Source organism: Pseudoalteromonas luteoviolacea CPMOR-1, assembly GCF_001625685.1.
In the GTDB taxonomy this organism is placed as follows: domain Bacteria; phylum Pseudomonadota; class Gammaproteobacteria; order Enterobacterales; family Alteromonadaceae; genus Pseudoalteromonas; species Pseudoalteromonas luteoviolacea_K.
Genome location: NZ_AUYC01000046.1, coordinates 1 through 115,343, shown reverse-complemented (window position 1 = coordinate 115,343; position 115,343 = coordinate 1). Strand labels below are relative to the sequence as shown.

At 39.7% G+C, this 115,343-nt stretch carries 84 protein-coding genes (1 of these 84 running past the window's edge); 45 read left to right on the top strand and 39 right to left on the bottom strand.

From position 1 onward, the window contains the following. On the top strand, positions 1-1,243 hold the 3' portion of the coding sequence (locus N473_RS19305; protein WP_063369328.1) for an alpha/beta hydrolase family protein. The gene continues 797 nt to the left of window position 1, outside the view; 1,243 of the gene's 2,040 nt are visible here — the last part of the coding sequence; the start codon falls outside the window, past its left edge; it ends in the stop codon at positions 1,241-1,243. Between the two features lie 244 nt (positions 1,244-1,487). Here N473_RS19305 and N473_RS19300 read toward each other — a convergent pair whose 3' ends face one another. After that, complete coding sequence (locus N473_RS19300; RefSeq protein WP_231099599.1) at positions 1,488-1,901, bottom strand: hypothetical protein; 414 nt, start codon at positions 1,899-1,901, stop codon at positions 1,488-1,490. A gap of 1,248 nt (positions 1,902-3,149) precedes the next feature. Between N473_RS19300 and N473_RS19295 the strand changes: the two genes are divergently transcribed. Beyond that, positions 3,150-3,995 carry an alpha/beta hydrolase gene (locus N473_RS19295; protein WP_063369326.1) on the top strand — a complete coding sequence of 282 codons (846 nt, stop codon included), beginning with the start codon at positions 3,150-3,152 and terminating at the stop codon, positions 3,993-3,995. A gap of 908 nt (positions 3,996-4,903) precedes the next feature. Here N473_RS19295 and N473_RS19290 read toward each other — a convergent pair. Beyond that, a complete protein-coding gene (locus N473_RS19290) occupies positions 4,904-6,196 on the bottom strand; it encodes an alkaline phosphatase (protein ID WP_063369325.1) in 1,293 nt (430 codons plus the stop codon). Positions 6,197-6,325: 129 nt separating this feature from the next. On the opposite strand from N473_RS19290, the gene N473_RS19285 reads away from it, so the two are divergent. The 3 genes from N473_RS19285 (at position 6,326) to rnd (ending at position 10,151) form a co-directional block, all read left to right on the top strand. After that, positions 6,326-7,201 (top strand): alpha/beta fold hydrolase, encoded by an 876-nt coding sequence (locus N473_RS19285; RefSeq protein WP_081221285.1) that lies wholly within the window; start codon positions 6,326-6,328, stop codon positions 7,199-7,201. Positions 7,202-7,319: 118 nt separating this feature from the next. Next, entirely contained in the window at positions 7,320-8,969 is a 1,650-nt protein-coding gene (gene fadD, locus N473_RS19280) for a long-chain-fatty-acid--CoA ligase FadD (RefSeq protein WP_063369324.1), read from the top strand. A gap of 51 nt (positions 8,970-9,020) precedes the next feature. Next, positions 9,021-10,151, top strand: a complete 1,131-nt coding sequence (gene rnd, locus N473_RS19275; protein WP_063369323.1) for a ribonuclease D — start codon at positions 9,021-9,023, stop codon at positions 10,149-10,151. Between the two features lie 47 nt (positions 10,152-10,198). On the opposite strand, the gene N473_RS19270 is transcribed toward rnd, so the two are convergent. The 3 genes from N473_RS19270 to N473_RS19255 form a co-directional block, all read right to left on the bottom strand. Next, positions 10,199-11,293: an MBL fold metallo-hydrolase gene (locus N473_RS19270; protein WP_063369322.1), complete on the bottom strand. Its 1,095-nt coding sequence runs from the start codon at positions 11,291-11,293 to the stop codon at positions 10,199-10,201. A 404-nt stretch (positions 11,294-11,697) separates the two neighbouring features. Then, positions 11,698-12,648, bottom strand: coding sequence for a carbohydrate kinase family protein (locus tag N473_RS19260; RefSeq protein ID WP_063369320.1), 951 nt, complete (start codon positions 12,646-12,648; stop codon positions 11,698-11,700). Then, the gene (locus N473_RS19255) at positions 12,648-13,838 is read right to left on the bottom strand and encodes an AGE family epimerase/isomerase (protein ID WP_063369381.1); all 1,191 of its coding nucleotides are present in this window, start codon (positions 13,836-13,838) and stop codon (positions 12,648-12,650) included. Before N473_RS19255 ends, N473_RS19260 begins: the two co-directional genes overlap by 1 nt. A 239-nt stretch (positions 13,839-14,077) precedes the next feature. On the opposite strand from N473_RS19255, the gene N473_RS19250 reads away from it, so the two are divergent. The 13 genes from N473_RS19250 (at position 14,078) to asd (ending at position 32,281) form a co-directional block, all read left to right on the top strand. Further along, a complete protein-coding gene (locus N473_RS19250; protein ID WP_063369319.1) occupies positions 14,078-15,349 on the top strand; it encodes a sugar MFS transporter in 1,272 nt (423 codons plus the stop codon). A 185-nt stretch (positions 15,350-15,534) separates the two neighbouring features. Next, complete coding sequence (locus N473_RS19245) at positions 15,535-17,862, top strand: GH92 family glycosyl hydrolase (protein WP_231099602.1); 2,328 nt, start codon at positions 15,535-15,537, stop codon at positions 17,860-17,862. Positions 17,863-17,870: 8 nt separating this feature from the next. Continuing rightward, the gene (locus N473_RS19240) at positions 17,871-18,626 is read left to right on the top strand and encodes a basic secretory protein-like protein (protein ID WP_081221296.1); all 756 of its coding nucleotides are present in this window, start codon (positions 17,871-17,873) and stop codon (positions 18,624-18,626) included. A gap of 177 nt (positions 18,627-18,803) precedes the next feature. Beyond that, complete coding sequence (locus N473_RS19235) at positions 18,804-20,693, top strand: methyl-accepting chemotaxis protein (RefSeq protein WP_063369316.1); 1,890 nt, start codon at positions 18,804-18,806, stop codon at positions 20,691-20,693. Positions 20,694-20,879: 186 nt separating this feature from the next. Further along, complete coding sequence (locus tag N473_RS19230) at positions 20,880-21,632, top strand: DUF3450 domain-containing protein (RefSeq protein ID WP_063369315.1); 753 nt, start codon at positions 20,880-20,882, stop codon at positions 21,630-21,632. 60 nt (positions 21,633-21,692) lie between these two features. Beyond that, a complete protein-coding gene (locus N473_RS19225) occupies positions 21,693-23,015 on the top strand; it encodes a MotA/TolQ/ExbB proton channel family protein (protein WP_419555162.1) in 1,323 nt (440 codons plus the stop codon). 2 nt (positions 23,016-23,017) lie between these two features. Next, on the top strand, positions 23,018-23,545 hold the full coding sequence (locus N473_RS19220) for a MotA/TolQ/ExbB proton channel family protein (protein WP_039610429.1): 528 nt from the start codon (positions 23,018-23,020) through the stop codon (positions 23,543-23,545). Between the two features lie 18 nt (positions 23,546-23,563). Then, the gene (locus N473_RS19215) at positions 23,564-23,974 is read left to right on the top strand and encodes an ExbD/TolR family protein (protein ID WP_039610430.1); all 411 of its coding nucleotides are present in this window, start codon (positions 23,564-23,566) and stop codon (positions 23,972-23,974) included. A 9-nt stretch (positions 23,975-23,983) separates the two neighbouring features. Further along, positions 23,984-24,589, top strand: a complete 606-nt coding sequence (locus tag N473_RS19210; protein ID WP_063369313.1) for an energy transducer TonB — start codon at positions 23,984-23,986, stop codon at positions 24,587-24,589. Between the two features lie 20 nt (positions 24,590-24,609). Further along, positions 24,610-25,914 (top strand): tetratricopeptide repeat protein, encoded by a 1,305-nt coding sequence (locus N473_RS19205; RefSeq protein WP_063369312.1) that lies wholly within the window; start codon positions 24,610-24,612, stop codon positions 25,912-25,914. Positions 25,915-26,088: 174 nt separating this feature from the next. Then, positions 26,089-27,726: a hypothetical protein gene (locus tag N473_RS19200; RefSeq protein ID WP_063369311.1), complete on the top strand. Its 1,638-nt coding sequence runs from the start codon at positions 26,089-26,091 to the stop codon at positions 27,724-27,726. An 80-nt stretch (positions 27,727-27,806) separates the two neighbouring features. Then, positions 27,807-30,521, top strand: coding sequence for a TonB-dependent receptor plug domain-containing protein (locus N473_RS19195; protein ID WP_063369380.1), 2,715 nt, complete (start codon positions 27,807-27,809; stop codon positions 30,519-30,521). A gap of 650 nt (positions 30,522-31,171) precedes the next feature. Continuing rightward, a complete protein-coding gene (gene asd / locus N473_RS19185) occupies positions 31,172-32,281 on the top strand; it encodes an aspartate-semialdehyde dehydrogenase (protein WP_063369309.1) in 1,110 nt (369 codons plus the stop codon). A gap of 161 nt (positions 32,282-32,442) precedes the next feature. Here asd and N473_RS19180 read toward each other — a convergent pair whose 3' ends face one another. Further along, positions 32,443-32,763, bottom strand: a complete 321-nt coding sequence (locus N473_RS19180) for a hypothetical protein (RefSeq protein WP_063369308.1) — start codon at positions 32,761-32,763, stop codon at positions 32,443-32,445. Between the two features lie 464 nt (positions 32,764-33,227). Here N473_RS19180 and N473_RS19175 point away from each other — a divergent pair, with 464 nt between their 5' ends. Next, entirely contained in the window at positions 33,228-35,306 is a 2,079-nt protein-coding gene (locus tag N473_RS19175) for a carbohydrate binding domain-containing protein (protein ID WP_063369307.1), read from the top strand. A 489-nt stretch (positions 35,307-35,795) separates the two neighbouring features. Here the strand turns inward: N473_RS19175 and N473_RS19170 are convergent, their stop codons facing one another. The 3 genes from N473_RS19170 to N473_RS19160 form a co-directional block, all read right to left on the bottom strand. Further along, positions 35,796-36,248 (bottom strand): hypothetical protein, encoded by a 453-nt coding sequence (locus N473_RS19170; RefSeq protein ID WP_063369306.1) that lies wholly within the window; start codon positions 36,246-36,248, stop codon positions 35,796-35,798. 1,019 nt (positions 36,249-37,267) lie between these two features. Further along, a complete protein-coding gene (locus N473_RS26345) occupies positions 37,268-37,414 on the bottom strand; it encodes a hypothetical protein (protein ID WP_155735667.1) in 147 nt (48 codons plus the stop codon). A 776-nt stretch (positions 37,415-38,190) separates the two neighbouring features. Further along, the gene (locus N473_RS19160) at positions 38,191-39,996 is read right to left on the bottom strand and encodes an RICIN domain-containing protein (RefSeq protein WP_063369304.1); all 1,806 of its coding nucleotides are present in this window, start codon (positions 39,994-39,996) and stop codon (positions 38,191-38,193) included. A 427-nt stretch (positions 39,997-40,423) separates the two neighbouring features. Here N473_RS19160 and N473_RS19155 point away from each other — a divergent pair, with 427 nt between their 5' ends. From N473_RS19155 to N473_RS19125, 7 genes are all read left to right on the top strand, one after another. Further along, entirely contained in the window at positions 40,424-41,305 is an 882-nt protein-coding gene (locus N473_RS19155; protein ID WP_155735666.1) for a hypothetical protein, read from the top strand. Between the two features lie 220 nt (positions 41,306-41,525). Continuing rightward, positions 41,526-41,909: a response regulator gene (locus N473_RS19150; RefSeq protein ID WP_039610442.1), complete on the top strand. Its 384-nt coding sequence runs from the start codon at positions 41,526-41,528 to the stop codon at positions 41,907-41,909. After that, complete coding sequence (locus N473_RS19145) at positions 41,906-42,817, top strand: AAA family ATPase (protein ID WP_063369302.1); 912 nt, start codon at positions 41,906-41,908, stop codon at positions 42,815-42,817. Before N473_RS19150 ends, N473_RS19145 begins: the two co-directional genes overlap by 4 nt. Then, a complete protein-coding gene (locus N473_RS19140) occupies positions 42,817-43,767 on the top strand; it encodes a DUF58 domain-containing protein (RefSeq protein ID WP_063369301.1) in 951 nt (316 codons plus the stop codon). The genes N473_RS19145 and N473_RS19140 overlap by 1 nt, the downstream gene beginning before the upstream one ends. After that, a complete protein-coding gene (locus tag N473_RS19135; RefSeq protein WP_081221283.1) occupies positions 43,757-45,709 on the top strand; it encodes a transglutaminase TgpA family protein in 1,953 nt (650 codons plus the stop codon). Before N473_RS19140 ends, N473_RS19135 begins: the two co-directional genes overlap by 11 nt. Before the next feature lies 1 nt (position 45,710). Then, positions 45,711-47,033, top strand: coding sequence for a Na+/H+ antiporter family protein (locus N473_RS19130; RefSeq protein WP_063369300.1), 1,323 nt, complete (start codon positions 45,711-45,713; stop codon positions 47,031-47,033). A 199-nt stretch (positions 47,034-47,232) separates the two neighbouring features. Next, positions 47,233-48,102 carry a 2-phospho-L-lactate transferase CofD family protein gene (locus N473_RS19125; RefSeq protein ID WP_063369299.1) on the top strand — a complete coding sequence of 290 codons (870 nt, stop codon included), beginning with the start codon at positions 47,233-47,235 and terminating at the stop codon, positions 48,100-48,102. Between the two features lie 21 nt (positions 48,103-48,123). On the opposite strand, the gene N473_RS19120 is transcribed toward N473_RS19125, so the two are convergent. The 13 genes from N473_RS19120 to N473_RS19060 form a co-directional block, all read right to left on the bottom strand. Next, positions 48,124-49,116, bottom strand: a complete 993-nt coding sequence (locus N473_RS19120) for a substrate-binding domain-containing protein (protein ID WP_063369298.1) — start codon at positions 49,114-49,116, stop codon at positions 48,124-48,126. A 126-nt stretch (positions 49,117-49,242) separates the two neighbouring features. After that, positions 49,243-49,914 (bottom strand): hypothetical protein, encoded by a 672-nt coding sequence (locus tag N473_RS19115; protein WP_155735665.1) that lies wholly within the window; start codon positions 49,912-49,914, stop codon positions 49,243-49,245. Between the two features lie 116 nt (positions 49,915-50,030). Beyond that, a complete protein-coding gene (locus N473_RS19110; RefSeq protein WP_081221282.1) occupies positions 50,031-51,167 on the bottom strand; it encodes a glycosyltransferase family 4 protein in 1,137 nt (378 codons plus the stop codon). Between the two features lie 155 nt (positions 51,168-51,322). Further along, on the bottom strand, positions 51,323-51,778 hold the full coding sequence (locus N473_RS19105) for a GNAT family N-acetyltransferase (protein ID WP_063369295.1): 456 nt from the start codon (positions 51,776-51,778) through the stop codon (positions 51,323-51,325). A gap of 19 nt (positions 51,779-51,797) precedes the next feature. Further along, the gene (locus N473_RS19100) at positions 51,798-53,189 is read right to left on the bottom strand and encodes a sensor histidine kinase (protein WP_063369294.1); all 1,392 of its coding nucleotides are present in this window, start codon (positions 53,187-53,189) and stop codon (positions 51,798-51,800) included. Beyond that, positions 53,186-53,851, bottom strand: coding sequence for a response regulator transcription factor (locus N473_RS19095; protein ID WP_063369293.1), 666 nt, complete (start codon positions 53,849-53,851; stop codon positions 53,186-53,188). The genes N473_RS19100 and N473_RS19095 overlap by 4 nt, the downstream gene beginning before the upstream one ends. 19 nt (positions 53,852-53,870) lie before the next feature. Beyond that, on the bottom strand, positions 53,871-56,900 hold the full coding sequence (locus N473_RS19090) for an efflux RND transporter permease subunit (RefSeq protein ID WP_063369292.1): 3,030 nt from the start codon (positions 56,898-56,900) through the stop codon (positions 53,871-53,873). After that, positions 56,890-57,960, bottom strand: a complete 1,071-nt coding sequence (locus N473_RS19085) for an efflux RND transporter periplasmic adaptor subunit (protein WP_063369291.1) — start codon at positions 57,958-57,960, stop codon at positions 56,890-56,892. Before N473_RS19085 ends, N473_RS19090 begins: the two co-directional genes overlap by 11 nt. Next, positions 57,950-58,690, bottom strand: coding sequence for a MipA/OmpV family protein (locus tag N473_RS19080; RefSeq protein WP_063369290.1), 741 nt, complete (start codon positions 58,688-58,690; stop codon positions 57,950-57,952). Before N473_RS19080 ends, N473_RS19085 begins: the two co-directional genes overlap by 11 nt. A 761-nt stretch (positions 58,691-59,451) precedes the next feature. Further along, positions 59,452-60,633: a response regulator gene (locus N473_RS19075; protein WP_063369289.1), complete on the bottom strand. Its 1,182-nt coding sequence runs from the start codon at positions 60,631-60,633 to the stop codon at positions 59,452-59,454. Further along, positions 60,623-60,976 (bottom strand): Hpt domain-containing protein, encoded by a 354-nt coding sequence (locus N473_RS19070; protein ID WP_063369288.1) that lies wholly within the window; start codon positions 60,974-60,976, stop codon positions 60,623-60,625. Before N473_RS19070 ends, N473_RS19075 begins: the two co-directional genes overlap by 11 nt. Next, positions 60,960-63,587, bottom strand: a complete 2,628-nt coding sequence (locus N473_RS19065; protein WP_063369287.1) for a PAS domain-containing hybrid sensor histidine kinase/response regulator — start codon at positions 63,585-63,587, stop codon at positions 60,960-60,962. Before N473_RS19065 ends, N473_RS19070 begins: the two co-directional genes overlap by 17 nt. A 254-nt stretch (positions 63,588-63,841) precedes the next feature. After that, positions 63,842-66,340, bottom strand: a complete 2,499-nt coding sequence (locus tag N473_RS19060) for a GH92 family glycosyl hydrolase (RefSeq protein WP_063369286.1) — start codon at positions 66,338-66,340, stop codon at positions 63,842-63,844. Positions 66,341-66,809: 469 nt separating this feature from the next. Between N473_RS19060 and N473_RS19055 the strand changes: the two genes are divergently transcribed. The 6 genes from N473_RS19055 to N473_RS19030 all read left to right on the top strand — a co-directional run bounded on the left by N473_RS19055 (position 66,810) and on the right by N473_RS19030 (position 74,033). Next, entirely contained in the window at positions 66,810-67,283 is a 474-nt protein-coding gene (locus N473_RS19055; RefSeq protein WP_063369285.1) for a hypothetical protein, read from the top strand. A 257-nt stretch (positions 67,284-67,540) separates the two neighbouring features. Further along, the gene (locus N473_RS19050; RefSeq protein WP_063369284.1) at positions 67,541-68,386 is read left to right on the top strand and encodes a hypothetical protein; all 846 of its coding nucleotides are present in this window, start codon (positions 67,541-67,543) and stop codon (positions 68,384-68,386) included. 243 nt (positions 68,387-68,629) lie between these two features. Beyond that, the gene (locus N473_RS19045) at positions 68,630-69,304 is read left to right on the top strand and encodes a response regulator transcription factor (protein ID WP_063369283.1); all 675 of its coding nucleotides are present in this window, start codon (positions 68,630-68,632) and stop codon (positions 69,302-69,304) included. A gap of 49 nt (positions 69,305-69,353) precedes the next feature. Then, a complete protein-coding gene (locus N473_RS19040; protein WP_196766433.1) occupies positions 69,354-70,679 on the top strand; it encodes an ATP-binding protein in 1,326 nt (441 codons plus the stop codon). 106 nt (positions 70,680-70,785) lie between these two features. Beyond that, on the top strand, positions 70,786-72,669 hold the full coding sequence (locus N473_RS19035; protein WP_063369281.1) for a DUF1800 domain-containing protein: 1,884 nt from the start codon (positions 70,786-70,788) through the stop codon (positions 72,667-72,669). Positions 72,670-72,680: 11 nt separating this feature from the next. After that, complete coding sequence (locus N473_RS19030; RefSeq protein WP_063369280.1) at positions 72,681-74,033, top strand: DUF1501 domain-containing protein; 1,353 nt, start codon at positions 72,681-72,683, stop codon at positions 74,031-74,033. A 221-nt stretch (positions 74,034-74,254) separates the two neighbouring features. Here the strand turns inward: N473_RS19030 and N473_RS19025 are convergent, their stop codons facing one another. Beyond that, complete coding sequence (locus N473_RS19025) at positions 74,255-79,501, bottom strand: hypothetical protein (protein WP_063369279.1); 5,247 nt, start codon at positions 79,499-79,501, stop codon at positions 74,255-74,257. 283 nt (positions 79,502-79,784) lie between these two features. On the opposite strand from N473_RS19025, the gene N473_RS19020 reads away from it, so the two are divergent. Next, positions 79,785-81,773 carry a methyl-accepting chemotaxis protein gene (locus N473_RS19020; RefSeq protein ID WP_063369278.1) on the top strand — a complete coding sequence of 663 codons (1,989 nt, stop codon included), beginning with the start codon at positions 79,785-79,787 and terminating at the stop codon, positions 81,771-81,773. A gap of 153 nt (positions 81,774-81,926) precedes the next feature. Next, a complete protein-coding gene (locus N473_RS19015) occupies positions 81,927-82,583 on the top strand; it encodes a DUF1826 domain-containing protein (protein ID WP_063369277.1) in 657 nt (218 codons plus the stop codon). Positions 82,584-82,642: 59 nt separating this feature from the next. On the opposite strand, the gene N473_RS19010 is transcribed toward N473_RS19015, so the two are convergent. Next, entirely contained in the window at positions 82,643-83,629 is a 987-nt protein-coding gene (locus N473_RS19010; protein ID WP_063369276.1) for a hypothetical protein, read from the bottom strand. Positions 83,630-84,153: 524 nt separating this feature from the next. Between N473_RS19010 and N473_RS19005 the strand changes: the two genes are divergently transcribed. Then, complete coding sequence (locus N473_RS19005) at positions 84,154-86,751, top strand: ExeM/NucH family extracellular endonuclease (RefSeq protein WP_063369275.1); 2,598 nt, start codon at positions 84,154-84,156, stop codon at positions 86,749-86,751. 118 nt (positions 86,752-86,869) lie between these two features. On the opposite strand, the gene N473_RS19000 is transcribed toward N473_RS19005, so the two are convergent. Next, a complete protein-coding gene (locus tag N473_RS19000) occupies positions 86,870-88,399 on the bottom strand; it encodes a cytochrome-c peroxidase (RefSeq protein ID WP_081221270.1) in 1,530 nt (509 codons plus the stop codon). A gap of 81 nt (positions 88,400-88,480) precedes the next feature. Beyond that, on the bottom strand, positions 88,481-89,083 hold the full coding sequence (locus N473_RS18995; protein ID WP_081221262.1) for a MarR family winged helix-turn-helix transcriptional regulator: 603 nt from the start codon (positions 89,081-89,083) through the stop codon (positions 88,481-88,483). Between the two features lie 67 nt (positions 89,084-89,150). On the opposite strand from N473_RS18995, the gene N473_RS18990 reads away from it, so the two are divergent. The 4 genes from N473_RS18990 (at position 89,151) to N473_RS18975 (ending at position 93,050) form a co-directional block, all read left to right on the top strand. Then, entirely contained in the window at positions 89,151-89,744 is a 594-nt protein-coding gene (locus N473_RS18990; RefSeq protein ID WP_063369274.1) for a carboxymuconolactone decarboxylase family protein, read from the top strand. Positions 89,745-90,147: 403 nt separating this feature from the next. Then, positions 90,148-90,693 (top strand): GbsR/MarR family transcriptional regulator, encoded by a 546-nt coding sequence (locus N473_RS18985; protein WP_039610469.1) that lies wholly within the window; start codon positions 90,148-90,150, stop codon positions 90,691-90,693. Between the two features lie 16 nt (positions 90,694-90,709). Next, positions 90,710-92,056 (top strand): cytochrome ubiquinol oxidase subunit I, encoded by a 1,347-nt coding sequence (locus N473_RS18980; RefSeq protein WP_063369273.1) that lies wholly within the window; start codon positions 90,710-90,712, stop codon positions 92,054-92,056. Continuing rightward, on the top strand, positions 92,049-93,050 hold the full coding sequence (locus N473_RS18975) for a cytochrome d ubiquinol oxidase subunit II (protein WP_063369272.1): 1,002 nt from the start codon (positions 92,049-92,051) through the stop codon (positions 93,048-93,050). Before N473_RS18980 ends, N473_RS18975 begins: the two co-directional genes overlap by 8 nt. A gap of 64 nt (positions 93,051-93,114) precedes the next feature. Here the strand turns inward: N473_RS18975 and N473_RS18970 are convergent, their stop codons facing one another. Both N473_RS18970 and N473_RS18965 read right to left on the bottom strand, forming a co-directional pair. Continuing rightward, the gene (locus N473_RS18970; RefSeq protein ID WP_063369271.1) at positions 93,115-94,131 is read right to left on the bottom strand and encodes a lytic murein transglycosylase; all 1,017 of its coding nucleotides are present in this window, start codon (positions 94,129-94,131) and stop codon (positions 93,115-93,117) included. Then, entirely contained in the window at positions 94,124-94,405 is a 282-nt protein-coding gene (locus tag N473_RS18965) for a YcgL domain-containing protein (RefSeq protein ID WP_039610473.1), read from the bottom strand. Before N473_RS18965 ends, N473_RS18970 begins: the two co-directional genes overlap by 8 nt. A gap of 146 nt (positions 94,406-94,551) precedes the next feature. Here N473_RS18965 and minC point away from each other — a divergent pair, with 146 nt between their 5' ends. The 3 genes from minC to minE are packed head-to-tail and all read left to right on the top strand — an operon-like array spanning position 94,552 to position 96,333. Beyond that, positions 94,552-95,253, top strand: coding sequence for a septum site-determining protein MinC (gene minC, locus N473_RS18960; RefSeq protein ID WP_039610474.1), 702 nt, complete (start codon positions 94,552-94,554; stop codon positions 95,251-95,253). A 5-nt stretch (positions 95,254-95,258) separates the two neighbouring features. After that, on the top strand, positions 95,259-96,068 hold the full coding sequence (gene minD, locus N473_RS18955; protein ID WP_063369270.1) for a septum site-determining protein MinD: 810 nt from the start codon (positions 95,259-95,261) through the stop codon (positions 96,066-96,068). Between the two features lies 1 nt (position 96,069). Then, on the top strand, positions 96,070-96,333 hold the full coding sequence (gene minE / locus N473_RS18950) for a cell division topological specificity factor MinE (RefSeq protein WP_039610476.1): 264 nt from the start codon (positions 96,070-96,072) through the stop codon (positions 96,331-96,333). A 58-nt stretch (positions 96,334-96,391) separates the two neighbouring features. Here minE and N473_RS18945 read toward each other — a convergent pair whose 3' ends face one another. Both N473_RS18945 and N473_RS18940 read right to left on the bottom strand, forming a co-directional pair. Continuing rightward, positions 96,392-96,895, bottom strand: a complete 504-nt coding sequence (locus N473_RS18945; protein WP_063369269.1) for a YcgN family cysteine cluster protein — start codon at positions 96,893-96,895, stop codon at positions 96,392-96,394. A gap of 76 nt (positions 96,896-96,971) precedes the next feature. Beyond that, on the bottom strand, positions 96,972-98,951 hold the full coding sequence (locus N473_RS18940) for an ATP-binding protein (protein WP_063369268.1): 1,980 nt from the start codon (positions 98,949-98,951) through the stop codon (positions 96,972-96,974). 333 nt (positions 98,952-99,284) lie between these two features. Here N473_RS18940 and N473_RS18935 point away from each other — a divergent pair, with 333 nt between their 5' ends. Both N473_RS18935 and N473_RS18930 read left to right on the top strand, forming a co-directional pair. Continuing rightward, positions 99,285-100,424, top strand: coding sequence for a Na/Pi symporter (locus tag N473_RS18935; RefSeq protein ID WP_039610478.1), 1,140 nt, complete (start codon positions 99,285-99,287; stop codon positions 100,422-100,424). Between the two features lie 118 nt (positions 100,425-100,542). Next, the gene (locus N473_RS18930) at positions 100,543-101,037 is read left to right on the top strand and encodes a hypothetical protein (RefSeq protein ID WP_063369267.1); all 495 of its coding nucleotides are present in this window, start codon (positions 100,543-100,545) and stop codon (positions 101,035-101,037) included. On the opposite strand, the gene N473_RS18925 is transcribed toward N473_RS18930, so the two are convergent. From N473_RS18925 to N473_RS18885, 9 genes are all read right to left on the bottom strand, one after another. Beyond that, complete coding sequence (locus N473_RS18925; protein WP_063369266.1) at positions 101,026-102,210, bottom strand: anhydro-N-acetylmuramic acid kinase; 1,185 nt, start codon at positions 102,208-102,210, stop codon at positions 101,026-101,028. The two genes, N473_RS18930 and N473_RS18925, sit on opposite strands and share 12 nt — an antisense overlap. Positions 102,211-102,218: 8 nt before the next feature. Continuing rightward, on the bottom strand, positions 102,219-102,626 hold the full coding sequence (locus N473_RS18920; RefSeq protein ID WP_063369265.1) for a hypothetical protein: 408 nt from the start codon (positions 102,624-102,626) through the stop codon (positions 102,219-102,221). Continuing rightward, positions 102,623-103,393 (bottom strand): substrate-binding periplasmic protein, encoded by a 771-nt coding sequence (locus tag N473_RS18915; RefSeq protein ID WP_081221261.1) that lies wholly within the window; start codon positions 103,391-103,393, stop codon positions 102,623-102,625. The genes N473_RS18920 and N473_RS18915 overlap by 4 nt, the downstream gene beginning before the upstream one ends. Before the next feature lie 155 nt (positions 103,394-103,548). Next, a complete protein-coding gene (locus N473_RS18910) occupies positions 103,549-106,008 on the bottom strand; it encodes a glycosyl hydrolase family 18 protein (protein WP_063369264.1) in 2,460 nt (819 codons plus the stop codon). Between the two features lie 67 nt (positions 106,009-106,075). Continuing rightward, positions 106,076-107,509 carry a lytic polysaccharide monooxygenase gene (locus tag N473_RS18905; RefSeq protein WP_063369263.1) on the bottom strand — a complete coding sequence of 478 codons (1,434 nt, stop codon included), beginning with the start codon at positions 107,507-107,509 and terminating at the stop codon, positions 106,076-106,078. Between the two features lie 83 nt (positions 107,510-107,592). Continuing rightward, positions 107,593-110,721: a glycosyl hydrolase family 18 protein gene (locus N473_RS18900; protein ID WP_196766432.1), complete on the bottom strand. Its 3,129-nt coding sequence runs from the start codon at positions 110,719-110,721 to the stop codon at positions 107,593-107,595. 480 nt (positions 110,722-111,201) lie between these two features. Further along, entirely contained in the window at positions 111,202-112,170 is a 969-nt protein-coding gene (locus N473_RS18895) for a sensor histidine kinase (protein ID WP_063369262.1), read from the bottom strand. Between the two features lie 2 nt (positions 112,171-112,172). Beyond that, entirely contained in the window at positions 112,173-112,712 is a 540-nt protein-coding gene (locus N473_RS18890) for a heme NO-binding domain-containing protein (RefSeq protein WP_063369261.1), read from the bottom strand. Continuing rightward, entirely contained in the window at positions 112,709-113,773 is a 1,065-nt protein-coding gene (locus N473_RS18885; protein ID WP_063369260.1) for a response regulator, read from the bottom strand. The genes N473_RS18890 and N473_RS18885 overlap by 4 nt, the downstream gene beginning before the upstream one ends. Positions 113,774-113,869: 96 nt before the next feature. Here N473_RS18885 and N473_RS18880 point away from each other — a divergent pair, with 96 nt between their 5' ends. Further along, the gene (locus tag N473_RS18880; protein WP_063369259.1) at positions 113,870-115,171 is read left to right on the top strand and encodes an HD domain-containing phosphohydrolase; all 1,302 of its coding nucleotides are present in this window, start codon (positions 113,870-113,872) and stop codon (positions 115,169-115,171) included. The last annotated feature ends 172 nt before the right edge of the window (positions 115,172-115,343 follow it).

Sequence of the window (115,343 nt, the reverse complement as noted above, 5' to 3'; positions counted from 1 at the left end):
AGTCGTAAATATTACGCCAGAGAATAATGCACCAGATTTTTCACCGAAATTTAATCAAAGCGGAAAAACATTAGCTTATTTAAGTCGCAGTATTTTAGGTTTTTATGCCGATACAGCGGTTATAAAACTCTATGACCTAAAAGGGAAAGAAACGAAAACACTGAATATTGATAAAGACCGTTCAGTTACAAACATCATATGGGCTGATAACGGCTGTGATTTTTACAGCTCGTTAGATGATGCGGGTACCAGACGAATTTACCATATCAATGGAAAAACAGGAAAAACACGCGCCATCACAAAAGATACAAATTTTGGCGCACCCAAATTATTGGGGTCACGCAAGTTGGTGACTACCAATGAGAGCTTTTTGTATCCGAAAAGATTGGTGGTGATCAATACGCGTAGTGGCAAATTTAATCGCATAGATAGTTTGAATGAAACAGTTATGGCTGAGGTTGAGCTAGGTACTTATGAGTCTGTGACTTACAAAGGTGCCGATGGACAAGACATACAAATGTGGGTTCATTACCCTCCTGGGTTCGATAACACTAAAAAATATCCATTGATGATGTTGATCCATGGTGGACCGCATAATGCAATTACTGACGGATTTCACTATCGTTGGAACGCGCAGACGTTTGCTTCGTGGGGATATGTAACCGCATGGCCTAATTTCCATGGTTCAAGTGGCTTTGGGCAAGCATTCGCGGACTCAATCAATCCTGATTGGCGAACTAAACCCTTAAAAGATGTGCTATTAGCGACAAAATGGTTTGAGCAAAAGTCTTGGATAGACTCTGAGCGTATGGTTGCGGCAGGGGCGAGCTATGGTGGCTTTTTAAGCGCCACGTTACTCGGTGATAAGCATAATTTTAAAGCATTCTTAATTCATGCCGCGGTGTACAACATGTATTCTCAAATGTCCGCTGACTTTGCTGTGCACTCACCTCGCTTTGGTGGTTATTGGGATCAGCCCGAAATTTATAAAACCATTTCTCCGCACTTTTATGCCGAAAACTTTGATACACCGACATTGATAGTTCATGGTCAGTTAGATTATCGCGTGCCTGTTGGTCAAGGTTTTGAGTTATTCAGAACATTGCAAACTAAAGGTGTGGAATCAAGAATGATTTATTTTCCTGATGAGAATCACTGGATAATGAAACCGAACAATTCAATCTACTGGTATAACGAGGTTGAAAAGTGGATGGCGCATTATGCTGTACCTGGTGCAAAGTAGTGGAAGTAAACCAAGATAAAGCAAAGGCAATTTTGTCGCTGGTAACAAGTTGAATCAATACACAACTTATTTTTTCAAAAAATTTGTCAAGGCGACATTGTATTCTTTATTTTAAAATCATTCTATAAATGGTTGATTTTAAAGTGGTTTATAGCCGGCGCACTCAAAGTTCAGTGACTAAAAAGCAATGTATTTAATAGCGCCTAAATCATATTAGGCGCTATTAATGTTTTCCAGCTGTTAATTAGTGGCCAGTTTCATATGAAGCATTGGCTGTATTTGTTTGTTCCCAAGTCCCGTCTTTGTATAAAATGATTGCCGATGCGTTATTGCTTCCAGAGTATGCTCTTATTGTAACGTTACAGCTTGTACCGCCACTACATCTAGCAACGCCACTCCACTGAACTTCTTTAATTGGTTTTGTAACATCTTTTAAATAAAAACGTCCGGTAGTAGAACTCCCGAAAGAGTAGTCAAAAGCCATGCAGTTTTTAGTACCATTTCCCCATGAGTTACCGTTACCTTTTGCGTATACGTCACATACAAGTTGAGCAGAAAAAGCTGAGCCTGCAAAGAAAGTACCTGCAATTAATGTAAGAGCCTTTAAAGTTGTTTTCATTTTAATTTCCTGTTTATTGATGTTTTTTGAAATACGCATTTATTCTGCGTGTTAACAAATTAGTAAATATTTTGACTGAGAGTCAAGGGGGAAATAGTGCGAGTTTTGATTTGTGGTTAAAGCTTTTTATTAGAACAATTCTGGGTATTGAGTTCTTTCATCTACGTGATTTTAAGGTGTGTTTTATGTTGTTGTGTTTGAAGTTATTGTTTTTTCTTCTTATTTAATTTATTGAAATTGCAACTATGTTATTTTGAGATGAACAGGGTGCTAGAATAGAGGTTCTATATCTAAAAAATCAATTCTATTACATTTTTAATCATCTAAAACTCTAATTTTTAAGGATATAAAACTGGCAATACGCCAAATTTAGCTACAATTACTTTGTTTTGTTAATGGTTGGTTTGTTTGGTTGGTGTCTTGCGTTGTTTTTTTGTTGTTAATTTGTTTCCTTGTGTTTTTGGCTTTAATTGCTAAAAATTTACTAGTGTGTTCGCTGTATATGAGTCAGCTGTTCTATATTTTTGTTGTAGGCTATATATCATTTTCTTTTTGAGTATGTTTCGCTTACTAAATAACATCTCATGTCTATGTTTCATTTATCAAAATTTCTGTATTGTTATAGGTTTTAGAGTTCAATTTGTTTGAATATTGATAAGTGGATGTTTGATTTTGTTTTCAAGTGAAAAGCTTAACTGTCCATGAAATACTTTACTACCTTCATCACAATTGCTTTTATAGCTGAGTTAATTTTGATGTTTGTTTTGACTTGCGGTGAAATCGCTTTTTAGAAAGTAAGTAATATAGTGAGGCATATAGCACAAGATTAAGCTTTGAACGTTTTGCATGCCTTTAATGGGCTATAGATATTTACAAAACGTATTTGTTAATTTCTGATGCATAGAGCAGACTAATCAAGAAATTCATAAGCTTGCTTTGCAACGTATATTGTTTACTACCATCGATTAATGTGAGCTTCTATATAAACCAACTTTTTTAACAAAGTATTGATGTTTAACCGCTGTTTCCAGCGGTGATTTTAATACTAACCTTTTCATCGATTAGCGTTGTGACATGGCTATGCGTTTTAGGCTTCATCTACTCTAGATTATTTTTGAGTATGCGAAACATATGCTGCAGTTGCATACATAATTGAATTAAGTCTTCACCAACACATTAATTGGAGAGTGGTGCGACTTTATGGTTACAATTTATTTCTTCTGCACACTTGATAAAGAGTTTCTGATAACTTAGTGGCTAAATATAAATAATAAGAAGATCTAAACTATGAGAAAAATAGCGTTAACTTCGATCGTTACATTATTATGTGGCTGTTCTGTTCAAATAAACGAATCAAATTTTATTGCTCAGGCTGAATCTGTTACGCCATACTCATCAGATTTTATTCACCAACTAAATGTGGCTACTCCTAATCACAATGTTAAGCATATAGCGATGCCAGCAGATCAAGGTGCTGTGACATTGCATGGTATACATTTGGACCGACTCCACACCAACAATACAATATTGTATATACCCGGTAATGGCATGAGCGTTGAAAATGCAGCACAGAAGGCGCTTCTCAATTTAGCAGAATACCATGCTGATATTGTTGTTTTTGATCGCAGAGGGTTAGGCGCAAGTAACGGAGCTTCTACAATTGCCAGTTTGATCGAAGACGCCCAATTGAGTTACGACTACATCAAGGAGCAACTGGACGCAGATAAAGTGATTGTACACGGCTTTTCTCTGGGGAGTTTTGTTGCTGCTCAAGTGGCACAGACAAGGCCAATTGATGGGTTGGTTATGCAAGGCTCAGCAACAAATGTTCAAGAGTGGATAGATAAAGCAATTCCTTGGTATAAAAAAGCATTGGTTGACGTTCAAGTAGATGAAGTATTTTTTACCGTTGATAATAAAGAAGTCGTGAGCAAGTCTTACCCAGGGCCTTTATTGGTAATTGGGGGTGGTGAAGATAAGCAAACGCCTGTTTCTTTGTCGCACGCATTGTTTTTGGCAAGCCAAAGTAGTGATAAGAAAATTGTGATATCTGATGAAGCAGGACATTATCAAATGTTTGACAATGAAATGGTTAGGAATACATATAAAGGCTTTATTGAAAAATTATTGTAGGGTTTTCATTAATCTGACTAATGAATACAAGCATGTTGTCGATGTGAAATGGTGATTTTCGTCGCGATAGCATGTTTGTATTTTAAAAAGTATATTTAATATCTTACTTATACCTGCAAGTAATTTTATATTAGGTTGTTAATTAAGTTTGGTGTACTATCAAATTGCTACACTTTAAAGTTTATTTAACATAATAAGTCATGTTGAAGGGTTAGTAAGCTAGATAGCAATGTTTTTTATGGTCAGTTTGGTCTTATTTTCTAGATTATTTAACTCATTCCGACTTGGTGATAGAAATCTATCTGACATTAAGGGCCGTGCTTAATTTACCGTTCTGAGCACTGGAGGGCTTTGTTAACTCTCGGCTTAACTCGATGCGCGCCACTCTACAATCGGTAGGTTGCAGTTGCTTATAATACATACAAAATTTTTGCTAAAAAGGGATGTTTCGTTTTATATCGTTTATGGGTGACAGGTTACAAAGCTGACATTACTCCCAATAATACATTGAAGCCATGCTCATAGTAAAAGCAATCGAGACTATGAACAAACTAGAGCTGCCTGATTGTTAGGGTTCAGCATAAATTGTTATACCTTCAAAGGGTGTACAGATCTAATCATCAAGACCGTAAAAAGTTAACATTCAATGTTAATGTGTAGAGTTGGTAGTACGTATTCTGGGCTACTTGTAAATTAGACGCATTGTCTAAATGTTGATTATATAGGGTAACAGCAAGAAAATTTTTATTTTTTGATTTTTAATTTAAACACCTAATCATGCATCTGTAATATCATGAATTTATACAGATATAAATCTAATACTTCTTCTCGATAGCTTAATTAGAAGCGGTTTTAAATCAAAACGGCTGCTTATTTGCAGCCGCTTTAATTTTCTATCAGAAAAGCAATTATTCAATAAAGGAAATGAGCTTTTCTGCAATTTGTGTATTGTTTTGAGAGCCTATGAAGTGTTCACGACCTTTACCGTGAGCAAATACTTGAACGTCAATCGCAGTATGACCCCCTGTGGTCCAGCCGGTATAACTGGCCTCATTAATCAATTCATTGATAGCCTTGTACAGCGCTTTGTCACTTTCAGCTTTGGCTTCTTTAAGCGCTTGCGCGACTTCAGATGTGTAAGCTAGACCAGTAAGGGCAGTCCAGTCTTGTTTGATATTTTTGCTTGCTTTGAGCTTTTTAGTGATGGTTTTCACTGACGCTTTAACATTAGCAACAACGTCTCGCTCCCATTTATAGTCACCGTCAGCACCCAGTGTTAATCCACCGGTAGAGTGATCTGCGGTGATAACTAACAGTGTATCTGGGTTGTTATCAACGTAGGCTTTTGCAAGCTCAATTGAGTGGGCGAAATCATCCATTTCTTTCATCGCACAAGCAATATCATTTGCGTGACCGCACCAATCTATCTGGCTGCCTTCTATCATAATAAAGAAGCCTTCTTTATTATTGTCTTTTTCAAGTAAAGAAAGCGCTTTGTCAGTCATTCGAGTAAGTCTAAGCGGGTGCTCGTCGATTGCATGGGCCATACCTCGCTCGGCAAACAAGCCGATTGCTGGGATGCGGTTGACTGCGTCAAGGTTGCTGAGGTTGTCAACATATTGATAGCCAGCTTGCTGGAATTCAGAGACGATATTTCGGTCTTCTCTTATAAAGTATTGCGTGCCACCACCTAGCATGAGGTCGACTGGAAGCTTACCCGCAATTTTAACGTCTACGTAATCGTTGGCGATTTCATCATAGTTACGACGTGATTCGTTATGTGCTGCAAAGCTTGCTGGCGTTGCATGGTTAATTTGGGACGTTGCAACAAGCGCCGTGGTCATGCCTTGTTCTTTGGCCATTTGCAGCATGGTTTTTAGTGGTTTCTTTTTTGTGTCTACTGCAATGGCGCCATTATAACTCTTTGTTGCGGTGCTCAGGGCGGTTGCACCAGCAGCACTGTCTGTCACAACCGTGTTATCGTCTGGGTATGTGTGCGCCATACCAACTAAAATTGAGTCAAATACTGTGGGCTCTACTACTTTTGTTGTTTTGTCATCTTTGTAGTATCGATACGCAGTTGTGTATGCTGGACCCATGCCGTCACCGATCATGTAAATGATATTTTTTGGTGCAGCGTACACTTGGCTTGTTGCCATCAGTGAAATTGCCGCTGCAACTGCCGAAATTTTGCGTGACATAGTTTTTCCTTTGAATTCCCGTGTTTGATTTAAACGCTACATGTCATAATTGAATTAATTATTTGCTTAGGCGTCTAGATTTTATCGCGTATGATCTTAACTAAATGTGTTTGTGAAGAATATCAATAAATGCTGATTAATAAAAAAAATGAGATGAAAGACAATTTTAAAGAGGGCTTTGCTTGGCAACAAATGGGAAGTGGCGCTCAAGCAGTCGTTTGCTTGCACGGTTGGCTAGATAATAGTAACAGTTTTCAACCAATGGCTGAGATGTTGAGCGAAGCAGAGTTAGACAAGTACACATGGTACTTGCTCGATTTGCCGGGCCACGGACGCTCTGCTTGGAGATCGGAAGATGCGCAATACTACTTCGTTGAATATCTTTATGACGTCATACGTTTTATGACGGTTATTGATATAAAAAGCGCGCATTTTGTAGGTCACTCTATGGGGGCACTTATCGCCAACCTGTTGTCCAGCACTTTTCCGAACTATGTTCAGTCGTTGAACTTAATAGACGGTATTGGGCTCATATATCAGGGTCATCAACATGCAAAAGCCAATTTGATTAAAGCGTTTGAAGCGCGGCTAAAATTATCTAATCAAGATAAACGCTGGTTTGATGACAAGCACTCTATGATTAAGGCAAGGGCGAAAGTGGGTGGCTTCGACGACACCATTGCCGAGACTTTGATGGCGCGAAACATACTTGAAGAGCAAGGCCGGTACACGCTAAGCTCGGATCCAAAATTAAAGTTGCCATCAACGATAAGATTAAATCAAGAACAAGCAATGAGTTTATTAGATAATATTTCAGTAGACACTATGCTTATCTTACCAGACGAAGGATATGCTCAAATGCGTGATAACATGAAAAAATTTCTTCCATGTTTTGATAAACTTAGCGTTTCCAAAGTGTCTGGGGGGCATCATTGCCATATGCAATATCCCCGTGAGATTCTGAATGAGATCATTAAACATCTTGAAAAGCAGGCGCTTTGTTGATTGTAACTTTGCTTTAAATATGGGAATATCCCTCAGTTAGAGTATTTACTCAATTGTTTAAGTGCCTTATTTGCTTTAAGGTTAATGTAAAAAAAGAACGAGAATACAGGAGCTAAGAGTGGAAAAAATCTGGCTAAAGCGCTATCCAGAAGGCATGCCGGCAACGATTGATCCAGAACACTACAACTCGCTGCTAGAATTAATAGATGAATGTTTCACCAATTATGCTCAGTTACCCGCTTATTCGAATATGGGCAAAACACTGACGTATAAAGAAATTGATGAGGCAACTAAGTCGGTTGCAAGTTACATTCAAAACACACTTAAACTTGGTAAAGGCGATAAAGTTGCGGTTATGATGCCAAACTTATTGCAAACGCCAATTACAATTTTAGGTGTGTTGAGAGCTGGTTGTACGGTTGTAAACGTCAACCCGCTTTACACAGTTAGAGAATTGGAGCATCAATTAAATGACTCTGAGGCCAAAGCTATTTTTATTTTGGCTAACTTTGCAAGCACGCTAGAAAAAGCATTACCATCAACGCCTGTTAAACACATCGTTTTAACTCAGATTGGCGATTTGCTGGGTGGTGTGAAAAAGCACTTAGTGAACTTTGTAGTTAAAAAAGTCAAAAAGATGGTTCCGGCTTACAACTTACCATCAGCTATCCCATTCGCAAATGTAATGAGTTCGGATCCGAATGGCTATAAAAAGCCTGAAGTGGGTCAAAATGACTTGGCATTTTTGCAATATACCGGTGGCACGACAGGTGTGTCTAAAGGTGCAATGCTAACTCACGGTAACATGGTTGCTAACCTTGAGCAGGTTTCTGGTTGCCTAGATAAAGTATTAGACAAAGGTAAGGAAGTTGTGGTGACGGCACTGCCGCTTTATCACATATTTGCATTGACTGCGAATTGCTTAACCTTCATGAAATACGGTGGTCATAATATTCTGATCACCAACCCGCGTGATATGGCGGGTTTTGTCAAAGATTTAGCTAAGTATCCGTTTACGGTGATTACGGGTGTGAATACGCTGTTTAATGGCCTATTAAATACGGATGGTTTTGCGCAGTTAGATTTTTCAAAACTAAAGGTGTCTTTAGGTGGCGGCATGGCCGTTCAGCGTCCTGTTGCGGAACGTTGGCAATCGGTAACAAACTCACGTTTATTAGAGGGCTACGGCTTAACTGAGTGTGCACCGCTTGTGACAATTTGTCCTTTAGATCTAGAAGGTTATAACGGCTCGATTGGTTTACCTGCACCAAGTACAGACTTAAAAGTTATCCTAGAAAATGGTGACGAAGCACCTAAGGGTGAACCTGGTGAACTACTAGTCAAAGGCCCTCAAGTGATGGCGGGTTATTATAACCGACCAGACGCAACGGCTGAATGCTTGCAGGATGGTTGGTTTGCAACGGGTGACATTGCAACTTATGATGATGAAGGCTTCTTCTACATTGTTGACCGTAAAAAAGACATGATTTTGGTTTCTGGCTTTAACGTCTTTCCAAATGAGATTGAAGAGGTGGTCGCAAGTCATGATGGTGTACTTGAAGTTGCCGCTGTAGGTGTACCTCATGAAGTAAGTGGCGAACAGGTCAAAGTTTTTGTTGTCAGAAAAGACCAATCTTTGTCAGAAAAAGATATAATAGCGCATTGTCGTGAAAACCTAACAAACTACAAAGTTCCAAAAATGGTCGAGTTCAGAGATGAATTACCAAAAACGAACGTGGGTAAGATATTACGTAGGGCGTTAAAATAATGAAAAACCGGCAGCAGCCGGTTTTTTTTCGCTAAAAGCGAAGGAGTCAATGTGCAGTACCAGTTTATTCAAAATCAAGCTGAGCTAGATGAGTTTGTTAATCTCATTTCTTCAAGTAAAATTTTAGCAATAGATACTGAATTTATGCGTCGTAGAACGCTTTATCCGGAAAGTGCGTTATTTCAAGTATTTGATGGCACGCATCTCGCTTTAATTGATCCATTAATTGACATGGACTTTTCAGCTTTATGGGCACTGTTTACTTCGCAAGAAGTGATAAAAGTTATCCATTCTCCTTCCGAAGACATTGAAGTATTTCAAAAGTTTGGTGGTATTGTTCCTTCACCGTTATTTGATACACAGTTTGCATTACAGCTTTTAGGCGAGGGTAATTGTGTTGGCTTTGCAAACATGGTTAAAAACCTGCTGGATGTAGAAATTGATAAAAGTATGTCACGTACAGATTGGCTGAAACGTCCATTATCTGACAAGCAGCTAGAGTATGCTGCGGCTGATGTATTTTATCTTTTACCTTGTTTTGAACAGCTAATTCAAAAAATTAAGGATAAGCAGCTTTTTGATATCGTTATATCTGAAAGTGAATTAATTGCTAAAAAGCGCGCATTTAGAACACCTGATGAATACCTTTACCTGAATATTAAAAATGTTTGGCAGCTGAGAGGGCGTGACCTTGCCGTATTGAGAGAGCTGGCAGCGTGGCGCATGAATAAAGCAGAGAAAAAGAACATCTCTGTTAATTTCATTTTAAAAGAGCTCAACATGGTTGAAATTGCCAAACGTCGTCCAAGTTCTTTGTCGAGCATGAGAAATATTCCTGAAGTTGAAGCCATGGAAGTAAACCGTTCTGGCAAAGAAATTTTAGCGTGTATTGAGGTTGGCAAAGCCGTTGCTGATGATGTGCTTCCTTCAAAAGTGAAAAGACTTATTGATTTTGCCCAGTATAAAAAGGCAGCCAAAGAGATTAAGTCAGATATTACGGATGTTGCTAAAAAGTTTGATTTACCAGTAGATGTGATTGCATCAAAAAAACAAATTAACCAGGTGATCAGTTGGAACTGGAAGCTGAGCGCTAAAGAGCGTGAAGTGATGATAAAACCAGACTTATTCCAAGGCTGGCGTAAGCAACTTATCGGTGATGCATTGAAAAAGTGGGAAGTCTAGCTTCTTGCTTTGGTAGAGCGAAGCAAGGCTTCGCTCTATTTATTGAGTCACAGTTTAGCGTGCTCACCCTCGTTTAATATATACAGTGGCGTGCGCGTTTTTAGTTCCTCTTTCATATGTAAAAGACGGAATAGTGCAGAGTGGGATGTATGGTCTCCCATTTTCCAACTCATATTACCGTGTCCCCAAGGGATCATTATTCCGCAGTTTAGCTCATCAGCAGCAATAAGCGCATCCTCCGGCGTTAAATGGACATTTCTATACCACTTACCGTGCTTTTCATGATGATAAGACGCAATCGGTATCAAGCAGACGTCCATATCACCATATTGGTTATGAATATCTTTGAAGTGTGCAGAATAACCGGTATCACCGGCGTAAAATAACTTCCTGCCTTCACTTTCGAAGACCCAGCCTCCCCACAGCGTTTCATCATCATCACTTGTGATCATGGGAACCACAATACGGCTGCTAAAGTGGTGCGCTGGCACAAAGTGAACGTTTGTCTTACCAATGTCATACTGTGTGAACCAAGGCATTTCGACAATATTGTAACCACCCTTAGGAAAGTAATCTGCAAAGTTTAATGGGGTTAGATAGGTTGGATGATTGCCAATGCTTTCAATATCGGACTTATTGAAATGATCATAGTGAATGTGTGAGTAGACGACCGCTTGCGTGGATTCAAGTGTTTGTTTGCTATATGCGTTGGGCTCTGTTCGATAAAAGCCACCTGCCAAATGAACAAATGCCCAATCAACGGGCCAGTCAAATTGGCCTGTAACAGGATCAATCAGTATGGTTTCACCACTAGGTGTTGTAACAGAGAAGCTGGCGTGACCTAACCATCTAACTTCGAACGTATTTTCTGAACCATTTGAAAGGACAGGGTTTTGGCCGACATACTGGCAGCGTTCCATGTCATTCTCGCACTGGATCTCTTGGCTTTTAGGGTAGCAATTGTCCTTACAAGTATAGGGATAATCTTCAGGCATCTTATAAGTATTGGCAAACTGGTGCGTATACCCTTCCGTGACTTTGTATTTGATGTCTTTCGTCGGTTCCAAACGATTTACATTATTTTGTGACGCACATCCCGCTATTAGTAAGCACAGAGGAAGTGGTAGGTATTTGTTTATCATAGATATAAATTTCTTATTGTATTTAGTGATGTCTGTCTCTATCCTGAAATTGCGTTAACTACTAAAACGTTAATTAACATCAAGTCACTATGGGAGTGTTATGGAACGAGTTTCAGACGAAACCTGGTACGCAGTATTATTGTTTTTCTCGCTGATAATAGTACCTTTTTTAATAGGGCTCGCAATATTTAAAATGTATCGAAAAGTGTTTCCTGTTAAAACCTCTCAGTATGACTCTGTAGTAGAGGAACTAGACGCGAATCGAATCGGTTTTTTTAAACCTTTTCTAATCGGGTGGTTGATATGCGGGCCAATCGTTTTTTGGTTTTATAATGAGTATTTAGTGCATGTCTAGAAGCTAAATAGGCTCTTCCGTGAGCCTGTCTCACACTTAGGAAATTTGTTTAGTCTATGTCGTGGTGACTTGGAAGCGATGAAAATGAGCCATATCTCGTGACAGCATATGCGCCACATTTGGCTGAAAAGTTCAATAAATCCAATATTTTAGCTTCACAACTTACAATGTCCATGAATGAAGTTTGAGATAGTTTCCTTGTCATATCTGCCAGCAAACCACCAACAAATGCGTCGCCACCAGCAGTTGTATCTACAGCATTCACTTTGGGTGGTGTAATGTAACCAGAAAATTGCGCTGTAAAATAACGAATATCATTTGCACCGTCTGTGATGATCAATAGCTTAACTTGGCTAGAGAGTATCGCTTCTATGGTATTTTGTTCATCTTTAGATGGATGCGCATGCGTATTTAAGAATATCAACTCTTCTTTGGAGAGTTTGACTACATCAGATTGCGACATAATATGCCAGATTCTATCAAGGCAATGATTCTTTGATGGCCACAGGTTTTCTCGCAAATTCATATCGAAACTTTTGATTAAACCGTGTTGCTTTGCCTTTTCCAAAGCAGTCACTGTGCTGAGGTAGATGTTTTTTTCTGTCAGACTGTTTGAACAGACGTGTAAAATTGTGCCTTGCTCAAACATGTTGTCTTCGAAATCTTCTGCACGGAAAAGTAAATCGGCAGCAGGTGGTCTATAAAAGCTAAAGCTTCGCTCGCCCTCGCTATCTAGTGAGACAAAAGCCAGCGCTGTTTTTGCTTCAGAGGTAAATTTTACAAATTGAGTATTTACCTGATGACCCGATAGCTCGTCTTTTAAAAAGTGACCAAACATGTCATCGCCTAACATGCCACAAAATGTGCTTTCTACGCCTTGCTTTGCAACAGCGACAGAGACATTTGCTGGCGCGCCGCCTGCATATTTTGTGAAAGATTCAGGTGTGCCACCGTCGGACAAGAAATCTATTAGCGCTTCACCAAAACAAACAACACTCATTAGCCATTCTCTCTCAAATTATATGCTCTTAACACTTCGTAACAGGCACCCATCGTGTGGTAATCAGTTTTACCTGCGGGGCTCTTTTCATCACTGTAACTGCGGTTGTCTTGCGTGAGAATTCGATACCAAGCGCCATATTTATGGTCGATCATATTATCCCAGCTGTATTGCCAGATTTTCTCATACCATTGCCAATATTGCTCATCTTGAGTCTCTAGTGCTAGCAGGGCAGCTGCGGCAAAGCTTTCTGCTTGAACCCAGAAATATTTGTCGCCATCACAAATGCTTTTATCTGGTGCGAAGCCATAGCAAATTCCGCCATGCTCTTTGTCCCACGCATGCGCAAGCGCCTGATCAAATAAGAACTTAGCCTTGTCTACCATCCATGCTTCTGCTTTGTGTCTATTTAAGATAAGCAGCAGTTTGGTCCATTCTGTTTGGTGACCTGGCTGGAATCCCCACGGTCTAAACAAATGTTTAGGGTTCTCTTTGTTATAATCCCAATCGATTTCCCAATTGCTGTTGTAATGCTCCCAAACTAGACCATCCGCTAAGTTTGCCTGTCTTACTGTCATATTGTGGGCAAGTGTATAAGCGCGGTCTAAAAACTTGTTATCATTGGTTGCTTCAAAACACATTAGTAGCGCTTCACACATATGCATGTTTGCGTTTTGACCGCGATACTTATCTGCTTCTGTAAAGTTGGCGTTAAACTCATCTAGGTATAAGCCAAATGCTGAGTCATAGTATTTTTCTTCTAATAGTGACCAGACTTGCTCGATAGTGTCTTTTGCTGAGTTGATACCGGCTTTTACAGCCATCGCATTTGCAAGCAATACAAATGCAAGACCATAACAATGGTTAGTGAGATCGCTTGCCTCGCCATTTTCGATAAGCCAAGCATATCCGCCGTTTTCTTGCTTGTGGGCCTTTTCTAAATAATCTAAACCGTGTTGGACTAATTCCAGATATTCCGTTTTATCCGTGTTGATATAGGCCATGGCATAGTTAAAAACAAAGCGCGTGCTAGAAACAAGATGACGAGTGTTGTCATCATAAATGTCACCGTTGTCCTTGAAAAACTGATAAAACCCACCCTTGTTGTCTACGCACCTCGGATGATAGAACGCCATGGTTTTATCAATATGTTGCTGTAAAAAATCTCTACTTTTAAAATCTAGCGACATTATTTGTGCTCCACTCTCAAATCGCGTAGCGGTCAATAGGTTATAAGCATCATAAAAGTGCGAAAAAATGCGCATTGTTTACCTGAGCTTATTTTATTTGATGTATTGACCGTTATTTTCTCATTTATTCATTTACTGTAGCATCTTAAAAAAAATAATGGAACGATCCAATAAAACATTTGTGATTTTCTTGTAACAATGTGTAGAATCATTACATCCTTTAACATGGAGTAATCCGAGTGAGTGAAATCAACATGAATCAAAGCTTTGCAGCAGGCGCCCAGAACAACGAAAAAAACTACTTTTTTCCGCTTGCTGCAATGACAACCCTGTTCTTTTTATGGGGTTTTATTACGGTATTTAACGATGTTTTAATCCCGAGATTAAAAAGCGTTTTTGACTTAAACTACACAGAAGCGATGTTAATCCAGTTTTGCTTCTTTATTGCCTACTTCGTTGTTTCTCTTCCCGCCGGTAATTTAGTTAAGCGATTAGGTTATCAAAAAGGGATTATCATTGGTCTTGTCGTTGCCGCTGCGGGGTGTTTACTGTTTTATCCAGCAGTGATTGTGCATCAATACTGGGTATTCTTAACCGCCTTATTTGTGATGGCGTCTGGTATTGTTATTTTACAAGTGTCAGCTAACCCATATGTTGCAGCGCTAGGCGCACCTAAAACCGCATCTAGCCGTTTAAATTTGGCGCAAGCACTTAACTCATTGGGCACAACTTTAGGCCCAATTGCAGGCGGCATGTTGTTATTTGGTGCGGGCAGTGCGGCGGTGGTCGAAGCTGCTAATGCTGATTCTGTCAAAGTACCGTACTTGGTCATTGCAGGTTGTTTGCTTGCAATCGCGGTCGTGTTTGCGTTTTTGAAGCTACCAACAATCGAAGCGCATATCGAAACTGAAGACTGTAAAGTCAAAGGTAAAAACTTAAAAGAGGCGCCGCATTTAATGATGGGGGTTGTCGCTATATTTTGTTATGTCGGTGCAGAGGTGTCGATTGGCAGTTTTATCGTTAACTATTTTGCTGAAGAGCATATCGGCGGTTTGGATGCGCCAACAGCGGCTAAATTGCTTGGTTATTATTGGGGTGGGGCAATGGTTGGTCGCTTTATTGGCTCCCAAGCACTTAAATATGTGGCGCCTTCAAAAGCATTGGTATTCAACTCAGTAATTGTCATGCTGTTGTTGGCAGCGACCATGCTAACTGAAGGTAATGTTGCCATGGTGTCAGTGTTAGCAATTGGTTTGTTTAACTCTATTATGTTCCCAACAATTTTTACAACTGCTATTGAAGGTCTTGGTTCACTGACAAGTAAAGGTTCAGGTTGGTTGTGTTTGGCCATTGTTGGTGGTGCTATTATTCCGCTATTACAAGGGGTTGTAGCAGATACAATGCATATTCAAATCAGTTTCATTGTGCCACTTGTTTGCTACATTTTCATAGCTTGGTATGGCTTAAATGTCGTAAAACTATCAAAGCAATGGCATGACAAAATAGCGTAACGCGCAAACTTCTTTCTAATAAGGCAAGTGTTCACTTGCCTTTTTTAACTTAAATTTATAAATTTCTATCTCATAAGTATTGAATACGTATTCATAGACGTTGTATATTAAACCCAGTTGGAACGATCCAATCATAATTTAGAATAAAGGAGAGGCACATGCATCGCTCTATTTGGGCTGCAGCTATGTTGTCACTTACCTCAGTTTCGTCGGTAAGTGTAGCAAGCGAATCAAACACGCAGTGGGTTGATACATTTATTGGTACTGGCGGAGATGGTCATACATTCCCTGGTGCAGTTGTTCCATTCGGTATGGTCCAATTAAGTCCTGATACTGATAATCCTATGCGCGGCGTTTCACCACAACCAGAAATATACAAGCGCTGTGCAGGTTATCACTATGATGATCATACGATAGTAGGTTTCTCTCATACGCATTTCTCAGGTACTGGCCACTCTGACTTGGGTGACTTGCTTGTGATGCCAATTACCGGTGATGTCAAACTAACAGCGGGCACTGCTGAAAAGCCTGATACGGGTTACCGTTCACGCTTTTCTCACGATAAAGAGTGGTCTGAGCCAGGGTACTACGGCGTTGAACTACAAGACTACGATGTGACAGCTGAGCTCACAGCAACGACACGTGTAGGTATGCATAAGTATACTTTCAATAGTCATGATGACGGCCATGTTTTATTTGATTTAACCAGCTCAATTTATAACTTTGAGAACAAAGTTATTTGGAGTGACATTCGTAAAGTTGATGACAGAACGCTAGTTGCTTACCGTGCGACCAATGGCTGGGCGCGCAATCGACAAATGTACTTTGCAATTCAATTTTCACAGCCAATCGATGACTATGAGTTCATCAACGAAGACAACATGCGTTATAGATGTATGAACTGTCTAAATACCAAGCAAAAGCACTCAACGATTGAAAACAAAGCTGTCAAAATGACCGCAGGTAAAGCCGTGAAGTTTGTTGCGTCTTTCGATGGTCTAAAAGACAAGCCGCTTTACGTTAAAGTTGGCTTGTCAGCGGTGAGTCGTTCAAATGCACTTGAAAACTTAAATGCTGAAATCCCGCATTGGGACTTTGATAAAGTACGTGCTGAGTCAAAGCAGCTGTGGGCTAATTACTTAGACAAAGTGGATGTAGAAGGTACAGTATCTGAAAAGCGTCAGTTCTACACAGCGTTGTATCATGCATTACAAGCACCAAGCATTTACCAAGACGTAAATGGTCAATACCGAGGTGTTGACGGTGAGATCCACGATGGTAAAGGCTTTGAACACTATACATTATTCTCTCTTTGGGATACTTACCGTGCACTTCACCCATTACTGACGTACATCGATCCAGATCGTGTATCGGGTATGATCCAATCAATGTTAGTTCACTATCAACAGAGCTACGAAAAAATGTTACCTATCTGGTCTTTCCATGCGCACGAGACATGGACAATGATTGGTTATCATGCGGTATCTGTCATTGCAGATGCTTATCTAAAAGGTATTCGTGACTATGACATTGACTTGGCGGTTGAAGCGATCACGAACACGGCAAATAACAAGGTGTATGATGCCATCCCTGAATATAAAAAGTACGGCTACGTACCTATGGATGTATTACCAGAATCAGTCTCTATTACACTAGAGTATGCGTACGATGATTATGCTATTGCACGTATGTTTGAAGCGATGGGTAAAACAGAGCTTGCTAAAGATTATTATGCGCGTGCAATGAGTTACAGAAACGTGTTTGATCCTGAAACTAAGTTCATGCGTGGTCGTGATACTAAAGGTAACTGGAATCCTGACTTTAATGCATATGAAGCAAAGTATATGGGCGCATTTACTGAAGGTAACTCGATGCAGTACAGCTTCTACGTACCGCACGATGTTGCAGGCCTAATTGATTTGATGGGTGGCGATGATGCATTTGAAAAGCGCTTAGATGATTTGTTCGATACGCATTTATCAGCAGATATGATCAAAGAACACGAAGATATTGCTGGCTTAATCGGTAACTACGCACATGGTAATGAGCCGAGTCACCACATTGCTTATCTTTACAACTATGCGGGTAAACCTTGGCGTACACAAGAGCGTATTCGCCAAATAATGGATACATTAAGCTCTGATAAGCCAGATGGCCTTGCGGGCAATGATGATGTAGGTCAGATGTCAGCGTGGTATATTTTCTCTGCGATGGGTTTCTATCCAGTGGCACCGGGTGATTTGTCGTATGCGATTGGTGCACCGCAAACACCTAAAGTCACGTTAAAACTGGCTAATGGTAAGACTTTCACAACGACTGCGAAGGGCTTAAGCAAAACGCATAAGTACATTCAGTCAGTTAGTCTCAATGGTAAGCCGCTTAAACGTAACTATCTAACCCATGCTGATATTATGGCAGGTGGCGAACTTAAGTATGTAATGAGCGATAAACCAAACAAAGCTTGGGGTAGCGAGATCAGTGCTCGTCCGCCGTCAATGTCGGAGTACAACTAAGCATGAAAATGAAAACTGCAATCTTTTCGCTTGCAGTAGCTGCGGGCCTTACGGCCCACAGCGCATCAGCGTTAGAAAATATTAATACAGACATTAAACCAGTCCAGTTTCAAGCCGATATCGCTTGGCAGCAGTTTGCTTTACCTAATGTGCAAATTCGTAATTTCAGCAAAGACACAGTGCCGGTTTGGCAACATGTTAATGTGAATTTGATAAAGCAAATTTCTTATAACGTTGCACGCATTTTGTATAGTGATAAACAACGTGCACCGGAGCTACCGTTATTAGAAATCATCATTGAAGATATGAATGGCGTTGCATACAAAGAAGGCGACTTCAATGGTGCAAAAATTCATATTAGTGCTCAATACCTTAATAAATATGCACAAAGCCACAGTGCACAAGCGCTTTATGATGAGTTAATCGGTGTGCTTTATCATGAGATTGCCCATGCGTATCAACTGGATGATCATAATTACAAAGAAATTGGTCCGATTATTGAAGGGATCGCCGATGTTGTAAGAATGAAAGGTGGTTATGTTGATTTTGAACATCGTAAAGCGGGTGGCAATTATGACACTGGGTATAAAACCACCGCGTTTTTCTTGCATTGGTTAGAAGAAAATCATCACCCGAACTTGTTGGTAGAGCTAAACGCCCAATTAGATCCTTCTGATAACAAAAAGTGGAGCTGGAAAAGCTTTTCCTCTGAGATGGAAATAAACCTCGATACAGCTTGGTCACATTATCAAAGTAAACTCTAATTTTAGTTCTTTTTTACTATATCAAAGGCAAGTAAAACTTGCCTTTTTTATTGCCAATTAAAAATAATTCAATAAATTTATAATATAAAGATAAAAACTGCCGATAACAGGGGGACAAACCCGTAAAGATTTGATACAACCTACTTAGTAGTAGATAAGAACAACAACAGGATCTGCATGTTTAGCGCCTTTAAATTTACCACCAAAATTACACTTGCGGCTTCGGTCGTACTTGTTATCGTTTTAAGTCTCTTTACAGTGAATAACTTTGTCTTGATGCGCTCTCAGACTCAAGACCAGTTAACACTTGTGTTACAAGAAATTTCTCAATCAGTGTCACAAAATATTGCTAACTGGCTAAATGACCGTTTAGACATCGTTCAGTCGGTTGCACAAGGTCATTTAAAGTCTGACAGCAATGACGATGTGCGTCGAAGATTGCAAACAGCTGCTGCTGCAGGTCATTTCAAAAATACCTTTATAGGCACCCCGGATGGTCAATTTGTGTTAAATGATGCGTCTATTGTCTTACCAAGCGATTTTGATGCCACAACACGCCCATGGTATCAACTTGCGGTGCAAAAGCGTGACACGGCCTTTACTACACCCTATACAGATGCAACAACCAATGAGCTGACCATCACAGCCGTAGTACCTGTATACAGTAACGGTGTTTTGTCTGGCGCTGCCGGTGGTGACATCGATATGGCCACTATCACAGAAATCATCAATGAAATAGATTTCCTTGGCTTTGGTTATGGGTTTTTGCTCGATGGTGAGGGGCGTATATTAAGTCATCCAAATACACAGATGAATGACAAAGATATGCGTCAGTTATTTGGCCAGCAACTTAATTTGCAACAGGAATTTGTTGAACTTGAGATAGACGGCAAAGAAAAGCTGGTCTCTTTTGTCAAAATGCACGGCATTAAAAATGTAGATTGGTACCTAGGCGTCGTGATTGATAAAGAGATAGCATATTCGTCTATTTCTTCGTTTAGAAATATGGCCTTGGTTTATATGTTATTAGGTGTTGTCGTCATTGTTGTGATGATGCAGCTGCTATTGAAGTATTTGATGAGGCCTATGACACACCTAAACGAAGCGATCAAAGACATTGCACAAGGTGAAGGTGATTTAACCAGACGCCTGGTTGTTGAAAATAATGACGAATTCGGGGAGTTGTCTAATTACTTTAATTTATTTGTCGAGAAAATACATCAAAGTATTTCTAAAGTAAAAAGCACGACGGATGCACTTGAAAGTGTCATGGAAGGGCTGCAAAAGCAAACGCAAGAAGCGTTAGATATTTATACTGAGCAAACTAAGCGTACAGACAATGTCGCAACCGCAATCAATGAACTGTCTTCAAGTGCGATTGAGATTTCAAATAATGCTAAACACGCATCGGAATTAGCAACGGGGGCCAATAATTTATCTGATCAAAGCCAATCTGCACTCAATTCTAATATTGAAGAAATTGGAGCTTTGAGTTCTAAAATGCAAGAAGCACAATCGACCATTGATGGACTTGATAGATTGACCGCAAGTATCGGCCAAGTATTAGAAGTAATTAAAGGGGTCAGTGAGCAGACTAACTTACTTGCATTGAATGCGGCGATAGAAGCTGCACGTGCCGGGGAGGCGGGCCGTGGCTTTGCGGTTGTTGCAGATGAGGTTAGACAACTTGCTCAGCGTACTCAGGAGTCGACGCAAGAGATTGAAAATACCATTGGTGAATTGCAGCAAGGTTCTGCCTCTGCGGTTGCTGTCATGAAACTGAGTATTGAGGATTCAAGTGCCAGCGCTGAGCAGGCACAGTCTGCGGGTACCAAAATGCAAGAAGTCTCCCATGCGATTGAGTCCATTGATGGCATGAACCATGCCGTGGCAAACGCAACTCAAGAGCAAAATACTGTGATCCAATCCCTTGATGGGGACATTCATGGCATTAGCGATTTATGTGTTCAGGGGAGTGCAAGCTTGCAGCAAACGCTGGATGAATGCAAAACGCTAAAATTGCAATTTGATGAATTAGAACACATGATGAATAAATTTAAAGTGTAACAATTAAAGGGCTGCATTAATGCGGCCCTTTTTAATATTGAATTTATTAGTATAAATCCCTTCTTTAAACTTATATTACATCTGTCACAGTAATGTATTAATTGCGCAACACGGTTGTCATTTTTCGTATTTAAACTGCACACACTTCAAAATTGGAATAAGCAAATATTATAAAAGGTGTGTGAGATGAAGTGCGTTAACCAATTGCTTTTAGCGGGCGCGTTTGCAGTAGCAAGCAGTGCGCAGGCAAACGATCTCAATCAAGTAATAGACTCTAGCTCTGCCATTAATAAATCAGCGCTAACTTCTCAAAATAAAATCGATGCGATTTCAGATAATATGCAGTCTCGTCTGCAGCAATTTAGAACGCTGAATAAGGAAATAGAAGGCCTTGTTGTATACAACAGCCAATTAGATAAGCAAATTAATAACCAATTAGAAGAAATGGCTGCAATTAATGCGTCGATGGACCAAGTGTCTGTTATAGAGCGTCAGATCACGCCATTGATGTTACGAATGATTGCTGGCCTCGAGCAATTCGTGGCTTTAGATGTACCTTTCCTACCAGAAGAGCGTGCCAATCGTATCGCTTCTCTTAAAGCTTTGATGGATAGAGCCGACATCACATCGAGTGAAAAATTCCGCCGTGTATTAGAGGCTTATCAGGTTGAAGTCGAATACGGCCGCACCATTGAAGCGTATTCAACACTGATAACGATTGATGGGCAAGAGCGTGAAGTAGACATGCTGAGAATTGGTCGTTTAGAGCTTCTGTATGTGACGAAAGATGCAGCAAAAGCAGGTAGTTGGAACAAAGAATCTAAGCAATTTGTCGCTCTGCCTAATACCAATATTAGCCAAATTAATAAGGGTGTTCGCATTGCGCGTAAGCAACTTGCCCCAGACATGTTAACCCTGCCAGTTCAAGCAGCTCAATAAGAGGTATAACTAATGAGCTTTTTAAAATCATTTAGCCGTAAAGCATTACTTGTATCTTCTATGGCATTGAGTGCGTCAGCATTTGCAAATAATGAAGCAATGGATTTAGACGCGTTATTGAAAACACTTGAATCTGGTCAAGCTGCGCAAACTCAGCAAAATAAACAGCGAGAAGCTGAGTTTAGATCGCGTGAAGATCAGCAAGTAAAAATGCTAAATGCACTTGTATCTGAGCGAAACAATCAGTTGAATCGCTCTGAGCAAATGGAAACTCAGTTCGAAGAAAACGAAATTAAATTGGGTAACCTAAGTGACACGCTTTCAAAGCGCATGGGCTCTTTAAAAGAGTTGTTTGGGGTGCTTCAGCAAGCATCGGGTGATGCAAGTTCTAAATTCAGAACATCAGTCGTCTCCGCCGAAATTCAAAATCGAACTGAATTGATGGACGACATGGCTAAGAAGATGGGCTCTACATCAAAACTCGCTTCGATTGAAGATATCGAAAAGGTGTGGTTTGAACTACAGCGTGAAATGACAGAGCAGGGTAAAGTCACTCGCTACAGCACGGATGTGATTGTCGCTGGCGGTGAAAAGGTAAACAAAGAGGTGATGCGTGTCGGTGCATTTAACTTAATTGCAGATGGCAAATACCTGACTTTCAACCCTGAAACAAACACAATCTCAGAGTTGACTAGACAGCCTGTATCACGCTTCCAACAAAGTGCGGCTGACTTGCAAGGGGCAAGCGCAGGTAATGTTGACTTTGCACTGGATCCAACAGGTGGTTCAATCTTGGGCTTATTGGTTCAAGCGCCAAATAGGAAAGAGCAGGTGGAGCAAGGTGGTGTTGTAGGTTATGTCATCCTTGCCGTTGGTGCACTGGCTTTATTAATTGCACTTGAGCGCTTCGTATCACTTATGTTGATAGGTGCCAAAATTAAGCGTCAGCTTAAATCAGATGTAGCTAGAGATGACAACCCACTTGGTCGTGTCATGAAAGTCAAAGAGCAATATCCAGATGTGGCGTATGACACATTAGAGCTGAAGTTAAGCGAAGCCATATTACGCGAAATGCCAAAAATTACACGTAACTTAACGTTAATTAAAATCATCTCAGTGGTCGCGCCTTTACTTGGTCTATTAGGGACAGTGACCGGTATGATCAATACCTTCCAAGCCATTACTTTGTTTGGCACAGGTGACCCTAAACTCATGGCTGGTGGTATCTCGACAGCACTTGTAACTACGGTACTAGGTCTTGTCGTCGCAATTCCGACGGTATTCTTATACACCGTATTGAATACACGTTCACGTAACCTGCTTCTTATTCTTCAAGAGCAAAGTGCAGGCATTATTGCAGAGCGAAGTGAAAAAGGAGCGTAATCATGGTGCTACTAGTAGATGCTATTACCGCACTACAAGAGTTCCTTGATACGGGTGGCCAGGTACTCCTGGTCATCGCAGTAGTCACCTTTGCAATGTGGCTACTTATCCTGGAGCGCTTTATGTACTTTTTTGGTAAGTACAGAAGCTATAAAAAGCAGACGGTAGAAACTTGGCAAAACAGATCTGAGCGAAATAGCTGGAATGCAGAGCAAATTCGCCAAGGCATGATATCCAAAGCAGGAATTGAACTGAATAGTAATTTGGCTTTTATTAATGTCATGGTTGCACTATGTCCTTTACTCGGGCTACTCGGTACGGTTACTGGCATGATTGAAGTATTTAACGTAATGGCAATTACTGGCTCTGGTAGCGCGCGCTCGATGGCAGCAGGTGTATCAAAAGCCACCATACCGACAATGGCTGGAATGGTAGCGGCACTGTCAGGTGTATTCGCTTCTACTTATTTACAGCGTAAAGCAAAACGTGAAGTTGAGCTTTTAGAAGATAAATTGCTGTTAGATCATTAAAGAATTTGAGGTATTAAAATGAGAGCTCCTCTAGCAAAAGTTTTCCAAGAAGAAGAAACCGAAGAAATTAACATGACTCCCATGTTAGACGTTGTATTTATCATGCTTATCTTCTTCATTGTAACCGCTTCATTCGTCAAAGAAGCAGGTATAGATGTTAACCGCCCAGAAGCGGCAACAGCTGTGAAAAAACAACGTGCCAACATATTGGTCGCGATATCTGATAAAGGTGAAATTTGGATTAATAAACGTCAAATTGATATTCGTGCTGTGCAAGCAAATATCGAGCGTTTAAAGGCAGAAAATCCACAAGGCAGTGTCGTTATTCAAGCAGATAAAAAAGCGACGACTGAAATTTTAATTAAAGTCATGGATGCATCACGAGCAGCAGGTGCGTTCGATGTGTCTATCGCTGCACAAGAATCTTAAGGGCACACGATGCGTTACATAATTGCATTATTAGTTGCAGGCGTCGTCACTTTCTTCTTGTTTCTTGGTATGCAGGCTCTGATCACAGGAGGTCAAGGGACTGCAACAGAACCTGTTAAGGGTAATGTGCTTGACTTTGTCAGGTTGAAAAAAGAAGAAACAGTAGAGAAGAAAGAGCGCAAGCCTGAAAAGCCACCAACGCCTAAAGAACCGCCACCGCCAATGGATGCGCCGCAAATGCAGGCAAATAATCTTGATGCTGCCGGTGCGAATTTTGATTTTTCAGCAAACGTTGATGCGGATGTAGACTTGGCGGGCGGTTTGGCACTTGAGTCCAGTGATGGAGAGTACCTACCGATTGTAAAAGTTGCGCCAGTTTATCCAAGACGCGCACTTTCACGGGGAATTGAAGGTTTTGTGATCGTTGAGTTTATTGTCACTAAACAGGGCACAGTGCGAGACCCTGTGGTTGTGCAAGCTGAGCCAGAAAATATCTTTAATCGTGCTGCAATGGATGCCGCATTAAAGTTCAAGTATAAGCCGCGCGTTGTAAATGGTGAGGCTGTTGAAGTGGCTGGTGTACAAAATAAGATCACCTTCCAAATTAATGGTTAGTGAAGTTAGGAGTTTGTATTATGAAATTAATCAAAAATATACTGGTTCTTAGTGCCACGACGTTAGCCATAAATGCTTCTATCAGTATGGTCTCTTTGGTACCAGAAGTTTCACTATCTAGTGCGTATGCTGCGACCAAAACAAAGCGTGTGCCAGCTTTGAGGGAAAAGGTGTATAGCCAGTTAGCGAGAGCCCAAAAGCTTGCTGACGATGGCAATGTACAAGAAGGTCTCGAAGTTTTAGACTCGATAAAAGGGCGTGCTTCTAGCATGAACTCCTATGAAGTTGCGATGATGCATAACTTTTATGGGTTTATTTACTACAACGAAAACCAATTAGACAAAGCAATTGCGTCTTTTGAGAAAGTGGTTGCCGAAGAGGCTATTCCAGAGTCTTTAAAGTTGTCGACGACCTTTAGTTTAGCGCAGCTTGCTATGGCTAATGGCGATTATGGTAAAACAGTTGCATATTTGGAGGATTGGAAAACTTTAAATACCCAACCGATTAAAACCAATTACTATACGTTAAAAGCTCAGGCGCTTTATCAGAATAAACAGTATCAAGCTGCACTAGCAAGTATCAATACAGCAATTTCATTAGTCGAGTCTAAAAATGAAGTACCAAAAGAGAACTGGTTAGTACTTCAGCGTGCTTTATATTACTCGTTAAATCAGCCTTCAGATGTCGTTAATACATTGGAGAAAATGGTTAAGCTGTTTGATAAGCCGCAGTATTGGATCCAGCTAGGTGGAATGTATGGTGAGATTGGCGCTGAGAAAAAGCAACTTGCTATTTTAGAAACTGCGAAACAGCGTGGGTTTATAAAGACCAAATCTGAAGTATTACAGCTTTCACAAGTTTATTTATACAATGGTTTGCCGTTTAAAGCTGCACAAGCTTTGCAAGAAGGTATAAAGAATAAGGTAATTGACAATACCGAAAAAAACTTATCTTTTATTGCTGAAGCTTATGTACAAGCGCGCGATGAGAAAAAATCAATCGAGTTTTTTGAAGCTGCTGATAAACTATCGTCACATGGGCAGTATCAACAGCGCTTGGCTGAAGTATACATTAACCTTGAGAACTTTGATGAAGCGGCTGATGCGGCAAGGGCTGCGTTAGAAAAAGGTGGCCTTACTTTTGAGTCAAATGCATATGTTGCACTTGGTATGGCGCAGTATAATTTAGAAAATTATGATGCATCTATACTGGCATTTGAACAAGCTGAAAAGCATAAAAAATCAGCGCAGTTAGCTCGTCAATGGATTAAATATGTAAAAAATGAAAAGCTTCATAAGCAAAGCTTAAAAGAAGCGTTAATGTAAATTATAATAATAATTCGCAACACCAAAGCTGCCTTCGGGCGGCTTTTTTATTTTAAATTTATTATATTTTGTCATTTTAACTTATAAAAACTGTCACTCATTTGTAACACGGTAAATCTATTCTTTCTCCATTAAATAAATACGGTTATAACAATTATATCTTTGGAGACCAATATGAACCTTTCTGGTTTATTTAAAGTAAGCTTAATTTCTTCTGCTCTTGTACTAGCTGGTTGCGGTGGCGGCGACATCAATATCACTCCTACAAATAACGACAATCATGTAGACAACTCAGTTGAAAACCCGGTCGTTGTTCCAGATACAGGTAATGACGGTGGTGACGATAATGGTGGCGACAAAGTTGTAGAATTGCCATGTGCAAGCTACACAATGGACGGCACGACGTTTAAAGGTGACCAAGACGGTATCCATTGTAAATATAGCCAAGCGTTCGCAAGTAATGCAAAAAGCATCTCTTCTTCATTCTTACTAGAAGCATTACCAGACGGCGGCGCACACGTTTTTGAAGGTGCATTATTCATCGGTGATGATGTTGATACATCAAAAGGTGGTTCAATCGACCTTGACGGCCCTACTTTAACTATCGAAGCAGGTGCAACCATTGCATTCACAAAAGCTGAGAACTTTGTACGTATTGGTCGTGGTTCTAAAATCCACGCTGTTGGTGAACTTGGCAACCCAATCACTTTCACTTCAATTAAAGAAGTAGACGGTGATGCAGAAACAGTACCAGCGATGCAGGACTGGGGTGGTATCCAAATTAATGGTTTAGCGACAACCGTTGAGTGTACTAAAACTGAAGCTGAATCAGGTATGTGTAACGTAGCTGCTGAAGGCGTTGTGTCTTACTACGGTGGTAACAATGATGCTGACAACAGTGGTTCACTAGAGCACGTTGTTGTTAAGTATGCAGGTAACGGTGTAGAAGGTGACGAGCTTAACTCAATTACTTTAAACGCAGTTGGTTCAGGCACTAAGGTTGAATACATTCATATTCACCAAGGTTATGATGACGGTATCGAATTATTTGGTGGTCAAGTTAACATCAAGCACATCGTTGTAACAGACACTGCGGATGACGGCATTGACTGGGATACAGGTTGGAAAGGTAATGGCCAGTTCATCCTAGTTCAAACACTAAACCAAGGTAACCACGGTTTCGAAACAGACGGTGGTAAAAAAGACCCGACAACTGATGCTGGCGCAGACAGAGCAACAACGGTTTCTAATCCAACAATTGCTAACGCAACAGTAGTGAGCAATGGAGTTAAAGGTCCACGTGGTCACGGTGCTGGTATGGAAATGAAAGAGTGGGGTAAAGCTCAACTTCATAACATGCTTTTTGTAAGTAAAGGCACTGAAGACGGCGCAGCATGTTTTGACCTATATGACAAAAACGAAGGTTCAGGCCCAGTAGGCGTTCACGCAAATGCAATTGCTGGTGACATCAAGTTCCACAACTCTATCTTTGCTTGTGCAAACAACTTTGAACCTGAAAATATTACTTTAGACGGTGACCTAGCAGGTTTTGATATCGCTCAGTGGTTTACAAATGATGGTAACCAATTAGTTGGTTTCAGCGCATTTGAAAATGTACTTGGTGCAGATTTAGCGACTACTAACGGTACTATCAAAGATAAAGATGGTAACAATGTAAGCGTTGAGTCATCAAAGCTTAGCGACGAGAATTCATTCTTTACTGACGTAACGTATGTTGGTGCATTAGGTGAAGACGAAACAGACACAAACTGGGCAAAATTCGTAGCACAGTCAATCGCTCGTACAAAATAATCTAAGCCATAAAAGAAAAATTGGAAGGGCGCTTTAATGCGCCCTTTGTGAATCGAAATTTTGGTTTAGAGGAATTACAAATGAAACCAATCAAAGTGTTTAAAACAAATTTGATAACGATTTCTTTGCTTTCTCTTTTAAGTCCTTTGTCAACACAGGTTTTGGCACAAGAGACAGCACAAGAAATTGAAGAAGTTGTCGCGGTAGGAAGCCGCTTAAAAGGCAGTGCGAGTGCTGTCATTGAAGAGCGTAAGAATCAAGCCTTTGTTGCTGATATCATGGGGGCAGAGCAGATTTCACGTACTGGTGATAGCGACGCAGCATCTGCACTTCGCCGTGTGACAGGTTTGAGTCTCGTAAACGATAAATTTATTTATGTGCGTGGTCTTGGTGAGCGTTACTCCAGTGTTCGCCTAAATGGTGCTCAAGTTCCGAGCCCTGATCTAACTCGAAATGTCATCCCTTTGGATATTTTCCCGTCTAGTATCATTGAGTCTTTAGCCGTTCAAAAAGCATATTCTCCGAATATGCCAGCTGCGTTTGGTGGTGGTGATGTAAACATCCGTACTAAGAGCATTCCTAACGACCGTGTGATCAAGCTGGAAATCGGTTTAACACACAAAGACACAAACAGCACTGGCTTTGTGTACAACGGTAGTGATGATGACTGGTTAGGTGAAGATGACGGTTTACGTGCAATGCCAAGCACGATGAATGCTGCGCTGAACAAGTATATTAATGGTATTTCAGATATTTCAGTATTGAATATTCGCGATATTGAATCTAAAGAGCGCGGTGAAGCGGTCTCTCAAGCAGAAGCCATTGCAATCAACAAATCACTGACTAAATCTTTGCACCGTGATTTTGGTATGGTTGAAAAGAGCCTAGATCCTGATTTTGGCGGCAAGCTTGTTTATGGCGATAGATTTGACGATGTATTTGGTTTTGGCGGTTCGCTAGGTTTCTTATTCTCTGCCGCTTATGACCATGAATGGTCCCACAGCAAGGGATATTCAGCAGTTTTATCATCTGTTGATGTGAAGCCTGAAGATTGTGGTAAGTCTGACTTAGAATGCTACTCTGCCAGAACAGATAAAGAATCGACTAAAAAGAACGTAAAGTTTAACAGCTCTCTTAACGTCGGTTATAAACTCGATGGACACGACGTTAATGCATCTTACATGATGTTAAGAGACACTGAAGACGAAGCGTCAATTTCGTTATATCAAGAGCCATCAAAGTCATTAAGCATTGCAAGTGGTGAGCTCCAGCGCAAGAATCTAACATCGTTCGAGCAGCGTGAATTGGAAGTGATTCAATTCCGCGGTACGCACAATATCGAGTATGACTTCATTAAAGGTGTCGGCTTCGACTGGCAGTATACAGACTCTACTGCGACTACTGACATCCCAAGTGAACTTGAGATCACAGCCAGAGATCGTTATACAGACGGTGCTTACACAGATACGTACACCAGTGGTCCATTAGGTGGCGATCCGTTCTTATACCGCTTTGTTGACATGGAAGATAAAGTCGAGAACTTTGGTTGGAACTTATCCAAAGCATTTTACTTTGACTCATCAGAAGTTGAGCTAAAGGGTGGTGCTTACTATGTTGATAAAACGCGTGAATATAAAACCGATTTCTTTAAGTATCGTTTTGGCCCGAATGAAAACATTATTCTTGCCACCAATAAAAATGAAGCATTAGGAATTGGCAGCATCTTTAAAGACGATAGCCGAGTTGATAACACTGAAATTGAGATCTTGTTCCAGGAACCAACCGCAGATGATTATATTGCCGCACAAAAAATCGACGCTTACTATGGTAGCTTTGACTATGTGTATGCAAACGACTGGCGTTTTTCTGGTGGTTTAAGATATGAAGACTTCAGACAAGTTGCGTTGGCTTTCTCACGCTCTGTGTTTGATGCCGAATTATTGAATGACAAGTTAAGTGCTGAAGCAATTCAAGAAGCGTCTGTGATGGAAGATGAGACGTTTGGTTCGTTGTCTATGACTTATAGCCAACCGAGCTATCAGATTCGTGCTGGTTGGGGCCAAACGATTGTTCGTCCTGACCTTCGTGAACTGACACCTGTTCAATATCAAGATCCTTTGACGGATTATAGAACGCTTGGTAACCCGACTTTACAGTCGAGTCATTTAGATAACTTTGATGTGCGTGTCGAGTTCTATTTTGAAAGTGGTGACAACTTCTCCGTAGGTGCATTCTATAAAGATATCGACAAGCCGATCGAGGCTCAGCTAAACGAGCGTGATGGCCGTTTTACGTTAGAGTTCGAGAATGCTGATTCTGCATATGTTTATGGACTCGAGGCTGAATGGCTGGTGGAATTGTCTTCAGATTTCTTAGGCGGCGCATTCTTTACTTCTGGTAACTTAACCGTAAGTGACTCAGAAGTTGAAATACTTGAAAGTGCGAGAGGGGATTTAACCAATCTTCAACGCCGTATGACTGGTCACTCTAAGTATGTTGCAAACTTGCAGCTGAACTACGACTCACATAATGGTAATCACCAAGGCTCTGTCATTTACAACGTATTTGGAGATCGTATCCTAGCAGCAGGTGTAAACGGTTTTGACGATGCCTATGAGCAACCGATCAACTCCTTAGACGTAGTATATAGTTACTATCCAACGTTCAGTACGACAGTTACGTTCAAAGTGAAGAACTTGCTTGGCCAAGATTTTGAAGTTGAACAAAACGGTGCGCTTATTCGCTCTCAAGAAACTGCGCAACAAGTTAGCTTAGATTTTGCAATTGAATTCTAAGAAAACATAATGAAAAAAAAAGACCACTTTTGTGGTCTTTTTTTATTTTTGCCATTATTAAAATAATCATGGTTTTTATTTAGTATAATTATTTTAAAATCATCTAAATATATTCCGGTTTTTATCGTCTTTATTTTTAGGTTTAAGATTGTCTATAAAATTTAATAACTTTCACGTGAGAAATATTACATTTACGTAAGCGTAAACATATATTAGATTTGGATTTTTTTTATAATCTAGATCAATATTTAGAATGATTTTTACTTGAAAATAGCAGTAACCTGACTCATAATAGCTAACACAAAAAGGTTATCGCATATCCTTACCATATTCAGGTATTTTGTTAACATTAAATAAACATCTTACCGAAACAGAGTTCTAGTTTGATGCGCAGCATCAAGCTTGGACGCAACCTTTACATGTTGTATCCAAACCCCGCGTTGCGGGGTTTTTTTATGCCTAATCACCGTTTTAAAACTTGCTATCTCAATACTGTGTTTGTCTAAGGTTAACGCGAGATTTTTCGCTAGATGAGTAATTTCGTAATTGCCCCAAAAAGTACTAGAGCTCATAGCTATATTTTGATAGGTTAGACGTCTAGACGTACCCCTCACGCAATGAGTAATTTTAATTAAATAAAGGGTAATGTAATGAATAATGTAGGATTTGTGGGCTGGCGTGGCATGGTTGGCTCAGTACTAATGGAGCGCATGCAACAAGAAGGGGACTTTGCTCACCTTAATGCGCATTTTTTTACCACCTCACAGTCAGGTCAACTAGGCCCTGATTTTGCGGGGGCAGCCAAACCGCTAAACAATGCATTTGACATACCTTCTTTAAAAGAAATGGATATTATCGTGTCATGCCAAGGTGGTGATTATACAAAAGAGGTTTATCAGCCTTTGAGAGATGCTGGCTGGCAGGGTTACTGGATAGACGCTGCATCGGCATTGCGTATGTCGAGCGACAGTATCATCGTTCTAGATCCAGTCAATAACGATGTGATCCAACAAGGGCTAGAACAGGGAGTTAAAACATTTGTAGGGGGTAACTGTACAGTCTCCTTGATGTTATTAGCACTTGGTGGCCTGTTTGAAAAAGACCTTATTGAGTGGGTTAGCCCGATGACATACCAAGCTGCTTCTGGCGCTGGCGCACGAAATATGAGAGAGCTAATCACACAAATGGGCGAAATTCATAACAGTGTGAGTTCGCAGCTTGAGAACCCATCTTCTGCGATTTTGGAAATTGATAAAGTTGTTGCTGATAAACTTAAAGATGACAACTTGCCGACAGATCAATTCGGTGTGCCGCTTGCTGGGAGCTTAATCCCTTGGATAGATGTGCCTATGGAATCAGGCCAAAGCAAAGAAGAGTGGAAAGCTGAAGTTGAGGCTAACAAAATCTTAGGTTCGATTAAGCAGCCTATTCCTGTCGATGGCCTTTGTGTTCGTATTGGCGCAATGCGCTGTCACTCACAAGCGTTAACCATTAAGCTTCGTGAAGACATTGAAGTGAGTGAAATCGAACGTATTCTTGATGAACATAATGAATGGGTTAAAGTGATTCCGAATGAAAGAGGGGTCACTTTACAAGAGCTTACACCTGTGAAGGTGACTGGATCGCTTCATATCCCGATAGGAAGGATCAGAAAACTCTCTATGGGTGAAAAATATATCAGTGCCTTTACTGTTGGTGACCAATTGTTATGGGGCGCTGCAGAGCCACTTCGTAGAATGTTACGTATCATCACAGGCTAATTCTATGCAAACGCCTAGCATGTCCAAGCTAGGCGTTATTGTCTTTATAATGCCACTTTAAAAGTTAAACTGATACACACTGTACGTGTGTTCAATGCCATCACAGTCAGTTGCTATCGCAGTTATTGGCTTGAAAGAACTATCTAAAAACCATTTTGCAGTCATGTTTGATCCATCAGAGCATGCCGCACCTTTTGTATAGGCGATTCTTTTCCGCTAGATCTACCTACGAGTACATTTTCATTACTATAAATTCTGACCTCGGAATGTGGAGGAACATCAGCAATAAATTTATGAAATACTCTTATTTTGTACCAACGAGTGATCGCACCATTACAAGATGCAGACTCGCACTTTAAATACACAAAGTTGTATGAGTACTTGAGCAATCCATCATCTGCGCTTTTTGTCACTTCAGTTGCGGAGCCATTAACGCTGATGATGCTTGCTAAAAGTGTACTGGCCAACAATAGTGTTCTCATAACTTACTCCTTTTGATTGTCTGAATGAATAGGTCAAAAAAAATCATAAGTCATAGCAGTACAGTGGGTAAAAAAACACTCAATAACTGTTACATTATATTTACTTTTTTGCGGGTTTTTACACTGAATAGGGTTTAAATCTTAGTATAAAATGAAGGTGTTTGGTCTAATTTGTTACTAATATTTATATATTAAAGGTACAAGCTTGCTTTTTAAGTTGAGAGGTTTACCTTTAAAATTTACCCATTATAGAAAAATTTTTAATTTTTTATGGTGGTTTTTTTAAAATTATATTTATAAAGCTTTGACGTGATTTTTTTTAATTTATATCTGTATGTATTCTTAATTTATATTGTTGGAGTAAGTTTTAATCAATGGTTTTAAATAGTAATGTATTAATCGGTTGTTTTTTCGTCTTTCTAGGTGGTGTAGTATCTAATATAGTACTAAAATAAGGAAAGTTTATGAAAAATATAATTAAAATTATTTCACTGCCTTTGTGTTTATTTTCAGTAAATAAAGCATATGCAGAACATACTCAAGCAGAGTGGGTTGGTAAGTTTGATTTATTGAGTCAGCAATATCAGGCACAGTATCCAAATAGCTTTAGCCGTTCTAGCAATTTAGCTTGGGCAGAAGCCTACTATTTAGATGCTTTAATAGAAATGTATCTAGGCACAAACAATCAAAACTATCTTGATACATTCATTTCACGTGTCGATAAAGCGCTTGCGCTTGCCAGAGATGATACCGGAATGGGTGTAGATGGCTATAAAGGCTGGGGGGAGTGGGTTTATTCTATTGACGCAATTGATAATTTTGGTGCGGAAGAAGCTGACTCGCAAGACAGTTCATTACCTGCAAACTGGTATCGCTGGCAGTCGACAGCAGAAACAGCCTATAGAAATACTGCAGATAAAGTCGATGACGGGAAAAGCCGTGCTGGATTTACTATTAAAACCGCACCCGACACTAATCGTTGGCATGTGTTGCAAACCCCATTAAGAAATCCTCATAAAGCTAACGAGCATTTTGATCCTAATGGTAAGTACCAAATTAATTTTCATGCAAAAATTGAGAATTGCGATAGTGGTGTTAAAGGCCTTTTACAGGTTTATGATTTTACTGAAAGAAAGTTGCTTTTAAACACATACGTTGAATCGCACAGCTACACTAGCCATGTCGCGGAATTTATTGCGCCTTCCGATCCCTCTAATAATGTACATATCAGGTTATACGCAACAGATTATAGAAAGAACTGTACAGTCCACTTCGATAATATTCGAGTGAGATCTTGGCGTGAATACCTCGTCCACGATGGCATGATAACAGCACCGATAGCCAAGTTTATTAAATTGGCAAGGACAGGGCGGCTTGATGCGCGTTTCAACTCTTTGGCCGATGGCTACTATGATTTTTTGATAAATCATACATTCCCCAAGTGGGAAAAAGACCTACATAATACGTTAAATGGCAATTTAGTTTATTTATTTGCCAATGATTCATCTAGCCGAAAACCTGGCCAATCCTTACCTCATAATCAGTATCTTGCATTGCAGCGCACCTATGCTGAACTTGCTCAGGTTGAAGGCAGTGATCCTAATCACCAATTTATGGCTAAACAGTTGATTGATGCTTTTAAAAGTAGTCTAACGCTTGGTCAATATCAGGCTGATTCGGGCTTGCCATTGAATAAATACGAATGGAATTATTGGAGCCTACTGACTGACAAAGACACAACAAGTGATGGTTTTAATTGGACTGGAACAGAGGATACCAGTCACGGAAACCTAGATATTGCAGCGGCTGTAAGTAGTTATCATGCAGGGGTTGGGTTCAGCAAAGAGGAAATGAACTATTTTGCGAATACGGCTGACTTTATGATTTCACATTGTGCAAACTTTAGTAGGCATGTGAACAAATGCTATGACTCCGAATCGCTAACGTCTTTAAGATGGTGGATGCAACTAGCTGAATTTAAGCCAAGTATTTATCATGACTCGGAAGTCAAATTAACCTCTGTGTTTGATGCAATTCAAGGTGTCAATCAACGTTATTACATGGGCGCTATTGCACAGCTTGTTAAAGGGTATAGGGTTTATGATCAGTCATTTGATGTTGGGTTTGCAAATGCGTTACCAGAAGAATGGCGTCACTGGCAATCAACACCTGAGACTGTGTTTTTGAGCTCGAACAGTGCATTTAGTGGTGCACAAGGATTAACGGTAAAAAACAAGCCAACTTATGGTTGGCAAGTTGCACAGAAGATTTTTAAGTACGAGCCTGGGGCGACGTATAGATTGGAATCTATGGCACGTGTATCAACTGGAGACGCAAACGGCCGCATTATGATTTACGATGCAACGAGTAAAAAATCCATCGCCCAAAAGATCACCACAAGTAGAACTTGGTCGCCATTATCTATGGAATTTACAGCGCCAGAAACTGCAGGCCATCAGTTACAAATTTACCTGTACTCAACAAATTGGCAAGTGGACAGTGAAATTCATTTTGATGATTTGGAGATATATCGCATTAATTAACTTGTTCTTTGTGGCCAGCACTGCAAGGGCTGGCCACATAATTTTGAAAAAGATGCTGTATTTGCCTGTTCGGTAAAATACAGAGAATAAAAAAATAAAATCTAGTTACAAACTGAAGAGTTGATTATTTATGTTTAGCGCTGAACATCTTTACAGCAGCGGGGCCATTTATGTTTTGTATAGGTAGCTGCAGGGTCACAAAATACGGGATAGATTGTGAAAACCTACACGACAGGAATGAAACAAAACAAACTACCTCCTATAATTTATATTATGTTAAATTGGGTTTTAATGGATTGACTCAAGGCGATGACACTACTTTATTGACGCTTAAAAGTGATTTGTAACTCAAATAAAATGTCCAATACTTACCAGTATCGGACTTAGTGGGTTTTTGAGAAATAATACATATTTGATATATCTTGCAGCTAGTTTGCGAGCTAAGTTCACGCGCTTATACTCGACTTAAGGAATTATGCATGACTTTCTCTAATGCCAAACTGACACTGGAAATGACAAGCGCATAAATGTCCGTGATATTAAATCGAGCTTCTCACCAAATTCGATGATTTCTTCATTAGTCCAGCCATCTGGGTGCAGCCAATTTTCGTCTTCTAGCTCGCACAATATACCTAGCTCTTTGTCTAACATGCTCAGTGGCGCTGCGGCTAAGCCCCAAAGCATGACGAGCTTGCCTTCGGTCTCATGGTTTCGGGGTGTATTGGACTCTAATGATCGAAAATACTTTTTGGTTTCCATCAGTGCCTTTGACACTTCAAGCAGAATTGCATCTCTGAGATAATGTTTATCCATTGAGATTGAATAAAGTTTTAATGCCACTTCGTTGAGTTTATCTATTAACTCATTGTGTGCTTGGCTATGGTGTCTTTCAAACATTTCAACATAAGCATCTTGTGCTGTGGTTGTTGGTTTAAGTGCCATCTTATCTACTCCCTCTGCTTACACGTTGTTAGAGTTGAACTGATTGAAATCGCTCTTTGTATTGTTAGGTTTAGCAACTCAAAGCGCAAAATGACAGATAAAATTATTGATATTTTTTGATTCATTTTTGTGTGAGCTTTAGTTGGTTGAATTTATTAAGATTGGTGCAAGTGCCCTACTGTTGAATTGTTCCTTTAATTTTTACAGGTTTGTTGACTATTTTCACGTTTTCAAAATCATAACCTTAAAAAGTGTTTTTCCTGTCAAATTACCTTTGGTCTGTGGTCGTTACACAAAGCTATCTACAATACCTGAAAAAGCCGCGCAGCGGCTAATATCATAATTTGTTTGATTGAGGGGGTCCTCCTCGGTCGCCACCACCAGTCACACCACCCATTACTTTTTTTAATTCTTTTGTAGGGATTAATTCGATCATAAGACTTTCCTTTTTAATTAGAGTTGGGTTTTATTTAGTTGAGCGCAGAAGACTATCGATACCTCTGTTACCAATTCAACTTGTAGCTTACTGTAATTCTTTAGCCATTAGACAGTATGAAGCTGGAGTGCCACCACGATCCCCACGGCTGTTAATGCCAGCGACAACCCGTTTTAGGTCTTTAACTGCTATATTTTTATTCATTTTATTAATGTCCTTTTGTAAAACTGAACCTAATCGCTGTTGATGTGAACTCGAAAGGTTATTGGTTAATCTGTAAATATTTAAAACTTCAACTAACATATTGTAAATATGGAAAAATATGTCAGCCAAGGTCTAAATGTTCACAATCTAGTTTGGTCTAATCGTAACTAGTACCTAATATGCTTTCAAAGTTTAAGTTAAAAAGCCGCACATAGCGGCTAATCAATCTACTTACGGGTATGAGGAGGACCCCCTTGGTGGCAATTACCAGCCACACCGCCAGCTATTTTTTTTAATTCTGTAGTCGGGATTAATTCGATCATATTGTTTTCCTTTTTTAATAAAAGATAGTGTTATTTAGTACAGAGCGGTGGACAACCTAAATCTCAGCACCTTTTTCACCTGCAACTTTCTGTATTTCTTTAATCGTTTGAATGTAAGAAGCTGGAGGGCCACCACGATCCCCACCGCTGTTAATGCCAGCGACAACCCGTTTTAGGTCTTTAACTGCTATATTTTTGTTCACTTTCTTAATCTCCTTTTGTGAAATTGAAACCACTCTGTCACGTGCATTATGCTTAGGTAAGTAAAATTATTAGGAGTAATTAACAGCATGTGTATGGCGGTTTAAAGCATGATTTAAAACTAAGTAAAATCCATGCTTTCAATTTAAGAGATAACTTGATTTAAAAAAGTTCCCTAAATGATTACTTTAGACCTTGAAGTAGCTCTTTCGATAGCGTGCCCAGCTTTTCGATTACCCAAGTCGGTTTTTCGTTCAGGCCAAAATGTTCGAAGGTTGTATTGAGCTCTTCAATCATTTGTTGCTCCCTATTATTTAGACTTTGTTTTTCTAGACTCTTAATTGATTATTTATAACGAGCTTTACCGTAAAGTCACTGGGAGTCTCAACATTGATTTGACACTGGGATGTAAGCAAGTCTCAAATCGTAGTGAAGTGACACAAAGTTAACGTGTTAGACGTCAGTTGTTCCCCATTACTACTTTGTTTGTTTCCACCCTCTACAACTAGTTTTCCCCAAAAGCCCCATTCTTAAACTTCCATATGATTTGGAGCTTTTTGGATTTTTTTTGCAAACGCTTTGCGTTTAGCCTCTTTCATACGGCTGATTGTTTTTTACTATTTTTGACAAATTTGAGTTTGCCCAATTTAGAAGAGGTCGAAAGTATTTGGATTAAGGCGGGTTTCTTCAATGGTACTGATTGTAATTAGTACGAAATTCAAACTATTCAATTAAACCCTGCCGAAAAGCGAATCACTTCTCGGCAGGTAGTCCTTTATTAGTTCGAAATAACCACGTTGTTGTGCCTTGTTAGCACTGGGCAATCCCACAAATGTGTTCTTGTGAAATTGTGTGGTGTTGGTGCATCTACACAGCGAGATGGTTGCAGAACTGTTTTTAATTGACCATTAATATACTCAAATTGCTGTGTTGGGCTGGTGTTACAGTCCCAAATCATCAGTTTTTCACCGTTGCTTGTTGCTGAGTTTCTGTAATCTAAGCACTTGTTATAGTCTACTTTACTTCTCACTTTTCCATCATTGGTGAACAACCATTTTTGGTTCGCACCATTGTGACAGTCATGCAGCATGATGTCTTGACCATTGCTAGGGTGATACCCTGCAATATCTAAACACCTATCGAATAGTTTCATCTCAACATGTTTTTCAATGCCTAGATAATTGTCATTCCAAGTGTGTGGATCTGCGGCTTCTAACCATCTTACTGCATTTTTCATATTACCTTTACCTGCACTACTCCAAGAGAATAAGTAGTCTGAGTCATTAGGTAAACAAAGGTAATTATCTTGCCATGTATGCGGATCAGCTAACTCGATGATTTGTGTACAGCGCATGCCGTCAATTGGGCCTGCATAGGACCATTTCATACCAAGGTCTTGGGATGAACAGAAGTAGTTGTCGTGCCACGTATGTGGATCTGCAGGCTCCACTGTTTGTACACAGTACATACCATCCACTTTACCGAATGATTTAAACGTAAATGATACACCACCTAATGCAGTGTGCTGGTCCAAAGCATGGACACCTGTAAGCGCACTAATAGACAAATCTTGTTGATTACAATCAACGCCGTTCGCTTGTAATCTACCGTTTTGGCATTCTTTAAATACTACTTGTCTCGATGTGCTACCAGCTTGCAAGCTAATTGGGTTTGCACTGACGCCAACCGCAGTCATTTTATGTTGATTTCGCAAAGCCTGCACGTCAACCAGCGCAAGGAAGTCACTGCTATTCAACGAAGCAAATGCAAGGCTGACTTTCATCTTTTTAACTGTGCTTGATAGGCTTACGCTGTTTCCGGATACCTGTAAAGGCGGGTTTTTGTGGTAGCCAACAGAAAATTTTAATTGGTTATTTGGCGTCTCTGGGTTCACAGCCTGAACAAAAAAGCTCATGATTGGTTCATGGCGGTTTGAATGATGGCCATACTTGATGCGTTCAAGCTCGTTCACGTCAACAGCAACCCCTACTCCTAGATTACCTTTATTAACCATAAACATCAGAGATTGTGCGCCATCGTATGTTTTTACCTGATCAACGACCAGCTTTAAGGTATTGTAGTCAATGTCTTTGATTAGGCTGTGTACAATGGTTCTTGCGACTTCAACGTTGTTTTCATTAACGCCATCAACCAGTGCTTCTAATTGACCAAGGTGGTGTGCATTGGTGACTGCAACAGTGGCAAAGTGTTCTAGTGCGGCGAGTTTTTGTTGTTGGTCTGCTACAAATGTGCCAATGTTGTCCAAAGTAGCCAGCTGCTGAGCAAGCGATATGGCTTTATCAGTAATTGCAGAGGAATCAACACCAACCAAGTTAGTTGCGCTGTTCACAACATTTGCACCATGTCTCAGTGTGTCAATTGCAATAGTAGTCACCGGACTTGTAACGTGTCTAACTACTTGTGCCACCTGTGAAACGGCACCGCCAACGGTCCCGATTGGATCTTTAAAGAAGTCACCTATACTTCCCCAACCAAATGCATTTGCTTGGTTAGTCATCACCATAGAGCCAGCCACCACAGAGGCAACGACTGCTGAATTTACGATCCCTTTTCGTGAACCCATTATTTACTCCAAATTTATTATTGTTTAATTACACGACGCTCAAAGACATGCAAAATGGCCTTGAATTCGTTTCGTAAATTACATCAATTGGGTGGGGGTGTTCTATTACACTGTATTACACATGTAAATAATGTGACTTTTTTATTGCATTGGCGCGTTGAAGTGATCGCCAGTCATAAAATCAAGCCTGCAAGCACAGAATTGTGGTTTTAGAACTGCTTTATAGTGTTTAAATAAAGCGTTTTATTATGGCATTATTAACAACAGCTAAAGCTAAGCATTGATATGTGTGACTTTTATATGATGGTAAATCTTACAAGATTAAGGTTTGCTGATTCACTCTTTGTAAACAATTGGTCAAATGAGTGTGGTGAAATCCGATTGTCAGCTACAATTTATAGGTGGCTTAATGATTGAGGCATAAATAGTGAGTTGCAGTGATAAGTTAGCTTGCATGTTATTGGTGGCTGCTTGTACCTTTTGTTTAAATGTATACGCGCATGGTGTGCATATATATCTTGATGATCAGTTGGATTTTGAGCTACTCAGCTCTAAAGCTAGGCAGCCTGAAAACATCGCGGGTGCAACTAACCTGATTGTACTCTCAAAGATTGAAGACATGACGGTGCACTATGTTAAGTCAAGCCGCAAGCGCGCGATTAAATCTTTGCAGCAGTCTAATGTTGCGGCCTGTAACATCAATATGATTAAAAATGAGCAAAGGAAAAGTGAGTACCTGTTTAGCTTACCTGTCAATTTTTATTGGGCGCATAAATTGTATTCACATCATGATCTATCAAAGGCCCCACTACCCGTATTAAACACGCAAAATGAGATATCTTCACTTGTTGAGCTATTCAAATCATACAATGAAACTGCGATTGTCATAGCTGAAAACTTTTCTTATGGCGACTTCCTAGATGCTCAGTTGGATGAAATTGATCGAAAAAATTTAATATTCAGGGGCGGCGCTGATCATTATGAAACGGTATACCGAATGTTCATTTCAAAACGTGTTGATTTTCTTCTCAATTACCCTGCTGAATTTCATCGATTTAGCAATCATGTTAATTTGCCGGTGCGCTCATATCGCATTGCTGGATCACCCAAGATCATAGTGGGACATTTTATGTGTAATAACACGGAAGTAAGCCGTCAGTTTATTGCAAAAGTTAATCAAATTATGTTGAGCATGTATGATAAGCCGCCGTTTTTAAATGCACACTTTGACTATTTACCTAAAAAAGAGCATCAGGAGCTCAAAGCATTTATAGAGCAATATTTTAAACGCAGCTTGCAAGCTGATTAATTTTTAAAACTAGCTCTTGGTAAGAGTAGCGCGTCTACAAGCACATCAGTATTGTTTCTAATCATTACTTATTTTTTGTGTACTCAGTTTTGTATACTATATTCAAAGTTGAATAAATAATAGACCATAGCTTCTTCGCTCATTTGATTTAAATAAACCATTGAGCTCGTTGTCGCCATGCCTTAGTATTGAGTCAATTGCAGTCAAATAGTATTACAATATGGAACTTGTTAGACCCCTAGAACCTATACTTATTATTGATGATGTTGAAGAAGTACGCAGTTACTTGGTAGACATCTTAGAGAACTTAGGATTCGAAGAAATCTACGAATCAAAGGACTTCACCTCCGCTAAACCTTTATTAGAATCTAAAGCGCCCAACGTGCTATTTTTGGACATTGAACTGCCCGATACAGACGGTACGCAAATTCTAGAATATGTGAATGATCAATTTCCAAACACACATGTGATTATGTGTTCTGGCCACAATAGCCTAGAGAATGTGCAAAACACATGGGAGCTCGGAGCCAAAGGTTTTATCGCAAAACCCTTTAATGCTAAAAAAGTTGATACCGTTATGAAAAGGTTAGAAATGATTGCATGAGCCAACTGACAACAAAGATAATTGAAGATCTCTCTCAACTCATTTTGGGGAAAAATGAGCAACTTAAGTTAGCTTTATGTTGTTTGTTGAGCAAAGGGCATTTGCTTATTGAAGATTTGCCAGGAATGGGCAAGACCACCCTATCCCATGGTTTGGCAAATGTACTTGGCTTGAGCTACCAACGGGTTCAATTTACAAGTGACCTGTTACCAGCAGACATAACGGGTTCGAGTATCTTTAACTCTCAAACTCATACTTTTGATTTTCACCCTGGGCCCATTTTCAGTCAGATTTTATTAGCAGATGAAATAAACCGAGCCAGTCCTAAAACACAAAGTGCATTGTTAGAGGCCATGGAAGAAGGCCAAGTTACGATAGACGGACAAACGCATGGACTTGCCCAACCCTTTTTTGTTATTGCGACTCAAAACCCATTGCATCAGTCCGGTACGCACCCTTTACCAGAGTCTCAACTAGATCGCTTTTTCATGAGAATAAGCCTGGGTTACCCAGATTCGGAGGTTGAGAAAAGTCTGATCTTGCAAGGTAATAAGCGGATCTTTGAGACACAACAGCTCGAATGTAATATGACCGACGAGCAACTTTTTGCGCTTCAAGATGAAGTGATGAAAGTTAAGCTTTCAGAACCAGTTGTTCAGTATATTCTTGATTTGGTGAGATATACTCGAGACTCTGGCGAATTTAGCGACCCACTATCACCTCGTGCGAGTATCGCGCTTGGCCTATCTGCACGGGCTTATGCGCTTATATCAGGTAGAGACTACACATTACCGGATGACGTACAGGCTATATTTGGCTGTGTCGCCGGACATAGGCTAAATATCCCATGTAGTGAGCAGTTTGATGTCGTAAATTCAATCTTCAAACAAGTATCGGTGCCTGTGTAATGACATTGCCTTTTTATAAGCAATGGGTCGAAAAAGTCATAACTAAGAAGCATAGCGCAAACAGTATTACACTTGCGCACAATAATATTTACGTGGTGCCCTCTTTGCGAGGCTTGTATTTTCTCGTCTTTGCACTTTTAAACTTTATTATTGGTATTAATTATCAGAATAATTTGATCCTTGGTGTGTCATATTTGATGTTAATGCTACAAATATCCTCACTATTTTATGGTTACTTTAATTTGCATGGTGTCAAACTTGATCTTTTAGATATACGGAGCAATTTTTGTGGTAATCATAACGAAGCGAAATTTCGGGTTTCTTCCAAAAAAAATGTGATCTCTTTATCAGTGAACAGTGCCCAATATGACAGCGATGGACTAACAGAATGTAACCTATTTGAGCCAACTTCAGGGCAGGTTTCGGCCCTAAGCTTGCAACAAAGAGGAAAGTATAAAGGGGGGAAATTTAAAATCCACAGTTGTTATCCTTTCGGCTTGGTCAATGTCTGGAGCTATTTAGTGAGTGATAAGACCTTTTACGTTTACCCTTCGCCACAAAAATGCCCACTAGATTTACATGAAGCACAGGACTTGGGTGATCATACCGAGTTACTAGCGAAAAGATCAGATAGCTTGGATGAATTTTCCGGCCTAAAACCATATCAAAAAGGCATGAACAGAAACCGGATTTCATGGCGTCACTTTGCGAAAAACCATGAGCTTTTGGTGAAAGACTATACAGGGGATAATCATGGTATTAGCTTAACGTTAGACTACAGCTTAGTGGAAGGCAGCAAAGAAACCCGTTTATCAAAACTGTGTTATCAGGTACTCGAAGCTGATAGGTTAGGACATGAGTTCGCTTTACAATTACCTGGGTATCACATTCAAGCCAGTAATGGAGAAAAGCATGTGTTGGCTTGTTTGGAGAGTTTAAGTGAATGTTAGTGAGTTAATAGCGAAAAATACGCTCATTACGTCATTTGTTTACTGTGGCGTTTCATTACTTTTGTTCCAAAGTTTAGGCTATGTATTTTGTGTCTCGATTTTACTCATCTGTATTTTTAAACTGAGTGTATCCACTGGTGCTGTAAAAAAGCCGTCAAACATCATCATTAATTTGCTGGCTATCACGGTCATCGTAGTGGTGTTTCTGTCTCTTGGGTTTCAAAAAACCATAGAAATGTTTGTGGCTATGCTATTGGGGGCCTGCTCACTAAAAATGCTCAAAGTAGCAACGAAACAGCAGGCTCAAAGCGTCTATCTACTGAACTTTTTTACCTACCCTTGTTTTTATTTGTTCTCACAAAATATCTTGTCCTTTTTATTTGTCGCAGCACTTTTGCTACTTAACTTGTCTCAGTTATTTAGCGTGACGCACCACATGCCAATCAAACAGTCGATAAATAACTCGGTTAGAAAGTTTATATTTAGTTTACCTCTTGCCATTTTGATGGTTGTCCTTGTGCCTAAACTGCCCCCTTTTTGGCAGTTACCTAATGCTAAAAATGCGGCTACAGGATTATCTGAAGATGTAGACCCGTTTCAGATATCCGATTTATCTCGTTCTTCTGAACTGGCATTTAGAGCATTGCTTCCTGAATCAAGTGGTTTTCAACCCCCTTTTTATTGGCGAGCAATTATTCACGACAGTTTTGATGGAAAAAGGTGGGGAATGTCTAATTTGCAGGCTAGACCTTTGGTGAAAACATACGAACCAGTCGGCTCATCAACTTACTCTGTTATATCTAACCCCTCTAATACGCGTTGGCTTTATACGCTTGGCGCAGGTTTACCGGCTAGCAATGGCACTAAGGTTAATTACTTTGGCATACTGTATCAAAAGAATTTGAGTAATAAGCCGATGCAGTACGAGGTCTCGCCAATTAAACTGGATGATGCGAGAGCATCTCAGTGGGAGCTTAACTTAAATACACGCCTACCGAGCGATATAAATCCTAAAGCCATCGCTTTAGCGAAGCAGCTCAATCAAACAGCCTCTTCGACCGAAGCGTTTATTATTAATATGAAAGCATTTTTTTTGGCGCAGAGTTTTCAGTATAGTTTGTCTCCTCCCAGTATTAATTCAAAGCATGCCATTGATGAATTTTTGTTTGAAACCCAAGAAGGTTTCTGTGGCCATTATGCTTCTTCAGCCGCTTTTTTGATGCGCTCAGTGGGGATCCCGACACGTCTTGTTTCTGGCTACTTGGGGGGGGAGTTTAACGATGAGAGCAATTATTATGCGGTTTATCAGTATGATGCTCATGCTTGGGTTGAGTATTACGTGCCACAATTAGGGTGGCAAAGGCTTGATCCAACGGCTTGGGTTTCACCACAAAGAATACTGGGCTCTTTATCCGATATGGTCGATTTAGAGCAAGAGTTTAACGACAACCTAGGTTTTAGCCTACATGCCTTTTCTGACATTGCTGCTATAAATTGGTTGCGTCTGAAGTTAGAACAAATAGATTTTCAGTGGACTCGCTGGGTGCTGAATTTTGATGATAAAAAGCAGTCTTCGTTACTGGAAATGCTTTTTGGTCAAAAAAATAAGCTGTTACCCGCTCTCAGTGTTGTTGTGTTGTTGATCATCGTATTTGGGCTCTGGTTTATATACCTCAATATGAGGTCAAAATTTCGAGAGCCAAAAGAAGTCAGAATTTATAATCACTTAATGATGTTGAGTGACGAAAAATCTGATAAATTAACGCCAAAGCAGATATTTGAGCGTCTAAAGGTACAATGGCCTAGTGCGGCTGATGAGCTCACTGAATTTTATGGATTGTTCGAAAGTGCACGATACAACGCACAGCCACTTTCTTCTCATCAGTATCGAAGGTTGTCTCAACTCAATAAACAAATAATAAAAAAGGCAAAAATAAAATAATATGAATGCAGTACTTATTGGGGTCATTTTAATGCTTGGCCTCTCACTATTTCGAGTTAACGTAATAGTGGCGATGACAATCAGTGCCTTAGTCGCAGGCTTAACAGCTGGCTTAGGGCTTGAAAACACACTCAATGCTTTTAATAATGGCTTGTCTGGCGGTGCTGAGATAGCGCTAAGCTATGCGATGCTCGGTGCCTTTGCGGTGGCAATATCTAAATCAGGCTTAACCTTAATTCTGGCAAATAAGCTATTAAGCTTGGTGAACAGTAAAAATAAAGACTCTGCCTCATACCTCAGTATGCTTATTCTGTTGGTGATTATGTGCTGTGCAATTGCGTCTCAAAACCTCGTGCCAGTCCATATCGCATTCATACCCATTTTGATCCCTCCTCTAATTGTTATTTTTAATAAGCTAAAAATGGACAGGCGTGCCATTGCATGTGTTCTGACATTTGGTCTTGCCACGTCATACATGGTCTTGCCTTATGGCTTTGGTGGGATTTATTTATATTCGATTTTGCATAAAAACTTAACTGACAACGGTCTTGAGATCATAAATACAGATGTACCTTACGCAATGATAATACCGGCATTAGGCATGTTGATAGGCTTATTCATTGCCGTGTTTTTCAGTTATCGAAAACCAAGAGACTACCAATCAAGCGAAATGACATCAGAGCGCAGCGATTTGGTAGTAGAAGATCAACGTAAAGTATTGATTGCTGGTGGTATCGCTGTTGTATGTTCACTGCTGGCGCAGAATGTCAGTGGTTCAATGATTTTAGGTGGACTTGTCGGTGTGATGATGTTTGCTTTGTTCGGTTTGATAAAATGGGAACAAAACTCAGATATCTTCACCAAAGGTGTGGCGATGATGGCAATGATTGGCTTTATTATGATCTCTGCACAAGGGTTTGCTTCAGTGATGAAAGAAACCGGTGATGTCGCTTCTTTGGTACAAACTTGTGCAAATCTAATTGGGGATAGTAAGCCTATCGCTGCAGCGGTCATTTTGCTTGTTGGGTTACTCATAACTATGGGGATTGGCAGTTCATTTTCGACAGTGCCAATCATCGCGACATTATTTGTACCGCTCTCTTTAGAGGTAGGTTTCTCAGCAATGGCAACCGTAGCATTGGTTGGCACTGCGGGAGCATTGGGCGATGCAGGCTCCCCTGCGTCAGACTCAACATTAGGACCCACTTCAGGATTAAATACCGATGGTCAGCACGACCATATTTGGGATTCTGTTGTCCCAACCTTTATTCATTTTAACATACCGCTGCTTGTCTTCGGCTGGATTGCAGCCATGGTGTTGTAAAGTTAGAATGGGGCCATTAGGGCCCCTTTTTATTTTAGTCTCTTGTGCTTATTTTCATAAACATCAGTGTTTTTCAATGTGCGTTTCAAAATGAAAATATCAAACCATCCATCAATTCTTAAAGCAATAAAATCAAAAGCTTAAATGTTGGCCTGTTAACTGCAATCGTTTTGACAACAACAAATGTGAGGACGAAAATATGAATGTAGTGTTCATTGGGGCTGGACAAGAAATGCTTGATTTAATGAAGTCGCTCAAACCCCTATGCCAAAGATTAAGTGCAATATGTGCGACCGCAGAGCCTAGTTTCGATATTGATAATAAATGTGCCCTGCTTTCCTATTCTCAGCTCGAAATTTTGCAGAGTATGAGTCTTGCGTTGAACTCATCTAAAGCGCAGGAGCAAACAAGCCATATTGCAAATTTAGAGCTGTTGGCTTTGCTTTGCCACACGCCAACCGAGGCGATGACCGTATTTAATCAATCTCTCAATACAGCTAACAACGTATTACCTATGTCAGACTTTGCAACTGACCTTATCGCCATTACTTATGGAGGAGAGACCGTTGTAGGCTCAAAGAACATTAATAATTTAACGGCGTTACCAAAAGAAGTTTTTCTTTCGAAAGATGTAAACACGTCCTTGGATGCAGTGTCTGTGATAGAAGATGCTGATCTAATCATTTTTGGACCTTGCAATCCAATTACCGATTTAATGCCATTGTTATTAATTAAAGACATAAGAAGAGCACTTTTAGAAACGTCCGCCAGTCGACTATTTATTGATATGCCTAACTCCACAAGTAAGCTTGTGAACAGCTGTACATCAGCAGAATATTTGCATTGGATGAAATGCCAAATTGGCTATCAGTTTTTTGATGTGACGATTTCGAATCAATTTACTGACATTGTAAAGTATCACTATCAAGAAAGTATGTCAGTGCGCCCTGAAGATGTCGTGCATAATAAAACGCTAGGTATGATGAGTGCACTTTTTGATGTACCTAGTGCTATGTCTGTCGAAGCAATGATTAATGCGCAATTAAACATTGCACCTGCCAGATATTAGTGAGTAGAGTAGTCTTGTGCTTCAGTGGTTATTTGTACAAGACATTGCATTTTTTTGTTCACAGTAATGAAAATCTAGGTAGTATGAATCTTTATTAGGCTTTTTTCCTGTTTTAACATAATGATATAGAAGCTCAGCACTTTTCATCCCCATTTGATAAGGTTTTTGACCGATGTTAATGGTGGATAATCCGAGCCCTAGCGCTTTAAGTTGAATGTTTTCTGTGTCAGCGGAGATGATAGTCATTTTTTGTGCCGTGATGTCGTTCTTGTATTTGTTTAGCGACGATATGTAATCTTCACTGAATTGAGCAAAACCCGCCACAGCAATAAAAATTGGTGGGTTTTCGTAATTTATAATGGTCATCAATTGGTTTAGTGCTTCGTCACGTTTACCCAAAGTATAGAGAGGGCAGCGTTCGTATTCTATCCACCCTGATTGCCCATCTAGTTTCTTAGTGCTACTTCCAGATAAAGCAAACCGTACCCCTTCGATTCTTTTATTCAAATTAGGTGTTGTGTAGTGACCTGATTGAATACAGATGGGTTGAGGGTTTTTGCTTTTGTACTTTTTTGCAGCCTCACCAAGTGCTACCCCGAAATCGAAGTTGTTGGTGCCCACATAGGCCATACGAAATTCACGTTGTTGCACAAGCAAGTCAGAGTCAAACGTGACGACAGGGATCCCTTTCTTTTGAGCATACCTCAATGCTCCAGCGACAAGGTGGTTTGAGTCAGTCGTCGATATTAACAGCCCATCTATGCCTTTATCTATGTACTCTTTCACAATGAGTACTTGTGTCCGAACATCTTGGTAGTCATCTGCCCCGTCATAGACACATTTTAGGTCATTTTGTTTGCGAGCGAACGCTTTACAGCCAGTAAACGCTTGCTGATAAAAGCTGTCGTTTTGTGTTTTGCCAATTAAGGCAAAAGTAAATTGTGCAAGTGCACATGGACTTAATAAAGCTAGTCCAACAGCTAAGTAGTATGTAATACGCTTCACATCAGTCACTAATTCTAAGTCCTTGACTAATTTATGATATGTCACCTTAACGTTTAGAGTGTAACGTGTTTTTATGTGATAGCAATGAATTAGATCATGCAACTTGAATGTACTTACGTACTCTTTAATTAAGATTTATGATCCCACTTTTGCTTTTTGATTACTCAGTGCTAGCTCTAGTATGGTGATATGACGAGCTACTTTAGAGGCAAGGAGCCGACTGAATGCGCCAAAAAAATAAATAATCGGGATGATATATGCGATGGACAATACCCAGTCGAGCTCAATTTCACTGAGCTTATCAAGTGAAATAAGCAAAGCAAGTATGCCGGGAGCAAAGCCGATCCGTTCTATTGACCCAACCAACAATGCTGTTTTTTGTTCGAATATATGCTTTTGAGCTTTGACTTCGAGTAATACCAGTTCAAGTTGTTCTGGGCGTTTTGTTGCAAGGTAATTGATGTATCTTTTGTCTATGCCTTCGGTCTCTTGGGCGTTTGCGTAAATGATGTTAAATGGGTTCTTGAAGTGCTTGCTAATTTCCTTGCTTCTGACAATGAACAACAGTGCAGGATGCGCAATAATCCCAAAATAGCCAGATAACAACAGTATTAAGGAAGTAATTTTAAAAGTCTCTAATCGCGTCAATTGCCAAATAAAGGCGATAATGATGGCGAACAAAATGAGTGATAGATAAAAAGCGTATAGCTTAAACTCAAGGTGCTTAGGCAATCTGCTGCCTTGTTTACATAAAATAGTTTCTCGTCGGCTTAAGCCTTGTAATGCCCTATATATCGAGTCAGACACCACGCTACTCCCTGTTATGTTTGTGTCATTAAATACAAGGTGCCTTTTAAAAGAGTCACCTCTATTATTAGGTATAGAACAAAACGATTATTTGTCGCGTAGTGCTTTACAAAAATCTATAAAGCTTGTATCCATTTTGATAACGCCCTTGCTTGATGCTTTACATTAAAATTATCTTCTGCGTATTTTCTCGCATTTTTACCAAGTAAATGTTGATGATACGAACTCAACTGCATAAATGCAGTCAACATATTACACATCGCATCGATGCTATTAGGCGGGCACTTCATACCTGTATTCGAGCTTGTTATTTCTTTACAGGCCGCGATGTTTGACGTTAATACAGGCACCCCACAAGCCATTGCTTCTTTCACATATGTAATATTGTTGACTTGTGCAAGGCTAGCATCGGAACAGTAAGGAGCAACTATGGCACTGTATTGAGGTAACTTTTTTAATATCCAAGATCTAGGTTTTGCACCTAAAAAGTGCACTCTACGATTAAGCCGTTTTCTAATTAACTCGTTCACCAGTGCTTTTTTTACAGGTCCATCACCTACAATGTCGAGGTTAACATCAACGCGCGCAGGTAAATTAGCAAGTGCGTTCAAAATCGTTGTGAGTCCAGACTCTTTGACGATATTACCTATAAATATCAGTCTCAGGCTTGGTTTATTTCTTTCATAGGGTTTGTATTTAGATATGTCTAACCCTCTGTTTAATACCAAAGGCTGTACATACTCTGGCAGCCTTTGGCACTCAAGTTCCATGAGAGGTAAATCACATTGCTCGAAGAGCCTAAATTGTTTCTTAACTAATTTGCTTTGGCCCGTGACATCCCAAAAAGAGGACAGCGATATGTTGTTACATTTTGTACTGACCAAGCTGATGTAATAGTCGCTTTGATTAAAGCTACAGTGCAGATGGTCGATTTCTTTATGTTTGAGTGCTTTTGAAAGCTTTGTGCCTTTACCAATTAAGTCGAAGAAATTTAGGCCCTTGAACTGTTTCCAAATAGCGTAACAGTAGCGAAGAAAGCCAATTGTCGAGCCCAGGCCGCTTGCCTCAATGATATTTGGTGCACTCAAATAAAAAATAGAGACCGATTTATGTAAGTTGCGAATGTTTTTATACTTTACTTTGGTAATAATCGTGACTTTATGTCCAATCTCAGCCAGCGCATTTGCTTCACTGAGCATCATAGTGACGTCGTCAAGGTTCCTCGATGTTGTATATATTCCAATGTGCTTCATAGACTAGCCTACTCAATGTGATTAATAGACATGAAGTTACAAGAAATAGGCCAGCTTTAAGTATTTGTTTTAAAATGGGAAATGTTTATCAAGGTAATGAAAAAGTGCAAATTGCATTGCAAATTAAAAATGCTTGGCAGCTTAAATGTATGAATTTAACCAATTTTATTGACTGCTATCGACATAGGAACGAAGCGTATTCCGTTAAATCTCCCTTCAGGCTCCGTTGCACAAAACCCGAGTGCTTCGTAAAAACTGCGTGCGTTCACTGACGCTCTTAAAGTGACTTGCTTGCCATTAGCGAAGCCCAGTAACTTGCTAACTAACGCCTTCCCGACACCTTTACCTTGCGCATTTTTTGAGACAAAGACATGCGTTATGTAGTTTTTTTCTCGAATTGCTGCAAAACCAACTATGTGATCATTCTCAGTGGCGACAATGGTATCAAATAGGGCTGAATTCATTGTCGCTTCTAGGTCGGGAATGACACGAGTTATAAACTCACTTTTTCCTTGCTTACAAAAATGCGGCAAAATATCTATGTTTGAGACTTCAGACACAATGTTAGAAACCTGAACAAGGTCTGCACGTTCTATCGTTCTATATTGCATAGCTCAACTCCTTGAATTGCTACGAAAGAGATACGTTTTCCACCCTATCATAAAAATATACATGAAAGGTAGCACCGCCCAGCTCGTTGTTGCATTCCACGTCTATTTTGGCATTATGGGCAAGAGTGACTTCGTGCACAATGGCCAAACCTAATCCGCTACCGGTTAGTGTCGATTGCTCTTTTCTCCAAAAACGCTCAAACAGTTTCACTCTATCTTCTTCTTTGATACCGGGGCCTGAATCCTTCACTGATATGCGGTCGTTAGCGACTTCAACAATGATATTCGCGCCTTCCTCTGCATGTTTTAGTGCATTTTCTAAGAGGTTTTTCAGCATAATAATGAGCGCAGCTTGGTCGCCAATAACAGTTGCATCTTTATCTATTTCTTCAAGGGCGAGTTCTTTGTTATGTGTCACCGTGAGTGGGCCCAGCAACATACAAACATCTTTGGCTACATCAGATATATTCACTGGTTTGTGCAGGTAACTATTTTGGTTTTGCGCGCGCGATAAGTCCAAAAGTTGCTCTACGACTCGAGTCATATAGGCAATATCGCCCATTAACTCACAACCAACTTTTTCAGGGACATTTGCTAACTCAAGCCGAGTACGCAATACAGCAAGCGGTGTTTTTAGTTCATGGGCAGCATTGGCTACGAATCGTTTTTGTTCCTTGAAGCCCTTTTCAACTCGCTCCATGGTGTCATTTAACGCATTAACCAGAGGCAGCATTTCGCTTGGTACGCCTTTTTTGTCTAAGCGTCTATCCAGTTGAGAAGGCTCTATGCCATCTAGCTGTTCAGCGACTTTATTTACTGGTTTTACAACTGCTTTAATAGAGACATATCCGACACAAATGAATATCAAAAATGCCGCAATCATTGTGAGCGTGAGTACTTGACCTAACATCGGAAGAACCGCTTCATTTGCTAATTCTCCGATTAGATCGTCTCTGGCTAAATCAACATAGAGTGCTCTATCGTCTAATGTTACTGCAATGCGATATCGGTCAATGCCGTTTGAAAAGGAATAACCCTCCGGTAAATCAATCGGTAGAGCTAACAATGCCGCCGATGTCTCCAAGTGTTTATTTGAAGTGAGAATGACACTGTTTGATGCTCGGTCTATCACCTTAAACGCCAAATTATTAAATAAGGCATCGTACCCCCATTTTTTTGCCATGTTGGTAGATGAGTATATGAGCGTGCCTTGCTCGTCGAAGTGAAGGCTTTCTGGTATGTCTTCAGCCATGCCATGCATGCTTTTTTCGACTGCGATGTTGGCGAAATTGATTGAAAACAAAAATAGAATACCACCAATCAATGCAAATACAGCCCCTCCCATCACACTAAATAGGATGAATAATTTACGTGCCAATGAATCCTTGTTCGTTATGCCTGACTGTTTCATGACAAGATGTATCCTATACCTCGGATGGTTTTGATGTCTGCGCTTGCACCAGCTTGTTCCAGTTTTTTTCTAATTCGATGCATTGCCACTTGGATTGCATTATCTGTGACTTCAAAGCCCAGCGCGTATATTGCGTCATAAATAGCCTCTTTGCCTACCGTTAAACTTGCATGCCTTATCATGTACTCTAAAATAGCAACTTCAGTTTTACCCATACTGATATTCTGATCATTGACCATAACGCGTCGAGATTTGCTATCTAAAGAGACATTCCCCCGCGTTAACACGTTACCTGCATATTCAACAGGGCGTCTTAAAATTGCGCGTAAACGCGCTTTTAACTCGTCAATAGCGAAGGGTTTATTGAGATAATCGTCGGCACCTAAGTCGAGTCCCTTTATTCGATCTTCTACTCCGCCACGAGCAGTTAAAATTAAAATGGGGATTGGATTATCAGCACCTCTTAGCTGCCCAATAACATCGATGCCATCAGTGTCTGGTAACCCAAGATCGAGAACCATGGCATCGTATTGCCAGTGAGATATAAGATGGTTCATTTCAGATGCACAGTTGGCGATATCTGCTGCGTGGCCGTCTTGCAAAATGGCTTGTTGAATAAACTCTGCAAGTTGTTGATTATCTTCTGTGATTAAAATGCGCATGGATTCAAATTTTCCTTTTTTATTGTTCTATATTAATTCGTTGTAAGTGCCTTTTTGGATCAATTAACCAGTTCATACAGATTGGCATTACAAACAGCATAATTAACGTGGAACTCAGTAACCCGCCGATCATCGCCCATGCAAGTGGTGGCCAAAGTGGGCTTTGTCCAAATGTTAAGGGTAACATACCTATGATTGTGGTGATGGTCGTTAATATAATTGCCCTTAACCTAGTTGAAATTGCAAAATCAATAGCTTGTATTTTTGTTTTACCAGCTCTGATTTGCTCTATTGCAGTATCAATCAGTAGTATTGCAGTGTTTACGACAATGCCCATTAATGCGAGTATGCCAAGTAGTGACATAAACCCAAAAGGAATGTTCACAACTGACAACATGATTGGCGCACCAACTGCACCTAATGGGATACTTAACATCACCAATGCGGTTAATTTATAAGAGTTAAATTGTATCATTAAAGCCATAAATAAGAGGATTAACCCCGCAGGCAATGCCATAAATAGCGCTGAATTTGCTTCTTGTGACTCTTCCAACTCCCCGCCAAATTGCATGCTTACATCGTATTTTTTTACAATTGCCTCTATCTCAGGTTGCAATACTTTAAGTATATATTCTTCGTCGAAGCCTTGTTTGACGTCAGCAAGAATACGTAGTTCTGAGCGACCATTACGGCGTGTTTCTACAGCGACTGTCCCCTTGATATCAGCAGATAAAAAAGTCGAAATTGGTAAAAACTGTGCATCTTTATCAATAACTTGTAAAGAAACCAGACGCTCTAGACTTTGATCTGATGACGTATCCTGTAGTACTAGCGTGACAGGCTCGGCTTTGTATTTGAGGTCAGTAATTGCCAAGCCCGTTCCCTGCCAAGAAAGATAGTCAGAAATATCTGATTCGTTCAAACCAGCGAGGGCAAGTGATTGTTGGTCTATTTTCAGGTCAATATTTGCAACACCATAGCTATATGCTCTTCTGACATGTTGGGTAGCTTGATGTTGTTTTAAAAGCATAAAAATCTTTTCAGCGGCGTTTAAGTTTGAGTCTTGATTATTACTCATTAATCTTATTTCGATTGGGCTTTCAATCGGCGGACCTTGTCCAAGCTCCCTAGCGATGATGAGTGCCTCAGGAAAATTTGGGGGTAAAAAAACGTTAAGCCTTTCTACAACTCTTTTGAGGTCAATATTTTCTTCCACCTCGAAAACGATACGGGCGATATGGTTCTCACCAGGTTGCTGTACAAGATTATAGTAAAATCTTGGTCCCGAAGAACCACTAAAAGTCAAAGTTTGTGTGATGAAGCCAAGTGCTTGGATGCTATCACTGACTTCCTTGGCGACCTGAGTGGTTTTGCCAATACTACTACCATAAGGCAATTGAATATCAACGTACGCTTGATTTCGATTTGTTTTGGGGAAAAATTCACCATTTGTTTTTGGCAGTATTGCCATGAGTGATAGCATGAATGTTACGCTTGCCAAAACCATTTTTTTATTGGTGAGTGAAAACTGGGCGATTTTACTGCCAAGTTTTTGCAGTTGACTGTTTTCAAATTTATTCTGAGTCGTATTTTTAAGCGTATAGTTGGCTAAAATGGGTATGAAAAGCAGTGCAATGAAATAGCTTATACCAATACACAAAATTACCAATACAGGAATAGATGCAATAAAATCAGCGACACTACCTTTTGCAAGTAACATAGGTAAAAATGCGGCAATGGTGGTAAGTGTTGCAGTTGCGAGTGGTTTGTAAAGGGCCTTTACGGCTTGTTTGCTTGCCTGCACCCTATTCATTCCTTGGTCGATTAGCTGTACTATTTTTTCTGCCATAACAATACTGTTATCAACCATCAAGCCAAGTGATATAACCAGACCAGCAATCGTCATTTGGTGGATCACACCTTGTGCCGCTGTAAACATACCGATAGCGATAAGTGTGATGGTTGGAATGGATATCACTACAATGACTGCGGTCCTAACTGACATGAGTAAAATGAGTGTAACGGCCACAGCGAGACATCCTGTGGCTAATGATGACAGTAAATCTACTTTTCTCTTTTGTGTCCATTTAGGCTGAAAAATAACTATTTCAGCTGGTGGGGATGAAAACTGGCGGTTAAATTTGTCCACAGCTTGCTTTATTTGATCCCCAACGGCCGTCACGCGCACAGTGTTTGCTGGTAAAGTGATAGCAAGTCCTACCGCTTGTTTTCCGTTCACCATGAAGTGTTCAGGGGCAATTGGGTTTGGCCTGTAATAAATGTCTGCCAAAGTAGACATTGAAACTGGGGAAGCGTTTTCTACGTTTATTTGGCTGCTTGCAACATCTTGCAAAGACTTAATCCTGCCAATTGGGGTTGAGCTAGTGGCTAACCTTTGGTTTTCAAACTGTATCGAATTGCCTGACGGATTCTGAAATCGATCCTTAATTTGGGATGGTGTTACGCCAAAATTTTGCAAAGCTTGTTGTGAGTAATCAATCACGAGTTGCTCTTGCGGATCCCCTATTAGGCTGATGTTGCGTATACTGGAAATTTGCTCGAGTTCGGTTCTTAGCGACAGGGCAATCGAGCGCTGTTCCAGCAAGTCACTTGGGGTCGAAATGGCGATGACGATGCCTTGTGTATCTTGTGCTCTATCAATGAGCTGTAGAGCAACATTTGGCATAGTTCGTTGTTTCTGAGCGATCGTATCTTTTATTCTTTCCCATACAGTATCCGTGCTATAGATGTGCTCGTGCAGTTCAATGTCTATTGTTGCATTACCATGTTTAATGCGTGATTGGTAGGTACTTACTTCATCTATTTCACTTAGCGCTCGCTCAAGGGGTAATACCGCTGCATCTCTGAGCTGTGATATGGTCATATTATTAGCGTTTAAGGAAATAAAACCATTTCGGTAAGGAAATTGAGGATCTTCTTGTTCGTTGGCATTGAACCACCCTGTCACGCCTACCACGACTAAGATCACAATGATGCCTAGGATCAGCCTTGGGCTTTGATACCAATTGGGCGTGTTGCTATTTGTCATTATCATCCTCCAAAGCAGCCATTAAATTTGTATTGATAGTGGGCTCCGGTGATGTATCAAATTTAATGTCATCTACGTTTTTGGTAACTGTGAACAGTAATTTTTCACTCTGTGTTCCGATTAGTTCAATGTGAAATTGGTTATTCGCGTTATCCAACATATAAGCGTTACCATTTGGCTTAAATCTGACTGCGTTAGCATTAATACGGTACACTTGTTTAGTTGTAGAAGGTATATGGAATTGAGCCGTTAGACCCAATAAGTTGTCCGTTAGACTGTTTATTAATACAGATACTTTAAATAAAGATGGGCCTGTCATCGTAGGAATCGCTTTTTCGCTTACAATACCTGAGACTTGTTTGTTTAAAGTAGGGACAAAAATTGGTACTGTCTGCCCAATATCCAAATTAACAGCGTCCTTCTCTGGCACCCAATATTCAATCTTGTGTCTTCCTGCCACTGCAAAATTTACAATTGGGTTTTCGGACGGGACAAACTGCCCTTCCCTTGCATAGAGGGTAGCGATAACTCCATCTTGAGGTGCATAAATAGAAAGTTCATCTAGCTCATTATTGGCTTGCGTTAATTGTGCTCGCATTTGCGTCACAGAGTCTTTTGCTATTTTTTCTGACTTTTTTGCTTGCTCAAGTTTTGCAAGTGAAGTCAACGACTTTGCATATAAATTTGTGACTCGCTGAAGTTCATTGTGCGCCTCCTCAGCGGCTGCAAGTGCAGCGCTGAGTTTAGCTTCCTTTTCTATTACTTGTGATTTCAATTTCGGGGAATACAATCTAGCAATAAGCATATTTTTACTAACTAGCTGTCCTTCTTTAACTGCCAATTTCTCAACTCGGCCGCTATTAAATAAGGCCATGTCGTAGCCATTTTCACTTTGTATTTTTCCATATAAAACTTTTGTTGGAGTGCGTATCCGCTCAGCCTGAGTTGTCGGTAAAGTTTTTATTTGCTCTATCGGGTGTGCGGAGATCTCAGTGCAGCCTGAAAGGAGCGATAACATAACTGTTGTAAGTAAACAAAGAGTTTTGGAGTTAGAAGACATAGACATACCCCAGTAACAATTGGAAAGTCCCAGATTTATCCACCAGCGGAGAGTCTTTGATTGTGCTATCAAAAGCGGTGTAACTAGCATCTGCCTTGATCATATGGTTTTTACCAAAGAACCAGTCACTGCTGATGCCGATTTCAAAATTGGTAGCGCTATCTACTTCATAGAATGCTCTTTTTGCTGTGGCCTCTGAACGTCTAACACCGTAGTAGTAATCGGCAAGATCTTCGCTGGCAAAGTTAGCGGCAATATAGGGCATGATCCGCCCTTTCTTCACTCTCATTGGAATACCGTAAGAAAGACTTGCTTCATAACCTTCGTGTGTACTTGTTACGTCCTGTGTGTACTTAACCCCAAATTCACCAAAGTCAGTATCTATTTCCGCTTCAAATCCAAAGTCAAAGCTCATATCCCTGTCTTCCATACCTGAAAATAGCACATCATCAGATTGTTCATATCCGTCTAGTCTGAGCATTCCAGTTGCTGCTATTTCGAAGTTTTCACTTTTATAAAAAGTGTATGAGGCATAGGGTCCCAGAAGCCTAAAGTTACCGTACTCGACCGCGATAGCTGGTACAAATTCGGTTTCATTGCCCACTCCTTTGTAACCTTCATCTTGAACAATAAATGCACCGCCAAGACCAAATTTCAGTTCTTGTTCTTCAGAAGCGGCTGCTGTACTGCAAGCGAGTGCTAACGCGCAAAGGTATGTTGAAAGTTTCATGTGTTCTCCTTAATAGTTCGCAAGCTTTATTAATTGGGTGTATTTGTTTCTACAAGGCAAACAATAATTCAGGAAACTTTCTCGAAACTTACAAGTAGATAATTTTTTTAAATAACCTGAAATAAGGTATCAATTCATTCGGGGGGTAATCATCTTTAATTGAGTCATGTTCACCTTATCAAGCTATTGAATACGTCTTAGAGATTTGTGAAGATTGCTAATTATTTGACGTAAGAATAGCTCTGTTCAGTAGCTCTATTACCGGGTATACACGATTGACGGAGTGGGTTGTTATACTTGAGGTTTTGAATAGATTAGCCTTACCAGTATAGATGTTAGATATAAACTCTTTCTGGTCAAAACTCATTCTTTAATGCGTTTGTGAGTTCACTTTTTTGCTCTTCTGATATAAAGCGATATTGGGGTTAATTTGCTGATTTAAATTATGTATTTTTGTGTTTTAACTACAGGAGTTGTGGGGCTTGTTTTTTTGTCTTGGATAGGTGGTTTATTTTTTATTAGTTACTGCCATTATTAAGCTGATATTAAACTAAGCGAACGAAATATGTTAGGTTTGAAGGTGAGCCCGCCTTCATTATGATGACCACCTCAATCTTTTTAAAGCCAAGCCTAGCTTTTGGCGAATGGGCTTTGGCGTTATCGCTAGTGGGGATAGGAAATTGGACCTTTACATTCATATCTTACACCGATAACAAGAGTATTTAAGTCTCGATTTAATATTTACAGTACTTGTGACTAATTTAATGCCCAATGGCTTTATTAACGACTGCTAAAATCTCTTGTTTGGTAGAAGGTTTTAGAATGTATCCATCAAGCCCATGTTCAGCCCATTTTTTTACCAGTTGTTTATTCTTATTGCCAGTCAGAGCGATGACAGGCGTTTTTATGTTTTTTCCAACATTGCGAATATGCTTAGTTGTATTTAGCCCGTCTAAATTTGGCAAGAAAAGGTCCATGACGATAAGATCATACTGGGTCAGCTTGATTTTTTTGATGGCAGCGAGGCCATCATCTACTTGCTCGATTTCATAACCGACATTGCTTAAAACATCGCTTATCATCTCTCTGTAAATATGATTATCCTCGACCAATAGGATGGAGTGTTGACTGCTCGCTTCTGGACTTAAAAAATTATGCTGGCTTGTACTTTCGTTTTCGACAGGCAGTCTTGTTTGTATGGGCTGCTGCAATTGATTGATCAGCTGTGAGTTTAAGTTTTGAGAGTGTTTCAGACCATCAACTAGCCCCATCAGTTTGCTAGATATTGAGGCTTCTAGTGCATTTAAAAGTGGCTGTATGTGTGATTCATTTAACTCAGACATGAGTTGTTTATGCATGCTATCAGGTAGTTGAGATAGAATATTTTGATTGATAGAGTTCACTTCTTCTTTTCGTTTGTTTATTTCGTCCACAAGTGATGTCTTGTAGCTTAAACCTGTTTCTATAAGGTCATTCAATTCTTCATTTTGGTTTTGAACGATCGAATCTAAAGACTCTATATATGTGTCAGAGTTTGCAAACTGTTTCAAGCCTTCATAAACGATCAGTTGCAGTCTAAATTTTTCGTATAGTGGTTGGTATACAAAGTAACTATCAAATAAGTTTCGTAAGCAGCACTTAAAAGCCAATCCAGATTCTTTATTATTACAAAGTAACACACTATAGTGATTGTTAATGAGTCTGTTTTCTTTTATGAGTAAATTATATAAACAGATGCTTTTTCTAACGTCAGATAATGCAAATAAAATGACTTTGGGTGCCAGTTGCTGGATATCATCTAATGCGGTTTTTCTTACGATTAGGCATCTAAAATCAGAAGTTTGTTCTGCGATCAGTTCTGTAACACCCTGTACATCATCTTCCCTGTGGGCTAGAACTAATACAGAGGGGTGGCGCTTAGCTATTCTATTATTACTTGTCATGGCTTAACTCCTTTTTAATAGCTACAAATTCGCCATTTAATTTAATAATTACTTGCTTAATTGCAGGTTTATTTTCAGCGAGGCTATAGCCCTCGATGGTTTCTAAAAAATAGGCACATCGCTCTGCGCCAACCGCTTTTGCAGAGGTTTTTAGATAATGAGCTTGGCTTTTTAACTCATTGAAGTCACTAAGATTGAATGACTTAACAATACTTTTTAAAACGACAGATGCTTGTTTTAAAAACTCGAAATGAAACTTTGCAATTTTTGTTGGTTCATCGCCAACCAACTCCTCAATAGTGCGCCTATTCAATGTTTGTAACTCATTAATTTGAGTGTTCATACCAACGCTCCATAATAGATTTAATGTCATTTAACTTGATTGGTTTACACAAAAAGTCATTCATGCCGATGGATGTGCATAGATCTTTTTCACCCTGCATGACCGCGCCCGTAACAGCGATGATTGGTATGGGGGGACGTTCTGTTTTTGCTTCTTCTGTACGAATTTGTTTCGTCATTTCATAACCATCAACTTCGGGCATGTGGCAATCGGTTAAGATAAGTTTATATGGATGGTTATACCAGCAACGATACCCCTCTGCTCCATTGTTGGCCACGTCACAACATAGGCCCAGTTTTTGTAATTGGCTTTTAATCAGTTTTTGATTAAAAGGGTTGTCTTCAACTAATAGAATATCGCTATTGTCAGGCTCTATTGTACTTTTGGTATTTATATTGGGCTCTGTATCTGATGCAGAATTGTCAAAGTCTAACGAAAAGTCGTCAATTGACAGCGTTTCTTGCTGGTGAGCTGCAATGTGTTTGTCCAATTGGTGCTGCGTAATGGGTTGATTTGCGTATACAGCAAGGTGTGGTGCCGTTAGCGCCAGCGTTTCAACAAGTGATGGTTCTGTATACACTAACGCATTATTTAATAATTCTAGTTTTGGAGTTAGCCTTAAGAATTGCTCATGGTTGCTTGTCAGTATTAAATTATTTGAAGTAGAGGAATCTTCAACAGAGTCAAAATCAACGCACATAATGACATTAAAATTGGCTTGGGCAAGCTTTAAGATATGTTGATTATAAACAGACAATTCACCAATTTGATAGCAATTAAGCATTGCCTTTGGCTTGTCAACTTGTTCTGATAGCTCTAGCCAAAACGGTGCGGTAACGGTGAATGTGCTGCCATGATTGAGTTGGCTGTCAATATGGATTGTTCCACCCATCAAGTCTATTAGTTTTCCGCAAATAGAGAGACCTAAGCCTGTTCCGCCAAACTTCCTTGTTGTTGATTTCTCTGCCTGAGTAAATGGCGTAAATAGTTTCTCAATAGTATCGTCTGTCATTCCAACGCCAGTGTCTTCAACAGATACGACGACCTCACTTTGGTAGATATTCAAACGATTGTAGTGGGTGTTAATGGTAATTCTTTTACTTTCGTTCTGGTCGCAGTTTGTAAATTTGACGGCATTACCAAGAATATTGAGGAGAATTTGTCGGAATCTATTTTCATCCCCTTTTAATATTAAGTTTTCTTCTGGGGACTCGAAGACTATCAGCTCGATGCCTTTTTCCTTAGCAGATGCACTGAATGTGGACACTACGTCAGCAATGACAGTAGGAAAATCGAATTTAACTGTTTCTAGTTCTAGTTTTCCGGCTTCAATTTTATTTAAATCGAGTAAATCATTTAAAATCGTGATGAGATGATTTGCAGAACTTGATGCTGTATTTACGAGTTCTTTTGGCTCACCAGAAAGTGTACAGTGTGAAAGTAAATCTAGAGCCCCGATAATGCCATTCAGCGGCGTTCGCAATTCATGGCTGATCATTGATAGAAACTCAGATTTTATTTTATTCGCACGTTCAGCTTTTTGTAATGTATTGTATAGCTGAGCAGTTCGATCATTTACACGCGTTTCTAGTTCTGAATTTAATTTTTTAAGTGCTAGTTGTGTTTTGTGAATTTCAGTTTGATCAACGCAAACACCATCTATGCGGCAGTATTCTCCTTTGTAGTTTTTACCTACTCTGCCTTGGGCAAAAACATAGATTATTTCACCATTTTTTAGAATGCTTCGGTAATGTTGCTTAAATTCAACACCGGTCCGCAGGCTATTTTCTAGTGCTTCTTGTACACGAGGTTTATCCTCGGGATGCAGTAATTCAACCCATTTATTTAAATCGCCGATATCATCTGGTGACAACTTGAAGATAGTATTGGCAAGCATATCCCATTTCCAAAGCCATTGATGGCCTGATTTAGTTGCCCGCCATGTGCCTATTTTCCCGGCTTCTATTGCAAGTTGCTTACTTTCATCCGCATCGTTCAGTGCAATGACGGTGGTCTTTTCTACTGTACAGTCTTGCAGCGTACCATTAATCCACTGGCCGTCAGACTTATTGACGCAGCTTCCTTTTAATGCGAACCAAGACTGTTGCCCTGTTTGCTTTAGTCTAAATTCGAATTGAAGTGGAACGCCGAATTGTGCGTTATTTTCAAAAAATAGCGGGAATAAAGCCCGATCATCAGGATGGACAAGAGACAGTATCTTGCGCCACGTTAGTTGTGTCTGAGGTGTGAGTCCTAAAATAGTTTTAGAGATCCCTGATAAGTAGACGGTTTTAGTTTCTACGTTGTAACGCCATATACCAATATTAGAGCTATTAATTGCGTCGTTTAAAAAACGAATATGGTCATTATTGGTTTTATGCAGTTCAAGCACAAAACAGACCCCACCTTCATAGTTGAATTTATTGAAACTGACAGGAGAAGATTGGTATTGACCTATAGCAAAGTTGTCTGTGATGGTTTCTAGGTTGAACTCTGTAGCTATGTTTAAGCCTATTAATACCTCACCTTGAAGTAAGTTAAGTGCAGCTTGACTGACAAACTCAATTTGTAAATTGTGGTTGGTGAGTAGATAAGGCGTGTTGCTGTCCATGTCTTCCTTGCCATCATTGCACTGTATGGATAATTTTAACTATAGCAGCAATTCCAAGTATGGCAGTGCTAAGTTAACAGAGTTTCTGAATTGATTTTTACATAAATTAAATACAAGAAAAGACCCATAAATGTATCCCAAAATTGTTGATTAATGGACTGTCACGGTTTGCGAAAAATAAAGGAGTCAGCGATTGTGAGCAGGTATAAAAGAGGCAGCTTAAAGCTGCCTCTGAAGGGGAACTAAATTAGTAATTAACTTTTTGATGGTGAATAGCTAGGAGGTCTATTTTCCTTGGCTTGTCCAAAGGCTTTATTCGGTTCTTCACTCAGTGAAAATTCTAAAGTCACAGGTTCATTGATGTACGTTTCATCTATCCAACTATTTAAGCTTGGTTTGCCATTAATACGAAGTGTATCGATATATACTTTGTCATCTGATGCATCAGGTGCATTAATTGTTAAATTACCAATTTGGGCAAAAGTAAACTGCGGACTCGATAAAGCTAAGTCGGCGCGTCCTGGGTATTTTGGATAAATTCCAAGACTACTGAACACATACCAAGAAGACATTTGGCCGAGGTCATCTTGACCTGGTATGCCATCTGGTGCGTCTAGCCATAATTGTTTCATGGTTTCACGAACGGTTTGCTGTGTTTTATAGGCATCGCCCGTATGTAAATACATCCATGGAGATAAGATTGATGGCTGATTAGATACATCTGCATACTCAGCGGAATCTCTGTATAACACCCATGTTCCATCCGGTTTTTTGAAGTGTTCGTCAAGTCTTTTACTCATGGCTTCATCACCGCCAAGTATTTCTGCTAGCCCTGCACCATCGTGTGGTATCATCCACAGGTATTGAGCTGGGCTTCCTTCAACAAATAAGTGTCCAGAAAATGCATCGAAGTCTTTTTTCCAGCTGCCATCTTTATTTCTACCTTGTATATACCCTAAAGACTCAGTAGCTGATGCGTTATATATGTTTCTCCAATACCCTGCTTCATTAATAAATCGAGTCGCATCTTCTGCTTTGCCAAGTCGGTTGGCAAGTTGACCCAATGAGAAATAGCTAGATGCTTGTTCTAATGTCTCCGAAGCACCTTCCCAACTGTTAGATTCGTCAGCAATGTAACCAAGTGATTGCCATTGGTCTAAAGAGGGTTTTTGTCCTCTACAAAACACAGGACAGCCAACATCCGATAAATCAAACTCTGTTGGATTTACCGCGGCTTGTCGAAGCGAGTGATATGCGCCATTGACATCAAAATCATCAGCACCGAATGCAACGAAGTTTGCAATTGCAATAGTCGAAGGATCGCCACTCATAACCCCTGTTGGGCCAGCGTTATGAGTCCAACGATCCCATACACCATTGAATTGATTTGCTTGATTAAATAAAGATTGGGCAATATCGCTCCCTCTCTTTTTGTCCAGTAAAGTCACTAACTGCAACTGAGAACGATAAACATCCCAGCCAGAGAAGTTCGCATATTGTGCAGTCTGAGAAGCTTCTATGCTATGTACTTTTTGATCAAAGCCCATGTATTCGCCATTGACGTCAGAAAAGACATTTGGGTGAAATAAGCTATGGTACAGTGCAGTGTAAAATACTCGTAATTTACTCTGATCTTCAGACGCGACTTTGACCTTAGATAACTCACTTTCCCAGGCATTTTCTGATTGTTTACGTATTTGGTCGAAACTTTGTTCTGCTTGCTCTTTTGCTAAGTTTTCTCTTGCATTGTCTAAGCTAACATAAGAAATACCCACTCGCATTTGAACTGTGTCGCCATTATCGAGGCCAAGGTCGACCCAAACACCAGAGCCTTTACCAATGTCTGGCCATCCGTTGTCTCCATAGCCCATCCCCCCTTTTGAGGATTTAGCACCCTGTTCAATTAAGTCATCTTTCCATGCGCCTGAGCCAGTTATTGGTTTATCTAGTTTGGCGACAAAATGCAGGGTGTAATAATCTCTTTGATTGTATTCACCTAAATAACCACAGAAGTTACCTGAAGTGACGTATCCTGTGATTTCTCCTCGCTCGGCATCAACTTTTGCATAGGCATCACCACTTCCAAGTTGGGAATAAGCGGTTCTAAATAAGAGTTTTGCATTTTCCGCTTTCTTGAAGGTAAAGTTGGCTATACCGCTTCTGGCTGTCGCTGCGAGCTGTACGTTAACATCATTGTCTAATCCGACTTGGTAATAACCTGGAATAGCGGTTTCATCATCATGGGAAAACGCTGCGCTGTAGTAGCCATTGATTGGATCAGTAGCAGGAGAAAATGTTATGTTTTTGGTAAAAGGCATGACAGGAATGTCACCTGATGCACCAAGGCATCCTGTGCCAGACAAGCGCGTAAATGAGAAGCCTTTTACACGGCTAGCTTGATAGTTATATCCACCGGGCGAAACTGGAATTCGCTTTTTCTCTTCACGTATTTTTTTTGATATGCCTTCAGATTCCGCCAGTAAATCTTCTGTATAGGCGTGTTCAGGTCCAAAATTGAACATCCCAAAAGGGACTACAGCGCCAGGCGTTACGTTGCCTGCTTGGCGGTGGTTAAAAGGCCCTTTAGTGCCTATTAGCGGATTAACATATGAAACAACGTCAGAAACGTAGAGTGGTTCAGCCATTTGTTCCGTTCTTTTTAGCTGTTCCTTTTGTCCATTACTGCAGCCCGAGAGTAATGCAGCACTGACGGATAAGGCAATTAGATGTTTATTCTTAATGTTGTAGTTCATGATAAACCCTTTACTTAGAACGTTCCAATTTATATGTGGTAGCAGTTGAGATTAATTCCATAAGATGCCATTGTTTCGTTGTCTAGTACAATTTTAATGCGCTTATTTACACATTTTTAGCGACAGTTAACAATTTCTCATTGAATTCATCAACAGCACAGATGCACTGAAGTGCATTCTTTAGCCGGTTAAACTTGTCTGATAGTCAGTTACGAAGCTGGTTGCTGTTTTAAAAAAGTAAAAATATAAGTACTATTTTTTCAATTTAATATGATTATATTTCATGTGAAGTTTTTTGGGGTAATGCACTTTTGATTTTTTACAATTACTATTGTTAATAATTTTATTTGAAATATGTTTTATTTTATTTTTTATAATCCTGTGTTGACTCTGTCATTTTTTTGAAATAATTTGTTTTTCGTAGTCATAACTACATTAATTTATAGATGGAAATAATAAGGATTTATTAATGAAAAAACTATCTTTTGCAGCTCTACTCTTATCTTCCCTAGCAATTAGTGGTCAAGCTCTTGCAAATACTTATACGATCACTAAAGAAAAACAACCAAGTAGAATGCTAGTCTTTAGCTCTAGCGGCGGTACTAATGTAGAGTTATTTTCTATTTTAAACCTTGATTTAAACCATATCCCGTATAGAGATAAAACAGGTGTAATTACAGGAGTTTCATATACATCAGCGAGTTATAGTAATTCGGCAGATGAAACTGCGGAGCTATGCTATCATCGAGCATATAATAATAACCCTTTCAAATGCATACCAATCACCCCTAACTTTTCTGACAGTGTTAGTGACTTTAATGGTTTAGAATTTAAAGCAGGTATTACTATATCTGTTCGACATAGAGTTGAACCTACAGGCAGTTTCCAATTTTTAGAGCCGAATAGAAACGAGAGTATTAGTTTTACTTATCGTACAAATTAATATTTATTAGCTGCCTCAATGATGTTGAGGTGGCTTTTTAATAAATCCGATATTTTAAATTATATCCTTTTTATTAAATCACATTCGATGCTTAAGCTGTTCCTTTAAAAGGTATATATATACTCCTTCGAAATATCCTTCATATATTAACAGGTATATCTTGTTAACACCTCAAAAGTTGCTAATTTGTCGTGATTAATTATGCTATCCTCTTCTCGTTTATTACATGTACAACGATTTAACAAGGAGGCCAATTGATGTCGGAACTTAACAGGTTTGACGAGTGCTTTGTATACGTTATTTACGGAGAGCAAGAGCGGCACTATCTAGAGGCGCAGTTAAGTATAGCAAGTCTTCTTTTTCATAACCCTAACGCGAAAATTTGTTTGTTGGTAGAACGAGATGATTTATTTGAAACGCATGCCCAAATACGGGTGATCCCTTTCACTAAAGCCATGCAAAACGAATGGCTGGGCAGCGATAATTATCACTTTAAGCTGAAATTGGCAGGATTAAAGTTTTTACTTGAAAATCATGCCAAAAAAGTCATTTTCTTAGATACTGACACGTTAATCAGAGCTGACATAACACATCTAATGGATGGCGTATCAAATGAATCCATGCTTATGCATGAGTTAGAAGGTACGCTGAAAAGAAAACGGTTTACACGGCAATATGCAGCAGCGATTGGCAAGACATTTGTAAGTCCAACTTATGGAAGTTGGCAGGTTGAGCATGATGCCCCTATGTTTAATTCAGGCGTAATTGGCATTACAGAAGCGCATGTTGAACATCTAGATATTGCGCTATGGATGATGCCATTATTGGATGAACTCATTGATATTCACTCAGCAGAACAGTTTGCTTTGGGTATTATTTTGTCTCGCCATGGCACAGTGTGCGAAGCAGGTAATAGAAAGATTTATCATTATTGGCACAAAAAGCCTCGCAAATACATTTTTGAGCAAATGAAAAGCTTGGTCAGTGAGCTAAACGGCAGCAGCTTGTACCATCACCCTCAACGAATGGCTTCTTTTAAGTTTAGGCGCCCTTTCAATCGCTGGCTTCATGACAAACTCACTGGAAAAGTGCCGACGAATTAATTATCGGATCAGCAGAATTATCTGCTTTGTTTACATAAAAAGTTTTCAGCACCTAACTAAAGCTAGGTGCTGATCCGTCGCTTTAAAATTAGCAAGTCACCCCCTACATAAGCGAAAACTGATACTGGTTCATATTCTTGTATTCGGCTTAATCAACTCTGCTTTGCTGCCATATTACAAATTTGTATATTTTTAATCGGTTTTAATGAGTTAAACTTTAGAAAAATCACAGTAGAGTTTGCTATGAATGTGTTGTGTGTAGAGGATGATTTAGAAATTGCCTCATTTATAAAAAAGGGGTTGGCTCAATACGGCGATTCAGTAAAACATGTTTCAACCGCTCAAGAAGGCATGATAAAAGCGTCTTCAAGCGACTTTGATGTGATTATTTTCGACAGACTGTTACCGGGTATGGACGGATTAGATGCGGTTAAAGTACTGAGAGCCAGTGGAATAATGACACCCATTATTATGCTGACAGCGCTAGGTGACACTTCTGATAGAGTGAACGGTTTGGATGCGGGGGCAGATGATTACTTAGTCAAGCCCTTTGAATTCTCCGAGTTATATGCTCGATTAAAAGCATTAACAAGAAGAAAGCCGCTCACTGTACAGTCGGTTTCCCTGACACTTGGAGAGCTAGTTGTCGAGAGAACAAGCCGTAAGGTAACGAGAGCAGGACAAATAATTGAGCTAAATACAAAAGAATATCAAATTCTAGAATATTTGTTGCAGTCTCCAGGGCAACTTGTGACAAAAACCATGCTACTTGAAAAAGTATGGGGCTTTAACTTCGACCCAAAAACGAGCTTAGTACAAACCCATGTAAGTAGACTTAGAAATAAAGTGGATAAACCGTTTAGCTTTGAGTTGATCAAAACCGTACGTGGAAGTGGCTATATTATATCTGATGAATAGATCTATTACTTTTACCGATTTATATAATTCCTTAAAATTTACAGCTGCAATGACAGTGCTTTTTGCAGCGTCGTTTTTAGTTACTTCTATTTGTATTCTGTCGTATATCAAGTCTTCGCAAGAGAAAGAGCTTGTTGAGTATGTAGAGGAAATTAAAGACCTCTATGTCGAGGACGGGTATGAAAGTGTTTTACATGAATTTGATCTGGAAGAACAACCAATTTGGGATCGAGTCGAGAGTATAGAGCGCTTGGTTGACCATGAGTTTATTTTTGCTCTGGTTGATCGTGGCGTTTTACTTGTTGGTAGTAAATTAGAGTTTTCGTCAAATACAGAGCCAGAGTGGTCAAGTTTTGATTTACAATCAGAGCATGATTTTCAATTACTGACATTATCTATTGCCCTAACGGAAGATGTTTCTTTAAGCATTGCTCAGCCTTTAAGTTATGAATATATGTTCAGCAAAGAATTACTTTGGCGGGCGAGCTTAATTGGTGTGGTGTTAATTACACTTATATTGTTTTTTATTCGCTTGCTTTTTAATTACAGACGGCGATTAGAAATACAAACATTGATGGCTCAATTGGATGAGGTTTCTCGCTCTCCGGACTCTGTGCGCTTGAGGTGTGAGGTAAATGACAGCGCACTGCGCGACTTAACTCTTTCAATAAATCTCATGTTGGATAAAGTCTCTAAGTTACATGGTACAACTAAAACCATGTCTGTTGGCATAGCCCATGATTTGAAAACGCCACTATCCAGAGTTGCTAATCGATTACAGAGTATGGCCCAAGATGTGGGTGACGATATTGCAATCACATCTCACATCAGCCATGCGACCAAAGACCTTCATTCAGTTATTTCAACCTTTAATAATTTAGTGAGACTAAACAGCATTGAATCCGGAAAGCACAAACAAAACTTCCAACTGATTAACTTATCGGAGTTAATTAACGATTTGGCGCTTAGTTATGAACCTGTGTTTGAAGATTCTGGTAGATTGCTATCACATTCAACAGTTGATTGCGTAAGTTGTTTTGGCGACAAAGACCTCTTGAGTCAACTTTTATGTAATTTATTAGAAAATGCATTGGAATATAGCAATGAGGGATCGCGTGTTTGGATACGTTTGCAAAGCCATACTAACGGTGCACTATTACAGGTTGGTGATAATGGCCTCGGTATTGATAAAGAGGATCAGCCGTATATTTTTGACCGTTTCTATCGCGCAGATCTGGGCAGAACAAAACCTGGTAACGGTCTTGGTTTGAGTATCGTAAAAGCCATTTGTGATGTTCATGGTGCTAGTCTTGTATTGTTGCCCGATCAATCTGGTGCTGTATTCAATATAGAAGTGCCAATTTCTAATCAATAATTCTAAATCATACAATTTTGTATTATGGCTGTATGAGACATGTAACACACAAATTTAAAAATCCCCCTAAACTTAAGCTATTGATGTAGCGTTAATAGGTTGAGAGATGATTAGGAGTATTAATATACAGCGTATTGTATTTACAATCCTTTTGTTGTTTTTATCGGGATGTGGAGGCGGTGGTTCGAATAGCGCAGATACTGGTAATGGCCAAACAAATGTAATTGGCAATACTAACCAAGACAATCAGGGTTCTGGTAATAATGAACCTAATGATAGCAATGTCGCAGATGACGATGATTCTGCGGATAACGGCGAGCAAGAGCTGCCTACATTGTCAGGAGACGATACTTTTTCATCCCGAGAAAAAATCTCTCACTTTGTACAGCACGCCACATTTGGTGCGACCCCTACTTTACTTGATGATCTAGAGGATAAAAGTGCATCTCAATGGTTCATTAATCAGTTGGCCCTTCCCCCTAGTTTAATACTGCCCAGTGTACAAGCCGCCGCGCCGAGCGATCCTGAAGAAGACTTTAGTTTGTTTTATATCGAGCAAACAAGTTTTACCTTTTGGAAAAACAGCATTGAAGCACCGGATCAACTTCGTCAACGCGTCGCTTTTGCGTTATCTGAGCTACTTGTTGTTTCAAATGGTGGTGGTGAAGTATTAACGGATGTGCCTGAAGCCGTGGCTGCATATCAAGACCTGTTAATCAACAATGCATTTGGCAATTATCGATTGTTACTGGAGCAAGTTACTTACTCACCCGCTATGGGACACTATTTAACTTATATGGGCAGTGAAAAAGGAAATGATGAGACAGGCAGAATGCCTGACGAAAACTACGCCCGTGAATTACTGCAATTGTTTACATTAGGTGTAGTCGCGCTTAATAAAGATGGGACAGAGCGGTTAAATGAAAATGGTAACCCAGTTGAGCTTTATACCAATAAAGATATTACAGGTTTAGCACGCGTTTTTACTGGGCTAAATTTAAACGAAGATGATCCTGAAGCACACTTAGGAAAGCGCTTCAGCCAACCTATGTCCATTTTTTCTGATTCACATTCAGAGAAAGAAAAAGCCTTTTTAGGGTTTTCAATTGCTGCGGGAAGTGGCGCTGAAACGTCTATTTCCCAAGCGCTGGACCATATTTTCAATCACGAAAACCTTGCGCCCTTTGTTACTAAGCAACTCATACAGCGTTTGGTTACGTCAAACCCAAGTACCGATTACGTACTTCGTGTCGTGAGCGCTTTTGAGTCAGGGTTGTTTACATTGCCAGATGGCCGCGAAGTAGGAGAAAAGATTCGCGGAGATTTAACGGCAACAATTGCAGCAATTTTATTTGACCAAGAAGCGAGGGATCCCGGCACCCCAAATGGCGGTAAAATTCGTGAGCCCATTCTGAGGTTTACACAATGGGCACGTGCATTTGAAGTGCAAAATGTAGCGCCTCATTTTGTACCTCAGTTATGGGATACCAGTGCAAGTGCAGATCTAGGACAGCACCCTTACCGCTCTCCCAGTGTGTTTAATTTTTTTAGGCCAGGGTATAAGGCGCCAGGTAGTCTGACCGCTGCTGAGGGGCTGGTCGCGCCAGAGTTGCAAATCACCAATGCAAGTTCGATACCTGGATACGTAAACTTCATGACCTACTTTATTACAGGGCAGCAACAAGAAGCGGATCTTGAAGAGCTAAAAGAAGAATACGAGGATTTAGGAATTGAGCTTAATTTGGAGCAAGCCTTACTCAGCTTTAAGCCAAACTATGAGCAATTATTGAGTATCGCGAAAGATCCAAACGCCTTACTTGATCAATTAAACTTACTGTTATGTGCCAATCAACTGAGTACAAATAGCTATAACAATATCAGCCAAGTAATTGCTTCTATTGAAGAAGATGCTGAAGATGGTTTTGCTTCTCGAGTCCATTTGGCAATTTTAATGGTGATGTCTTCACCTGATTATTTGGTTCAGAAGTAAAGGATAAGACAATGAATAGACGTAATTTTATTAAATCAGCAAGTGCTGGTGTTGTTGCCTCTTCTTTTATGAACATGGGCAAAGTGTTGGCAAATACACAAGTAAACGCTACGGAATATCGTGCACTGGTTTGTGTTTTCTTATACGGTGGCATGGACAATCACGATACGCTTATTCCCTATGATAACGAGAGCTATAGTAAATGGGCCAAGATAAGGCAATCGCTGTTAAACCAATATACCACTAAACGAGAGCTCAATAATCTGATCTCAATTAATGTACCGAGTCGCTTCGCAGAACGCCAGTTTGCTTTACCGCCGGAAATGCCCTCTATAGCAAGCCTTTATCAACAAGGTAAGTTGTCAATAGTGGGCAATGTTGGCCCCTTATTAGAAAATGTCACAGCCACCAGCATTCGTAATGAAACAGCAAAACTACCATCTCGGTTATTTTCTCATAATGACCAGCAAAGCACTTGGATGTCAGGTAAAGCTGAGGGCGCTCAGTATGGTTGGGCAGGCAGATTAAACGATGCGTTAATTAATCAAGGGCAGACCCAAGCAAATACTTTTTCTGCGGTAACGACTGCTGGTGGAGAATTACTTGTTACAGGCACCAATACCGCTCCATATCATGTGACAGATGGACGTGCAGCGACGGTTCAAGCGTTAGAGTACTTTGAGGATAATGATGCTGTTAAAGCACATTTTAGTGCTTTAGGCCATCAAAGTACTAATTTAATTGAACAAGACCTGTCGAATAAAATTGCTCAATCATTCGACGCGAACAATATGTTTAATAAAGCAATCTCGTCACAATCAAACAGTGTGGGAGAATTTCCAAAAACAGGCTTGGGTAGGCAGCTTGAATCTGTTGCTCGGACGTTAGCGGTCAAAGATCAACTGGGTACCAACAGGCAAATTTTTGTTGTATCCATGGGTGGGTTTGACACCCACTCTGGACAGGCTCAAACCTTACCAAAATTACAGTCTGCATTAGATGACGCACTTAATGCGTTTAATACTTCTATGGAAAGCATGGGTCTAGCTAACAATGTTACATTATTTACAGCGTCGGACTTTGGTCGCACGCTTGCGATTAATGGTGACGGGACAGATCATGGTTGGGGTGCGCATCATTTCGTAATGGGCGGCGCAATCAATGGCGGTACTGTGTTTGGTGATATTCCCCCTTCTGAGCTTAATCATGAGTTAGATGCTGGCAGTGGTCGATTAATTCCAACCATGTCTGTTGACCAGTACGGTGCTGCTTTTGGTCAGTGGTTAGGAATATCTGATACTGAGCTAGAGCAGGTCTTTCCAAACTTAAATAAGTTTGGTGCACGCCCTACGTTGTTTGCATAGCTCCTAGATATAGCAGGTGCGCAAGCCTGCTATACTTTGACTTAAAATTTAAGAGGCCTATTATGCAGACTACAAACAGTGGCAGCCTGTTCTTGATTTTGGTTATATTTCTAATTGTTCTCTGCTTTTTATACGGTCGTCGTTATAAATCAAAGCTCAAAAAACGACATTTAAAACCGCCCAAAGCAAATGATGATTAAACACAGGCAAGCGTAACTATTTTAATCAATAGTCACGCTATTAGCCCCAGTTTTACCCCCGATATCCGGGTGATACATCATTTCAACTGTTGCTGAAGGTGTTAGAAACTCACCGCTATAACGAACTTCAGCTAAATACTCAAATTGCGTGGTGCCTGCGGGCAGTTTATATTTATGCCACGATGCCAATGTTCGCCCATCTTGACCGAGTAAAACCGTCACAGCTTGAGTGTTCTTTTGTTTTAACCAACGCCAATAGGTTTGATTTTTTAGACTTGGGTCCAATATTAATAATCCAGAAGGTAAAAAGTCCTTAATGAGCACGTGTTCTCGTTCTATTGGTGAAAACACAGTTAAAGTGACCTTTATTAGTTGCCCAACGCTTAATTTATCTTCGTTCACAGGTTGCCAATTGTTGCCTTGTTTAATGCGATATTCTCTGGCTATCTCCAATCCATTAAACGAGGGTGCTTCTTTTGATAGCAAGGCTTTTTTTTCCAGATGTAAGTAGTAAGGCATTGACGGCGCATTATTGATACGATGTTCGGACATCTCATTTTCGGTATTGAGCTTGTCAGTGTCTACTTCAGTTAACGGCAAACCTTTGAGATCTTTGAGCGCTAATGTACATATACCATCTACTAGTGTATTGCCAAAGTGCCCGATTTGAAGTTGCTTGGAGATAACAGGCTTATAAAGCAGTTCTTTTACATCAGGTATTTCAGTTAGTTGAATTGCCAAACATTGATTTAAAGTTGAACCTAGTGCGTTAAAAGATTGGTCTTGATAACCCGCTCCTATGATATTTGTTAGAGCTGACTCAATGTCGTCTTGGCGTGCTCCTGCTGCTTTTAGTGCTTGTAATTGCAATAGGTGACTTGTTGTATCAAGTACGCCCAAGTCATATATGTTTTTAATTTCTGACAAATCTAACGCGTTATGCTCTGACAATGCCCATAACAACCACTCTCTGTCATATCGGTTATGGTGTGAAGTGGAATGTGTATGGTCTATTATTTTCATGAGCTGACTTTTCAGCTCGTCTAACAATTCAGGGTCAAATTCAAACTGATATTTGCTATTTGAAAGCCACTTATTTGCCAGTAGTGCATAAGCACTAAGCATCAGATCTGTGCTTGTATTCTTAAAATACCGATAGCCGCTGTAACTCACATTTTGCATTAAACTGGTTTTGAGCAGCTCGGCGAGCTTGGTGTTAGGTACTGTATTTGTAATCGGGTTATACGTTAAGCTCACTGCCCTTGAAAGAGTTTGTTCTAAACATTGATGGGGATAGTGATGATGGTAATTGGCAAGTAGCGCCCAGTTAGGTGCATTACTGTTTAGGGTACTTACTTGAGCGTGCTCAATCACGGATGTACTTGGTACAAGAATCGTATTTGAATGAGCAGGATCCATCTTAAAAACACTGCGCTTATGAGCTGTATTTTTTAATACCTGAATATCTTTGCGATAGTGCCTTTTGCTGTCGTTCAAGCTTCGTATTGATATGGTATTAAGTCCCAATTTTAAATCGTTTAATGGTATTTCAAACCTTTTTAATTGCATTGCCTCAAGTTGTGGACTGTCCCTTTTTATTATCATACCGTTAAAGGCTATCTCAACACGATCTTGCACAGAGTGCTGATTGGGGTTATTGATTTTTACAATAGCAACGGGTTTATCTTTGAGAAATACTTTTTCGGGGACGTATATCTGATATTCAACATCAGCTTGGGTGTTCAAAGTATGTGTATATTTTGCTTGATTGTGCTCATTAATTGCTAATACAAATAAACGCCACCGACCATTGAGTTGCGGTAATTTGATTTCAATACTTTTAGCTTTGTTCGCAGTCAAAGAGGCAGGAGTGAGCCATACCGACTGTGCTTGATCTGACATTCTGTGTGCTGAATTTGACGGCGCTAATGCCGCCATACGACTGCGGTGTTGAACATTGTTGGAGAATAAGGCTGCAAGAATATTATTATTTGTATCTGTGTCCAGTAGCCAATCTGTTTGATTATGAACTGAATGCCAAGGTTGATGGTATGAAAACCTATGATATAACTGTTGGAAAGAGACTGAACTCGGTGATTCATGCGAAACATCGAACAACGCGTCGTTCACTAGCCATATTTGAGCGTCAGCGGTTTGGTTGCTTGTAACGTTAATTTTAAGAGTGCCGTTAGGCTCAATGATGCCAGGGTGTTCGACTTGAAGAGTGAGCTTGTCTGCTGGTTCTACATGAATAAACTGATTTAATTCATACCCATAAACGCGAGGCTTTGTAGGCAACGAAATTTCACTCAGGCTATTTAGGTTGCGTGTCGCTTTTTGCCGTGCTGCATCCACTATTTTTTTGATTTTCTGATTAAATTCACTTTTTTGATTCGCAATGTGCTCTGTAGTCGATGGTAAAAATGCAGTCACTTCAAAGCCAGGTATCAATGCATCATCAATTTCTATTTCTATGTCGTTATTGCCCGTATTGACCTCGACGATAAAGCTTCTCATCAATTCGCCTGCTTTTATCATTACAGCAGCCTGCCCCTCAATGGGTGAGTTAATATTTAATGTATACACTTTCCCTACCGTGGCTGAAGACTGACCAATGAGTTGTGGTGTGGCCTGTTTAGTTGTTGCTTTTGTTTGTTCTTTGTTAAGTTGATAGCCTCTTTTCCAAACGTATTGCTCATCTCCACTGATGATCTTTAATTCAGCATAGTCATCGATGTGTTTGGGGATATCACAATGCAAAGGCGTGGTGCCTGAACACAGTGCCAAAGGTGTGAAACTCTCATCATCCACAGACTGTAAATTATTGATTGAAATGCTGACATGCGCTTTAATTTCAGCTCCATCTTGAGTCAGCGCGATCACTTTTAGTTTATTTTCGTCTATGGTTGTTCCTATATAGTGGCTTCTTGAAAAATATGGCAGTGTCGTGTGGTAAAAACGAGTCTCACCAGAGCTTGAAGTGACTTGAGAAGACAGTGAAACACCGATAAAAGGCGTATCCTTGTTTAATATAATTTCCCCTTCGCCCTGCTGATCAAGCTGAACCTTGTGCGTTTTATTTTGCGATGGTGCTTCGTAAAAGTGACGGTAATCGTAATCTTCAGGCCAAGAATCCGGGTGTGTATAGATGGACTGAAACTTTACTCTCAACTCGCCGGTAAAATTGTTGACGTCTTGCCCATTATAAGTAACGCCCCGCACTTTAACGTTAAAAGGTTTGTTGATGTGCACGTCTTGGTTATGTAACCAAGAAAACTCGATTTCCGGTGGAGTGAATTGGGCAACTTTAATATAGTCATAAGTGTCTACACGTTGTGAACCCACGTATAGTTCGATTTTATAACTACCCACCTGCTTAAAACCCGCAGGTATGCTGAAATGCACTAAGCCTTGCGGTGAAATAAACTTAGGAAAGATCTCAAGGGCTTTCAACGAAGACCTGTTTGGGTTTTTGATGACAGCACGAATATCTTGAGTGAGTGCAACTAAGCCTTCTTCAGTATGCTGCTTCATGGCAATGCTAAAGTTCACAGCTTCATTGGGTTGATAGATGGGTTGGCTAAATATGGTATGCGCACCAATGGCATTTGTCTTGCTCATATCCAAGTGCACCATGGCTTTCTTGTGCTCAGCTTGCGCCCAAAGCCAACATTGACTATGTTGTGCAAGCATCATTTTCTGAAGTGCTTTGTGTGATATATTCAGTTGCCCATTTTTATCAGTAGTCCCCAAAAAGTTGGGTTTTTCAAACTTTTCACAAGTTAACCAAACACGTGTTTTAAGCGGCAAATTTTCTTTAAATGAATAAGTAGAAATTGATAGTGTCGCACCAATTTGAGCAAATAAGTTAAAATCTGATAGCGTTAACGTCTCTAGATCTGACTTTTGTTTTATGTTTAACGTATCTGTCTTTGAGTCGGCGCTCAGGCCAGATGCTTTGTATATTAAAATGCCACTTCGATTATCTATCAAATGCGATATTGGTAACTGTTCGGTATGTAGTATTTTGGATGAACTATTCAGTAAGTTGAGCTCTTTAAACTCAGTGTTATTGCTCTCAATCTCTGTTGATTGCCATGTGTGTAAAGCGTCTAAGTTGTCTATTGTTTTATATCGTATTTTAAGGTTTTTACTATTTCGATGTTCAAGTAATAAGTGTCCTTGCTCACCTGTTTGCAATTGAGTACCAAGATAATTTGAGAGTCGCCAATAAGGTGTGCTTTCACGTGTTGAAAAATGCACTACTGCGGATGTATGTACGTAGGTCTTTCCGGATACCCCTTTAACGCCTCCAAGGTCGAATTTATATCGAGTGTCACCATCGAGTACTATGTTATACATGGCACCTAACTTGTGTTTTTGAGGCATATCAAAAGCAAAAGAACGTTTTCCCAATTGGTTTTGAATAATGTCGCTCAACGATTGGTGGTTTTTAAGCGGCTCTGAAAATGCGACAGCTAAAGATTCAGGCGCACAGGTTTTTAGCTTGTCTGGCTCTAGTGCAATGTAATCACTGATGTATTTATTAATTCCGAAAGGCTGACAAAAAAGGCCGTAAAACTCAGGTCGTTCAGGTTTGGCGCGTTTACTGTATAGAACAATATCCTGTTCAACAGCGACGTGTTTATCACTTAATTTCGTGCTCTTAGGTAATACAATTTTTAACTTTGTGTGCGCTATGTCTTTTTTAAATTCATAATCTAAACGTATATATCCATTCGTTTGTTCTGATGACACTGAAATTGGCTGTAATGATTCATCATCACTAAAAAAGACAATCGTGTTTTGAAGCTGTTCGGCTATGTTTTCGTTGGCAACTAAACTTGCATCATAGCTTAACGTGACTTTATTGTTTTTAGCTTCAACATACTGAATTGGTAAGTCTCGCCTGAACCATTGTTGTTCAAACTCTTTGTTAAGAGATTCTGTGAGTCCACTAAATCCGCGGTTAACACCAGCTGTGATTGGGGACAGAGTTGGCACTTTTGTGTAGAGGTCGCAGCTGAGAGACTTTAAGCCTTCAAATCGCCAGCGGCACATATGTTTGTAATCTGCCGTTAAATAAATGTGTTCTATTTGCCGGGCATGCGGTATATCACCCGATTTCGCGATATTTTTGTTAAAAACAAACAAGATTTGATTTAGGTAATTTTCCTGATAGCTGAACTTGATATCAGAGACTTTTAGTTGTCCTGCGGTGAGATTAACGGAAAAAAGACAGAAGAATAGCAATAAAACTCGAATCATGATCTAGCCCTTTAGGTACAGGCGCTAAAGATAACAGAAATTTGTAAAGATTTTCTATGTTTAGAGCCAAATAATTCTATAAACGGTGAGATGATAAAAAAAGGGTTATCTTGCTTTAAAAATGGCTGTTTTAAATTGGGTAATCACATATGCAGAGTGTTTTACGATAATTTTCATGAAGAAACTTATATCGTTAGCGATTTTTTGACTATCTTTTAAAGTAAGGAACAATTATTAGCCTGTCTTTGGTGATTGGCATTAGGTTTACGCCCCGGAGAAATAAATGAATTTGCTAAAACGCTTATCCATTTTACAACTTACCATAATCAGCTCTCTTGCACTTATAGCCTTCATTTTTATTCTTCTTGCAAAAGTCGCCACCCAATATTGGCATGATTACGCATCGACATCGCAGGACATCGAATACATTAAGTTGTTGGATACAATCGAAAAGATAGCTCATCATCATGCGGTAGAACGTGGTTTATCTGCTGGGTTTTTAGGTAATCCGACGGCAGATAAAAAAAGTGCAGTCTCAGCGCAAAGAGCTAAAGCCGACAATGCTGAAAAAACAGTAAGGGATTTGTACTCCGGTCAATTTAGAGACGACGAAAAAGTCAAAAAGTGGCTACCTTTTTTGTTTAAAGAGTTAAATGATAAGCCAACAATTAGGCGCGAAGTGGATAATAAAAATGGCAAAAATGCATTTAAGTATTACAGCCACCTTAATCAAATAGCCATAGACACTGCTACGCGTATGCAAGCGTATATCAGTAATCGAGATCTGGCATCTAAACTGTCCATTGCATTTTTATTAGCCAAGAGCAAAGAAAGAAAAGGCCAATTACGAGGTAAAATTAACGGTGTGTTGTCTAAGAAGAGCATAAATTCTCAGATAAGGGGTGAGCTTACCTATTATCAAACACAATTAGGCATCTTAAAGGAACAACTTGAAACCTCTTTAGAAGGTGAACAACTTGAGGCATACAATAGAGCCATGTCTGACTCGAGTGCAAAAGAATTGGATAGCGTTATTAATTATTTGATTAATAACGACAACCCAGATTTTAATACCTTGATGTCGAGTAGCGAATGGTTTCCAAAAGCGACCAGCCAAATTGTTGCTGTTAAAAAGATTTTAGATAAGCAATGGCTTAAAACTGTTGACCACAGCGCAGCGGTCAAAAGCGATCTAGTTAGTCAAAGTTGGTTTATTACCATCTCGTTTATAGTTGCGATGAGTGTGATTGCAGTCATAAATATGCACTTAGTGACTTCCTTGAAACATGAATTGAATCACTTAACTGGCATCTTAGAAAAAGTAGCAAGTGAGGGGGATTTAACTTTAGATGTGAGACTAAAAACCAGTGATGAGCTTGGGCAGATATCTGAGTCTATTCATAATACGGTATATGCATTTAAGGATTTGTTATTAGGCTTGTCAAAATCAATCAACGTTGGTACAGACTTGGGCGAAAAAATGGATAAAGCTGCGAGCCATGTTAATGAAGATGCACAGCGTACTCAGACAATGGCGTCTAGTATAGCTACAGCGATTGAAGAAATGGCAGCCACCAGTGAAGAAATAGCGCGCTCAGCATCTGACACGCTGGCAGCGAGCGATCAATTAAACAATGAATCTAAAAAATTATTAGAAGATAATCAAAGAAATCTAGACGCAATGAATGCCCTTTCCGAGCATATGGATATGGTCAATGAAATGGCCGCAAAAATGGAAAAGCAAGTTGCTGAGATTAATACTATTTTAGATTCAATCCGTAGTGTTGCAGATCAAACAAACTTACTTGCGCTCAACGCTGCAATTGAAGCGGCAAGAGCGGGAGAACACGGAAGAGGTTTTGCTGTGGTAGCGGATGAAGTACGTGGGCTTGCCAACAATAGTAAGGAATCTTCAGAACAAATCTCGTCTCTTCTGAGTAATTTAAATGAGATCAGCCAAAGTGTGGTTAATGCCATTAAAGAAAATACGCAGCTCGCCAGTGAGATAATGAGCGAGGTAGAGGAAACGCGTCTTGTTTCTATGCAAGTGAGTGAACACAGTAATAATGTTGAGCAATTGACCACTTCAGTAGCAACAGCAGCACAACAACAATCAACAGTGGCTCAAGATATTTCTACGAATACGTCAGCCGTTTTAGAAGCGGCAAACGATGAACTAGAGACGTCTATTGCTTTAAAAGAGCTATTTGAAGATATGAAACTCAATAGTGATACATTACAAAGAACCATGGATAACTTTAAAATAGACTAGTTTTGTCATGCTTCATTTTAATTGCTTTCAAAACCAGATTAGCACCTTATCGTAATAAAAGTAATTCTTATTCGTAATAATTGGGGTGAAAGTCTTTTCATGAAATAAGTAAAGTGATAATGTTGCAATATTATCACATAACAAAATGGTTTTATGAGCGTTAATTCTGAAGTAAGTGTTCCCTCAGCAAGCACTAAATATTTAATCGAAGACTCGGCAAGTGTCCTTTCAAAAATATATGATACAGATACAGCATTCACTTGTTTTTGTTGTCCATCAAGTTGGGCAAAAAGTAACGCTGCCATTCATTATGTTAAAAAAGCCCAAGATAGTCATTTTCAATATCAGGGTGCAATTGACAGAGAGTTATTTGACAGAATTAGAGCGATGTTTTCGTCGACCACTCATGGTGACTTACTGTTCGAGCATATTGAGTTGATGTTAGCTATGTTTGAAGAACTATTAGAACCAAAAGAAATAGGTTTACGTATACTGCCATCTCATTATTCGATCAGCCCTACTTTTCACTTTCAAAATGGGATTGTGAAAATGATGTCAACATTAGGTGGCAGCGGTGAACGCTGGCTCGAAAAAGACTTTGTGCAATACCACCCGCTTGAAAAGAATCAATTGGCGCCTGCGATAAAGCAACCTAAAGCATGCGATGTGAACACGTTATGCAATGGAGATATTGCTTTGGTAAAAGGAAAAAACTGGGTCGACCAAGAACATAATGCAGTAGTTTGTGCGTCTCCTACGTTTGACAATGAAGAGTCAAAACTTTGCATTTACATAGACTATATCAGCTAGTTCTCTTTCGTTGAGTGCAGAAAAGAGGAGTTAACTCCTCTTTCTCTTTTTAGTGCTACCTATTTGGCTTGCCCGGTCCAACTCCAACCAGGGTATAACTTTCCATTTACATGGGCGTTGTTACCTATAATAATTGAGTACGGTTTTTCGACAGCTTTCCAGTTGTAAGCAGTTGAATGCTCTAATTCAAAAACGACATTTCCCCACAGTGAGTAAGGTCCTGCAACAATGGATTCTTTGTAGGCTGCAAAATGACTTTGCCCGCCCATCATAATTTCACCTACTCGACTTTTATTATTGATCTCAGCCGCACCTTTACTCCAAATCATGAGTAAATTCACATTACTTTGGTTGTCACCTAAAAAATAGCCATTACCTGCTACTTGAACAGATCTGAAGTGGTTATTTTGTGCAGATTGTGCTGCTGATGTATCGTACACTTCTAACTTAATTTGATCGCTTTGCTTAGAAAATTCGACAAAGGAGCTGCCATAGACACCTACTGAATTACCAGACATTTTTTCAAAATAAGCGCTGCTGTTGTCTTTGATTAAAAACTGTAAAAAAGATGAGTCATTTGGCGATTTTGCATTTGTACTTATGTGATTAAATTTTGCTACGCTGTTAGCCTTAAGCTCAACGGCTGGCATATCGCTAGGTACATCAATATTTATATTTTTAAAGACGACATTGCTAGAGCTTAACAAGATAGCGCTTTTTTGTAGGTACTCTTGATTATGCCTAACCCTTATTGAACCGGTTGACCCTACGTCATTTATAATTTCAAAACGACCATGCTGAATATGCAGTGGTGCTGTACATTCTCCAGATACGGTCAATTGCACTACTTGCGCTGAATAAGCCTTATCCAGTGCGTTTTGAAGTGCGTTTGCGTCTTCTCCACAATCAATATCTAAATTTAGATGCTTTTCAATTTCATACTCATCGTTATCGAAAACTGTTGGTGCTTGATGAGCCACAGTTTGTTGTGTACTCAGTGCAGTAAATGATAAAAATGCTAATTTAATCAATCGATTCGATTTCATTTAATTATCCTTAAATAAAGTTACTTTACATGTTGTTATCTAGCCAGTTGAGAGTAACTGGTTATTCCTTTTTTAAAACCTACAGTCCCAAGCAATCACTTTGAGCCTCTCCTGTAACGCCTTATGTTTTTTTAGGTTAGTCAAATTGTTTGACTTTTAGACATTAACTTATGGAACTTGATTTGGTCAAAATATAAACGAACAAGAACAGGTTTTAATTGTTATAAGATATCAAAAATAAATTTATTTATGATTTTGAAAGATTAGATTTGATGCGGTTATCCATTGGGTTTAGCCATAGGGCTGAGCTTTTAAATCCTATACAGCGCTTTTTTATGATTCTTATTTATATTATTCCTTCATAGACCTGTAATGCATGAATTTATGACTATGAAAGAGGACTAAAACAATCAATGTTGAAATATAAAAGTCACACAAATATTACAATTGAAATATTTTTCATATAGAGTGGCATCCTCAATTACTAAATAATTCATTATAAAACACGGTAAACGGAAATAACTATGTTCAAAAAATCCCTAGTCGCGTCAGCAATTACATGCTTTTTGCTGCCAGCCCATGCTGAAGTTATGATTTCTGAATATGTTGAAGGAAGCAGTTACAACAAGGCTGTTGAAATTTATAACAATTCAGATTCTCCAATCAACTTAAGCGACTATCGTCTTCAATTTTATTTCAATGGTAATACAAATTCAGGAACTTCTATTGTTTTAGAAGGAACCGTTGCCCCCAAAGATACTCACGTAATTGTCCATGCAAGAGCTGCTGAAGAGTTACGTTTAAAAGCCCAACAACAAAAAGATGGCAGTTGGTTCAATGGTGATGATGCAGTTGTTTTGATAAAAAATGATGTCATTGTCGATAGCATTGGCCAGATAGGTGTTGACCCAGGTTCGTCATGGAGTGATCAAGGAGTATCTACAAAAGACAGAACATTAGTTCGCTTTGCTTCTGTATCTTCTGGTGATGCAGTGGCCACTGATGAATTTGTTCCATCAGTTGAATGGGAAGCGTTAGCTAAAGATGACTTCTCAAATATAGGTATTCATAACTCAAGCGACCCAGTAGAGCCACCAGCAATAACTTGTAATGAGAACAATACTAAGATCCACGCAATACAGGGCGAAACCAATGAAAGTCCACTCGTTGGTGAGCAATTAGAGTTACAAGGTGTGGTTACGGCCGCTTTTGTTGGTGATGATCAGCTCAAAGGTTTCTTCGTACAAGAAGAATCATTTGATCAAGATGACAATGCGCTTACCTCTGAAGGTATATTTGTTTCATACCAAGATAATTCTATTGTAGAAGGCCAAGTTGTGAAACTTGCCGGTAGTGTTCGAGAATCATATGGTCAGACTCAAATAAGCAGTGTGACGGGTCTGGTTTTGTGTGGCACTGAGGCGGTAGTGAGCACGGATATATCCATCCCAACGCAGTCAGGACTTGAAGCTTACGAAGGTATGTTGGTTAACATCACGAATGAATTATTTGTCAATGACAGTTATGGCTTGAAACGTTACGGAGAGCTAAAGCTTGGCTCTGAGCGCTTGTATCAAGGTACTCAGGTTGCGAAACCCGGTGACAGCGCAAATGAAGTTGAGCGACTCAATCTAACGAAAGAAATTACACTCGATGACGGCTCTTCACAACAAAACCCTGAAATTATCCCCTACCCTTCTGGCGAGCTTGATGCGTACAATACGCTTAGGCTTGGAGATAAAGTGACCGGTGTCGAAGGTGTTGTGGGCTATGGCTTCTCTCAGTATCGAGTACACCCAGTTAAGCAGCCTAATTTTGTATCAGAAAATATTCGCACAGATGGCCCTATAGAATCGCAAGGGAATCTAAGAGTAGCGAGTATGAATGTGCTCAATTTCTTCAACGGTGATGGATTAGGTGGCGGGTTTCCAACGGAACGTGGTGCAGATTCTATCGAAGAGTTTGAGCGTCAGAAAGCAAAATTAGTCACGGCAATATTGAACCTGGATGCAGACGTAATTGGTTTGTTGGAAGTTGAAAACGACGGTTTTGGCGAGTTTAGCGCAATAGCCGAGTTAGCAAACGCTTTAACCATGGCGGATGCTGACAACAATTATAAGTATGTCGATATGGGCACTGATGCGATCGGTACTGATGCAATTACGTCTGGCATAATCTATCGCGGTAATAAAGTAAAAGAAGTCGGTACTGCTGCATATACAGACGCAGTGCCATTTGACTATGGTAACCGCCCACCAGTCATGCAAACTTTTGAGGATTTACAGACTACTGACGTTTTCAATGTGGTTGTCACGCATTTGCGTTCAAAAGGCAGTTGTAGCAAGGCTGAAGGCTTGGACCAAGACCAGTTAGATGGTCAAGGTTGTTGGAACCAAACTCGAGTTACAGCTGTTAATGAGCTCAATCATTGGTTAGCAAGCAACCCAACTTCCGTATTAGATGATGACACGGTTATTTTGGGTGATTTCAATGCTTACAATAAGGAAGACCCGATTGCGCAAATGACAGTCAACGGATACGACAACCTCCGTGATGTGATCAATTCAGATAGCACAAGCTATTCTTATGTGTTCAAAGGTCGTTTAGGTAGTTTAGATCATGCTTTTGCGAGCAGCGCTATGACGCAAAAAGTGCGAGCGGTTTCAGATTGGCATATTAATGCGGATGAGCCTGTTGCGCTTGATTACAACGTTGAATATAAGTCAGATAAGCATCAGCAATCTCTATATGCTGAACACGCATATCGCTCATCCGATCATGACCCAATTGTTATTGACTTGCAAACCCAAGACCCCTACCCAGTTATCGAAGGCGAAATCGACAATATTTATGGTTGGTTCTGGTGGCAGCGTACTTCAATTGAAGTGCCTGAGGGATATACTAATTTGGAAGTTAAAATTGAAGGTCATGGAGAGGCTGATTTATATCTAAGACATAAACGTAAGCCAAGATTCCATAAGTTTGACTGTCGACCTTACCTATGGGGTAGCAACGAGCAATGTGTTGTTGATGATGTCCAACAGGGTACATGGCATATAGGTTTAAGAGGTTTTTTGCCTTACCGTAATGTAACCTTGAGCTATAAAATTTCACGAAACTAAAAAGAGAGATTGTTACTTGGAACGCGATTAAGTTTTAATCGCGCTTTCAGTAGTCAATAGTCAGCCCCTCATTCTCTCAAGAACAAGGGGCATTTCTTATGATTATGACTCGATTATTTTATACTTGTCCTACGATAGCCTTTTGAACTTTTAGCCTTAAATTATCCGGATCTGGTTCGTGAGGGTTTGGCTCAAATTTTCGCACACAGCGAGGATCTTCAGCACATCTATCTGTCAGCGCTTTTAAGAATTCAACTAAATCACTTTGTTGCGCTGCATCCAATGGTGCTGCAACAAACGGTGACAACTGTAGTAACGCGAGTGCACTTTGGCTATTAGATTCTGCATTGTGGTTTAGTGTTTGACAGCTGATATCATTTTTAAATTGCGATAGCCCACAAGCTCCTCCCCTTTCAAAAAATTGGCCAATTGCAGATTCAGGATCAACATAGTGTGCAACTACTTCTTCTAAAGTCTCATATGCGCCTGAATGTCCATATGGGGCTGTTAGTTCAACATTGAGTAAGCTTGGTACTCTAAAAGAAAATGAATTACGTTGTTGTGAGTCAATGTTAAATCGCCCAAGATCCGCATTTTGCTCATCAAGCCCGATCCCAAACTGGGGAAACGCTAAGTTAAAAAAGCCGTCGTTGCTAAATCGGCTTCCACCATGACAATTTACACAGCCAGCTCCCTCTTCACTAATTTGTGTAAAAAATAAAGTGGCGCCGCGTTTTTGGGCTTGTGTCATTGCGTTTTGGTTGCCGCGTAAATAGGCGTTCCATGGAGAGTTAATCAGGTTTACTGAAGATTGATATTTTCCCAATGCCAGTGTGATGCTATCGAAGGTGATTAATGACTCAGCACTTTCGCTACTGTTAAAAGCACGCCTAAACTCAAGTAACCATTGGTTCTTTTCTAGTTGGTCGGTTTGCGAACCGTAGTTACCCAGGCGCTGTGCAATATGCTCCCGCACAGACTGGTTATCGAAGGCGTCAGGAAATGCTTGTCCACGCATTTCCTCAACTGAGGTGACAGGGAAGCGAGACAAAGCACCAACTAAATCATTTCCTACCTTTTCATCAACCACTTGAAATCCCGAATCTGGTGTACTTATGACTTCAATTTGCTGCCCGTTAGCATCGGTGGTTGTAAAGCGTTGAATTCTTCCATCCCAAAATAAACTTGAGTTTGCTAAGCCGACATTAAAAATCGTTGGCGAGTTTCTTGGAATATTAATGGAGTCGGCGGTTAATCTAAGCGGACCGATGATATCTGGGTCAACGGCATTTGTACCGATTGGTAAAGATAGCCCATCAGCGCCACCGAGTCTTGGGTGATGACAGCTTGCACAGGCCACGGTTTTTTCCCCGCCAAGCGCTTTACTAAAAAAAAGCTTCATACCTAGTTGAGGTAATGGATCCATGATATTTGGCAAGCTAGAGGTATCTGGTAATGTTGCTTGTAAGTTTTGCTGAGTGACGATTTCTTGTAATCGAATATCTACCTCAGTTTGTGTCTGGATGACATTGTGCCTAAATGTCTTTTTTGGTTTGTTATGGTCATGACTCGGTTTCGCGTACAAGTTCGAACTGGGTGCGTTGAATAAAATTAACGCACCCAAATAGGCTAGGTTTTTGTATTTCATATTTTTGCCCCTTATTAGATATACCACTTAGCTTGGTTACTAAATGTGCAAAAAATATGTTTTTTCAATTGCAGTCTAGCGCTAGTTCTTTTTATGCGTTCTGCTATGCCATCTGACTATTTCTTTATGATCTCTTGTTACAGCCTGTTCATTAGACTCGCAGTGTTTTACTTCATTTGCTAAAACGTCCTCTGCATTGAGTTCTAGTTTTTGTAGGAGCGTACTTAGCATAGTTTGTTCTGTGTCAGACAATGTTTCTAGCAGTTTCTCTTCTCGTTGTTTTAAGTGCGTCGCTACTTTGCAATATATCTCATTCCCTAGTTTTGTTAATTCAACTGGTTTGCTTCTTGTTTGTGTTTGCGTCTGTGCGTATTGAGCCAACCCCCTCTTTACAAGTGCAGTTATCGCTCTTGTGGTTGAATATGGGTCCAGGCGTGTTTGATAGGCAATATCAGAAGCTGTAATTGGACCGTAGGATCCGATATTGACCATTATTCTCAGTTCTCTTGTGTCTAAGTCTGTTAAATCTCGGATAATCGGATCTCTTGAAATCGATAACAAGTTACTAACCACCGCGACTTGGAAAGGAATATGTGTTTCTAACGATAATTTGCTCTGTTTGTTTTGTATAAAGCTTGCCATTCTATTTTTTAATGCATTTTTATTTGAGATTTCACTAGACAAGTAGGTTCTCCAGAGTTATGTTATGTTGCATATGCAACAAAAAATATAAATTCAACAGGAGCTGATTATGCCTTTAGTTACCCCACTATCACAAGATCACGATCAGGAAGTCACTGAGCTTGCAAAATTCTTTAATGAAACGTTGGGGTTTTGCCCAAACAGCGTACTGACTATGCAAATTCGACCTGCTATTGCGCGTGCATTTATAAATCTTAATAAAGCCGTTATGGAAAATCATGGTCGTGTTACATCGGAGCTTAAAAGGCTAATTGGTTATATCACAAGTGCAAATACGGGTTGCCGATACTGCGAGGCACACACAATCTTAGCTGCTCAACGATATGGTGGTACTGATAATCGATTGGCACAAATTTGGCAATTCCGTGAATCTGATGTTTTCAATGAGGGTGAGAAAGCGGCGTTTGAGTTTGCATTGGCTGCGTCAAGTGTGCCAAATGCTGTAGATAGTAATATCGAAGCAGAATTGAAAAAGTACTGGGACGATGGAGAAATAGTTGAAATCTTGGGTGTCATCTCTTTGTTCGGTTACTTAAACCGTTGGAATGACTCAATGGCAACGTCTTTAGAGTCAGGCGCTATCGACGCTGGCGAGACTTTATTAAAACAAAACAACTGGGAAGTTGGAAAACATCAGTCTTAAACCTACCTTTACATCTCAACTACCAAAGGTTTTATCGTAAGGTAAAGCCTTTTTATTTTACTCTTTTAAATGAAATTAAGTGTGCAAAATCTATGCTTGAATGTGAAACTCTAGCTATTTTAAGCATTCATCTTAGCAATTAGATTTATAGTAAATAGCGATTTTGGCTAGTTTTAGTTCGAAAGTTTCATTATTTACCAAAACTTTTAAAACTTTTTACTCAAGCGATATACAAACAGTTCAAAACAGACTAGATTACAGTCTGGCTTTAGGTACTGACTCCATTATTTTAAATTTAAAAATAGTGATATTCTAAAGTTTCAGAAAAAAATGAAACTTTAGTTGATCTGAGTCAGGTATCTTTGTATATTTAACTTTCAATAATTACTGAACGTTTAGAATTATGAATTTATCACCAAAAATCGAAAACTTCGTGCTCCATTGCGGTGAAATGGGCAGTCGTTGGGGATTTAATAGAACGATTGGGCAAATGGTGGGGTTACTTGTTATTAATGAGCACCCACTCACAGCAAATCAAATTGCAGAAGCTCTAAAGATTTCCCGTGGCAATGTCAGTATGGGGATCAAAGAGTTGCAGTCATGGCAACTTGTAAAAGTTCATCATATTCCCGGCGATAGAAAAGAATATTATGCGCCGAACGGTACTATATGGGATCTTGCGAATAAAGTGTTTGAAGAAAGACGTAAGCGAGAAATTGACCCGACCCTGACCTTGTTACGCGATCAAATTTTAGATACAGCTAACTCGCCAGAGGAAAAGTACGCTCAGGAGCAAATGCAATCCATACATGATCTTTTAGAAACAGTGACTAAATGGTCAGCTGAATTGCAGAGGTTGACACCTGAACAATTGCAATCATTGATGAAGCTTGGCTCGTCTGTTAGTAAGGTGATCGACCTCAAGGATAAGTTATTGAAAAAGTCGTAACTAACAGAGGTGTGTCATGCTTGATACCTTATTGCTGTCGCGAATTCAGTTCGCGACCAATATAAGTTTCCATATACTTTTCCCGACCATATCCATTGCGCTTGCATGGTTCTTGGTTTTTTTTAAAGTCAGATATGTTCAAACAAAGCAACCCGTTTGGCTCCGAGCTTATCGGTTTTGGGTTAAAATTTTTGCCTTAACATTCGCTTTGGGTGTTGTCAGTGGTATCACCATGTCGTTTCAATTTGGTACAAATTGGCCAGGTTTTATGGAGCGTATTGGCAATATTGCAGGCCCTTTGTTGGGATATGAGGTTCTGACTGCTTTCTTTATGGAGGCGACCTTTTTAGGGGTTATGTTATTTGGTATGAAGCGTGTCAGTCCGGCTGTACATACTTTTTCTACAATAGTTGTGGCCATTGGCACAACGATTTCTGCTTTTTGGATATTATCTCTAAACAGCTGGATGCAAACGCCAGTGGGTTACGAGATCATTGATGGTGTATTCTACCCCAAGGATTGGTTTGCCATTATTTTTAATCCATCATTTGGGTACCGTTTATCTCACATGTTGCTTGCATCAGGTATCACCGCATCTTTCTTAATTGCCGGGATCAGTGCTTATCGTTTACTTAAACATGATCACAAACATGCACCAAAATTAACACTTAAAGTGGCGCTGACGGTAGCAATCATGCTCACTCCGTTACAGGCGTTTGTTGGTGATTTACACGGGTTAAATACTTTTGAACATCAACCGCAAAAAGTTGCGGCAATGGAAGGTGTTTGGGAAACAGAAAAAGGCGCACCTTTGCTGCTGTTTGCTGTACCTGATGAAACGAATAGGACGAATCATTTTGAATTGGCGATTCCAAACTTAGCCAGCCTGATCCTTACACATGAATTAGATGGTGAAATAAAAGGCCTCAATGAATTCAAAGGTGCTCACCCTCCAGTTAAGCCTGTTTTTTATGGTTTTCGTGTCATGGTTGGACTTGGTCTGTTGATGATTTTAGTTTCTGTAATAACCAGAGTAACTTTGTCCAAACACAAAGAGCTACCTGTTTGGCAGCTTAAATTGTTGGTTGCTATGACTTTTTCAGGGTGGATCGCAACATTAGCAGGTTGGTATGTGACTGAAATTGGTCGACAGCCTTATATGGTACAAGGGCTAGTCAGAATAGATGAGCTCGTAACACAAGTCCCATCAGAGCACGTTTTATATACGCTGATAGGATACTTAAGTGTTTATGCGATATTGCTGACAGCTTATATTAAAACGCTTTTCTATACAGCGGATAAAGCGGTCGAAGTTGAAGAATATGAATTAAATCCGCCAATGCGAGGTGAGCAATATGCTTAGTAATGAATTCTTGGCTTTGTTTTATGGTGGATTAATGGCACTGGCTATATTAGTTTATGCTGTGCTTGATGGATATGATCTTGGTGTTGGTATTCTGTTACCACTCAAAGATAAACAACAAGCAGATACCATGATTTCTTCTATTGGACCATTTTGGGATGCTAATGAAACTTGGCTAGTACTTGCCGTCGGACTTGCTTTAATTGCCTTTCCAGTTGCTCATTCAGTCATTTTGCAAGCGCTTTATTTACCGGTTGCTTTAATGCTATTGGGGTTAATTTTAAGAGGTGTTGCTTTTGATTTTCGTGCCAAAGCAAAAACAAAATATCAGGATCTCTGGGATCTTAGTTTCAAATTAGGCAGTATCCTGACAGCCTTTTCTCAGGGGTTTATGCTTGGTTTATATGTCATGTCTTTTGAGAAAAGTATAGAAAGTTATGGCTTTGCCATTTTAAGCGGATTTGGTGTAGTGGCGGCATACGCATTAATTGGCTCAGCTTGGTTAATTATGAAAACAACGGGTCAATTACAACAAAAAGCCACTAAATGGTGTAAAAAGACTAACATTGTTGCAGCGTGCGGTGTGATTGCGGTTTCCATTGTCAATCCATTAATAAATGACTTTGTTGCTGCAAAATGGTTTGATATAAGTGAATCGATCATACTTTTACCTATTCCGGCTTTGTGTATGATTTTATTCTTTTTACAAAATACGTTGTTAAGTAGTTTTGATGAAGCAGAAGATATACTAAAAAGCTGGCGGCCATTCGCTATCGCAACATCAATATTTTTTGTGTGTTTTTCAGGTTTGCTATATAGCTTTTACCCTTACGTTGTGCCAAATCAACTCACAATTTATGAGTCTCTTGCGGACCCATCAGCGCTAACTTTCATGCTTTACGGTGTCGTTATGGTGGTACCCGCTATTATTGGTTACACACTGTTTTCTTATCGTGTTTTTTGGGGAAAAACTCAGTCCCTTTCATACTATTAATTTTCTTTCATTAGCCCAACAAAAAGGCAGCTTTAAAGCTGCCTTTTTTATAGTAAAAGTAGGTCTAAATTTTTGGGTAACCAATTCTGTCAGACAAATATCCAACACTGGTTACAAAATAATAGCTGCGATTCCAGTTCATCAATGCTTTGTAATTATCATAAGCTAAATACATTCTGCCATTGATATCATCGGGCATGACTAAGGCCGCATTGATACTAACATTAGGTAAATCAGTGCCATCAGTACGTCTAACACCTAGCGCTTGCCAGTCAGCTAGAGAGCGCTCTGAGTTTGAGAAAAACTCAAGCCACTGACTGTGATTTTTTGTTCCTCTCTTTAGTACGTAGTTTTCAGGAAACCCCTCAGGAAGCTGAACTTGTCTTCCCCAAGTTAAGTTGTTATTCCAACCAACACTTTTAAGATAATTGGCAATGGATGCAAAGGCATCTTCTTTGGTTGTCCAAATATCTTTGCGACCATCTTTATTGTAATCAACAGCATAAGCGTTGAATGAGGTTGGCATAAATTGAGTTTGCCCCATTGCGCCTGCCCATGAACCTTTAAACTTGTCTAAGCCTATATGTCCATCACGAAGGATATCTAAGGCAGCCCAAAGTTGGCGTTTGTATAAAGCTTCGCGTCTGCCATCAAATGCCAAAGTGACCAGTGAACTGATAACCGGATAGCCGCCTTGTACTCTGCCAAAACTACTTTCAAGGCCCCAAAGCGCAATAATGAAACGGCCTTGAACACCGAAATCACGTTCAATTTGATCTAACAATTCTTTGTTTTCTTGATATAGTTTTCTCGCGCGTTTGACTTTCCAATCAGGTACACGCTTCGGCAAATATGTTTCAAGTGTTTCTACGATTTCTGGCTGTGTTTTGTCTGCTTTTATTACTTTCTTTTTAAACTTTGCAGTTGCGAAAGCTGAGTCTATTAAGGATTGTTCGTATCCTTTAGCAACGGCTTCTGATTTTAGTTTTTGAACGTATTTATCAAAGTCCGCTTGCGTCGTTGCACTGACTGACGCTGAAAAACACAGAGATGTAAGTATAACTTTTAAAGTCTTAGTCACTCTTTGCTCCATTTCGTTTTTTAAATTCATCCAGAAGATTTTCCTCTGGAGGTGGAATCTGCAAGTAAAACCCTTGTTCAGTTAATTTTTCCTTAACTAAGCTTAAATCTGCTACCCCAAGTTTTTCTCTTCTGGCAAGATCAACTAACATTACAAATATTGGGGTGCCAAAAGTGCTCATTAAAGGTTCAGGAACATTGCTGAAATCGTCTCTTTTTTCAATAAAAAGGTAGGTGTCGGCTTTTTTACTACTTTTGTATACTGCACTTAGCATTATAACCCTATAAATTCTTGCTTATCTTAGAGCAGCACTATACCATGACATATATAATAATTGGAAAGTTTTGCTGCTCTCAAACGTACACAGTACGGGGTCAAAATAAGATTTAATAAAGAGTATGCAGTTATATTTGAGCGCTTATGTCTACACAATCTTTCGAACTCAAAGGGAACCTCTTCACTTTATCTGTGTTGCAACTTTTTAATGGCGATTTAAGTGTCGTTAAAGCACAGTTAAATGAAAAAATCTCTCAGGCACCTAAGTTTTTTCAAGGCGCGCCTATCGTTATAAATCTGGCCGAAGTTCAAAATGAGCCTTTGGTACTTTCAGATTTAAAGACTATCTTAAGTGAGCTATCACTTAACCCTGTTGGTATTTGTAACGGCAGTGATGAACAAAATGAAACGGCTAAATCTATTGGCATGTCAGTTTTGAATTACACTAAAGATGTCGCACCTGCTGTATCTACGAACACCAAGACGGAAGTGGTTGAGAAGCACGTTTATGTTCCTGCACAGGTTGTCAATGCAACAGTCCGCTCTGGGCAACAAATATATGCCAAAGACAGGGACTTAATTATTATCGGTGCCGTCAGTCACGGTGCTGAAGTGATAGCTGATGGGAATATTCATATTTATGGGACATTACGGGGCCGTGCTATTGCTGGGGCACAAGGTAATGATTCTGCGAGTATTTACTGTCAAAAATTAGAAGCTGAACTAGTATCTGTAAATGGTAGTTATTGGATCAGCGATTCCCTTCAAGGGGAATTTTGGGGCAATCCTTGTAAGATTACTCAAACAAATGAATCTTTAGAATTAACAGCATTGGTCAAAGGATAAATCTAATGGCAAAAATTATTGTCGTAACTTCCGGTAAAGGTGGTGTAGGTAAAACTACATCGAGTGCAGCAATTGGTACGGGGTTAGCATTAAAAGGTTATAAAACAGCCATCATCGATTTTGATATTGGCCTTAGAAATCTCGACTTAATTATGGGATGTGAGCGTCGCGTTGTGTATGACTTTGTTAATGTTATCAATGGCGAAGCAAACTTAAATCAGGCTTTAATCAAAGATAAAAGAGTCGAAAAACTATACATTTTGCCTGCCTCTCAGACACGTGATAAAGACGCGCTCACCAGAGAAGGTGTAGAAAAAGTCTTAAACGAATTAAAAGAAGATTTTGACTTTATTATTTGTGACTCTCCAGCTGGTATAGAAGCAGGTGCAATGATGGCACTTTACTTTGCTGATGAAGCGATTGTGACGACAAACCCTGAAGTGTCTTCTGTGAGAGACTCGGATAGAATTTTAGGTATTCTACAGAGCAAATCTAAACGTGCCGAAGAAAGTGCGGCACCAGTAAAAGAGCACCTGCTACTTACTCGATACAATCCAGAAAGAGTTGCGACTGGTGAGATGCTATCTGTAGAAGATGTACAAGAAATTCTAGCTATTGACCTGCTTGGTGTGATACCAGAGTCAAAGTCTGTTCTAAATGCTTCAAACTCTGGTCAGCCTGTGATTTTGGATAGCGATTCTGACGCTGGGCAAGCATATAGCGACGCCATTGATAGGCTGTTAGGCGAAATCATCGACTTTAGATTTCTAAATGTTGAAAAGAAAGGCTTACTGAAAAGAATATTCGGAGGTTAATTTGTCTTTACTCGACTATTTCCGTTCAGAAAAAAAGAATAGCGCCTCCTTAGCAAAAGAGCGTTTACAAATTATTGTTGCTCATGAACGCTCTAAGCGGGGCACGCCAGATTACCTTCCGCAACTTAAGCAAGATATTCTGGAAGTCATTAGTAAATATGTGAAAGTAGATTCAGATGCAGTGAATGTTCAGTTTGAACAAAACGAGGACGATTTAGCAGTACTTGAATTAAACGTCACTTTGCCTGAAGACGAACAAAAATAAGAAAAAAGCCCATGATATTGATATCATGGGCTTTTTTATGCTGTATATTTTTTTGATATTAGTCGCAGTCAAACTCAGGCCACTCGACAATATGCTCTTCAAACTTTTCTTCTAAATCGACCTCGGTTTCTTTTACGACTTTGTCTTTTATGCTCACATTTAACTCATGCATAAGCGACTTTGAACCGCTGTTCTTTAGCGGGTGCCATGCAGCTAGTCCTCTCCCTTCATGAAGGCGACGATAACTGCATGATTGCGGCATAAAGAAAATATCTTTGAGATTATCTTTCGTTAATTGTACACAGGTTGGGACAAGTGTTTGACGCTCACTATAACGCGTACATCCACCAGTTTGTATATCACTGTATTGACAGATCACATCTGTGTATAGCAATTCTTCACCTTCTCTCAATACATCGGTGCTTTCGAAGTGCTCTTCCTCTTCTTCACTATTAATAAACGAGTGAAGACAGCATTTACCGCACCCATCACATATAGCTTCCCACTCTTCGGTGCTCATGTCTGCTAAAGACTTCGCTTCCCAAAACTCTATACTGCTCATAATTAACGCCCCAAAAACTGAACATGGGATTTTACTTTATAGTCAGTTATAGCGCAAAGGGATAAAACTGCTATATTCAGCTTGCCCTGGCAGCATTAAGGTGAAGAGTGTTGTCCAAAGGCAACGATATTTCGATACATAGACCACCTAGTAGACTATTGTGTGATTCGATTTTACCGCCGTGAGATTCGACAATCTTTTTGCATACAGCTAATCCCATGCCTTTTCCGCCCATGAGCGTGCTTCGAGACACTTCTTCTCTAAATAACGGCTGAAACAATTGCTGGTGGGCCTCATATGACAAAGGCATGCCAGAATCTTCGATTCTGATAACGAGGGAGTCGTGATCTAAATAGGTATTTAATGAGATCTCTACGCCCTCTCCTCCAAATCTAAGTGCATTTTTTACTACTTCACATACTGCATTTTCGATAGTTTGTTTATCTAATGTCACTGACAGAGAGCGGTCTAACTTGTTGGTGACGGAAAAAGAAGACGTTTTGGGGTCGCCTTGACTAATACATGTCTGAAAGACTTCATTTACATAGACGTGTGCATTGGTTGGCTCTTGATTTAAAAGTGATGCGATGTCTTTATCATCTGTCACTAACATAAGCTGGTCTATAAAGTTGTTGAGCTCATCAATTTTACTCATCAGCTTGTTGTATGAGTCTTGCACATTGTCTACGATATTGTACTGTAAAGATTCAACTTGAATCTTCATTACGGTTAGAGGTGTTCTCAACTCATGTGATAGATCAGTAAACAGCTTTTCCTCTTTCTCTTTTAGTTTCTCTTCTTTATAGCTTACTTCACGGTGTTTCGTATTCACTGTTTGATTTAATGCATGCACCTGATGTTGCAGTTGATTTAGCAGTCTTGATTGAAGTGATTTGTGCTGTAATGCTAATGCGACAGTAAACAACAATACTTCGATCAGGTATCCAATTTTGATGAATGAGGTGATATCGAAGACATCGATAAAATTACCATAACTCGCACCTAAGATCGTGAATATATTCAAGAATAATAAATGATTGATCAAACTAAATGTGAAGGTGCGCATACCTGGTCCTTTTTGTTTGATGCTCCACGAACAGGTGTAAACAAAAACAGGGATGACCAATGTACTTAAAATAAGATTGAAATAGACCGTATTGAGTAACAATGCAGTCGGAACCGTAATTGTGTAAAGTGCGATAAAAGCAACATAGACTTTATTCAATGTAGGGTGGTAATGGTTCAGCTGTAAAAAGCCTCTGACAAAGAGCAAATGGAACAGTGGAACAGTGGCCATTAAAAAGATTGAAAACTGACCAGAAAATGCATTGTGCGAAGGCCAAAAATATTGAAAGCTGAAGCCTGCAGTATCTACAACAATTAAAAAGAACAAAAAAGTCCAGGCTGCATAGAAAACGTTTGTACTGTTTCTATTAAAAAATAAATTTACTAAAACAATTAATAAAATAGCGGCAACGACGCCCGTCAAACTAGCATTTGTGATAATGCTTTCATGTGATTCTTTAAGGTAGTTTTCTGGAGTATGAATTTGTAAATTTGCAGGCGCATTTGCAAACGTCTGATACTCGATAAGGAAGATGTTCTCTCCAAAATCCATGTTCAGAGGGATGTACATTTGTGGGTCTTGAACTGGGCGCTTACTGAAAGGGTCGGATTCGTCTAAATTTAAAAGGTCTTGCCACCCATTCGGTAGCTTTTTATATACTGACAGCTTAGCTAAACGGGGAAAGCCAAATGACATCTTCCAGTCCGTGACATTACTTTGATTATCAAGCTTTATATATGCCCATTTTGAATAAATGCTTATTTTTGGCTTTTTATTGATATCGCTAATTGGTCTGAAGTGGAATGAATGGCGGTCGAAGTCAAATGCACTTCGAAAGTCGCCTTCGTAATCAAAGTAGAACATCGCTTCATTATTTAGAGAGAGAGCCTGTGTATTTGGTGTGATTTGTGTTGGCTCAATATTTGTCAATGGACTAGCAATGATTGGTGCACAAAAAAAACACAGCAGTACCAGTAAAAAACAACGCATTACTTATTCTCTTCATTCTTTTAGCCAAACTTTAGCCTTTAATCATGTAGCAAATATGGAGGCTGAGAATGATTTTTGTTTAAGCCAAGGGGGATTGTAAAGGATTGTAACACATATTCATTTGATAAAAACGCAATAAAACAGTCACATAGCTATCTAGAGCTAAATTTCCCCGTTTATTTACTTGATTTAAGACATTAATCAGTAACGGTTTCTAGGTACAATTATCGTGACTGAAATATTTCTGTCATATTTGTTTGTTTAAATGCGTCCTGAAACAAAAACGTCATCAAAGTGCCATATAAAATGGCATTGACAAAACGAGATAAATCAATGAGTGAATATAGCCAAAAGTCATTACCATCAAAGTTACTAACCTGGGGTGCAATAGCATTTCTTGTTTATTTAGTGCTAGTTGCCGTAGGTACAGTTAGTGGTGGTTTTAAACTTGCTTCCGGCGGTTCTGAAGGTGCGAAAGAAATTTTCGCCTTTGCTACAAATCCATTCGTCGCACTATTATTGGGTGCACTTGCTACAGCCTTAGTTCAATCATCTTCTACTGTAACGTCTGTTATAGTTGGTTTAGTTGCGGGTGGTTTACCACTTCAAATCGCAATTCCGATGATTATGGGTGCAAACATCGGTACTACTATTACAAATACACTGGTATCAATCGGTCATATTCGTTCTAAAGAAGAATTCCAAAGAGCTTTCGCCGCATCGACAGTACACGACTTCTTCAACTTATTTGCGGTAGCTATTTTCTTGCCGCTAGAGATCATGTTTGGTTTATTGGAAAAGTTCTCTGCCAGTCTTGCACATCTGTTCGTTGGCGACGCAGACTTATCAATTAAGAGCTACAACTTCATCAAGCCTTTAGTAAAACCAGCTGTTGGTGTTGTGAAAGATGCAGTAAGCTTCTTAGATGGTAAAGCGGCAGGCATTGCGATGGTTGTTATCGGTATTGCATTAATTCTTTTTGCAGTAACAACTCTAGGCAAGCTTTTGAAACAAGCACTTGTTGGTAAAGCGAAAGATTTACTTCATGGTGCTATCGGCCGCGGTCCAGTTGCGGGTATCAGCTCAGGTGCTGTAGTGACAGTTATGGTTCAGTCGTCATCAACAACAACAAGTTTAATGATCCCACTTGCAGGTAGCGGTGTGTTTACTACACGTCAAATCTACCCATTCACACTGGGTGCAAACATCGGTACGACTATTACGGCTCTACTTGCTGCAACTTCTATCACAGGCCCTGCAGGTGAGGTAGCATTAACAGTAGCACTTGTGCATGTAATGTTTAACGTATTCGCAGTTGGCTTAATTTATGGTCTACCACTACTTCGCGAAATTCCAATCAAGTGTGCTGAAAAGCTTGCTGAAGTTGGTGCTAAGAATAAGACTGCAGCATTCGGGTATGTACTTGGTTCATTCTTTGTAGTGCCAGGTCTTATCATGCTAGCTGTTCGTTAATCTAAGCTAGATAATATAGTGCCTCGGTGGCTAAATTTGTGTCACCGAGGTTTTTGTTCATATAAATGCAATAAAAAAACTTCACAATAAAGCTGTTTAAAATTTTCAGTTGTATCTAATGCGAAATACTAGAACCATTCAATTTGAATTATACACACACACAGACCCTCTTTTTCCTATCGGAAAAGCGTCTGCACTTGATGAAATCGAGTTTGAAGTGCAAGGAAACGAGCTTGTATTAGACTGCTTGTTGCCGAGTGACGCTACTTCAGGTAACACTTTAGTGATCACTTCTACACATTTAGACGCTCGATATGTTAACTTCAGTGGCAGTGTTGTTCTTGATGATCTTGATATTGTTTCAGGCTCTGTTGAACTCATTTTGAAAGGCAGTGGTGAGGCTGGGACTTACATGACACAGCTTAGTTTGCTAGGTGAAACTGGTGGTGTTAAAAACATAGTTGATGCGCAAGTAGAATTGGCCTGCAGCATATACAGTAAAGAAGCAGATACAGCGACTGATCAATCTCAGCAGCCTTTCTTTAAGATCCTATCTGCAAGATTGACTGCCTGGAAAAATGAGCTGATAAACGGTTTAGCATTACAAAGGTAGTGAAAGCTTACCCATCGTTAATCCTCCACGTGTATCTTCATCTGTACTTTCGCTCATAACACATTCATTCGCAAGCACTGCAAACAGTACAGCTTCTTTGGAGTCTGTATTTATCCCATCATTATCAAGCTTTACGACCTTAAAGTTATTTGTGAGCTTATCCTTCAGTTTATTAATCAGTGTGACATTATGCGCGCCTCCGCCACTGAGTAACACCTCGATAGTGCCTGATGTCTGAAGCTTATTAATGTGAGTCACAATGCAACAAGCGGTTAGTTCATTTAAGGTTGCAAGTATGTCGTAATGTGATAGCTGAAGCTTTTTGTCCAAAATTATGGAGTCTAATAAGTCGATATTGAATAATTCAGGGCCAGTTGTTTTTGGCATGGGGTGTTCAACGAAGTCTAAGGACATCAATGCCGATAATAACTCTTTGCAAACAACCCCTTTAGACGCTAATTGGCCATTTTGGTCAAAATTCATGTTGAAATGTCTTCTGACATATTGGTCCATTAGGGTATTACCCGGCCCGATGTCTGAGCAGATTATGTCATTTATATTATGGTTCTTGCCTATAAAAGTGAAATTAGCAATACCACCGATGTTTAATAGTAACGTGTTTTTTTGTTGATCAGCGAAGAGATAATAATCTCCGTACTGTGCTAAAGGTGCACCTTCAAACCCTGCTGCAATATGTTTTTGTCTAAAATCAGATATGGTTATGATGCCCGTGTCTACCGCTATATGATCGCCATCCCCAATTTGCAAAGTTCCGTTTTTAAACTCGGTATTAGTATGGAAACTTCTTGGGCAGTGATATATCGTCTGGCCATGGCTTGCTATTAGATCAACGTTTTTCTGTTCTATCTGCCATTTTGACAGTTGCTCATTAATCAAGCGTGCGTGCAAATTCCCTATCCAAGGGTTGAGCAGTGTTAGATATTTAAGGTCAACACTGTCTTTCGAGAATACAGATAAAATCTTTTCCTTGGTTGCATCGTCATAATCTACCGTTGCAAAATGGGTGACTTTGCATTGTGTTTGTAATCCGGCCCCAGAAATCTCGCAAACTGCGATATCTAATCCGTCCAAAGACGTACCGCTCATCAACCCTATAATGGTTCTGTGTTGTTTTGTCGTTATTTGGTAAAGTTTCTTTATATGTGGGTTCATAGGTACTACTAAATATTATTGGTTGTTAGGACAGAGATTACAGGGTAAATATTATGTCCTAGCTCTATAGTCAAATTGATCGCTTCGTATCCATCGACGATGACTTTTTTTGGTAACGATGTGAGTGTTTGTACTTCACCGCTTGCATATAAAACAATGATCTGTTCAGGCTCCAATATCCTTCTACCTGAAGACAAGTTCTCAATGTTTAAAAGGACTGCCCTATTCCCGTCTTCTGTCGACATTGCAAGAGTACTGTTTATTTTAAAATCACTTTTCTTCGGTCTAATATTATCTTCTTTGTAGAATTCGTTCAGACTAATTTGTGGTAGATAACTATCGATGGAATAGGGCTTTTCTTTTGATAATGCTGATAGTGATATGAGCAACAGAGTAAAAGATAACAGATATTTCAAGTGTTCTCCTTAGCCAGCCTTTTAGGTTGTGCCGCTTTTAGTATTTTTTCTATTTCAGGTTTCAAACTTTCAATTGCCTTATTAACGGCATCAATTTCTTGTTGTGTAAAATTGATACGACTTAGCATAAAGTGGATTGCATTATCGTTGACGATATATGAGTGTAACCTTAATTTATCGTATCCTAGGCGATTGATATAGTAATAACCGCTGTACTCATCTTCTATTAAAAAGTCGATTCTTTTTTTGTTTACCAGCTCCATTCTTCTAGAGGCGCTTGCTACTTCTACAAGCCTTTGCTGATACCAAGAAATCTGTAGAATTTGTCTGAGTTCTTCTCCGTAGTATGCTCCTGGGTTTGTAACAAATGTGTACTCTGCTGCGAATAATTCAGTTAGGCTCTTCACTGGCTCAAGTTCAAGTCTTGTAAATAACCTCATCCGTTCTCGTCTATAAGGAACTGTAAAATGTGCGTTTTGTGCTCTTTCGATATTAAAACTAGCTGAAGGCAAAACATCGATGAAACCTTTATACAATTCGACAAGTCCTCTGGCTGAGCTCGGCAACCGCAAAAATTGTATACATAATTTTGCTTTTTCGAATACTAGCTTGGTTATGGCTATGTCTACGCCTTTCGGGACATCATTTTCATACCGAATATATGGAGGCCAAGTACCTCCTATCCCAACCTTTTTTTCTGTTTTGCAGTTTGGCGCAGCCTGAACAAAGCTTGAGAAGAAAGCAATTACAAATAAGATCTTTTTCACATGACGTTTCTGAATGGAATTATAAACTTAGTATGATTTATTTAGGAAAAAAAACAAAGGTGCTTTGCACCTTTGTTTATAATAGGGTTGGCCTATCCATCGGTCAATTCATAGTTTACTTATGAATATCAACCCTAGCTTTTAATATTCACGGATTAAAGCGCTTTCCAAACTTGTGCTTTACCTGGTTCCTCACCTCGAGTCCACCATTTTGCTTGATATAGCGAACCGTTATGAGTCACTTTATCACCGCCAACGTAAACTGTATTCGCATCCCAAGCTGGTGCACCAGAGTCTACATTTGTGATTGTCACATCAAATGACGTAGACGTTGTATGCGTACCGTCAGACACTGCTACAGAAACTGTCACTGTTGTATCTTGTGCTACTTCTCCTGCGGTCAAAGACACTGAGGCACCCTGACCCGAAATTGTAAGACCTGCTGGTACATTCCAAGTATATGTTAGCGGGTCATTGTTAGGATCTGTCGCTACGGCAGATACATTTACTGATTGTGTTTCTTGCACTGATACATTCGCGATTGGCTGTACAACTGGTGCACCTGCAGGTACATCTGCTTTAACTAGTACAGATACTGTTTTTTCCGTTGCAGCATTTTGATCATCAGTAACAACAATCTTCAACTGGAAAGTAGTATCAGTCGTCACTGATGGTGCAGTAATGCCAACTGTTGCTGTGTTTGCAGAACTTAATGTTAGTCCTTGACTTGACCATGCATATGTTAGCGCAGCGCCTTCAGGGTCAGTTGCATTAACAGTAAGGTTAGCTGATTGACCAGAGTTTAATGTTAAGTTTGCGTCAACATTAACAACAGGTGCTCTATTTACTGGCATACCACCAGTCAAGCCATCATACATTGCATTTAGAATATCACCGTTGTCCGCATCCACTTCCCAAGCGAATAGACCACCTAGGTTGTGTAGGTTAACGTATTGACCTTTAGCGCGAACTGAGCGAGGGCTATCATAAGTCAGAAGTTTACCTTTTGATTTGTTCCAAACCCAGGCTGCTTCTGCTTGTTCGTCATAGCCCACTGTAAAGCCATTCAAACCATTTCCACCACCAACTAGATTTTTAGCGATTGCTTTGTAGTCCATGATACCAGCTTCCCACACGCCTTCACTGGTTGAGCCTGAATATTTACCGTTACCTGGTGCTGTCATAGGGTTGCCCGGAATAGTAGTATTTGAGTCAAATACGCCATCCCAGCCGCGACCATACATAGCTGCACCTACTACGATTTTTTTCGAGTTAACACCTTGGGCTAATAATGCTTTAACGGCGTTATCAAGTGTATAAGCAGGTCCTTTTCTTGGCTCTCCTTTATCGTCTAAGCCTGTTCCGTCACATTCACCTTGACTTAAGTGCGAACCGCAGTAAATACCAGTTTGGTGGCCTGTTACGTTATTCCAACCACCGTAAAAATCGTAAGTCATCGCAAAGATGTAGTCCATATATTGCTGAGCAACTTGGTAGTCTACATCCTCAATCTTGTCATAACCTGAACCGATAGCTGAAGTAAGCTCATATTTACGACCTGTTTCAGCTTCTAATTCATCAAGCATCACTCTTAATTCTTGCATTAACGCGATGTAAGCTGGACCATCGTTTACAGGGTCACCTAAACCTGGGTTTGGACCATCACCACCTGGGAATTCCCAGTCGATATCAACACCGTCATAGAATTTCCAAGTCTTCAAGAACTGCTTCATTGATGCGACAAACGTATCTCTGTTTGCCTTAGTCGTGAAACCATGGAATGGGTCTGATAGCGTCCAACCACCTACTGATGGTAAAATTTTCAGGTCAGGATAACGTTGCTTAAGTGCCATTAACTGAGCATATGTACCACGGATTGGGTCGTTGTTGTCAGTGCCTGGTAAAGTTTTTTGTACTGCTGCCCAAGGGTCGTGAATTACAACTTCATAGTCTTGAGAGTCAGCACATGCTTTTTGTAATGCACGCCAGCTATTACCATTCTCAATCTCTTTAAGAGACTCATTAGGTCCACAAATTGGAATGAAACCATAAAGAAGGTGAGATAAATTGTGCGCAGGAATATTTGACACATCAAAATCACGGCCGTAAATACCCCATTCTACAAAGTACGCACCTGTTACCATACCAGGAATAGTGCCATTGTTTGCGTTATTAGGGTCTACATCCATTGTTAGTGGCTGTAAATGACCGCCGTCAGTATCTGCAATTACAATTGGCTTGCCGGCACTTTTAGCACATCCAGTGGCGTCACAGATTTCTAGATAAAGTGTGTGACGACCTGATTTAGTATAAGGGAATGAAACAGTTCCACCCTTTGTTCCTGCTGCGAGAGGACCTTGATTGACTACTTGGTTGTCAAAATAAACTTTGTAACTGTCGCCGCCAGTGCCACTCCATGAATTCCACTTAATGTTTACTGTAACAACATCTTTAGCTTGTACAATCTGCTTATATGAACCATTACCTTCCAGATTTACATCTACAAAAGAGTACGTTTGTGGTTCCCAACTGATTTGTGGAGCTGAAGGTGCTGCCATCAATCCAGTAGACATTAACGCTAGTCCTATAGCTGCAGTTAAATTATTGATTTTCATTACTATCTCAACCTTATTTTACATGTTATATCCAAACCCCAATAAATGGAGCGACCTTTACATCTGTTTAAATCTTTTTCCAAACTTGAGTTGTGCCAGGCTCTTCGCCTCTGTTCCACCATTTCGCTTCATAGTCAACACCGTTATGGCTAACCTTATCGCCAGCGACGTATGTTTTTGATTTGTTCCACGGTTTGAGTGTGCTTGCGATGTTTTTAACTGTGATATCCGCAGTTGTTGTTGAGGATAATTCACCGTCAGATACACTTACACCGACTGTATAATTTGTGTCATTAGTGACATCAGCGGCTTTTAATGTAATTGTTGCCCCTGATCCTGTATATGTAAGACCTGCAGGAACGTCCCATACGTAAGTTAAATCCATCGTGTCACTATCAAAAGCATGAACATGTAGCTGTACTTCGGTAAGCTCATTCATCACTATTGGGTCGGGTTTATGTACTGTAGGTGGCGTGTTAGGCTGCTTAACTTGAATAGTTAGGTTATACGTATTTGCTGCATCTGTTACGAACACTTCATTGGTTAAAATATTATTTTGGTCGAAGCTTATGTTTCCATCAGCACCTTTTACACCAACTTGTACATCTGTTGAAAAGTTCGTGTTCAGTATATTTGCTAATTCTGACTGCCAATTTGATTCATTGGTTGAAGTTACTTTTAACGATTGTTTTATTATTTCTTGGCCAGTGCCGTTAAAAACCCTTGCCCAGATTGTATCGCCTACGGCTGCGTTTTGTCCTTGCTTAATGAAATAGCCAGCGCTAAACCAATTTACAGGTTGAACATCTGTGACGATGTTGATGTCTGAGCAATTATAAAACCCTTCACCTGCGACATCGTTTCGCTGCCAACGCGTGTAGAGAATTGCTCTACCACTTCTATCTTGTGGAATATTTATGGTCATTTCATAAAATTTCTTACCGTCTGGATCTGTGACAAAGTTGATATTGCCTATTTCAGTAATTAAATCTAAATCTGTCCAGTTAAGTACATCTGTATTGGTATTGAATGTTGGTTTGGTTAAATAAAACTTCCAAAAGCTCGGGTTATGGGGAGTTGTAGCTCTAAATCTTATTGCAACATCTCCGTTTGCATTCGGTTTAACATCAGTTGTTTGCCAATCAGCATGAGGCAAATTCATTCCTCTTTTTTCATTTGAACCAGCAGCACACAATGTACCATTTGGAATTGCAGCTTCAACGGCTGCTTGGTTGTTATAGTCTGCAATAAGTGATGCGAACTCATGTTCTTGGACAAATTGAACATAGCCAGATTCTAAAAATGCGGCTCTACATGCTAAATTTGGAATGTTTGTTCCGTCGTCTGGCCACCAATACCCACCTTGTGCTTCACAGATTGATTGTCTTGCCTTTGGATAGTCCATAAAGCCATGCGCAGATGCATTGATTGAATGTAATGTCAGATAGGCTGTACAAGCAACTGAGACTGACGTTAAAACTTTTCCTTTTAGAGTTTTCATTTCGCTCACCTTGATACTACATGCTGATTTATTGTTATATTGATTCGGTTTTGTGGAGGAGGTTGCCCTCCTCCGTTTACTTTCTAAAGTGAACAGACTTTTTGATAATCTGAACTTGTAGAAGGTTGCTTGTTACTCCACCATTTTGCTTTGTAAACGCCCTTGCCATCGATGATAAGGTCACCTTGGCCTGCGTGTGTACCGCGAGGGAATGTTGGGTAAACAGCTATTTCGGCAATTGGTGTGCCTTCACAGTGAGTGATGGGACCGCCGTTACCATCTCCAGGCTTAGCAGCCGGCAGAGTCGGTTGCTCAAACTTGAACGCGTAGCGCTTACCATCTTTTTCTGCTGTAAAGTTCACTGGGCCTGTTACTGGCATGTAGTACATAACTTGGGCATTAATAGATTCACCTGGTGCAAAAGACTTAGGTTGATTGCCCCATTCGTTTACAAGCGTGATAGAGAATCTATGGAAGTCATTATCGAAGCCACCAATGTTATTACCTGCTGCATTTGAGTTGTTTACATCAATGGCCATTTTCAATTTCTCTTGTGCGTTCCAATTAGATTTGAAAATTGCAGAAGTTGAAACTGGGACATCAAACGATATTTTCGCACCTGATAAATCAATATTTGAGTTATTGGTGAACGTAAATGTTGGTGCTATTGGGTAGTTATCATCGCCAACAGGGAAGTTTTTCGCTTCAAATGAGACATCTACCTGCTCTGTAGGGACTTGGAAAGCAATATCACCACGATGTACATCATATTGAGCTCCTGACTGTTTGAACTTGTTATAAGCCAACGTTGTCATGCTAGAGCCCATAAAGTATTCGCCCTTAGCTTGGTCGTAATCGAAGTCTCCAGCTAGTTCCCAGAACATGATACCACCTAGCCCTTTATTGATTACATAATCAACTTTAGTGCCCATCGATTCTTCATCTTCGATAGAGATGAAAACATTCTTCTGAGCATTCCACAACCAAGGCGCTACTGCCACAGAATCATAGTGACGTGTATAAGTCCCTGTTAATTGGTCTGCTGGGTCTGTGTCAGGTGATAAGCCGTAAATAGATAGATAGCTAGGTAACACCCCATTTTGTAGGTTTTTAGCGTGCCACAATGGATTTGAGCCTGCTGGAATTTCTAAACCAACATCATTCTTATCGTGCCACAGGTTATCAATACCAACGGCACCGTTACCGCATTTGTTTTTCTCGCCTACACCTGTACCCGGCGCACAGTCAGCTTGATTTGGTAGTGCTGCTTGACCCCAAAGACCATTGGTACCACCTTGAACATCTTTGAAACCACGCGTGTAATATGGGATACCGATATTAATTCGACCGGCTGATAGTCCGCCTTGGAAATATTTAACTGCCCAGTCTGTGTTTAGATAACCAATACCTTCAAACTCTTTCGTGCCATAAACATCCCAAGCCTTAAGCTCTGAATCCTCACCCGTATCATATAGCGCTGCGTTATGACCTACGTGCGAGTTCCATGCACCGTGTAAGTCATATGACATGATGTTTACGTAGTCTAGATATTTAGTTACCTGGAATGTCTCCATGCCACGTAATAAGTAACCAGATGAAGGAGATGCGATTGTTAACATGTAATGTACGCCGTCTTGCTGACCAGCTTTGTCTAGCTCTTCACGTAGACGCTTCATCAAGACTTGATACGATGCGTTTAACCCTGCACGTCTTGCATTTGAAATTGGGAAATCATCTGGGTGACCTGAGTCTTTCATTGAAGAAGGATATTCATAGTCAATATCGACACCATCAAATCCATATTTGCGGATAAATTCAACTGAACTCGCTACGAATGTTTCGATACCAGCGTTATTAATAGAACCGTCCGCATTAGTAGTCATAGTATAAAAACCACCACTATTTACTCTTGAGCCATCAGGTCCAAAGAAACCGCCAGTTTCTGCCCAACCGCCAACACTGATTAAAGTTTTGACATCTGGATACTGTTTTTTGTATTTAGTTAACAGGTTGAAGTGACCTTTGTACGGTAATGTTGGGTCTAGCTCAGCGCCAGCAACACCTGGCCATTCCATGTTTGTTGCAGGATTACCTGCAGCGTTAGGATCTCCAATTGAAACTTTATTTGCAGCATCGACATGAGCAAATGCATAGTTGATATGGGTAATTTTGTCCCAAGGAATATCATTTACAAGATATGATGGCTGACCATTAGCGCCATTTCTCCAGCTTGTGAAGTAACCAATAACCCTACGCGGGTGGTCTGCGCCCATAAGCTCGCGACCATTTGCATCATAAATCGTACAGTAAGGTGTATTTACGCCAGGAGTTTGGTATAGACCATCTGGTTTACAGGCATCTCTATCGCCAGGAACTTGAGCACCAACTTGAAGTTGAGTTGTGACACTGCTGCTTGCATTCTCATTGTCAGTAACTGTCAGCGTGAAGTTATATGTACCGTCGGCTGGTGCAACCCAAGTGTGCTCAGTGGCAGTGCCGTTAGTTGAAACGACTTCAGTACCATTTACAGCAAAGCTTAACTTACTTAACGTACCATCTGCATCAGATCCAGAAAGTGAGAAAACAACATTGCTACCTACAACGAGTTCTACAGGTTTTGATTTAATGTCCAGTGTAGCAACCGGTGCCTCATTCACAGGCGTAGACGTTTTTACTGTCAAAAGATTTGAAAGTATATTTGATGCTTCGTTTTTATCATCAAATGCTTTTGCGGTTACTTGATATTGACCAGGTTGGCCAGCTGTCCATGTAGCATCAAATACGTCTGCAACGCCTGATGTATCAGTAGCTATGAGTGTATTGTCAACATAAAACTCCACTCGGTTGACGTTTCCGTCAACGTCAACCGCTTTAACACTAATGGCAACGCTGTCATTTTGGTTAAATTCAGATCCTGTTATTGGCTTTAACTGACTGATTACCGGTGGGTTATTTACACCTGAGCCACTACATTCGCCAAGCTTTTTCCACTCCTGACTTGGGCCTGAATTCAATGCTGGTTCCGATCTTGTCCACCATTTTGCCTCGTAGGCAACATTAGTTTGTACTACTTGATTACCACCTACGTAAGTTGAACCGCTCTGCCAATCCGCTAAGCCAGTACAATCGTATGCATTTGCATATGTTGTGCTAATTGCAATTGCGATTGAGCTCAACTTGAGTGCATTTATTATATGATTTCTCATTTTCATTCTATCACCAACCTTTACATTAATTGTGATTAACATTTGTTAAATAAAGCTAACATAGAAATTAAACACGTCAATGTTGGTGTGGTTAAATAGTAACCGCATTTTCTCTTCAATTAGTACTAATGTACTGCTTTTTTTAGCCCTCTATGAATAAAATTAATTTTTTCCGTCAGTAGCTACATATGAATCCAATTCATCTCTTTTATAGGTAAATTTTAATACTATTGCATAGATAACAGTGTCTTATTAGTGTTGTGTGTCTGAACTGGGTCTAAATGTAAACTTTCGCATAAATAAAAGTTATCCGAAAGTTGACGTGTACGTAAACCTATATAGGTTATAAGCTATACCCAATAGTTATATAAATTAATGATTAAATATCTGTGAATTTGATTCACCTCACAGATATTTTTTAATTTTATTTTTACTAAACCAATATAAGGTTAGACTTAAGTCTTATGAGTTTTGGGGATTTTTTAATTATGACAGGGGATTAGTTGAATTTGACAGCGGTATTTGAATTGAAATTGTCGCTCCACCTTCACCATTATTGCTTATTGATACTACTCCATGATGGTTTGAAATTATTCCGTAGACAACAGCTAGACCCATACCAGTTCCTTCTCCTAAGGGTTTAGTAGAGAAAAATGGGTCAAACACTTTATTTATCACTCCTTCTTCAATCCCTTTACCATTATCTCTTATGTCAATCACAGCATGGTTATCTCGATTCCGTGCTTTAATTTTTAGTGTGGCTTTATACTGTGGGTCTAACTCTCTTTTCTCGTTACACGATTGAGCTGCATTAACCAATACATTAATGAAAGCTTGTGTTAAATTTGCTTTATTACCGGTTATAATAAGTTCTTTCTCACAGTCAATCGTAACCTGAACTTGTTTGAGTTTGTTCTTTAATAACTCTGTTGCGTGCTCGATGACCTCATGTGTGTCAAATTCGGTATCGGTTTCTATTTTTGGCTTAGCGAAGTCAAGCAGGTTAGCTACGATTTTGCTGATACGTTGGCAACCTTCTATACAATCTTCCGAAATATCGGATACATCTTGAATCAGATCTGACGTTGTCACACTTTGTTGTAATTGGTCAATTTCACTTTTGAACTGTTCAAAAGTTTGTTCATTGTTAATCAGCTTTGTGATGGCACGTAAATAGCTCCCTATCTCCTCAGAGTAACTAGCTAACGTGTCTAAATTGCACGTAAGATAAGCGAGTGGATTATTTATTTCGTGTGCTACTCCTGCAGACAATGTCCCAAGCGTTGCCATTTTTTCGGATTGAACCACCGCAACTTGCTGCTGTTGTAGCTGTTCAAGCTTTTTCTCAAGTTCAATATTAAGTGCATAGAGCTTACTTGTCTTCTGTTCCAATAGCTCTTCTAGCTCATCACGAGCTTGCTTTTCTCTTAAATACGCTTTGTAATAGTTTTGCATAATTAGCCATGATTTATAATAAATGTACAAACTTCATCATCGTTATGGGTACATGTAGCTTGTTCTATGTTTACTTCCTCGTTGAAATGTTCTGCGCAACCATAAATGAGCCCTTCAGCGCAAAAACATAGCTTTCGGGGTGAGTTATAAATTAACTCAATCGTATTTTTGTTAACCACCTTAGCGCTGATAGTTGGTAAATTCGGCTCCTCGTAAAGCTTTTGAACTTCACTATGTATCACTTCGTCAATAGAAAGAATAAGTTCCTCAAAAGATTTAAACTCTGAGACGATCGCTGGGTGCTTTTTGGCTAAAAAGGAAAACAAATACGTTCCAAATGCCTTTAAGGTGTCTGGCAGCGACAGCTCTAAGACTTCAGAAACACTAATAGCCATATTTACTAACTCTTCATCCGGGTAGGATCTCGCACTTATATAAACTCTGTCTTCAGGGCAGTGTTTTTCTAATAATTCTTCCCATAAATCCATTCCTTTAGTTTCAATTACCAACTCTTCTAAACATCTAAAAATTAAACCTTTCATATAGAGCCCTCTTCGATAGTGTTAGTTTGTTTTGAAGTCGACAAGAATTCACATAGGCTGTCGATATTTGAGTGTTCCGAAATTAAAATGTCCGATATTGCTTTCTCGTTGTTTGTGTTTATGTTGTCCAACACGGTTTTACATATTATTGCTGAATCTGAGCTTGGGCTTTCAACCATTACTTTTTGCCTTTCGTTAATAAGGCATTCGTCAACGCCCCAAATTGATGCGTACCTATTTAAAATCGATAATTCAAAAGACTTTCCAAAACCAGCTTTTAAATATAAGTAAACTACTTTGTTTATCCAGCAGCTAAAAATCATACAAAATATAGTAATCGATTGTTCTTGAGTTACGTTATGGTGCCTTGAAAATACGAATGATTTAAGCGCCCAATCGAAATATAACTCTATTTCTTCAATGATCTGTACCCAACCAACGGAATCTATAAATCGGCCTAAAAACTCAATATGCTTATTTAGTAAGTCAGAGCTTGCTTCTAGAATGATAGATCTATCATTATTATCTAATTTAGAAACATTTATATAAGATTCAAAATTAGAAGTTGTATTTAAATATGGATGTTCTTTACTGCGTGTTTCAGCCGTGTTTTTTTCTGGTAAAGGAACGTAGGGAACAAAGCCTTGTTTGAGGTCATGTTCGTCAGTCACATCCAAGCATTTAGCCTTGTGATAAATGTAACCCAAGAAATTGATATCATCTATTGAAAAGGGTTTGGGCATAAATATATTTGCAGAAACTTCGTTGAAATCGTTATGTATTGAACCAATGTCTCCTGACATGAGTACTCTGATAGTAGTTGGGCTTTTGACTTGTACTATTTTTAAAGCTTGAGCGCCATTGATTGAAGGCATTTGATAGTCGGTAATAAATAAGTCATATTTCACATCAGAATTAGAAAGGTACTGCTCAACCAACGTAGGGTCGTTTATAGTAACAATATTTTCGACGTTTAATACACGTGATAGTGATCTTGAAAGAGATCTGAGAACGAGTTTATCATCATCTAATATTAAAACATTCGTTGGTTTTATTTTCATTAAAAGCGTGCCTATTATATTGTTTCTTATTAAAGTTTAGTCTAGTTTTAAAACTAATAACAAATCAATAAATGTGTGCTGGAGTGCATCTTATATATGAATGACGAACCAATAGTCGTACTTTGTCTTGATGACGAAAAAAGTGTACTGAATTCTTTAGGTCGTCTTTTGAGACAAAATGGGATAAAAGCTGAATTGTTTCAGTCCGGTCATGAAGCCTTGGATCGAGTTCGAGAAATGGATTTTGATGTCATCATTTCTGATATGAGAATGCCAAACATGGATGGCGCTGAGTTTTTAACGCATGCAAAGGCAATCTCTCCAGATGCAAGAAGGATCTTATTAACTGGCTATTCAGATATTCAAGACACAATCAATGCGATCAACAGTGGTGGTATACATGGTTACCTTCAAAAACCATGGAACAACGAACAGCTCGTAAGAGAAATTAACAAAGCTGCTGAGTTAACGAAGTTAAAAAAACAAAATGATGCCTTACAAAAGCAGGTACGAGCACAAAACGAAGAGCTTAAGGAGCTTAATACAAATTTAGAAAGTTTAGTTGAAAAACGAACCTCTCAAATAAGGCAAGTACTTAAACAGCTTGAGTCCGCAAATGAAAATGAGAAAAAAGAACACCGTAGTACAGTAGAGTTACTTTATAACTTCATAAATGCAAACCCATATCTCGATGCAGACAAGGCAAAACATATTGCTAAGCTCTGCTATCAAATTGCAAAAGGGCTTTCGTTGAGTGCTGAAATTGCTGACATGGTCAGGATGTCAGGCTACTTGTCTCAAGTTGGCTTGCTTGCTATGGATCCTACTTTATATGCTCGCCCGTTTCATGAATTAGATAGTGAAAAGAAAAAAGTGTTTCTCACACACCCAGCAACTGCACAGCTTATGTTAATGCCTGCTCAGCATCTAAGCGATGTTGCTGAGTCAATTTATAGCCAATTTGAGAAATACAATGGCCAAGGTGTTCCAAAAGGCATAAAGGGTAAGGAGATACCGATTGGTGCACAAATACTTGCTGTTGCAAGAGATTATATTGAACATCTTTACCAAAGCCAACGACCCATGGAAGAGCGAAAAGAAAATGCTTTGGAAATTATAAAGATGTACAGTGGGAGTTTTTACCATCCTAAAGTCGTTGAATCACTTCTTAACGTACTGTCTAAAGATCAGGTTGAAAATGATAAAGTTGGCAGCATGAGTATACTCACCGCACACCAATTGAAACCTGGTATGGAATTGGGATTAGCAATGCATAATGCGCAAGGTATTATGCTATTACCTAAAGGGCATGTTTTTTCGGACAACTCCATTTCTAAGTTACAGCAATTAGAGTCCCAAAAGCCTACCCCATTCAGAATCATGATTGTAGATAATTAATTATGTTAAATTATGTCTCAATTTAAAAATTGAGACTAATTATACATATTTATTTTTGTTTAACCCAATAAAAGAACACATCATACATAAGCTATATCTTAATAGGAATTTATCATTTATGAATTTTATAGATTAAAGCAAACAGTAAAAAGTGAACTACTGAATGTGAACT

What these genes read in the sequence shown, in the direction of transcription:
- N473_RS19270 (WP_063369322.1), bottom strand. Translation starts at nt 11,293, where the DNA reads ATGATAAACAAATACCTACCACTTCCTCTGTGCTTACTAATAGCGGGA.
- N473_RS19020 (WP_063369278.1), top strand. Translation starts at nt 79,785, where the DNA reads ATGAATTTGCTAAAACGCTTATCCATTTTACAACTTACCATAATCAGC.
- N473_RS19300 (WP_231099599.1), bottom strand. Translation starts at nt 1,901, where the DNA reads ATGCGTATTTCAAAAAACATCAATAAACAGGAAATTAAAATGAAAACA.
- N473_RS19110 (WP_081221282.1), bottom strand. Translation starts at nt 51,167, where the DNA reads ATGAAGCACATTGGAATATATACAACATCGAGGAACCTTGACGACGTC.
- N473_RS19025 (WP_063369279.1), bottom strand. Translation starts at nt 79,501, where the DNA reads ATGATTCGAGTTTTATTGCTATTCTTCTGTCTTTTTTCCGTTAATCTC.
- N473_RS19065 (WP_063369287.1), bottom strand. Translation starts at nt 63,587, where the DNA reads ATGGACAGCAACACGCCTTATCTACTCACCAACCACAATTTACAAATT.
- N473_RS19225 (WP_419555162.1), top strand. Translation starts at nt 21,693, where the DNA reads ATGGCATTGAGTGCGTCAGCATTTGCAAATAATGAAGCAATGGATTTA.
- N473_RS18975 (WP_063369272.1), top strand. Translation starts at nt 92,049, where the DNA reads ATGCTTAGTAATGAATTCTTGGCTTTGTTTTATGGTGGATTAATGGCA.
- asd (WP_063369309.1), top strand. Translation starts at nt 31,172, where the DNA reads ATGAATAATGTAGGATTTGTGGGCTGGCGTGGCATGGTTGGCTCAGTA.
- N473_RS18940 (WP_063369268.1), bottom strand. Translation starts at nt 98,951, where the DNA reads ATGCGTTGTTTTTTACTGGTACTGCTGTGTTTTTTTTGTGCACCAATC.
- N473_RS19235 (WP_063369316.1), top strand. Translation starts at nt 18,804, where the DNA reads ATGTTTAGCGCCTTTAAATTTACCACCAAAATTACACTTGCGGCTTCG.
- minC (WP_039610474.1), top strand. Translation starts at nt 94,552, where the DNA reads ATGTCTACACAATCTTTCGAACTCAAAGGGAACCTCTTCACTTTATCT.
- N473_RS19070 (WP_063369288.1), bottom strand. Translation starts at nt 60,976, where the DNA reads ATGAACACTCAAATTAATGAGTTACAAACATTGAATAGGCGCACTATT.
- N473_RS19090 (WP_063369292.1), bottom strand. Translation starts at nt 56,900, where the DNA reads ATGACAAATAGCAACACGCCCAATTGGTATCAAAGCCCAAGGCTGATC.
- N473_RS19195 (WP_063369380.1), top strand. Translation starts at nt 27,807, where the DNA reads ATGAAACCAATCAAAGTGTTTAAAACAAATTTGATAACGATTTCTTTG.
- N473_RS19260 (WP_063369320.1), bottom strand. Translation starts at nt 12,648, where the DNA reads ATGAGTGTTGTTTGTTTTGGTGAAGCGCTAATAGATTTCTTGTCCGAC.
- N473_RS19085 (WP_063369291.1), bottom strand. Translation starts at nt 57,960, where the DNA reads ATGTCTTCTAACTCCAAAACTCTTTGTTTACTTACAACAGTTATGTTA.
- minD (WP_063369270.1), top strand. Translation starts at nt 95,259, where the DNA reads ATGGCAAAAATTATTGTCGTAACTTCCGGTAAAGGTGGTGTAGGTAAA.
- N473_RS19130 (WP_063369300.1), top strand. Translation starts at nt 45,711, where the DNA reads ATGAATGCAGTACTTATTGGGGTCATTTTAATGCTTGGCCTCTCACTA.
- N473_RS19010 (WP_063369276.1), bottom strand. Translation starts at nt 83,629, where the DNA reads ATGAAATCGAATCGATTGATTAAATTAGCATTTTTATCATTTACTGCA.
- N473_RS18910 (WP_063369264.1), bottom strand. Translation starts at nt 106,008, where the DNA reads ATGAAAATCAATAATTTAACTGCAGCTATAGGACTAGCGTTAATGTCT.
- N473_RS18925 (WP_063369266.1), bottom strand. Translation starts at nt 102,210, where the DNA reads ATGAACCCACATATAAAGAAACTTTACCAAATAACGACAAAACAACAC.
- N473_RS19000 (WP_081221270.1), bottom strand. Translation starts at nt 88,399, where the DNA reads ATGAAATACAAAAACCTAGCCTATTTGGGTGCGTTAATTTTATTCAAC.
- N473_RS19140 (WP_063369301.1), top strand. Translation starts at nt 42,817, where the DNA reads ATGACATTGCCTTTTTATAAGCAATGGGTCGAAAAAGTCATAACTAAG.
- N473_RS19105 (WP_063369295.1), bottom strand. Translation starts at nt 51,778, where the DNA reads ATGCAATATAGAACGATAGAACGTGCAGACCTTGTTCAGGTTTCTAAC.
- N473_RS19125 (WP_063369299.1), top strand. Translation starts at nt 47,233, where the DNA reads ATGAATGTAGTGTTCATTGGGGCTGGACAAGAAATGCTTGATTTAATG.
- N473_RS19145 (WP_063369302.1), top strand. Translation starts at nt 41,906, where the DNA reads ATGAGCCAACTGACAACAAAGATAATTGAAGATCTCTCTCAACTCATT.
- N473_RS19290 (WP_063369325.1), bottom strand. Translation starts at nt 6,196, where the DNA reads ATGTCACGCAAAATTTCGGCAGTTGCAGCGGCAATTTCACTGATGGCA.
- N473_RS19100 (WP_063369294.1), bottom strand. Translation starts at nt 53,189, where the DNA reads ATGAAACAGTCAGGCATAACGAACAAGGATTCATTGGCACGTAAATTA.
- N473_RS18980 (WP_063369273.1), top strand. Translation starts at nt 90,710, where the DNA reads ATGCTTGATACCTTATTGCTGTCGCGAATTCAGTTCGCGACCAATATA.
- N473_RS19055 (WP_063369285.1), top strand. Translation starts at nt 66,810, where the DNA reads ATGAAAAAACTATCTTTTGCAGCTCTACTCTTATCTTCCCTAGCAATT.
- N473_RS19200 (WP_063369311.1), top strand. Translation starts at nt 26,089, where the DNA reads ATGAACCTTTCTGGTTTATTTAAAGTAAGCTTAATTTCTTCTGCTCTT.
- N473_RS19075 (WP_063369289.1), bottom strand. Translation starts at nt 60,633, where the DNA reads ATGACAAGTAATAATAGAATAGCTAAGCGCCACCCCTCTGTATTAGTT.
- N473_RS19080 (WP_063369290.1), bottom strand. Translation starts at nt 58,690, where the DNA reads ATGAAACTTTCAACATACCTTTGCGCGTTAGCACTCGCTTGCAGTACA.
- N473_RS18900 (WP_196766432.1), bottom strand. Translation starts at nt 110,721, where the DNA reads ATGAAAATGAGAAATCATATAATAAATGCACTCAAGTTGAGCTCAATC.
- N473_RS19240 (WP_081221296.1), top strand. Translation starts at nt 17,871, where the DNA reads ATGAAAACTGCAATCTTTTCGCTTGCAGTAGCTGCGGGCCTTACGGCC.
- N473_RS19060 (WP_063369286.1), bottom strand. Translation starts at nt 66,340, where the DNA reads ATGAACTACAACATTAAGAATAAACATCTAATTGCCTTATCCGTCAGT.
- N473_RS18945 (WP_063369269.1), bottom strand. Translation starts at nt 96,895, where the DNA reads ATGAGCAGTATAGAGTTTTGGGAAGCGAAGTCTTTAGCAGACATGAGC.
- N473_RS19285 (WP_081221285.1), top strand. Translation starts at nt 6,326, where the DNA reads ATGCTGATTAATAAAAAAAATGAGATGAAAGACAATTTTAAAGAGGGC.
- N473_RS19175 (WP_063369307.1), top strand. Translation starts at nt 33,228, where the DNA reads ATGAAAAATATAATTAAAATTATTTCACTGCCTTTGTGTTTATTTTCA.
- N473_RS18885 (WP_063369260.1), bottom strand. Translation starts at nt 113,773, where the DNA reads ATGAAAATAAAACCAACGAATGTTTTAATATTAGATGATGATAAACTC.
- N473_RS18930 (WP_063369267.1), top strand. Translation starts at nt 100,543, where the DNA reads ATGCGAAATACTAGAACCATTCAATTTGAATTATACACACACACAGAC.
- N473_RS19040 (WP_196766433.1), top strand. Translation starts at nt 69,354, where the DNA reads ATGACAGTGCTTTTTGCAGCGTCGTTTTTAGTTACTTCTATTTGTATT.
- N473_RS18985 (WP_039610469.1), top strand. Translation starts at nt 90,148, where the DNA reads ATGAATTTATCACCAAAAATCGAAAACTTCGTGCTCCATTGCGGTGAA.
- N473_RS19150 (WP_039610442.1), top strand. Translation starts at nt 41,526, where the DNA reads ATGGAACTTGTTAGACCCCTAGAACCTATACTTATTATTGATGATGTT.
- N473_RS19035 (WP_063369281.1), top strand. Translation starts at nt 70,786, where the DNA reads ATGATTAGGAGTATTAATATACAGCGTATTGTATTTACAATCCTTTTG.
- N473_RS19205 (WP_063369312.1), top strand. Translation starts at nt 24,610, where the DNA reads ATGAAATTAATCAAAAATATACTGGTTCTTAGTGCCACGACGTTAGCC.
- N473_RS18905 (WP_063369263.1), bottom strand. Translation starts at nt 107,509, where the DNA reads ATGAAAACTCTAAAAGGAAAAGTTTTAACGTCAGTCTCAGTTGCTTGT.
- N473_RS19210 (WP_063369313.1), top strand. Translation starts at nt 23,984, where the DNA reads ATGCGTTACATAATTGCATTATTAGTTGCAGGCGTCGTCACTTTCTTC.
- N473_RS19095 (WP_063369293.1), bottom strand. Translation starts at nt 53,851, where the DNA reads ATGCGCATTTTAATCACAGAAGATAATCAACAACTTGCAGAGTTTATT.
- N473_RS19015 (WP_063369277.1), top strand. Translation starts at nt 81,927, where the DNA reads ATGAGCGTTAATTCTGAAGTAAGTGTTCCCTCAGCAAGCACTAAATAT.
- N473_RS19220 (WP_039610429.1), top strand. Translation starts at nt 23,018, where the DNA reads ATGGTGCTACTAGTAGATGCTATTACCGCACTACAAGAGTTCCTTGAT.
- N473_RS19005 (WP_063369275.1), top strand. Translation starts at nt 84,154, where the DNA reads ATGTTCAAAAAATCCCTAGTCGCGTCAGCAATTACATGCTTTTTGCTG.
- N473_RS18880 (WP_063369259.1), top strand. Translation starts at nt 113,870, where the DNA reads ATGAATGACGAACCAATAGTCGTACTTTGTCTTGATGACGAAAAAAGT.
- N473_RS18895 (WP_063369262.1), bottom strand. Translation starts at nt 112,170, where the DNA reads ATGCAAAACTATTACAAAGCGTATTTAAGAGAAAAGCAAGCTCGTGAT.
- N473_RS19215 (WP_039610430.1), top strand. Translation starts at nt 23,564, where the DNA reads ATGAGAGCTCCTCTAGCAAAAGTTTTCCAAGAAGAAGAAACCGAAGAA.
- N473_RS19180 (WP_063369308.1), bottom strand. Translation starts at nt 32,763, where the DNA reads ATGAGAACACTATTGTTGGCCAGTACACTTTTAGCAAGCATCATCAGC.
- N473_RS18965 (WP_039610473.1), bottom strand. Translation starts at nt 94,405, where the DNA reads ATGCTAAGTGCAGTATACAAAAGTAGTAAAAAAGCCGACACCTACCTT.
- N473_RS18935 (WP_039610478.1), top strand. Translation starts at nt 99,285, where the DNA reads ATGAGTGAATATAGCCAAAAGTCATTACCATCAAAGTTACTAACCTGG.
- N473_RS19045 (WP_063369283.1), top strand. Translation starts at nt 68,630, where the DNA reads ATGAATGTGTTGTGTGTAGAGGATGATTTAGAAATTGCCTCATTTATA.
- N473_RS19255 (WP_063369381.1), bottom strand. Translation starts at nt 13,838, where the DNA reads ATGTCGCTAGATTTTAAAAGTAGAGATTTTTTACAGCAACATATTGAT.
- N473_RS19245 (WP_231099602.1), top strand. Translation starts at nt 15,535, where the DNA reads ATGTTGTCACTTACCTCAGTTTCGTCGGTAAGTGTAGCAAGCGAATCA.
- N473_RS19170 (WP_063369306.1), bottom strand. Translation starts at nt 36,248, where the DNA reads ATGGCACTTAAACCAACAACCACAGCACAAGATGCTTATGTTGAAATG.
- N473_RS19050 (WP_063369284.1), top strand. Translation starts at nt 67,541, where the DNA reads ATGTCGGAACTTAACAGGTTTGACGAGTGCTTTGTATACGTTATTTAC.
- N473_RS19160 (WP_063369304.1), bottom strand. Translation starts at nt 39,996, where the DNA reads ATGGGTTCACGAAAAGGGATCGTAAATTCAGCAGTCGTTGCCTCTGTG.
- N473_RS19030 (WP_063369280.1), top strand. Translation starts at nt 72,681, where the DNA reads ATGAATAGACGTAATTTTATTAAATCAGCAAGTGCTGGTGTTGTTGCC.
- N473_RS18890 (WP_063369261.1), bottom strand. Translation starts at nt 112,712, where the DNA reads ATGAAAGGTTTAATTTTTAGATGTTTAGAAGAGTTGGTAATTGAAACT.
- N473_RS19230 (WP_063369315.1), top strand. Translation starts at nt 20,880, where the DNA reads ATGAAGTGCGTTAACCAATTGCTTTTAGCGGGCGCGTTTGCAGTAGCA.
- N473_RS19295 (WP_063369326.1), top strand. Translation starts at nt 3,150, where the DNA reads ATGAGAAAAATAGCGTTAACTTCGATCGTTACATTATTATGTGGCTGT.
- N473_RS18990 (WP_063369274.1), top strand. Translation starts at nt 89,151, where the DNA reads ATGCCTTTAGTTACCCCACTATCACAAGATCACGATCAGGAAGTCACT.